113 protein-coding genes (1 of these 113 running past the window's edge) are annotated in these 110,231 nt (G+C 59.9%); 65 read left to right on the plus strand and 48 right to left on the minus strand.

What is annotated here, in order from left to right; all coding sequences use genetic code 11:
- Positions 1-114: 114 nt before the first annotated feature.
- The 8 genes from AC2FEE_RS14200 to AC2FEE_RS14235 all read right to left on the minus strand — a co-directional run bounded on the left by AC2FEE_RS14200 (position 115) and on the right by AC2FEE_RS14235 (position 11,771).
- Positions 115-2,745 carry a molybdopterin-dependent oxidoreductase gene (locus AC2FEE_RS14200; RefSeq protein WP_496865980.1) on the minus strand — a complete coding sequence of 877 codons (2,631 nt, stop codon included), beginning with the start codon at positions 2,743-2,745 and terminating at the stop codon, positions 115-117.
- Positions 2,742-3,074, minus strand: a complete 333-nt coding sequence (gene nirD / locus AC2FEE_RS14205; protein ID WP_496865981.1) for a nitrite reductase small subunit NirD — start codon at positions 3,072-3,074, stop codon at positions 2,742-2,744. The genes AC2FEE_RS14200 and nirD overlap by 4 nt, the downstream gene beginning before the upstream one ends.
- Entirely contained in the window at positions 3,071-5,503 is a 2,433-nt protein-coding gene (nirB, locus tag AC2FEE_RS14210; protein WP_496865982.1) for a nitrite reductase large subunit NirB, read from the minus strand. The genes nirD and nirB overlap by 4 nt, the downstream gene beginning before the upstream one ends.
- A 5-nt stretch (positions 5,504-5,508) precedes the next feature.
- On the minus strand, positions 5,509-7,194 hold the full coding sequence (locus AC2FEE_RS14215; protein ID WP_496865983.1) for an ABC transporter ATP-binding protein: 1,686 nt from the start codon (positions 7,192-7,194) through the stop codon (positions 5,509-5,511).
- A 5-nt stretch (positions 7,195-7,199) separates the two neighbouring features.
- A complete protein-coding gene (locus AC2FEE_RS14220; RefSeq protein ID WP_496865984.1) occupies positions 7,200-8,285 on the minus strand; it encodes an ABC transporter permease in 1,086 nt (361 codons plus the stop codon).
- A gap of 91 nt (positions 8,286-8,376) precedes the next feature.
- Entirely contained in the window at positions 8,377-9,744 is a 1,368-nt protein-coding gene (locus AC2FEE_RS14225; RefSeq protein ID WP_496865985.1) for a CmpA/NrtA family ABC transporter substrate-binding protein, read from the minus strand.
- Between the two features lie 273 nt (positions 9,745-10,017).
- Positions 10,018-11,190, minus strand: coding sequence for an ABC transporter substrate-binding protein (locus AC2FEE_RS14230; protein ID WP_496865986.1), 1,173 nt, complete (start codon positions 11,188-11,190; stop codon positions 10,018-10,020).
- Positions 11,187-11,771, minus strand: a complete 585-nt coding sequence (locus AC2FEE_RS14235; protein WP_496865987.1) for an ANTAR domain-containing response regulator — start codon at positions 11,769-11,771, stop codon at positions 11,187-11,189. Before AC2FEE_RS14235 ends, AC2FEE_RS14230 begins: the two co-directional genes overlap by 4 nt.
- Positions 11,772-12,056: 285 nt before the next feature.
- On the opposite strand from AC2FEE_RS14235, the gene AC2FEE_RS14240 reads away from it, so the two are divergent.
- From AC2FEE_RS14240 to AC2FEE_RS14250, 3 genes are all read left to right on the plus strand, one after another.
- On the plus strand, positions 12,057-13,211 hold the full coding sequence (locus AC2FEE_RS14240; RefSeq protein ID WP_496865988.1) for a phosphoserine transaminase: 1,155 nt from the start codon (positions 12,057-12,059) through the stop codon (positions 13,209-13,211).
- A 59-nt stretch (positions 13,212-13,270) separates the two neighbouring features.
- Positions 13,271-14,866 (plus strand): phosphoglycerate dehydrogenase, encoded by a 1,596-nt coding sequence (gene serA / locus AC2FEE_RS14245; protein ID WP_496865989.1) that lies wholly within the window; start codon positions 13,271-13,273, stop codon positions 14,864-14,866.
- 117 nt (positions 14,867-14,983) lie between these two features.
- Positions 14,984-15,721 carry a metallophosphoesterase family protein gene (locus tag AC2FEE_RS14250; protein ID WP_496865990.1) on the plus strand — a complete coding sequence of 246 codons (738 nt, stop codon included), beginning with the start codon at positions 14,984-14,986 and terminating at the stop codon, positions 15,719-15,721.
- Here the strand turns inward: AC2FEE_RS14250 and AC2FEE_RS14255 are convergent.
- The 3 genes from AC2FEE_RS14255 to AC2FEE_RS14265 all read right to left on the minus strand — a co-directional run bounded on the left by AC2FEE_RS14255 (position 15,708) and on the right by AC2FEE_RS14265 (position 19,374).
- Positions 15,708-17,225 (minus strand): malonate--CoA ligase, encoded by a 1,518-nt coding sequence (locus AC2FEE_RS14255; RefSeq protein ID WP_496865991.1) that lies wholly within the window; start codon positions 17,223-17,225, stop codon positions 15,708-15,710. The genes AC2FEE_RS14250 and AC2FEE_RS14255 overlap by 14 nt on opposite strands.
- 82 nt (positions 17,226-17,307) lie before the next feature.
- Positions 17,308-18,012, minus strand: coding sequence for a histidine utilization transcriptional repressor HutC (hutC, locus tag AC2FEE_RS14260; protein ID WP_496865992.1), 705 nt, complete (start codon positions 18,010-18,012; stop codon positions 17,308-17,310).
- A 9-nt stretch (positions 18,013-18,021) separates the two neighbouring features.
- Positions 18,022-19,374: a formimidoylglutamate deiminase gene (locus AC2FEE_RS14265; protein ID WP_496865993.1), complete on the minus strand. Its 1,353-nt coding sequence runs from the start codon at positions 19,372-19,374 to the stop codon at positions 18,022-18,024.
- Between the two features lie 81 nt (positions 19,375-19,455).
- On the opposite strand from AC2FEE_RS14265, the gene hutI reads away from it, so the two are divergent.
- The 8 genes from hutI to AC2FEE_RS14305 all read left to right on the plus strand — a co-directional run bounded on the left by hutI (position 19,456) and on the right by AC2FEE_RS14305 (position 26,748).
- Positions 19,456-20,664, plus strand: coding sequence for an imidazolonepropionase (gene hutI, locus AC2FEE_RS14270; protein ID WP_496865994.1), 1,209 nt, complete (start codon positions 19,456-19,458; stop codon positions 20,662-20,664).
- Complete coding sequence (gene hutH, locus AC2FEE_RS14275) at positions 20,661-22,190, plus strand: histidine ammonia-lyase (protein ID WP_496865995.1); 1,530 nt, start codon at positions 20,661-20,663, stop codon at positions 22,188-22,190. The genes hutI and hutH overlap by 4 nt, the downstream gene beginning before the upstream one ends.
- Positions 22,190-22,987, plus strand: a complete 798-nt coding sequence (gene hutG, locus AC2FEE_RS14280; protein ID WP_496865996.1) for an N-formylglutamate deformylase — start codon at positions 22,190-22,192, stop codon at positions 22,985-22,987. The genes hutH and hutG overlap by 1 nt, the downstream gene beginning before the upstream one ends.
- Complete coding sequence (hutU, locus tag AC2FEE_RS14285) at positions 22,984-24,666, plus strand: urocanate hydratase (RefSeq protein ID WP_496865997.1); 1,683 nt, start codon at positions 22,984-22,986, stop codon at positions 24,664-24,666. Before hutG ends, hutU begins: the two co-directional genes overlap by 4 nt.
- Before the next feature lie 69 nt (positions 24,667-24,735).
- The gene (serB, locus tag AC2FEE_RS14290; protein ID WP_496865998.1) at positions 24,736-25,614 is read left to right on the plus strand and encodes a phosphoserine phosphatase SerB; all 879 of its coding nucleotides are present in this window, start codon (positions 24,736-24,738) and stop codon (positions 25,612-25,614) included.
- A gap of 46 nt (positions 25,615-25,660) precedes the next feature.
- Entirely contained in the window at positions 25,661-25,990 is a 330-nt protein-coding gene (locus AC2FEE_RS14295; protein WP_496865999.1) for an ArsR/SmtB family transcription factor, read from the plus strand.
- Positions 25,978-26,403, plus strand: a complete 426-nt coding sequence (locus tag AC2FEE_RS14300; protein WP_496866000.1) for an SRPBCC family protein — start codon at positions 25,978-25,980, stop codon at positions 26,401-26,403. The genes AC2FEE_RS14295 and AC2FEE_RS14300 overlap by 13 nt, the downstream gene beginning before the upstream one ends.
- A 24-nt stretch (positions 26,404-26,427) precedes the next feature.
- A complete protein-coding gene (locus AC2FEE_RS14305; protein ID WP_496866001.1) occupies positions 26,428-26,748 on the plus strand; it encodes a YciI family protein in 321 nt (106 codons plus the stop codon).
- Between the two features lie 3 nt (positions 26,749-26,751).
- Here AC2FEE_RS14305 and AC2FEE_RS14310 read toward each other — a convergent pair whose 3' ends face one another.
- Positions 26,752-27,750, minus strand: a complete 999-nt coding sequence (locus AC2FEE_RS14310) for an asparaginase (protein ID WP_496866002.1) — start codon at positions 27,748-27,750, stop codon at positions 26,752-26,754.
- A gap of 176 nt (positions 27,751-27,926) precedes the next feature.
- On the opposite strand from AC2FEE_RS14310, the gene AC2FEE_RS14315 reads away from it, so the two are divergent.
- From AC2FEE_RS14315 to AC2FEE_RS14335, 5 genes are all read left to right on the plus strand, one after another.
- On the plus strand, positions 27,927-28,460 hold the full coding sequence (locus tag AC2FEE_RS14315; RefSeq protein ID WP_496866003.1) for an invasion associated locus B family protein: 534 nt from the start codon (positions 27,927-27,929) through the stop codon (positions 28,458-28,460).
- 164 nt (positions 28,461-28,624) lie between these two features.
- Positions 28,625-28,792, plus strand: coding sequence for a hypothetical protein (locus tag AC2FEE_RS14320; protein ID WP_496866004.1), 168 nt, complete (start codon positions 28,625-28,627; stop codon positions 28,790-28,792).
- Between the two features lie 129 nt (positions 28,793-28,921).
- A complete protein-coding gene (locus tag AC2FEE_RS14325) occupies positions 28,922-29,299 on the plus strand; it encodes a lysozyme inhibitor LprI family protein (protein ID WP_496866005.1) in 378 nt (125 codons plus the stop codon).
- A 79-nt stretch (positions 29,300-29,378) separates the two neighbouring features.
- Positions 29,379-30,566, plus strand: a complete 1,188-nt coding sequence (gene rlmN, locus AC2FEE_RS14330) for a dual-specificity RNA methyltransferase RlmN (RefSeq protein ID WP_496866006.1) — start codon at positions 29,379-29,381, stop codon at positions 30,564-30,566.
- Between the two features lie 255 nt (positions 30,567-30,821).
- The gene (locus AC2FEE_RS14335; RefSeq protein ID WP_496866007.1) at positions 30,822-31,427 is read left to right on the plus strand and encodes a cytochrome P460 family protein; all 606 of its coding nucleotides are present in this window, start codon (positions 30,822-30,824) and stop codon (positions 31,425-31,427) included.
- A 3-nt stretch (positions 31,428-31,430) separates the two neighbouring features.
- Here the strand turns inward: AC2FEE_RS14335 and AC2FEE_RS14340 are convergent, their stop codons facing one another.
- From AC2FEE_RS14340 to AC2FEE_RS14350, 3 genes are all read right to left on the minus strand, one after another.
- Positions 31,431-33,089, minus strand: a complete 1,659-nt coding sequence (locus tag AC2FEE_RS14340; protein WP_496866008.1) for a U32 family peptidase — start codon at positions 33,087-33,089, stop codon at positions 31,431-31,433.
- A 63-nt stretch (positions 33,090-33,152) separates the two neighbouring features.
- Positions 33,153-33,491, minus strand: coding sequence for a chaperone modulator CbpM (locus tag AC2FEE_RS14345; RefSeq protein WP_496866009.1), 339 nt, complete (start codon positions 33,489-33,491; stop codon positions 33,153-33,155).
- Complete coding sequence (locus AC2FEE_RS14350) at positions 33,488-34,405, minus strand: DnaJ C-terminal domain-containing protein (protein WP_496866010.1); 918 nt, start codon at positions 34,403-34,405, stop codon at positions 33,488-33,490. Before AC2FEE_RS14350 ends, AC2FEE_RS14345 begins: the two co-directional genes overlap by 4 nt.
- A 148-nt stretch (positions 34,406-34,553) precedes the next feature.
- Here AC2FEE_RS14350 and AC2FEE_RS14355 point away from each other — a divergent pair, with 148 nt between their 5' ends.
- On the plus strand, positions 34,554-34,937 hold the full coding sequence (locus AC2FEE_RS14355; RefSeq protein WP_496866011.1) for a hypothetical protein: 384 nt from the start codon (positions 34,554-34,556) through the stop codon (positions 34,935-34,937).
- Here AC2FEE_RS14355 and AC2FEE_RS14360 read toward each other — a convergent pair whose 3' ends face one another.
- Both AC2FEE_RS14360 and AC2FEE_RS14365 read right to left on the minus strand, forming a co-directional pair.
- A complete protein-coding gene (locus AC2FEE_RS14360; protein WP_496866012.1) occupies positions 34,938-36,035 on the minus strand; it encodes a cystathionine gamma-lyase in 1,098 nt (365 codons plus the stop codon). It lies immediately after the preceding gene.
- Positions 36,036-36,038: 3 nt separating this feature from the next.
- A complete protein-coding gene (locus AC2FEE_RS14365) occupies positions 36,039-36,881 on the minus strand; it encodes an LOG family protein (protein ID WP_496866013.1) in 843 nt (280 codons plus the stop codon).
- 79 nt (positions 36,882-36,960) lie between these two features.
- Between AC2FEE_RS14365 and AC2FEE_RS14370 the strand changes: the two genes are divergently transcribed.
- Together AC2FEE_RS14370 and dapD are read left to right on the plus strand one after the other, a co-directional pair.
- Positions 36,961-37,878, plus strand: coding sequence for a threonine/serine dehydratase (locus AC2FEE_RS14370; RefSeq protein ID WP_496866014.1), 918 nt, complete (start codon positions 36,961-36,963; stop codon positions 37,876-37,878).
- Positions 37,879-37,985: 107 nt separating this feature from the next.
- Positions 37,986-38,813 carry a 2,3,4,5-tetrahydropyridine-2,6-dicarboxylate N-succinyltransferase gene (dapD, locus tag AC2FEE_RS14375; RefSeq protein ID WP_496866015.1) on the plus strand — a complete coding sequence of 276 codons (828 nt, stop codon included), beginning with the start codon at positions 37,986-37,988 and terminating at the stop codon, positions 38,811-38,813.
- A gap of 52 nt (positions 38,814-38,865) precedes the next feature.
- On the opposite strand, the gene AC2FEE_RS14380 is transcribed toward dapD, so the two are convergent.
- Positions 38,866-39,201, minus strand: coding sequence for a cupin domain-containing protein (locus tag AC2FEE_RS14380; RefSeq protein WP_496866016.1), 336 nt, complete (start codon positions 39,199-39,201; stop codon positions 38,866-38,868).
- Positions 39,202-39,306: 105 nt separating this feature from the next.
- Between AC2FEE_RS14380 and AC2FEE_RS14385 the strand changes: the two genes are divergently transcribed.
- Entirely contained in the window at positions 39,307-39,651 is a 345-nt protein-coding gene (locus tag AC2FEE_RS14385; RefSeq protein ID WP_496866112.1) for a DUF8846 family protein, read from the plus strand.
- On the opposite strand, the gene AC2FEE_RS14390 is transcribed toward AC2FEE_RS14385, so the two are convergent.
- Entirely contained in the window at positions 39,648-40,706 is a 1,059-nt protein-coding gene (locus AC2FEE_RS14390; RefSeq protein ID WP_496866017.1) for a transporter substrate-binding domain-containing protein, read from the minus strand. The two genes, AC2FEE_RS14385 and AC2FEE_RS14390, sit on opposite strands and share 4 nt — an antisense overlap.
- A gap of 199 nt (positions 40,707-40,905) precedes the next feature.
- Between AC2FEE_RS14390 and dapE the strand changes: the two genes are divergently transcribed.
- From dapE to rnr, 3 genes are read left to right on the plus strand one after another with little or no spacing between them, the layout of a single operon-like run.
- Positions 40,906-42,045 carry a succinyl-diaminopimelate desuccinylase gene (dapE, locus tag AC2FEE_RS14395; protein ID WP_496866018.1) on the plus strand — a complete coding sequence of 380 codons (1,140 nt, stop codon included), beginning with the start codon at positions 40,906-40,908 and terminating at the stop codon, positions 42,043-42,045.
- A 3-nt stretch (positions 42,046-42,048) separates the two neighbouring features.
- Positions 42,049-42,624 (plus strand): TIGR04282 family arsenosugar biosynthesis glycosyltransferase, encoded by a 576-nt coding sequence (locus AC2FEE_RS14400; RefSeq protein ID WP_496866019.1) that lies wholly within the window; start codon positions 42,049-42,051, stop codon positions 42,622-42,624.
- 47 nt (positions 42,625-42,671) lie between these two features.
- On the plus strand, positions 42,672-44,930 hold the full coding sequence (rnr, locus tag AC2FEE_RS14405) for a ribonuclease R (RefSeq protein WP_496866020.1): 2,259 nt from the start codon (positions 42,672-42,674) through the stop codon (positions 44,928-44,930).
- On the opposite strand, the gene AC2FEE_RS14410 is transcribed toward rnr, so the two are convergent.
- Positions 44,921-45,307: a DUF1801 domain-containing protein gene (locus AC2FEE_RS14410; protein ID WP_496866021.1), complete on the minus strand. Its 387-nt coding sequence runs from the start codon at positions 45,305-45,307 to the stop codon at positions 44,921-44,923. The genes rnr and AC2FEE_RS14410 overlap by 10 nt on opposite strands.
- Before the next feature lie 111 nt (positions 45,308-45,418).
- On the opposite strand from AC2FEE_RS14410, the gene AC2FEE_RS14415 reads away from it, so the two are divergent.
- Both AC2FEE_RS14415 and AC2FEE_RS14420 read left to right on the plus strand, forming a co-directional pair.
- The gene (locus AC2FEE_RS14415; RefSeq protein ID WP_496866022.1) at positions 45,419-46,717 is read left to right on the plus strand and encodes a lytic murein transglycosylase; all 1,299 of its coding nucleotides are present in this window, start codon (positions 45,419-45,421) and stop codon (positions 46,715-46,717) included.
- A 152-nt stretch (positions 46,718-46,869) separates the two neighbouring features.
- Positions 46,870-47,124 carry a hypothetical protein gene (locus AC2FEE_RS14420; protein WP_496866023.1) on the plus strand — a complete coding sequence of 85 codons (255 nt, stop codon included), beginning with the start codon at positions 46,870-46,872 and terminating at the stop codon, positions 47,122-47,124.
- Positions 47,125-47,214: 90 nt separating this feature from the next.
- On the opposite strand, the gene AC2FEE_RS14425 is transcribed toward AC2FEE_RS14420, so the two are convergent.
- Positions 47,215-48,612 carry an aspartate aminotransferase family protein gene (locus tag AC2FEE_RS14425; RefSeq protein ID WP_496866024.1) on the minus strand — a complete coding sequence of 466 codons (1,398 nt, stop codon included), beginning with the start codon at positions 48,610-48,612 and terminating at the stop codon, positions 47,215-47,217.
- 75 nt (positions 48,613-48,687) lie between these two features.
- On the minus strand, positions 48,688-49,371 hold the full coding sequence (locus AC2FEE_RS14430; RefSeq protein WP_496866025.1) for a GntR family transcriptional regulator: 684 nt from the start codon (positions 49,369-49,371) through the stop codon (positions 48,688-48,690).
- Between the two features lie 140 nt (positions 49,372-49,511).
- On the opposite strand from AC2FEE_RS14430, the gene AC2FEE_RS14435 reads away from it, so the two are divergent.
- The 5 genes from AC2FEE_RS14435 to AC2FEE_RS14455 all read left to right on the plus strand — a co-directional run bounded on the left by AC2FEE_RS14435 (position 49,512) and on the right by AC2FEE_RS14455 (position 54,798).
- On the plus strand, positions 49,512-50,597 hold the full coding sequence (locus tag AC2FEE_RS14435; protein ID WP_496866026.1) for a polyamine ABC transporter substrate-binding protein: 1,086 nt from the start codon (positions 49,512-49,514) through the stop codon (positions 50,595-50,597).
- A gap of 70 nt (positions 50,598-50,667) precedes the next feature.
- Positions 50,668-51,795, plus strand: a complete 1,128-nt coding sequence (locus AC2FEE_RS14440; protein ID WP_496866027.1) for an ABC transporter ATP-binding protein — start codon at positions 50,668-50,670, stop codon at positions 51,793-51,795.
- Positions 51,795-52,685, plus strand: a complete 891-nt coding sequence (locus AC2FEE_RS14445) for an ABC transporter permease subunit (RefSeq protein ID WP_496866028.1) — start codon at positions 51,795-51,797, stop codon at positions 52,683-52,685. The genes AC2FEE_RS14440 and AC2FEE_RS14445 overlap by 1 nt, the downstream gene beginning before the upstream one ends.
- Positions 52,682-53,500 (plus strand): ABC transporter permease, encoded by an 819-nt coding sequence (locus tag AC2FEE_RS14450; protein WP_496866029.1) that lies wholly within the window; start codon positions 52,682-52,684, stop codon positions 53,498-53,500. The genes AC2FEE_RS14445 and AC2FEE_RS14450 overlap by 4 nt, the downstream gene beginning before the upstream one ends.
- Positions 53,497-54,798, plus strand: coding sequence for an NAD(P)/FAD-dependent oxidoreductase (locus tag AC2FEE_RS14455; RefSeq protein WP_496866030.1), 1,302 nt, complete (start codon positions 53,497-53,499; stop codon positions 54,796-54,798). Before AC2FEE_RS14450 ends, AC2FEE_RS14455 begins: the two co-directional genes overlap by 4 nt.
- Before the next feature lie 3 nt (positions 54,799-54,801).
- Here the strand turns inward: AC2FEE_RS14455 and AC2FEE_RS14460 are convergent, their stop codons facing one another.
- The 3 genes from AC2FEE_RS14460 to AC2FEE_RS14470 are packed head-to-tail and all read right to left on the minus strand — an operon-like array spanning position 54,802 to position 57,619.
- Positions 54,802-55,695 carry a phosphotransferase gene (locus AC2FEE_RS14460; protein WP_496866031.1) on the minus strand — a complete coding sequence of 298 codons (894 nt, stop codon included), beginning with the start codon at positions 55,693-55,695 and terminating at the stop codon, positions 54,802-54,804.
- Positions 55,696-55,721: 26 nt separating this feature from the next.
- Complete coding sequence (locus AC2FEE_RS14465) at positions 55,722-56,387, minus strand: flagellar hook capping FlgD N-terminal domain-containing protein (protein ID WP_496866032.1); 666 nt, start codon at positions 56,385-56,387, stop codon at positions 55,722-55,724.
- Positions 56,388-56,389: 2 nt separating this feature from the next.
- Positions 56,390-57,619, minus strand: a complete 1,230-nt coding sequence (locus tag AC2FEE_RS14470; protein WP_496866033.1) for a flagellar hook-length control protein FliK — start codon at positions 57,617-57,619, stop codon at positions 56,390-56,392.
- A gap of 111 nt (positions 57,620-57,730) precedes the next feature.
- On the opposite strand from AC2FEE_RS14470, the gene AC2FEE_RS14475 reads away from it, so the two are divergent.
- The 6 genes from AC2FEE_RS14475 to AC2FEE_RS14500 all read left to right on the plus strand — a co-directional run bounded on the left by AC2FEE_RS14475 (position 57,731) and on the right by AC2FEE_RS14500 (position 61,418).
- Entirely contained in the window at positions 57,731-58,012 is a 282-nt protein-coding gene (locus AC2FEE_RS14475) for a rod-binding protein (RefSeq protein ID WP_496866034.1), read from the plus strand.
- A complete protein-coding gene (locus tag AC2FEE_RS14480) occupies positions 57,996-58,355 on the plus strand; it encodes a flagellar biosynthesis protein FlgN (RefSeq protein ID WP_496866035.1) in 360 nt (119 codons plus the stop codon). Before AC2FEE_RS14475 ends, AC2FEE_RS14480 begins: the two co-directional genes overlap by 17 nt.
- A gap of 210 nt (positions 58,356-58,565) precedes the next feature.
- A complete protein-coding gene (locus tag AC2FEE_RS14485) occupies positions 58,566-59,777 on the plus strand; it encodes a flagellin N-terminal helical domain-containing protein (RefSeq protein WP_170401047.1) in 1,212 nt (403 codons plus the stop codon).
- A gap of 77 nt (positions 59,778-59,854) precedes the next feature.
- Entirely contained in the window at positions 59,855-60,229 is a 375-nt protein-coding gene (gene flaF, locus AC2FEE_RS14490) for a flagellar biosynthesis regulator FlaF (RefSeq protein ID WP_496866036.1), read from the plus strand.
- Positions 60,229-60,630, plus strand: a complete 402-nt coding sequence (gene flbT / locus AC2FEE_RS14495; protein WP_352996402.1) for a flagellar biosynthesis repressor FlbT — start codon at positions 60,229-60,231, stop codon at positions 60,628-60,630. The genes flaF and flbT overlap by 1 nt, the downstream gene beginning before the upstream one ends.
- On the plus strand, positions 60,627-61,418 hold the full coding sequence (locus AC2FEE_RS14500; RefSeq protein WP_496866037.1) for a DUF1217 domain-containing protein: 792 nt from the start codon (positions 60,627-60,629) through the stop codon (positions 61,416-61,418). The genes flbT and AC2FEE_RS14500 overlap by 4 nt, the downstream gene beginning before the upstream one ends.
- Before the next feature lie 73 nt (positions 61,419-61,491).
- Here the strand turns inward: AC2FEE_RS14500 and AC2FEE_RS14505 are convergent, their stop codons facing one another.
- The 3 genes from AC2FEE_RS14505 to AC2FEE_RS14515 all read right to left on the minus strand — a co-directional run bounded on the left by AC2FEE_RS14505 (position 61,492) and on the right by AC2FEE_RS14515 (position 64,130).
- Positions 61,492-63,063 (minus strand): DUF427 domain-containing protein, encoded by a 1,572-nt coding sequence (locus tag AC2FEE_RS14505; RefSeq protein ID WP_496866038.1) that lies wholly within the window; start codon positions 63,061-63,063, stop codon positions 61,492-61,494.
- 106 nt (positions 63,064-63,169) lie between these two features.
- Positions 63,170-63,871 carry a winged helix-turn-helix domain-containing protein gene (locus AC2FEE_RS14510; RefSeq protein ID WP_496866039.1) on the minus strand — a complete coding sequence of 234 codons (702 nt, stop codon included), beginning with the start codon at positions 63,869-63,871 and terminating at the stop codon, positions 63,170-63,172.
- The gene (locus AC2FEE_RS14515) at positions 63,843-64,130 is read right to left on the minus strand and encodes a hypothetical protein (RefSeq protein WP_496866040.1); all 288 of its coding nucleotides are present in this window, start codon (positions 64,128-64,130) and stop codon (positions 63,843-63,845) included. Before AC2FEE_RS14515 ends, AC2FEE_RS14510 begins: the two co-directional genes overlap by 29 nt.
- 175 nt (positions 64,131-64,305) lie before the next feature.
- On the opposite strand from AC2FEE_RS14515, the gene AC2FEE_RS14520 reads away from it, so the two are divergent.
- From AC2FEE_RS14520 to AC2FEE_RS14535, 4 genes are all read left to right on the plus strand, one after another.
- Entirely contained in the window at positions 64,306-64,797 is a 492-nt protein-coding gene (locus AC2FEE_RS14520) for a hypothetical protein (protein ID WP_496866041.1), read from the plus strand.
- A gap of 110 nt (positions 64,798-64,907) precedes the next feature.
- Positions 64,908-65,525, plus strand: coding sequence for a ribonuclease HII (gene rnhB / locus AC2FEE_RS14525; RefSeq protein ID WP_496866042.1), 618 nt, complete (start codon positions 64,908-64,910; stop codon positions 65,523-65,525).
- Positions 65,526-65,632: 107 nt separating this feature from the next.
- Positions 65,633-66,733 (plus strand): site-specific DNA-methyltransferase, encoded by a 1,101-nt coding sequence (locus AC2FEE_RS14530; RefSeq protein WP_496866043.1) that lies wholly within the window; start codon positions 65,633-65,635, stop codon positions 66,731-66,733.
- 144 nt (positions 66,734-66,877) lie between these two features.
- Entirely contained in the window at positions 66,878-68,266 is a 1,389-nt protein-coding gene (locus AC2FEE_RS14535; RefSeq protein WP_496866044.1) for an adenylate/guanylate cyclase domain-containing protein, read from the plus strand.
- Between the two features lie 78 nt (positions 68,267-68,344).
- Here AC2FEE_RS14535 and AC2FEE_RS14540 read toward each other — a convergent pair whose 3' ends face one another.
- Both AC2FEE_RS14540 and mutY read right to left on the minus strand, forming a co-directional pair.
- The gene (locus AC2FEE_RS14540; RefSeq protein WP_496866045.1) at positions 68,345-69,481 is read right to left on the minus strand and encodes an alkane 1-monooxygenase; all 1,137 of its coding nucleotides are present in this window, start codon (positions 69,479-69,481) and stop codon (positions 68,345-68,347) included.
- Positions 69,482-69,540: 59 nt separating this feature from the next.
- The gene (gene mutY / locus AC2FEE_RS14545; protein WP_496866046.1) at positions 69,541-70,596 is read right to left on the minus strand and encodes an A/G-specific adenine glycosylase; all 1,056 of its coding nucleotides are present in this window, start codon (positions 70,594-70,596) and stop codon (positions 69,541-69,543) included.
- A gap of 81 nt (positions 70,597-70,677) precedes the next feature.
- On the opposite strand from mutY, the gene AC2FEE_RS14550 reads away from it, so the two are divergent.
- Both AC2FEE_RS14550 and AC2FEE_RS14555 read left to right on the plus strand, forming a co-directional pair.
- Positions 70,678-71,184, plus strand: coding sequence for a DUF721 domain-containing protein (locus tag AC2FEE_RS14550; protein ID WP_496866047.1), 507 nt, complete (start codon positions 70,678-70,680; stop codon positions 71,182-71,184).
- 14 nt (positions 71,185-71,198) lie between these two features.
- Positions 71,199-71,861, plus strand: a complete 663-nt coding sequence (locus tag AC2FEE_RS14555) for a DsbA family protein (RefSeq protein ID WP_496866048.1) — start codon at positions 71,199-71,201, stop codon at positions 71,859-71,861.
- Between the two features lie 39 nt (positions 71,862-71,900).
- Here AC2FEE_RS14555 and lpxK read toward each other — a convergent pair whose 3' ends face one another.
- From lpxK to AC2FEE_RS14575, 4 genes are read right to left on the minus strand one after another with little or no spacing between them, the layout of a single operon-like run.
- Positions 71,901-72,899, minus strand: a complete 999-nt coding sequence (lpxK, locus tag AC2FEE_RS14560) for a tetraacyldisaccharide 4'-kinase (RefSeq protein ID WP_496866113.1) — start codon at positions 72,897-72,899, stop codon at positions 71,901-71,903.
- Positions 72,886-74,121: a 3-deoxy-D-manno-octulosonic acid transferase gene (locus AC2FEE_RS14565; protein ID WP_496866049.1), complete on the minus strand. Its 1,236-nt coding sequence runs from the start codon at positions 74,119-74,121 to the stop codon at positions 72,886-72,888. Before AC2FEE_RS14565 ends, lpxK begins: the two co-directional genes overlap by 14 nt.
- On the minus strand, positions 74,118-74,918 hold the full coding sequence (locus AC2FEE_RS14570; protein ID WP_496866050.1) for an inositol monophosphatase family protein: 801 nt from the start codon (positions 74,916-74,918) through the stop codon (positions 74,118-74,120). Before AC2FEE_RS14570 ends, AC2FEE_RS14565 begins: the two co-directional genes overlap by 4 nt.
- Positions 74,905-76,251 carry a TldD/PmbA family protein gene (locus tag AC2FEE_RS14575; protein WP_496866051.1) on the minus strand — a complete coding sequence of 449 codons (1,347 nt, stop codon included), beginning with the start codon at positions 76,249-76,251 and terminating at the stop codon, positions 74,905-74,907. The genes AC2FEE_RS14570 and AC2FEE_RS14575 overlap by 14 nt, the downstream gene beginning before the upstream one ends.
- Before the next feature lie 240 nt (positions 76,252-76,491).
- Between AC2FEE_RS14575 and AC2FEE_RS14580 the strand changes: the two genes are divergently transcribed.
- The gene (locus AC2FEE_RS14580; protein ID WP_496866052.1) at positions 76,492-77,418 is read left to right on the plus strand and encodes a hypothetical protein; all 927 of its coding nucleotides are present in this window, start codon (positions 76,492-76,494) and stop codon (positions 77,416-77,418) included.
- A gap of 60 nt (positions 77,419-77,478) precedes the next feature.
- On the opposite strand, the gene AC2FEE_RS14585 is transcribed toward AC2FEE_RS14580, so the two are convergent.
- Positions 77,479-79,002 carry a DUF2125 domain-containing protein gene (locus AC2FEE_RS14585; RefSeq protein WP_496866053.1) on the minus strand — a complete coding sequence of 508 codons (1,524 nt, stop codon included), beginning with the start codon at positions 79,000-79,002 and terminating at the stop codon, positions 77,479-77,481.
- A gap of 139 nt (positions 79,003-79,141) precedes the next feature.
- Here AC2FEE_RS14585 and AC2FEE_RS14590 point away from each other — a divergent pair, with 139 nt between their 5' ends.
- Genes AC2FEE_RS14590 through AC2FEE_RS14600 form a run of 3 tightly spaced genes read left to right on the plus strand, consistent with a single transcriptional unit; the run spans position 79,142 to position 81,224 of the window.
- Positions 79,142-79,885, plus strand: coding sequence for an SDR family oxidoreductase (locus AC2FEE_RS14590; protein ID WP_496866114.1), 744 nt, complete (start codon positions 79,142-79,144; stop codon positions 79,883-79,885).
- Positions 79,882-80,490, plus strand: coding sequence for an enoyl-CoA hydratase/isomerase family protein (locus tag AC2FEE_RS14595; protein ID WP_496866054.1), 609 nt, complete (start codon positions 79,882-79,884; stop codon positions 80,488-80,490). The genes AC2FEE_RS14590 and AC2FEE_RS14595 overlap by 4 nt, the downstream gene beginning before the upstream one ends.
- Complete coding sequence (locus AC2FEE_RS14600) at positions 80,487-81,224, plus strand: VOC family protein (protein WP_496866055.1); 738 nt, start codon at positions 80,487-80,489, stop codon at positions 81,222-81,224. Before AC2FEE_RS14595 ends, AC2FEE_RS14600 begins: the two co-directional genes overlap by 4 nt.
- On the opposite strand, the gene AC2FEE_RS14605 is transcribed toward AC2FEE_RS14600, so the two are convergent.
- A complete protein-coding gene (locus AC2FEE_RS14605) occupies positions 81,225-81,521 on the minus strand; it encodes an HNH endonuclease (RefSeq protein ID WP_496866056.1) in 297 nt (98 codons plus the stop codon).
- Positions 81,522-81,569: 48 nt separating this feature from the next.
- On the opposite strand from AC2FEE_RS14605, the gene AC2FEE_RS14610 reads away from it, so the two are divergent.
- Positions 81,570-82,754, plus strand: coding sequence for a TIGR03862 family flavoprotein (locus AC2FEE_RS14610; RefSeq protein ID WP_496866057.1), 1,185 nt, complete (start codon positions 81,570-81,572; stop codon positions 82,752-82,754).
- Here the strand turns inward: AC2FEE_RS14610 and holA are convergent.
- From holA to AC2FEE_RS14630, 4 genes are all read right to left on the minus strand, one after another.
- Positions 82,751-83,779, minus strand: a complete 1,029-nt coding sequence (holA, locus tag AC2FEE_RS14615; protein ID WP_496866058.1) for a DNA polymerase III subunit delta — start codon at positions 83,777-83,779, stop codon at positions 82,751-82,753. The genes AC2FEE_RS14610 and holA overlap by 4 nt on opposite strands.
- Positions 83,776-84,279, minus strand: coding sequence for an LPS assembly lipoprotein LptE (gene lptE, locus AC2FEE_RS14620; protein WP_496866059.1), 504 nt, complete (start codon positions 84,277-84,279; stop codon positions 83,776-83,778). The genes holA and lptE overlap by 4 nt, the downstream gene beginning before the upstream one ends.
- The gene (leuS, locus tag AC2FEE_RS14625) at positions 84,266-86,803 is read right to left on the minus strand and encodes a leucine--tRNA ligase (RefSeq protein WP_496866060.1); all 2,538 of its coding nucleotides are present in this window, start codon (positions 86,801-86,803) and stop codon (positions 84,266-84,268) included. Before leuS ends, lptE begins: the two co-directional genes overlap by 14 nt.
- Positions 86,804-86,875: 72 nt before the next feature.
- Positions 86,876-87,361, minus strand: a complete 486-nt coding sequence (locus AC2FEE_RS14630; RefSeq protein ID WP_496866061.1) for a DUF3576 domain-containing protein — start codon at positions 87,359-87,361, stop codon at positions 86,876-86,878.
- Between the two features lie 283 nt (positions 87,362-87,644).
- Here AC2FEE_RS14630 and AC2FEE_RS14635 point away from each other — a divergent pair, with 283 nt between their 5' ends.
- Positions 87,645-88,703, plus strand: coding sequence for a porin (locus tag AC2FEE_RS14635; RefSeq protein ID WP_496866062.1), 1,059 nt, complete (start codon positions 87,645-87,647; stop codon positions 88,701-88,703).
- 103 nt (positions 88,704-88,806) lie between these two features.
- On the plus strand, positions 88,807-89,466 hold the full coding sequence (locus AC2FEE_RS14640) for a YggS family pyridoxal phosphate-dependent enzyme (RefSeq protein ID WP_496866063.1): 660 nt from the start codon (positions 88,807-88,809) through the stop codon (positions 89,464-89,466).
- On the opposite strand, the gene AC2FEE_RS14645 is transcribed toward AC2FEE_RS14640, so the two are convergent.
- Positions 89,450-89,950, minus strand: coding sequence for a L,D-transpeptidase family protein (locus tag AC2FEE_RS14645; protein WP_496866064.1), 501 nt, complete (start codon positions 89,948-89,950; stop codon positions 89,450-89,452). The genes AC2FEE_RS14640 and AC2FEE_RS14645 overlap by 17 nt on opposite strands.
- The gene (ribA, locus tag AC2FEE_RS14650) at positions 89,947-91,041 is read right to left on the minus strand and encodes a GTP cyclohydrolase II (RefSeq protein ID WP_496866065.1); all 1,095 of its coding nucleotides are present in this window, start codon (positions 91,039-91,041) and stop codon (positions 89,947-89,949) included. Before ribA ends, AC2FEE_RS14645 begins: the two co-directional genes overlap by 4 nt.
- Positions 91,042-91,202: 161 nt before the next feature.
- Here ribA and AC2FEE_RS14655 point away from each other — a divergent pair, with 161 nt between their 5' ends.
- On the plus strand, positions 91,203-91,889 hold the full coding sequence (locus AC2FEE_RS14655) for a response regulator transcription factor (RefSeq protein WP_170328103.1): 687 nt from the start codon (positions 91,203-91,205) through the stop codon (positions 91,887-91,889).
- A gap of 179 nt (positions 91,890-92,068) precedes the next feature.
- On the opposite strand, the gene AC2FEE_RS14660 is transcribed toward AC2FEE_RS14655, so the two are convergent.
- Positions 92,069-92,524, minus strand: coding sequence for a hypothetical protein (locus AC2FEE_RS14660; protein ID WP_496866066.1), 456 nt, complete (start codon positions 92,522-92,524; stop codon positions 92,069-92,071).
- 223 nt (positions 92,525-92,747) lie between these two features.
- On the opposite strand from AC2FEE_RS14660, the gene AC2FEE_RS14665 reads away from it, so the two are divergent.
- The 4 genes from AC2FEE_RS14665 to AC2FEE_RS14680 all read left to right on the plus strand — a co-directional run bounded on the left by AC2FEE_RS14665 (position 92,748) and on the right by AC2FEE_RS14680 (position 95,381).
- Positions 92,748-93,536: an exodeoxyribonuclease III gene (locus AC2FEE_RS14665; RefSeq protein WP_496866067.1), complete on the plus strand. Its 789-nt coding sequence runs from the start codon at positions 92,748-92,750 to the stop codon at positions 93,534-93,536.
- A 76-nt stretch (positions 93,537-93,612) separates the two neighbouring features.
- The gene (gene trxA / locus AC2FEE_RS14670; protein ID WP_496866068.1) at positions 93,613-94,530 is read left to right on the plus strand and encodes a thioredoxin; all 918 of its coding nucleotides are present in this window, start codon (positions 93,613-93,615) and stop codon (positions 94,528-94,530) included.
- Positions 94,531-94,557: 27 nt separating this feature from the next.
- Complete coding sequence (locus tag AC2FEE_RS14675; RefSeq protein ID WP_496866069.1) at positions 94,558-95,199, plus strand: LON peptidase substrate-binding domain-containing protein; 642 nt, start codon at positions 94,558-94,560, stop codon at positions 95,197-95,199.
- Complete coding sequence (locus tag AC2FEE_RS14680; RefSeq protein ID WP_496866070.1) at positions 95,196-95,381, plus strand: Trm112 family protein; 186 nt, start codon at positions 95,196-95,198, stop codon at positions 95,379-95,381. Before AC2FEE_RS14675 ends, AC2FEE_RS14680 begins: the two co-directional genes overlap by 4 nt.
- Here the strand turns inward: AC2FEE_RS14680 and AC2FEE_RS14685 are convergent.
- Positions 95,378-96,604 (minus strand): FAD-dependent monooxygenase, encoded by a 1,227-nt coding sequence (locus tag AC2FEE_RS14685; protein WP_496866071.1) that lies wholly within the window; start codon positions 96,602-96,604, stop codon positions 95,378-95,380. The genes AC2FEE_RS14680 and AC2FEE_RS14685 overlap by 4 nt on opposite strands.
- Before the next feature lie 90 nt (positions 96,605-96,694).
- Between AC2FEE_RS14685 and AC2FEE_RS14690 the strand changes: the two genes are divergently transcribed.
- The 4 genes from AC2FEE_RS14690 (at position 96,695) to AC2FEE_RS14705 (ending at position 102,862) form a co-directional block, all read left to right on the plus strand.
- The gene (locus tag AC2FEE_RS14690) at positions 96,695-98,023 is read left to right on the plus strand and encodes an amidase (protein WP_496866072.1); all 1,329 of its coding nucleotides are present in this window, start codon (positions 96,695-96,697) and stop codon (positions 98,021-98,023) included.
- Between the two features lie 109 nt (positions 98,024-98,132).
- Positions 98,133-99,314 (plus strand): aminotransferase class I/II-fold pyridoxal phosphate-dependent enzyme, encoded by a 1,182-nt coding sequence (locus AC2FEE_RS14695; protein ID WP_496866073.1) that lies wholly within the window; start codon positions 98,133-98,135, stop codon positions 99,312-99,314.
- 14 nt (positions 99,315-99,328) lie between these two features.
- The gene (locus AC2FEE_RS14700) at positions 99,329-102,226 is read left to right on the plus strand and encodes a DNA translocase FtsK (protein ID WP_496866074.1); all 2,898 of its coding nucleotides are present in this window, start codon (positions 99,329-99,331) and stop codon (positions 102,224-102,226) included.
- 39 nt (positions 102,227-102,265) lie between these two features.
- Positions 102,266-102,862 carry a LolA family protein gene (locus AC2FEE_RS14705; protein ID WP_496866075.1) on the plus strand — a complete coding sequence of 199 codons (597 nt, stop codon included), beginning with the start codon at positions 102,266-102,268 and terminating at the stop codon, positions 102,860-102,862.
- A gap of 12 nt (positions 102,863-102,874) precedes the next feature.
- Here AC2FEE_RS14705 and AC2FEE_RS14710 read toward each other — a convergent pair whose 3' ends face one another.
- The gene (locus tag AC2FEE_RS14710) at positions 102,875-103,456 is read right to left on the minus strand and encodes a transglycosylase SLT domain-containing protein (RefSeq protein ID WP_496866076.1); all 582 of its coding nucleotides are present in this window, start codon (positions 103,454-103,456) and stop codon (positions 102,875-102,877) included.
- A 264-nt stretch (positions 103,457-103,720) separates the two neighbouring features.
- On the opposite strand from AC2FEE_RS14710, the gene hspQ reads away from it, so the two are divergent.
- Positions 103,721-104,047 (plus strand): heat shock protein HspQ, encoded by a 327-nt coding sequence (gene hspQ, locus AC2FEE_RS14715; RefSeq protein ID WP_170328114.1) that lies wholly within the window; start codon positions 103,721-103,723, stop codon positions 104,045-104,047.
- A gap of 25 nt (positions 104,048-104,072) precedes the next feature.
- Here the strand turns inward: hspQ and AC2FEE_RS14720 are convergent, their stop codons facing one another.
- The 3 genes from AC2FEE_RS14720 to AC2FEE_RS14730 form a co-directional block, all read right to left on the minus strand.
- The gene (locus AC2FEE_RS14720) at positions 104,073-105,650 is read right to left on the minus strand and encodes a gamma-glutamyltransferase family protein (protein ID WP_496866077.1); all 1,578 of its coding nucleotides are present in this window, start codon (positions 105,648-105,650) and stop codon (positions 104,073-104,075) included.
- Positions 105,651-105,862: 212 nt separating this feature from the next.
- A complete protein-coding gene (locus tag AC2FEE_RS14725) occupies positions 105,863-106,303 on the minus strand; it encodes an ATP-binding protein (protein ID WP_496866078.1) in 441 nt (146 codons plus the stop codon).
- Positions 106,304-106,335: 32 nt separating this feature from the next.
- Positions 106,336-106,674, minus strand: coding sequence for an STAS domain-containing protein (locus tag AC2FEE_RS14730; protein ID WP_496866079.1), 339 nt, complete (start codon positions 106,672-106,674; stop codon positions 106,336-106,338).
- Between the two features lie 102 nt (positions 106,675-106,776).
- Between AC2FEE_RS14730 and AC2FEE_RS14735 the strand changes: the two genes are divergently transcribed.
- The 6 genes from AC2FEE_RS14735 to AC2FEE_RS14760 form a co-directional block, all read left to right on the plus strand.
- Entirely contained in the window at positions 106,777-107,949 is a 1,173-nt protein-coding gene (locus AC2FEE_RS14735; RefSeq protein WP_496866080.1) for a thiolase family protein, read from the plus strand.
- Positions 107,950-108,041: 92 nt separating this feature from the next.
- A complete protein-coding gene (locus AC2FEE_RS14740; protein WP_496866081.1) occupies positions 108,042-108,497 on the plus strand; it encodes a GAF domain-containing protein in 456 nt (151 codons plus the stop codon).
- Between the two features lie 150 nt (positions 108,498-108,647).
- On the plus strand, positions 108,648-108,785 hold the full coding sequence (locus AC2FEE_RS14745; protein ID WP_496866082.1) for a hypothetical protein: 138 nt from the start codon (positions 108,648-108,650) through the stop codon (positions 108,783-108,785).
- 103 nt (positions 108,786-108,888) lie between these two features.
- Positions 108,889-109,062: a hypothetical protein gene (locus tag AC2FEE_RS14750; RefSeq protein ID WP_496866083.1), complete on the plus strand. Its 174-nt coding sequence runs from the start codon at positions 108,889-108,891 to the stop codon at positions 109,060-109,062.
- Positions 109,063-109,243: 181 nt separating this feature from the next.
- The gene (locus AC2FEE_RS14755) at positions 109,244-109,813 is read left to right on the plus strand and encodes a helix-turn-helix domain-containing protein (protein ID WP_496866084.1); all 570 of its coding nucleotides are present in this window, start codon (positions 109,244-109,246) and stop codon (positions 109,811-109,813) included.
- 77 nt (positions 109,814-109,890) lie between these two features.
- A protein-coding gene (locus AC2FEE_RS14760; RefSeq protein WP_496866085.1) for a GFA family protein crosses the window boundary here: on the plus strand, positions 109,891-110,231 show its 5' portion. The gene runs 40 nt beyond the window's last position; 341 of the gene's 381 nt are visible here — the first part of the coding sequence; the start codon lies at positions 109,891-109,893; its stop codon lies beyond the right edge, outside the window.

A 110,231-nucleotide genomic window follows, 5' to 3' on the forward strand; every position in this document is an offset into this window, starting at 1 on the left:
CATACGGAGACCGAAACCTCGTCTGCACATGCCCCCCAATGGACGCATACCAAGACGCCGCAGAATAAAAAATCAGTTCAAAACAGACAAAACCCCCGCCTTGGCGGGGGTTTTCTATTGGGCGGCCTCTTTCTGTTCGGCCGAGGCCAGAAGTGTGGCCAGTTCCGGGCGGCATGATCCGCAATTTGTGCCAGCTTGCAGCGCCTCGCCAATGGCTTCGACCGAGGTCAGGTTTTGAGTCTCGATCTTCGTCAGGATCGTGTTCACGCCAACATCAAAGCAGGAACACAAAATTGGCCCCGGGTCCGGCATGTCCGCCGGCGCGCGGCCGGACAGCAGGCCCAGATTGGGTGCCTGTGGCAGCGTCGCCAGATAATCGCGCATCACCGCAACCGGTTCCGGAGAGGCAAATAGCGCGGCAACCAACCGTCCATTCCGGTGGCAGGCCAGACGGGCCACACCTCGGGCCTGATCCTCGACTGCGGTGACTTCGGCATCGGGTATCCCGAAAAGCTCACTGGCCACGGCGTGCCAGTCATCGACGGGCTTAAGCCCGGCCAGTTCCGCGCGATAGCCAAATTTGGTCGGACTTTGAGCCCAGTAGTCACAGCTGGGTATCATTTCACGGTCGGATACCGCGAACCCGTACCATGCAGCGTTGAAACGGGTGACATTTACGACCGACGCCTTGCTTTCGGGCTGTCCCGAGATCGGGTCGGTTGCCGCCGCCACCACCGCGTCGATGCGAGCCGAGGGTGCGGTTTCTCCAGTCCAGTGGATCGGGGCAAAGACCTGACCCTGGGAGACGTCGCTGTTAATCCGCGCGCGCAGGACGGCATTTCCATGCGGACTGGTCACTTCGACCAGATCGGCGGCGGAAATCTTGTTGGCACGGGCGTCGTCCGGGTGAATGTCCAGAAATGGCTCGGGCAGGTGCGCCGACAGGCGGGGCGACAGTCCGCTGCGGGTCATTGTGTGCCACTGGTCGCGCAGCCGCCCGGTGTTCAACCAGAACGGATAGCGTGGGCTGGTCTGCGCCGCAGGGGCGCGCCATTTGACAGGCAATAGCCGGGCTTTGCCATCGGCGTGAAAGAACTGCCCATCCGCAAAGAACCGCCCGCCTTGTCGCGAGGCGGTCACGGGCCAGCGCGTCGGCTCCAGCGCGTCGTAGTCTGTGGCGTTCAGATCGGCGAGACCCGAGATGTCGAAATCCTTGCCAAACCGTGCCGCCTCACCGGACAGCGCCGCGTGTTCGCGGAAAACCTCGCCCGGGCTTTGAAAGTCGAATGCGGTGCTCCATCCCATCCGCTGTCCGACCTCGCGCAGGATATCCCAGTCGGCGCGGGCCTGTCCGGGTGCGGGCAGAACCGCACGCTGGCGGCTGATGGTGCGGTCTGAATTGGTAACGGTGCCGTCTTTCTCGGCCCAGGCCGAGGCCGGCAGTAGCACATCGGCCAGCCGCGCCGTATCGGTGCGGTCGGTGATGTCCGAGACCACGGTGAACGGGCAGGTGGCGATGGCGTCGCGCACCGCATCGGCCTCGGGCATTGAGACCACTGGATTGGTGTGAATGACCCACAGCGCCTTGATCCGCCCGTCGCCGACGGCGCGGAACATGTCGACCGCTTTCAGGCCGGGCGCTTCGGGCATTGTCGGAGCTGACCAGAAATCACGCACGGCAGCACGGTGATTTGCGTTTTCGATATCCAGATGACAGGCGAGCGTATTGGCCAGCCCGCCGACCTCACGCCCGCCCATGGCGTTGGGCTGGCCGGTTACGGACAGCGGCCCGCAGCCGGGTTTGCCGATCCGGCCTGTGGCCAGATGACAGTTGAGGATCGCGTTGACCTTGTCGCTGCCCGAGGTCGATTGGTTCACGCCCTGGCTGAAGATGGTTACGACCTTCTCGGTTCCTATCCACATCTTGCAAAACTGGGCGATATCATCCGGGTTCAGCCCGGTGACGGATACATCATCAGCCTGCGCGCAAATCAACGCTTCGGTGAAGCCATTCGTTTGCGTCAGGAAATCCCTATCCACCGGGCCGCGTGCGTTAATCTGAGTCAGCAGATGATTGAACAGCGCCACATCGCTACCCGGAGCCAGCGGCAGGTGCAGATCGGCGCTGTCGCACGATGCCGTTCGGCGCGGGTCGATCACCACGACCTTGGTGCCACGTGCCTGCCTTGCGGCCATCAGGCGCTGGTACAGAACCGGGTGGCACCAGGCCAGGTTCGAGCCAACCAGAACCACCAGATCCGCTTCGTCCAGATCCTCATATGTTCCGGGGACGGTATCCGTACCAAAGGCGCGTTTATGCCCTGCGACGGTCGAGGCCATGCAGAGCCGCGAATTGGTGTCGATATTGGCCGACCCGATGAAGCCTTTCATCAGCTTGTTGGCGACATAGTAATCCTCGGTCAGCAACTGGCCCGAAACGTAGAAGGCCACCGAATCCGGCCCGTGTTCCGCGATGGCTTCTCGGAACCGGTCGGCAACCAATTGCAGCGCGTCGTCCCATTCGGTCTCAACACCCGAAACACGCGGGGCCAGCAGACGATGCGACAAACCGATGGTTTCGGCCAGTGCCGAGCCTTTGGAACAGAGGCGCCCGTGATTGGCCGGGTGATCCGGGTCACCGGTGACCGTCACACCTCCGGCACTATCCGGCTGCAGCAGAACACCGCAGCCTACGCCGCAATAGGGGCAGGTGGAGCGTTTGGCACAAGCGTTCAGGTCCTTCACGCGGCGCTCCTTTGCCCCAGTGAGGTGCTGTCCAGCAGGATACGATCACCGTCAAGCTGTACCGGATAGGTGGCGATCTGACCTTCGTCCGCGCCCTGAGCCTGGCCTGAGTTCAGGTCGAACACCCAATTGTGCAGAGGGCAGGTGACGGACTGGCCGTGTACGATCCCTTCCGACAGCGGCCCGCCCTTGTGCGGGCAACGGTCCGAAGCGGCGAAAACCTCATCCTCTGCCGTGCGAAACAGGGCGATACAGCCGACCGGGGTTTTTACCACCCGCGCGCCGCGTAGGGGAATGTCGTCGATATGTCCGATGTCGATCCAGCTCATTCTGCGGCCTCCAGTGTCAGATCGGCCAGGGGCGCAAAGCGCGGGACCTCTTTGGCCTGCTCGGCCCATGGGTCTTTGCGATAGATGGACTGGCTGAGTTCGAAGCGCTCGACCAGCGCGCGGCGGTTGTCCAGATTGTCCACTACGGTTTCCTTGATCCAGTCGAGGCCAACCTTCGCCATCCATTTATATAAACGGTCCAAATACTTGCCGCCCTCGCGATAGGCTTGGGTGATGGCCATGACGACCTCAATCGCCTCTTCTTCGGTGGGGACCTGCACCAGCAGCTCGGTTTCTTTCACGTCCATACCCGCCGCGCCGCCGATACTGATCTGATAGCCGCTATCGACGCAGACCACGCCGATGTCCTTGCAGGTCGCCTCGGCGCAGTTGCGCGGACAACCCGATACCGCCAGCTTCAGCTTGTGCGGCGTCCAGGAACCCCAAAGAATTTTCTCAAGTTTCACGCCCAGCCCGGTGCTGTCCTGCGTGCCGAACCGGCAGTGATCGGTGCCGACACAGGTTTTCACCGTGCGCAGACCTTTGGAGTAAGCATGGCCCGAGACCAACCCGGCCTTGTTCAGATCGGACCAGATATAAGGCAGGTCGCAGCCTTTGACGCCCAGCAGGTCGATGCGCTGACCGCCGGTGACCTTGACCGTAGGCACGTCGTATTTTTCGGCCGCATCGGCAATCGCGCGCAATTCCTCGGGGTTGGTAATGCCGCCCCACATCCGCGGCACGACACTGAAAGTGCCGTCCTTTTGGATGTTGGCGTGTTTGCGTTCGTTGACGAAGCGGCTTTGCGGGTCGTCCTGATACTCTACCGGCCAGTCGGCCAGCAGATAGAAGTTCACTGCCGGGCGGCAGACATGGCAGCCGTTGCGCGTCTTCCAGCCCAGCTCCTGCCAGACGGCTTCCTGACTTTTCAGCTCTTTCGATTTGATGAGGCGGCGGACGTCTTCGTGGGTCAGGTCGCAACACCCGCATACGGGCTGCGCGGTGGGAATCTCGAAGTCGTCGCCCAGCGTGACCTGCAACAACTGCTCGACCAGACCGGTGCAGGTCCCACACGAGGCGCTGGCCTTGGTGGTTGCGCGGATCGCGCCCAAGTCGGTGGCGCCGCTTGCGATGGCTGCGGTGATATCGGATTTGCAAACGCCGTTGCAGCCACAGATTTCCGCCTCAGGCGGCAATGCTGCAACGGCTGAGAGAGGGTCCGCGGAACCGCCCCCCTGATAGGCCGGGCCGAATACCAGCGTCTCGCGCATTTCCGAGATATCCTGGCCATCGCGGATCAGGCCGAAGAACCAGTTGCTGTCGGCTGTGTCTCCATACATGACCGCGCCGACCAGCTTGTCGCCCTCCAGCACCAGGCGCTTGTAGACACCCCGCGCCGGGTCGCGGAAGACGATGTCTTCACGTGTCTCGCCCTCGGCAAAGTCCCCTGCGCTGAACAGATCGCAACCGGTGACTTTTAGTTTGGTAGACAGGGACCGTTGTTTGAACGCGGCCTCTTCACCCAAAAGGGTCTGCGCCAGCGCCTTGGCTTGATCGTAGAGCGGCGCGACGAGCCCGAAAACCTCGCCCTGGTGTTCGACGCATTCACCAACGGCAAAAATGTCCTCGTCCGAGGTCATCATCTGATCGTCCACATGGATGCCACGCCCGACGGCCAAACCTGTCTCTTGCGCCAGCGCGGTGTTGGGGCGGATACCTACAGCCATCACCAGCAGGTCGCAGGGCAATTCGGTTCCATCGTCCAGTAGAAGCGCGCAGGCCTTTCCGTTCTCGCCTGCGATCTCGGTCGATTTGGCATTCAGCAGAACGGTGATGCCTTTTTCCTCCAGCGATTTTTTCAGCAGGTAACCCGCAGCGGCGTCCAACTGACGCTCCATCAGGTGACCCATGATATGCACCACGGTCACGTCGGCTCCGCGCGCGGCCATGCCTGCGGCGGCCTCAAGCCCCAGCAATCCGCCACCGATCACGACGACCTTGTTACCCGCGCCCATGCCCATCATCTGCTGCGTGTCTTCCAGATCGCGATACGCGATCACACCGTCCAGATCATGCCCCGGCATCGGGATCATGAACGGGTTCGAGCCGGTGCCAAAGACCAGCTTGTCATAAGGCACATGACCGTTTTCGCCCTCGACGACTTTCAGCTCGCGGTCGATTTTGACCACTTTCTCGCCGAACCGGCAGGTGATGCCCCGCTCGGCATACCAGGCGTCGTCATGGGTGACGATCTCTTCATAGGTCTGATCACCGGCCAGAACCGGGCTGAGCATGATGCGGTTGTAGTTCCCGCGCGGCTCGGCGTTGAACAGGGTGATGTCGAATGTATCGGGGGCGGCGTCGGTCAGGTGTTCAAGCACCCGGCCCGTGGCCATGCCGGCTCCGACGACTACAAGTTTCTGTTTCATGTCATTCACTCCGCGGCAATGGCTTTGGGGGAAGGGGTCTTGGGCTTGGGTTTTGCCCCGTGCTCGTATTCCTCGAGGAAATCCAACACCTCTTGCCGGTATTTGTAGTAGTCGGGATGGGACAGCAGCGCCTTGCGGGTACGCGGGCGCGGCAGATCGACATTGGTGATCTTGCCGATCGTGGCTTGTGGGCCGTTGGTCATCATCACCACGCGGTCGGCCAGCAGGATCGCCTCGTCCACGTCATGGGTGACGCAGATGGTGGTGACCTTGGTGCGGGACCAGACCTCCATCAGAACTTCCTGCAGCTCCCAACGTGTGAGGCTGTCGAGCATCCCAAAGGGTTCATCCAGTAACAGCAGTTTCGGGCTGAGCGCAAAGGCGCGGGCGATGCCGACCCGTTGACGCATCCCGTTCGAAAGATCAGCGGCAGATTTGTCCATCGCATCGGCCAGACCGACCCGCTCCAGATAGTATTCCACCACGTCCTGCCGCTCGGCCTGGCTGGCGCGCGGATAGACGCGGTCTACGCCGACCGAGACGTTCTCTTTGGCCGTCAGCCATGGGAACAGCGAGGGCGACTGGAACACGACGGCGCGTTCGGGGTCTGCGCCTTCGACATGGCGGCCATCCAGCTTGATTGCGCCTTTCGAGATTTCGTTCAGACCGGCGGCCATGGTCAGTACTGTTGACTTGCCACAGCCCGAGTGGCCGATCAACGAGATGAACTCACCCCGATTGAGCTTGAGATTGAAATCCTCGACCACGGTCAGCGGGCCTTTGGGCGTGGGGTAGACCTTATGCAGCTGGCTGAAATCCAGATAGCGCTCGTCGATCAGGCCTGTCTGCGCCTCTTTCACCGCAGCAGGCACACCGTGGATCGGGGTCACGTCGGGCAGAGTCTTGGTACCTTCGACCTTGGCCTCGATGCCCACATCCATCAGGTATTTTGTGACCTCGCCACGCAAGGCTTTGAACGTCTCGTCATGGTTCATGGCCGAGCGGTCGCGGGGGCGGGGGATAGAGACCTTGAACTCGGTCCCCAGGGTGCCGTCGGGGTTCAGCGGGATGATGCGGTCGGCCAGCAGGATCGCCTCGTCCACGTCATTGGTGATCAGGACACAGGTCTTTCGGTTCTCTTCCCAGATCTTTTCGATCTCTTCCGCCAGATTGCCACGGGTCAGCGCGTCCAGCGCCGAGAGCGGCTCGTCCAGCAGCAGAACCTCGGGGTCCATCGCCAAAGCACGGGCCACGTTCACCCGCTGACGCATCCCGCCCGACAGTTCGGCCGGGCGACGCGTGGCGGCGTGGCTCAGACCGACCATGCGGATGAAATGCGCAACCTTTTCCTCTTTCTCGGCCTTTGGCATCTTTGGGAAAACCGCATCCACGGCCAGCCGCACGTTGCCCGTCACCGTCAGCCACGGCATTAGCGAGTAATTCTGAAAGATCACCCCCCGTTCCGGCGCGGGGCCGGTGATTACCTTGTCACGGAAGGTGACACTGCCCTTGGTGGGGAATTCGATCCCCGCCATCAGGTTGATCAGCGTGGTCTTGCCGGTGCCGGAAAAGCCCAGCAGAACCACGAACTCACCTTCCTGAACCGAGAGATTGATGTCTTTCAGCACATCCGTCGCAGCGGTACCGGTGCCGAAGGACTTGCTGACATTTTTGAAGTCGATCACAGCCATATTGGTCACCGGTTGTTCGAGAAGGTGAACAGGGACTGCAGCGCATACATCACGCGATCCAGCAGGAAGCCGATAATGCCGATGGTGAACACGGCCACCATGATCTTGGCCAGAGAGCTGGAAGAGCCGTTCTGGAACTCATCCCAGACAAACTTGCCCAGACCGGGGTTCTGCGCCAGCATCTCGGCCGCGATCAGAACCATCCAGCCAACACCCAAGGAAAGGCGCAGACCGGTGAAGATCAGCGGCAGGGCCGAGGGCAGCACCAGCTTGGTGATCTTGGTGTAGGTTTTCATTTTCAGAACCTTCGAGACGTTCACCAGATCCTTGTCGATCGACGCCACACCCAGCGAGGTGTTGATCAGCGTCGGCCACAGCGAACACAGCGTCACGGTGATGGCCGAGATCAGGAAGGATTTTGCGAACCAGCCATCGTTGGTGACATAAACGGCCGAGACAATCATGGTCACAATCGGCAACCATGCCAGCGGCGAGACCGGTTTGAAAATCTGGATCAGAGGGTTCAGCGCCGCGTTTGCGGTGGGCGACAGACCCGCAGCGATGCCCAGCGGCACGGCCACGATGGTGGCGATCAGAAAGCCGAAGAACACGGTTTTGATCGAGGTCCAGATCTGGTTGTAGTAACTCGGCGCACCGGTATAGGCGACCTCTTTGACCTTCTCAGGCTGGCCCGCGTCGATGAACTTCTGGTTCCGCTTTTCGACCATCGCCTCGAACTTGGCCTTCTTGGCAGCCTTGGCCTGCGCGTCCTGATGCAAGCTAACCGCCTCGGCCCAGACCTGAGCCGGTCCGGGGACCGCCCCCAACGAGGTCTGCACCTGAGGGGCCAGCGTGCCCCACAGCAGCAGAAAGGCGCAGATCGCCAGCAGCGGTACGGCCAGCAGGCGCCAGATTTCACCTGCCTGGGCGCGGGGGTTGTCGCCTGCGGCGGCGCGTAGGACGGGGGTGATCCAAGACAGGCCTAGAACCTGGAACCATTTGTCGGCGGAATTGATCCGGGTGAACAGGCGCGCGCGGCGCGCCTCGCGTTCAGCCTCGTCAGAGAGTGTTTCGTGGTCGATGGCGGTCATCTTGCGGTCTCCTGGCCCGGGTCGTGGCCCGGGCGGGGTGGAATTTTGAATCGGGTGGGAAATCTCCGGCCATGAGGGCCGGGGAGTGGACTTAGCCCTGGACTTCGGAGCCGATGACGACCTGCTCGCCTTTCAAACCGATCGGCAGGCTTTGCAGGTAGGCGTTGGGCTGACGGGCGTCATAGGGGATGCCGTCGATGATATCCTCGGCCGGGGTGGGGGCTTTGTAGCCGTCGCTGTCCCAGGGGAAGTCGGCCTCATTCGCCAGACCTTCGTCCACCAGCATGCGGGCGGCATCCAGATAGATATCGGGGCGATAGACCGACTTGGCGACCTCGTCATACCAGGCGTCGGTCTGCGGCTCGGCGATCTGGCCCCAGCGGCGCATCTGGGTCAGGTACCAGATGGCGTCGGAATAGAACGGGTAGGTCGCGTTATAGCGGAAAAACACGTTGAAATCGGGCACGTCGCGCTTGTCGCCCTTTTCATATTCGAAGGTCCCGGTCATCGAGTTCGCGATCACGTCGTAATCGGCACCCACATATTCAGGCTGGCTCAGCATCTCGACTGCGGCGGAGCGGTTCGCGTTGTCATTCTCATCCAGCCAGATCGCGGCGCGGATCAGGGCCTTGGTGACGGCGCGGGCGGTGTTGGGGTATTCCTCGGCGAATTCGGCGGTGATGCCGAAGACTTTCTCGGGGTTGTTCTTCCACAGCTCATAATCGGTGATCACCGGCACGCCGATGCCTTTGAATACGGCCTGCTGGTTCCACGGTTCACCAACGCAGTAGCCATAGATGGTGCCAGCCTCGAGTGTCGCGGGCATTTGCGGCGGAGGGGTGACCGACAGGAATACATCCGCACCGATCTGACCGGTCACATCTTCGGGGCTGTAATAGCCAGGGTTCAGACCTCCGGCGGCCAGCCAGTAACGCAATTCGTAGTTATGGGTCGAAACCGGGAAGACCATGCCCATGTTGAACGGCTTGCCTTCGGATTTGTACTTCTCGACCACCGGGGCGAGCGCCTCAGCGGAAATCGGGTGCTGTGGTCGGCCGTCCTCCATCACCGGGATGTTTGGCTTCATTTCTTCCCAGATTTCGTTCGACACGGTGATGCCGTTGCCGTTCAGGTCCATTGAGAAGGGGGTGACGATATGCGCCTTGGTGCCATAGCCAATGGTCGCGGCCAGCGGCTGACCGGCCAGCATATGCGCACCGTCCAGTTGCCCGTCGATCACGCCGTCCAGCAGCACTTTCCAGTTGGCCTGAGCCTCGAGCGTTACAAACAGGCCCTCGTCCAGGAAGTAACCATTCTCATAAGCCACGGCCAAAGGGGCCATGTCGGTCAGTTTGATAAAGCCGAAGGTCAGTTCGTCTTTTTCCAGTTCCAGCGTCTCGGCCACGGCCGGGCTGATCAGGGCGGTGGTGGCGACAAGGCCTGCAATCAGTCTTTTCATGTGGGTCTGTCCCTTTTCTTGGTCCCGGGGATGCCGGGCGTGAAAAACAAAAAAGCCGCTGCACACTCTGACCGGGAGGACGTGGTCAGAGTGTGAGCGGCTTTGCTCAGTCGATCCCAAACTTTGGGAAGAATTCTATCGACACACGCCATTGCGTGCCGTTGCGGTCAGATTCGGAAAAACCAGGCCACGGTTCAAGTGGTTTTGCTGCGTTGCGGCATGATTTTCTGCGATTGCTCAGTTCTCCGCCGGGCGGTGCCTGTTTTTTAGGCGTCAGAAGTCCTGCGGATCAAAAATGCGCCCGTCCAGAAACGCGTCCCGCTTCAGTGACAATTGCCCGTTATGCGAGGCAACAGGAGTGGTTTCCCGAATCGCGCCTTCGAGCTTTTCCGACGCGCCGGGCAGGTCGGCCCCGATATCGGCCAACTGATTGCGGTAGATATCGCTACGGAACACGCTGCCCGCCCGCGCCCGCGCCAGATGCGGGTCCAGACCGTACCGTGCGGCCAGACGCTGAGCGATCCACTTAGCCTGGCTGCGCCACGGGAAGTTCGCAGCCCCGTCATGGAATTCAAGGAAACCGGGAACCTCGCGCTGCTCCGCCTGCCCCGAGATGGTGAACCGCCCAGAAAGCGCGCGGTCGATCAGTTCCGAGGGCAGGTTCAGATAGGCATCGCGCGCCAGGATCTCGGCGGCGGCGGTTTGGCTGCCCGGCTGGCCCAACCAGCGCCCGGCCCGCCAGACGGCCCGCATCAGTTTGCCTAAAAGGTGCGGTTCGGTCTCTGCCCACTCGGTGCGCACTGCCAGCACCTTTTCCGGCGCAAAGGCCCAGATCGCCTGGCCGGGCAACAGTAATGCGCCCGCCTGCGACTCCACCGCGACCGAGCCCCAGGGCTCACCCACACAAAACGCATCCACATCCCCTTCGGCCAGCGCCTGCGCCATCAAGGGCGGCGGGATGGTGCGCACTTCGACCCTAACGTCTGAAAGATCCGTGGCCTCAAGCCAGCAATGCAACAGTTCCACATGTAGCGAAAAAGGGAAGGGAACGCCAAAGACCAAAGGCCGATCCGCGACCGAGGCCAGCGCAGAGGCGGCCTTGAACGGATCTTGGAAGTCGAAATCATAGCCTGTCTCGCGTAGGCGGGTTTCCAAAGCACGGCTGACGCCGATGACGTCTCCGTTCACTGACAGGACCGAGACCGCGGACAAGGGTTGCGTCACTCCGCCCAGCCCCAGTGCCATCGCCACGGGTACGGGTGACAGTAAGTGCGCCGCATCGACCCGGCCAAAAGCCAGCATATCACGTACCGACGACCACGAGGGCGCGGCGATCAGCTCCAGATCAATCCCTTCGGCGCGGGCCAGGCCCATCTCATGCGTCACAATCAGCGGCGCGGCATCGACCAAGGGTACATAGGCGACAGGCAGGGTGACCGTATTCATGACAACAACCCTGATGCAGTGACCAGCGCCTCGGCCACGTCGGCGACGCGGCGACCCTGATTCATGGCAGCCTTGCGCAACAGGGCGTAAGCCTCTTCTTCCTCGATCCCGCGCGCCTTCATCAACAGGCCCTTGGCGCGATCGATCACCTTGCGTTCCTCCAGCGCGCGTTTGGTCTCGGCCAGTTCGCGACGCATTTGGCGAACGATCTGGAAGCGGGCGATGGCGGCATCCAGCACCGGTTTCAGCCGGTCGGGCTGCATTCCGTCGACCACATAGGCCGACAACCCGGCCTCAATCGCCGTCGAGGCCAGATCCCCCGCCGCGCCCGACACGAACATCGCCACCGGGCGTTCCAGCGGGCCAGACGCCAGCGTCAGTTCTTCAAGCATGTCGCGGGTTGGATTGTCGATATCGATCAGCACCACATCGGGGACCAGTGCCGCAATCTTGCGCGCCAGGCTAGAGACATTGCCGATCACATGCACATCATAAGACCCGGACGCCTTGAGAGCATCGACAATGGCAATCGCGCGTTCGCGGTCTTCTTCAACGACAACTATGGTCAGGGTGTCTGGCATGGCTTCTTTTCACTGGCCAGTTGCTTGTTCACAAGGGATTGGGCGTGATTCTGTTCAGGTTCCGGGGGCTATGCCTAAAAAACAGTCAAACTGTCCGGAAATGACGGTAACCGGCCATACGTCTTTCGCCTATCGGAAACTTGCGACCGCAAGTGCGGCGAAAACCGATGTCGTTTTCTGACTTTCAAGCGTCTTTTCTGCTTGCCGTGCTGTGGCGGGCTTTCTAGGAGTTGTGGCGGGACACCCCTCCCCAACGAGGGGCGTGTATCTGGAAGGGTAATACACATGACTATCGAACAACCGGCAACGCGGCCGGTGAATCCGCGTTTTTCTTCGGGCCCCTGTGCCAAACCCCCTACATTTGATCTGACCAAACTGGCCGATGCCGCGCTGGGCCGGTCGCACCGGGCCGCTGTTGGCAAGGACAAGCTGAAGGCAGCCATCGAAGGCACGTGCGAAGTGCTGGGCATTCCGGCAGACTACAAGATCGGCATCGTTCCCGCCTCGGACACCGGCGCGGTCGAGATGGCCCTGTGGTCGCTATTGGGCGAACGCAAGGTCGAGATGCTGGCCTGGGAAAGCTTTGGCTCGGGTTGGGTGACCGACGTGGTCAAGCAGTTGAAGATCGACGCCGAAGTGAAAACCGCCGATTACGGGCAGATCGTGGATCTGGCCTCGGTCGATTTCGCCAATGACGTGGTGTTTACCTGGAACGGGACAACCTCGGGTGTGCGGGTTCCGAATGGCAACTGGATCGCCGATGACCGTCAGGGTCTGACGATCTGTGACGCGACCAGTGCAGCCTTTGCGATGGATCTGCCGTGGGACAAGTTGGATGTGACCACGTTCAGCTGGCAGAAAGTGCTGGGCGGTGAAGCGGCCCATGGGATGCTGATCCTGTCGCCCCGGGCAGTGGAACGGCTGGAAAGCTACACGCCCGCATGGCCGCTGCCAAAGATTTTCCGCCTGACCAAGGGTGGCAAGCTGATCGACGGTATTTTCACCGGTGCGACGATCAACACGCCCTCGATGCTGGCGGTCGAAGACTACCTGTTCGCGCTGGATTGGGCGCGCTCGGTTGGCGGTTTGCAGGGGCTGATCGCCCGTGCTGATGCCAATGCCGGCGCGGTGCATGCGTTCTGCGACCAGAATGGCTGGATCACTAATCTGGCCGAGGATGCGGCGACGCAATCCAACACCTCGGTCTGCCTGAAATTCACCGATCCGCGCATTCAGGACGGCGCGACATTCGCCAAAGCCGTGGCCAAGCGGCTGGAGGCCGAGAACATCGCGCTGGATATCGGGGCCTATCGCGACGCGCCTGCGGGCCTGCGCATCTGGTGCGGTGGCACGGTTGAAACTTCGGATATCGAGGCGATGCTGCCTTGGCTGGCATGGGCCTTCGAAGCCGAAATCGCGGCGCAATCCGAAGCCGCCTGATCTTTTTCACCGGGCCACATCAGGCCCGGACCTCCCATACAATTCAAGGACCAGAGACTATGGCCCCCAAAGTACTCGTATCTGACAAGCTCAGCGAAACCGCCGTGCAGATCTTCCGTGATCGCGGCATCGATGTGGATTTCTTGCCCGATTTGGGCAAGGACAAGGACAAGCTGGCCGAGGTGATCGGCCAGTATGACGGCCTTGCCATCCGCTCGGCCACCAAGGTCACGCCGACCCTGCTGGAAAAAGCCGACAACCTGAAGGTCATCGGCCGTGCCGGGATTGGCACAGATAATGTCGACAAGGACGCGGCCTCGAAAAAAGGTGTGATCGTGATGAACACGCCTTTCGGCAACATGATCACCACCGCCGAACATGCGATTGCGATGATGTTCGCCGTGGCCCGGCAAATCCCCGAGGCCAGCACTTCGACCCATGCGGGCAAATGGGAAAAGTCCAAGTTCATGGGCATTGAGCTGACCAATAAGACCCTTGGTGTCATTGGTGCAGGCAACATTGGCGGGATCGTATGCGAGCGTGCGTTGGGTTTGAAGATGAAGGTCGTCGCTTATGATCCCTATCTGGGCGAAGAGAAAGCCGCGCAAATGGGCGTCGAAAAGGTTGAACTGGACGAGCTGCTGTCGCGCGCCGACTTCATCACCCTGCACGTCCCGCTGACGGACCAGACCCGCAACATCCTCAGCCGTGAGAATCTGGAGAAAACCAAACCGGGTGTGCGCATCATCAACTGCGCCCGTGGCGGTCTGGTCGATGAGGTCGCGTTGGCCGAAATGCTGCAATCCGGTCGCGTCGCAGGTGCCGCCTTTGACGTGTTCAGCGAGGAGCCGGCCAAGGAAAACGCCCTGTTCAACCTGCCCAACGTGGTTTGCACGCCGCATCTGGGCGCGGCGACGACCGAAGCGCAGGAGAACGTGGCACTTCAGGTGGCGGAGCAGATCTCGAACTACCTGTTGACCGGGGCGGTGGAAAACGCGCTGAACATGCCCAGCGTTACGGCAGAAGAGGCCAAGGTCATGGGCCCGTGGATCAAACTGGCCGGTCATCTGGGCAGCTTCATCGGTCAGATGACCGACGAACCGATCAAGGCGATCAACATTCTATATGATGGTGTCGCTGCTGAAATGAACTTGGCCGCGCTGAACTGTGCCGTGGTCGCGGGGATTATGAAAAAGTTCAACCCCGAGGTGAACATGGTCTCGGCCCCCGTTGTGGCCAAAGAGCGCGGGATCAAGATCTCGACCACCAATCAGGACAAGTCCGGTGCCTTCGAAGGTTATATCAAAGTGACCGTCGTGACCGAAAAGCGTGAGCGTTCCATCGGTGGCACCGTGTTCAGCGACGGCAAGCCACGTTTCATCCAGATTAAAGGCATCAATATCGACGCCGAAGTGGGCGCGCATATGCTCTACACCACCAATGAAGACGTGCCGGGCATCATTGGTGCGCTGGGTCAGACCATGGGCGAGAACAACGTGAACATTGCCAACTTTACCCTCGGCCGGTCCGAGGCGGGCGGTGAGGCGATCGCACTGCTTTATGTGGATGAACCGGTTCCGGCCGAGGCGCGGGCCAAGCTGGCGGAAACCGGGCTGTTCACCCAGATCAAACCGCTGGAATTCGACGTCGCCTAAGCGGTGTTGAATCTCTGAGACACTCCGTACCCGCGCCACTCAAGGCGCGGGTTTTTTCTTTTCCGGCGGCCTGAAACACGCCACAAGCAGGGTATTCGCTTTGCCCGAGGGTTATTCATGACCTCCCCTATCTACGCCGTTGGCGATATTCACGGCCAGCTTGAGATGCTGGAAAATGCGCTGCATCTGATTGAACAGGAAGGCGGACCGGATGCGCGCGTAGTGTTCCTTGGAGACTATGTTGATCGCGGCCCCGATAGTCGCGGCGTTCTGGACCTGCTGATCGACGGGCAACGCGCTGGTCGGAACTGGGTGATACTCAAGGGCAACCATGACCGAATGATGGCCCGGTTCGTGCAAGATTGCGAGATCGCAGACAATCGACTGCCGATCACGCTCAGTTGGCTTCACCCGCGTCTGGGCGGGCGGGAAACACTTGCTTCTTATGGCATTGAGGTCGCGGATGACGACCGCATCTTTCAGGTCAATGAACACGCCTGTGCCGCCGTGCCGCCCGCGCATATCGACTTTATCAATGCGCTGCCCCTGTATCATCAGGAAGGTGAGCTGCTGTTCGTCCACGCCGGCATCCGCCCCGGTATCCCCTTGGAGCAACAGGCCGAAGACGATTTGGTCTGGATACGTCACGAGTTCCTGCGCGATCCCGGCCCGCATCCATGGCTAGTGGTGCATGGACACACGCCGGTGGACCGGGCCGAACATTGCGGCATTCGGGTCAATCTGGACGCGGGCGCAGGCTATGGCCGACCTCTGGCCACGGCGGTGTTTGAAGGCCGGGATTGCTGGCTGCTGACCGCGACCGGGCGGATGCCGCTGACCCCTAACCTTTGGTGAACAGGTCCTTGTAATCCTCACGCAGGACGTTTTTCTGCACTTTGCCCATGGTGTTGCGCGGCAGTTCATCCAGCACGATCAGCTTGCGGGGATGCTTGAACCGGGCCAAAGCATCCTGCACATTGGCCAAAATGGCGTCGGAGTCCGGGGTCTGTCCCGGCTCTGGCACCAGAATACCCACCGGGGTTTCACCAAAATCCGGGTGCGGCACACCGATCACTGCGCTTTCCAACACGCCGGGCTGGTCATCCAATACCAGTTCGACCTCTTTGGGATAGATGTTGTAACCGCCCGAAATAATCAGGTCCTTTCCGCGGCCAACGATATGGACATAGCCATCCTCGTCCACGCGCCCCAGATCGCCGGTGATAAAGAACCCGTCCTCGCGTAGTTCGGCGGCAGTTTTCTCGGGCATCTGCCAATAGCCTTGGAAGACGTTGGGGCCGCGTACCTCGATCATGCCAATCTGCCCCTGCGGCAGCACCTCGCCGGTGTCGGGATCGGTCACCTTCAGGTCGACATCCGGCAGGGGAAAGCCAACCGTTCCCGCGCGACGCTCGCCATCATAAGGGTTCGACGTGCTCATGTTGGTTTCGGTCATGCCATAGCGTTCCAAGATGCGGTGACCGGTGCGGTCCTGAAACCGCTCATGGGTTTCCGCCATCAACGGGGCAGAGCCCGAGATGAACAGCCGCATATGCCGCGCCAGATCGCCAGTAAACCGGTCGTCGTCCAGCAGGCGAGTGTAAAAGGTCGGCACGCCCATCATCGAGGTGGCCCGCGGCATCAGGCGCAGCATGTCCTCGAGGTCGAATTTCGGTAGAAAGATCATTGACCCGCCCGAGGCCAGCACCACATTGGTCGCCACAAACAGCCCATGAGTGTGAAATATCGGCAAGGCGTGTAACAACACATCGCCCCGCGTGAACTGCCATTCCTGCACCAGCGTCTCGGCGTTCGACAGCAGGTTGGCCTGTGTCAGCATCGCGCCCTTGGATCGCCCGGTGGTACCCGAGGTGTAGAGGAACGCGGCCAGATCGTCCTCGGTGCGGCGAACGGGTTCGAACGCGGGCAACATGCCCAGCGACCGCCGCATCAGACTGCCCGAACCGTCGGCGTTCAGCGTCTCCAACCTTGCATTTTGAGCCGCCGCGATGGGGGCGAGACCTTCGGCTTTTGCATCGTCGCATACAACCAGCCTGGCACCGCTGTTTTCGATGAAATACTGCAGCTCGGCTGTGGTGTAGCCGGTATTCAGTGGCAGAAAGATCAGCCCTGTCTGCGCGCAGGCGGCATAAAGCGCCAGTGCTTCTGGCGATTTCTCAACCTGCACGGCCACCCGTTCGCCGGGTTCCAGTTCATACCCGGTGAGGGCATTGGCGATCTGCGCGACCATGTCCAGAAAGGCAGCATGGGTCAGGGTCTGACCATCGGGCAGGTGCAGGAACGGGGTGTCCTTGCCCGCGTGAATGCCAAACAGCCGATCATAAAGCGGGTTGCCCATATTGTCCTTCCTTTGCACCTGCTCAATTCAGCCGAATCTGTCTCGGATTGGGTAGGGGGTAAAGTAAAAACCTGGCTGGTGATCAGAATTCCGTGGTCATCCGGTACCCGGCGGCAAAGAACATCTTGGCAAAGGTGACCGGTTCCCCCTGCAACCACGTGATCCGCTCGCCGGTGAAGACCGGTTCGCCTTCGGGCACGTCCAGAAACCCAGCGACGGTGGCGTCGGCGCGGCTGGACAGAAAGCTCAGCTCGACATTGGTGAAGGGCACAGTCTGGATCAGCCATTCATTCGGACCGATCTGCGAGAAATCCGCTTGTCTCACCTGCGGGACCGAAGCGGTGACAATCCAGCGATCCTCGTACTGAAACGGTGTGTTGCCATTGAAATGCATGCAACGCACATGCACCACGCTTTGTTCTGGAGGCAGGGCCAGACGGGCGCTTAGCCACTCGGGTGCAGTCTCTGACTCGGATGAAACCAGCGCATAGCGATAGGTGCCGCCCAGTGCCTCGACCTCATCCCGGACCATGGGGATGGTGAACCGCGCCTGCCGCTGAGGTGCGCTCAGGACACGGGTTCCGGCTTTGCGGCGACGCTCCAGATACCCTTCATCCGCCAGTTCCCGAAGGGCGCGGTTGACCGTGGTGCGGGTGCAGGAGAACTCGACAGCCAGTTCCTGTTCATTGGGCAACAGCGAGTCCGGCTGCCATATGCCTGACCGGATGCGCGCCAGCACGGTTTGCTTGATGTCTTTGTAACTGGTGGTGTCGTTTGGCTGAGGCATGGCGCAGCTTTAGACCGAGGCCAACAGGTCCGCAATTGCGGATCGGTAAGCGTCGATGATCTGATCGCGCGCGACGTGGCGGCCCTGTTTCACCATGTGCCGCCCGGCGGACCACAGATCGGTGACAAGCCCATCGGGTGCGGCGAAGCACAGCCCGTCCAGCATTTGATTATCGCTGAGTGCGCAAAGGGTCGGGTGGCTCCGGTCGACAGCAACTAAATCGGCCAGCTTACCCTGGGTAATCTCACCCGCGTCGCGGTCAAGGGCCTGCGCGCCACCCAACGCCGCGTTGGTGTAAAGCGCATGACCGACCGAGCCTTCGTTGACCAGAACAACACGCTGTTGGTCGCGCAAACGCTGAGAATACTCCAGTGTTCGCAGTTCTTCGGGCAGGGAGATGCGTATATTAGAGTCTGATCCGACACCGAAACGCCCGCCTTCAGTGGCGTATTTTGCGCCGTTGAAGATACCGTCACCCAGATTGGCCTCGGTAATCGGGCACAGGCCGGCAACGGCCCCAGACCGGGCCAAGGCGACGGTTTCGGCATCGGTCATGTGGGTCGCATGGATCAGGCACCACCGCGCGTCGACCGGTGCATTGTCCAGCAACCAGGCCACGGGGCGCTGGCCCAACTCGGCCTGCACATCGGTGACCTCCTGCACCTGTTCGGCGATGTGGATATGCACGGGCCCATCGGGTGTGGCCCTGAGCACCTCGGTCAGGTTCGACGGAGAGGTCGCGCGCAGTGAATGCGGAGCAATCCCCAGCTTAGAGTCTGTATTTGGCAACGTTGTGCGACACTCATCGACCAATCTCAGAAACCGGTCCACATCATTGCCAAAGCGCAGCTGCCCGCCCGAGAGGGCCTCTTGTTTGACGCCGCCATAGGTGTAGAGCACAGGCAGATGGGTCAGGCCTATCCCGGTTTGCTGCGCGGCGGCAAAGATGCGCTGGCTGAGTTCCGTCAACTGGTCATACGGTGTGCCGCCGGGCTGGTGATGGACATAGTGGAACTCACCGACTGAGGCATATCCGGCTTCCTGCATCTCCATGAATACCAGCGCAGCGATGGATTCGATCTGGTCCGGCGTAAGGCGGTCCAGAAAGCGGTACATCAGGTTGCGCCAGGTCCAGAAACTCTCGCGCCCGGCGGCGCGGGTTTCAGTCATTCCCGCCATAGCCCGCTGAAAGGCATGGCTGTGCAGGTTTCCCAAGGCAGGCAACAGGAGATCTACCCGCACGTCCCCGTCCAGTGCAGTGGCCTGCGTCTGTATGCGCCGGATGCGCCCTTGGTCGATCTCGATCCGCACATCGTGAATCCATTCAGAGCCTAAAAGGGATGTTTTGGCGTGGATCAGCATTCCATATCCATTTTGTGTAGACTTTATACTTTTACACATATACGAAAAAATCAAACAAGAGGGGAGCCGAAAAGAATCGCCATGACCAGAAAATCGGTCCTAACCAGCACCGCGATGGCCACGATGTCAGGAGGCGACACACCCTATGGACTCTGCCGAGATGCGGCTATCGTCATTGATGGTGCAGATATCCTTTGGGCAGGAGAGCGACCGGCCTTGCCAGCCGAATACACCGGCTGGCCGGTTGAAAATTTTGGCGCGCGCCTGATCACGCCGGCCCTGATCGATGCGCATACCCATGTGGTGTTTGGAGGCAACCGCGCGACCGAGTTCGAGATGCGCCTGAACGGCGCGTCGTATGAGGAAATCGCGCGCGCGGGCGGCGGCATCCTGTCCACCGTCAACGCCACGCGGTCGGCAAGCGAAGAGGAACTGCTCACTGATGCTTTGACCCGCGTGGATGCGTTGCTGGCCGAGGGTGTCTGCACCATCGAGGTCAAGTCTGGCTATGGGCTGGACGCGGATACGGAACTAAAGATGCTGCGCGTGGCTCGTCGGATCGGTGAAACCCGCCCGGTGCGGATCAGAACCAGTTTTTTGGGTGCCCATGCGGTGCCCCCCGAATACACCGATCGGGCTGAGGAATACATCCAACAGGTCTGCATCCCAACCCTGCGCGCGGCCCATGCCGAGGGGCTGGTGGACGCGGTTGACGGGTTCTGCGAAGGGATCGCCTTCACCCCCGACCAGATCGCGCAGGTTTTCGATGTGGCGCTAGAACTGGGTCTGCCGTTAAAGCTGCATGCTGAACAATTGTCCAATCTGGGCGGCGCCCGGCTTGCGGCCTCTTACGGAGCTTTGTCGGCGGATCACATAGAGTATCTGGACACCGAGGGCGTGACGGCCATGGCCCGGGCGGGTACCGTAGCTGTGCTGTTGCCGGGCGCGTTCTACACCCTACGCGAAACGCAGGTTCCTCCGATTGATCTGCTGCAGCAGCACAAGGTACCGATGGCTTTGGCGACGGATTGCAACCCGGGCTCCTCGCCACTGACATCGCTGCTGTTGACGATGAACATGGGCTGCACCTTGTTCCGTCTGACCCCCGAGGAAGCTTTGGCGGGCGTTACGCGCAATGCTGCGCGTGCGTTGGGGATTAGCGATGCAGGCACTATCGCAAAGGGCCAAAGGGCGGATCTGGCGGTTTGGGACGTCGCGCATCCGGCCGAGCTGTCTTATCGCATTGGCTTCAACCCTTTGCACAAGCGGATATTTGGAGGGCTGGTATGACTCTCCTGTCTTTGCAACCCGGACAAGTCTCGTTGGCACAATTGGCCCAGGTCTATTGGGATCAGAACGCAGCAGTGCTGGAACCAGAGTGCAGACCCGCTGTCGAGGCGGCGGCGCGGCGCATTCAGGCCGCGGCTCAGGGTGATGCGCCGGTCTATGGCGTCAATACCGGTTTTGGCAAATTGGCCAGCCACAAGATTGCGCCACAGGATACTTCCACCCTGCAGCGTAACCTGATCCTCAGTCACTGTTGCGGTGTCGGTCCTACTGTGCCCCGCCGGGTGGCAAGGCTAATGATGACGCTCAAGCTGTTGTCCTTTGGTCGCGGCGCCTCGGGCGTGCGGTGGGAGTTGATCGAACTCTTGCAACAGATGTTGGCCCGGGGCGTTACGCCGGTGATCCCGGCGCAAGGGTCCGTGGGCGCGTCGGGGGATTTGGCACCGCTGGCCCACATGACTGCCGTGATCATCGGAGAAGGCGAGGCCGAGGTGAACGGCGTCATCCTGCCGGGTGCTCAGGCGCTGGAAATCGCCGGATTAGAGCCTATTCAGTTGGGCCCGAAAGAAGGCCTGGCCTTTATCAACGGTACGCAGTTTTCGACCGCCTTCGCGCTGGCAGGCCTGTTCGATGCCTGGCGCGCAGCGCAAAACGCGCTGGTCATTTCGGCCCTGTCGACCGATGCGATCATGGGGTCCACTGCGCCTCTGAGACCGGAAATTCACACTCTGCGTGGCCATCGCGGCCAGACCGAGGCCGCCGGTGCCATGCGTGCTGTGTTGGAGGGGTCGGAAATCCGGGAAAGTCACCGGGAAGGCGACACCCGTGTGCAGGACCCATATTGCATCCGCTGCCAACCGCAGGTGACCGGTGCGGCCATGGATGTGATGCGGCAGGCCGCCGCGACGCTTGAGATCGAGGCCAACGCCGCCACCGACAACCCGCTGGTTCTGGAGGATGGGATCGTGTCGGGCGGCAACTTCCATGCCGAGCCTGTGGGCTTCGCCGCTGACATGATCGCGCTTGCCGTATCCGAAATCGGAGCCATCGCCCAGCGACGCGTCGCGCTGATGGTGGACCCGACGCTCAGCTTTGACCTGCCACCCTTCCTGACCCCCGATCCGGGGCTGAATTCCGGTCTGATGATCGCTGAGGTCACCACAGCTGCGTTGATGAGCGAGAACAAGCATCTCGCTAACCCCTGTGTGACTGACAGTACCCCAACCTCGGCCAATCAGGAGGATCACGTCTCGATGGCCGCCCATGGCGCCCGGCGCCTGACACGGATGGTCGAGAATCTGTCCTACATTCTGGGTGTCGAACTGCTTTGCGCTGCGCAAGGGGTCGAATTCCGCGTGCCGCTGAACACCAGTGATCCCCTGCAGCAGGTGATCGCCCGGCTGCGAGCCGATATCCCTGCGCTGACCGAAGACCGCTATATGGCACCCGAATTGGAGGCCGCAAAACAACTGGTGGCCGAGGGCGCGATCCTTCATGCCGTGGACACACCAATGCCGGGGCTCGCGTAATGCAGGTGGTCAGCGTACAGCGCGGCGACAGCCCGATTGTTCTGGGCCAACCCCATGGCGGGACATTCGTGCCGGATGGTATTGCGGCTTGTCTCAATGACACAGGGCATGCGCTGGCAGACACGGATTGGCACATTAACAGGCTCTATGAAGGGCTTTTGGGTAACGCGACCGTGGTGCAATCCCATATCCATCGCTATGTCATCGACGCCAATCGCGACCCCGAAGGTGTTTCGCTCTACCCCGGTCAGAACACAACAACGTTGGTGCCTTTGACCGATTTCGATGGGCACCCGATCTGGCGGGACGGTCAGGAACCCTCAGCCGACGAGATTGAGCAGCGGCGGCAGACCTATCACGCGCCATACCACGCGGCGCTTGCCGCGGAACTGCAGCGTGTCCGCGACCGTCATGGCGTGGCGGTCCTGTTCGATTGCCACTCGATCCGGAGCAATATTCCGTATCTGTTCGAAGGCACGTTGCCGGACCTGAATATCGGAACGGATGGCGGCGCAACCTGTGCGCTCAAAATCGAGTCTATTACTTACGAATTCGCAGATTCCTCCCCTTATAGCACTGTTCTGAACCGCCGGTTCCGCGGCGGGTGGTCCACGCGCCACTATGGTCGCCCTTCCGATGGGATACACGCCATTCAGATGGAGTTGGCGCAATCCACCTATCTGATCACCGAGGCGGCGCCGTGGAGCTTTGACGCCGCCAAATCCGACCGCCTGCGCCGCTGGCTGCGCGATATTCTGGATGCCATCCAAGACACTGCATTGGAGCTTACGCCATGACCGACCCTCGCAAGAACACCCGCGATGTCTTTCCACCCACCGGCCCTGAACTGAATGCCAAAAGCTGGGTGACCGAGGCCCCACTGCGGATGCTGATGAACAACCTGCACCCGGACGTGGCTGAAAACCCGCATGAGCTGGTGGTTTATGGCGGTATCGGCCGCGCGGCGCGGACGTGGCAGGATTTCGACACTATTGTTGCAGGTTTGAAGGACTTGGAGGATGACGAGACCCTGATCGTCCAGTCCGGCAAACCCGTGGCGATCATCCGCACGCATAAGGACGCACCGCGGGTGCTGATCGCCAATTCGAATCTCGTGCCGCATTGGGCGACCTGGGATCACTTCAACGAACTCGATAAGAAGGGCCTGATGATGTACGGCCAGATGACCGCTGGCTCGTGGATTTACATCGGCACGCAGGGCATCGTTCAGGGCACTTATGAGACCTTTGCCGAGGCCGGGCGCCAGCATTATGGCGGTGACCTGACCGGCAAGTGGATCCTGACCGGGGGTCTGGGCGGCATGGGTGGCGCGCAGCCGCTGGCGGCCGTGTTTGCCGGGGCTTGCTGTCTGGCGGTTGAATGTAACCCGGACAGCATCGATTTCCGCCTGCGCACCAAGTACCTTGATGAAAGGGCGGAAACGCTGGACGACGCGTTGGCCATGATTGACCGTTGGACCAAGGCGGGCGAGGCGAAGTCGGTAGGCCTGCTGGGAAATGCCGCCGAAGTATTCCCCGAGATCTACCGCCGTATGGCGGAAGGCGGGATGCGCCCGGATATCGTCACCGACCAGACAAGTGCCCATGATCCGATCAACGGTTATCTGCCTCTGGGTTGGACCATGGGTCAATGGCGCGAAAAACGCGAAACAGATCCTAAATCAGTAGAAAAAGCCGCGCGAGCCTCAATGAAACAGCACGTGGCTGCGATGGTTGATTTCTGGAATGCGGGCGTTCCAACACTGGATTACGGCAACAACATCCGCCAAGTGGCGCAGGATGAAGGGCTTGAGAATGCCTTTGCTTTCCCCGGCTTTGTCCCTGCCTATATCCGCCCACTGTTCTGCAAAGGGATCGGCCCGTTCCGCTGGTGTGCGCTATCGGGTGACCCCGAGGATATCTACAAGACCGACGCCAAGATGAAGGAGTTGTTTCCCGAGAACGAACATCTGCACCGTTGGCTCGACATGGCGCAGGAACGGATCGCGTTTCAGGGCCTGCCGGCACGTATCTGCTGGATCGGTCTGGGCGACCGTCACCGCGCCGGGTTAGCCTTCAATGAGATGGTGGCCAAGGGGGAGCTGAAAGCACCGGTTGTCATTGGCCGAGACCATCTGGACAGTGGCTCGGTCGCCAGCCCCAACCGCGAGACCGAGGCGATGCTGGACGGCTCGGACGCGGTATCGGATTGGCCCTTGCTGAACGCGCTGATCAACACGGCCAGCGGCGCGACCTGGGTGTCTCTGCACCACGGCGGCGGTGTCGGGATGGGATTCAGCCAACACGCGGGCGTGGTAATCTGCGCCGACGGCACTGAGGACGCCGCCAGACGGCTGGAGCGGGTCCTGTGGAACGACCCGGCTTCGGGCGTGTGGCGTCATGCGGATGCAGGGTACGACATTGCCAAGGACTGTGCCCGCGAACATGGTCTGCGCCTTCCCGGCATACTGGGCTAGGCGTAACAAGGTCTCTGGTGAATTGGTCGTCTGTGCGATATGCGCAGAAGTGCCTGCAGGAGACCAATCATGTACGTAGCCACTCTGTTGACCAACCCGAATACGCCAAAGCTTGACGAGGCTCTGGTCGAGACGCTCTGCAATGCCTGGGGCGGTTCGGATCCGGTCTGGCTGAGCGAGAACGAGGCGGCCGAATTCAGGTTTCCCGAACAGACCAACAATCAAGAGGCGGTCTGGGCCGAGCTGCAGTTGTTGGAGGTCGACCTGATCGTGCAGCCCTTTGGCAAGCGCCGCAAGTTGATGCTGCTGGCCGATATGGACAGCACCATGATCCGGCAGGAATGTATAGACGAGCTGGCCGATGAGGCCGGCGTTGGTGACCGGGTCAAAGAGATCACCGCACGGGCCATGAATGGCGAGCTTGATTTCGAGGGCGCGCTGATTGAGCGGGTCGGCCTGTTGAAGGGCTTGGACGAGGCGGTGATCGACAGGGTGCTGAAGGAACGCATCACGCTGATGCCGGGCGGGGCGGAGCTGGTCGCTACCATGCGTATGAACGGCGGCTATGCGGCTTTGGTCTCGGGCGGGTTTACGGCTTTCACCGCAAAAGTGGCCGAGCAGCTGGGTTTTGACGAAAACCGAGCCAACACGCTGCTGGCCGAGAACGGCAAACTGACAGGCGATGTCCAGCGCCCGATTCTGGGCAAGCAGGCCAAGGTGGATGCGTTGGAACAGATCACCAAACGGCTGGGCCTGTCCGAGGCCGATGTGCTGGCCGTCGGCGACGGTGCCAACGATCTGGGCATGTTGGGTCGGGCCGGAACCGGGGTGGCGCTGCATGCCAAGCCCTCGGTTGCGCAGCAATGCGGCATCCGGGTCAATTACGGGGATCTGACGGCGTTGCTGTTCCTACAGGGTTATTCCCGAGCGGCCTTTGCGAACGTTTAACCGCAAGGGTCTTCCATTTATTTAACATAAATGTTAAACAGTGGTCATGAACACGCTTCTGACCACATTCTCGGCCTTGTCCGATGCCACCCGATTCTCGATCGTCGAGCAGTTGATGCAGGATGGCGAGTTGCCCGCCGGTGACCTGATCGAAGGGCGCGGCATGTCCGGCGCTGCGATTTCGCGCCATCTGAAGGTGCTGCGGGAGGCCGGCCTCGTGCAGCAACGGGTGCAGGGCAGCCAGCGGATGTACTCCGTCCAGCCCGAGGGGTTGCGGGCGATTGCCGAATGGACCATCTCGAAACGGCAATTCTGGGAAAACAGCCTCGACCGTTTGAACGACTTGATTGAAAGGGAGAATTCATGGCCGACCTGAGACTGGAACGCGAGTTCCCCACCCCCCCGGAAAACCTGTTTGCCTGGATCAGCGATGGCGCAAAGCTGCTGCAATGGTGGGGGCCGGAAGGGATGCATGTGCCCGAGTATGACCTGGACTTCTCGCGCCTTGGGCCGTGGTATTCGGTCATGCAGAATGCCGAGGGTCAGCAATACAAGGTCTCGGGGCAGGTTACTCACGTCGATCCGCCCAACTCGGTGGGGTTCACATGGGGCTGGCATGACGATCAGGATCAGCGCGGTGCCGAAAGCCATGTGACGCTGACTGTCGAACCCTCGGGTGACGGCGCACGCTTGATTCTTGATCACCGTGAATTGGGTGATGATGAAATCGCGGCCAACCACAACCAAGGCTGGACCTCATCGCTACGCAAGCTGGAAGCACAATTCTAAGAGTTTCATCAGGGAGGAAACGAAATGCCTCAATTCTTGTTTGTCTATCACGGCGGCCACACCCCAACCGATCCCGCCGAAGTCGAAGCGACCATGGCCGCCTGGGGCGCATGGTTCCAGAACATGGGCGACGCGCTGGACATCCCCGGCAATCCGGTAGGCCAGTCCTATACGGTCAGTTCCGGCAGCGTTGTCGACAATGGCGGGGCAAACCCGGCGTCGGGCTTTACCGTCATCAAGGCCGACAGCATCGATGCCGCGACCGAAATGGCCAAGGGCTGCCCCATGGTTGTGAGCGGAACAGGCTCGGTCGAGGTGGCCGAGGTGCATCCGATCGAGATGTGACCCTTAGCTGGGGAACCCCGGAGCTGCGCGAATCAAGCCGCATTCCAGCCCACGACGGCTGTATTGGATGGCGCTCATGAATTTGCGGGTGGCCGGGTGTTCGGCCTCAAGCACTCCCAAATGCACCAGAAGGGCCGCGATCGCGCATTCAGCGGCACGGGTGGTGCCATCGGTGATCTTCAGCGCAACGCCCATGCGCTTTTCCGGGATGATGGCAACGAAAACGGCCTCGGCTCCGGTCTTGATCGCGGCGCGGCCCTCCATGGCGCGCATCAGCTCGGTGCAGGCGCGGTTTTCTCCGGCAACCAGTTCCGGGTGTTTGATCATTGCAGCGGTCAGTTGTCGCGCCGCATCGCTGGCCCGGTCCGACCGGTCAGCGGCCGAGGCAAACCACGCCATCGATCGCGCCAACCCCACCAACGAAGTAGCAAAATTCGGGGCCGAACAGCCATCAATGCCATAGGCTGGGCTGGTCTCGCCGGTGGTTTCTTCAAGGGCAGATAGGCAGGCTTGCTGCACGGGGTGATCGATTTCCAGATATTCCGGCCCCGCACCCATATGCTGCGCCACGGTCAGGAACCCGCAATGTTTGCCCGAGCAGTTGTTGTGAATCTGGCAGGGCGTATCATCAGCCAGAATCAGCCCGTCGCGCGCGGCCATGTCCTGCGGTTCCTGCGGACCGCATCGCAGATCATGCTCGGTCAGGCCCAGATGGTCCAGCCAGGCCGTCACGCGGTCGGTGTGAATATGCGCCCCGTTATGCGAGGCGCAGGCCAGTGCCAGATGTTCGTCGTTGAGCCCGTATTTCGAGGCTGCTCCGGATGTGATCAGCGGAAGCCCTTGAATCATCTTGGCCGAAGACCGGGGATAAATCGTAGCGTCCGGGTCACCCCAGCTTTGTACGATTTGACCGCTGTCGTCGCAGATCACCGCGTGACCTTGATGCAGACTTTCCAGCAAAGGGCCACGCCACAGTTCTGTCATTGCTACGGGCTGCGTCATCGGGACCCTCCATAATATGCGCAAAATTCTGCCAATCGCCCTTTCGCCTGTGGCGAAACCTGCGTTAGTGTGTGTATGTCGACAATCATCGGAATACGCAACTTACAGACGAACCGGCAAGGTGCGCAGGCATTTCCGATGGGTATGAGGTTAAGTCGAGCTAGGAGGCTGGACAGATGGGATCGAAACTCGTCCGCGTGATAGCGGGCCTGTGCATGGCAGGCATGGCCACAACTGCAACCGCTCAACAGGCGTCCAGCACCAATCGTGTGGCCGCTAAGACAGATTGGAGCGTGTTTGTCGAAGAAGATCCCACGGAATGCTGGAGCGTCGCGACACCAGACGAAACCGTCAACACACGCGGCGGGCGCGTGGTATCGGTGCGGCGCAGCGACATCCTGCTATTTGTGGTTTTCCGACCCAGTGAAAACGTTGCCGGTCAGGTTTCCTTTACCGGTGGATACCCGTTTGCGGCCGGGTCCTCGGTCAACGTCCGGATCGACGATCAGGAGTTCGAGTTCATTACCGACGGCGAATGGGCCTGGCCCGCGACCAAAGGTCAGGAGCCCAAAGTGATCGCGGCCATGAAGAAAGGCACCGAAGCGGTGCTGACGGCACGATCCGAACGCGGGACGCAGACCAAGGACACGTTCTCGCTGTTGGGGTTCACAGCGGCACTTGAGGATGCCCAGAAGCGCTGCGCGAACTGATCGCGATTCGCGCCCAAACGAAACCCCATCTTTCGGCGGGGTTTTTCTTTGGGTGAAAAACGCGTCCACTTGACGTCACGTCTGCTTAGAAAATTGATCCGTATCAAGGTGAGTAACCGTCAATTCTGAACTAATCGGTTCAAAAGAAAGGAAGGAACTTGCCTATGCTGAACAAATCCATTGTTGCCCTCATGATGACAGCCGCCATGTTTTTGAGCGCCTGTGAAAAAGACACCAATACCTACCCTGTTTCAGGTGAACAGTGCGGCCCGGAAGATCCGGTGAAAACTCTGGACGCTGCAGATTGTGATGTGCTGCCCGCGGGCATCTGAGGGGCATACCCTGACCCGGCAATATGATTTTGGCCGCATCAGCTTGACTGGTGCGGCCGATCTGTCTTGGGGTCTTCGCTGATCGCGTGGTATCGTGTACAGGTATAAAGCCTCAGTCAGGAACGGAAAATGCGCCACGTCTTGCTTTTATTTCTGTTGTCATCCGCGGCTCTGGCGGACCCTGCGTTGGAGTGTTCGGAGGCGGGATCACAAGTCGAAATCGGCTCTTGCGTCGGTGCGATGGAAGACCGGGTCGATCTGGCGCTGGAAGAAAGTTACGGTTTTGCCATGCAGGCCGCAAAAGAGCTGGACAAGGTCACTGGACGCGAGGTGGCTCAGCCTGCTCTAAAAGCCGCGCAGTTGGCCTGGGAAGGTTATCGGGATGCACAATGTGAGGCCATCGGCGCCTCGTACGGTGGCGGGTCCGGAACCGGCATCGCGATTACGTCGTGTCGAGTCGACCTGGGGCGTGCGCGTGTGGACGAATTGCTGCGCTTTGCCAATTGATCGACACGATTCCTTTTGATCTTTGCGCGTGTTCCTATATAGAGGCGCATCCCAAGCCAGAATTCGTTGAGATAGCCACATGTCGCCCAATGCGCCGATCACTCAAGACGTCATGACCATCCCCCGCAAACTGCCCGAGGGGAAGACTAACCTTGTCGGCCTGACGCGGGATCAGCTGCGCGAAGTTCTGATCGAACACGGCACGCCCGAGAAGCAGGCCAAAATGCGAACCGGTCAGATCTGGCAGTGGATTTACCAATGGGGTGTGCGCGACTTTGCCGAGATGACCAATCTCGCCAAGGCCTATCGCGCGCAACTGGCCGAAGACTTCGTCATCGAAATCCCCGAAGTTGTGACCCGCCAGGTATCCGAGGATGGTACCCGCAAATACCTGTGTCGCATCGCTGGCGGCCATGAGGTTGAGGTGGTTTACATCCCCGAAGAAGATCGCGGCACGTTGTGTATCTCATCCCAAGTGGGATGCACGCTGACCTGCTCCTTCTGCCATACGGGTACGCAGAAACTGGTGCGCAACCTGACCGCTGCAGAAATTGTCGGTCAGGTGATGATGGCGCGCGACGATCTTGAGGAATGGCCGGTTCCCGGCGCGCCCAAGGACGAAACGCGCCTGCTGTCCAACATCGTTCTTATGGGTATGGGCGAACCGCTGTATAATTTTGATAACGTCCGCGACGCGATGAAGATCGCCATGGACCCCGAGGGGATTTCCCTGTCGCGACGCCGCATTACCCTGTCGACTTCGGGTGTAGTGCCTGAGATTGCGCGTACTGCCGAGGAAATCGGCTGTCTGCTGGCGATTTCCTTCCACGCCACCACGGATGAAACCCGCGATGTGCTGGTCCCGATCAACAAGCGTTGGAACATTGAGGAACTGCTGCAGGCTCTGGCCAGCTATCCCAAAGCCTCGAATTCCGAGCGGATCACCTTTGAATACGTGATGCTGGATGGCGTCAATGACAGCGACGAAGACGCGCATCGTCTGATCAACCACATCAAGCGCCATAATATTCCGGCCAAGATCAACCTGATCCCATTCAACGAATGGCCGGGCGCGCCGTACAAGCGTAGCTCGAACAACCGTATCCGGGCCTTTGCGAACATCATTTATCAGGCGGGCTATGCCTCACCGATCCGCAAAACGAGGGGCGAGGATATCATGGCGGCCTGTGGTCAGCTGAAATCGGCCACCGAGCGCGCCCGCAAATCGCGCAAGCAGATCGAGGCCGAAGCCGGGTTGCAAAACTGACCCCAGCGATTGTCTCTTGGGGGGCGACAATAAATTAATGTTCACCCCGCTGTTTTTTGAATGCACAATTTGATATGTTTAGGCAGTCAAGGCGGGATGGGCGCATTTCACTCTTGCGCACAAAGCGGTGAAAGCCGCTGTCCGGTCGTGGCATGTTTGTTCAGGGCCGCTATCTTATTTCAGGTATGACGAGCGGCGTTCAGGCGAACCTTTTGAAACAGGTGGGCCATCCCTATGTTATTACGATTAAAACGAATGTATTCGATCTCTCTTGCAGCGTTGGTGATTTCGGGCGTTTTTGCCACCCATGCCGCTGCGCAGTCCGCCGGCGAGAATGCGCATATTGCCATCGAAAACCCGGCGGATTTGACCAAGGACGAGGCGTTGCAGGTCTACAAGTCGCTGCAACGGCGTATGGCGCGCGGGTACCGTGCCGCCCAATTGGATCAGTTGCTGAACTACCAGAACTGGCCGCTGTTCAATGATGCGCCCTATATTTCGGCCACCCACGGCCAGCGTTTCGTGAACACCTATGCCAATCGCATGGCACATAACTACGGCACCTTGCAGGTGGGTGAAAAGCTGCCTAAGGGCTCGGTGCTGGCCAAGGACAGCGTGACAGTCACGGATGAAGGCAACATCCATCCCGGAGCCTTGTTCGTGATGGAGAAACTGGCCGAAGGTGCCAGCCCCGACACGGCCGACTGGCGCTATATCATGGTGCTACCGGACGGTTCATTGTTCGGCGACACGATGGGATTCCGCGCCTCGGCGGTCGGCTATTGCCATGACTGTCACGAAGCGGTTGCGGATCGGGATTACACGTTCTTTGTTCCCGAAGAATACGCCGTCGGGAACTGATCGTCATACGGCCTCGTCGGGCAGTTTCAGCGCCGTGGCTTCGCGGCGGCTGAGTTGTTCACCCTGTTTGCGTTTCGACAGGACTTCTCGGGCCAGCGCGTATTTCTCATCCTGCCAGAAGATCAGACAGCCGTTGCAGCCTTTGCCGCAACAGCCCTCGGTACCGATCCGGTTGGTCTTGAACCGGCGTTCGTTGCCGTTCTCACCGATCTTTTCCACCAACTTGTCGCGGCGGCGCTCGTAGGCATTGGGGTTGTCGCGGCCCGAAGTTTCCAGCCCCTGCACCAGCTTGTCAAAGCGGATGCGGCTCCAGTGTTCGTCGGTTAGGGCGCGTTCCTTTCGCAGGACGGAATAGACCGGAAAACGGGCACGCAGGTCGTCGATGTCCTCATGGTCGAACAGCGTGAAGGGCAGGCGGATGACGGTTTTCGTGCTGCCATGCACCACGTCCAAACGCGCGCCATCAGACGCACGTTCGAAATCATAAACCCGCAGCAGTACCGTGTCGCGCGAGATGGGCGAGACGAAATCAAGCACGTCACCCGGTTCCAGCTTGTTCTTTACCTCGACCAGAAAGGCATCCTCGGTCACTTCGGTGACGATCCCGGCGTACTCCCACTGCGCAATCGACGCCGTGTGCTCGTAATCGTGGGAATAGTTGCTCAGGCGCCCCTCGTGGAAGGCGAGCGTATAGCCGCGGTTTCCGACGGTTTCCAGTTCACGCATGTAAGGCTTGGGGTCCCAGTTTTCGGGGTCCGCATGATAGTCATCGATGGCCATTCGATAGGCGCGGGCGACGATGGCAGCATAGTATTCCGACTTGCCGCGCCCTTCGACCTTGAGGCTGTCGACGCCAATCTTCAGATATTCGTCCAGTTTCGGCATGATGCACAGGTCGCGCGAGTTCAGGATATACGAGCCGCGATCATCCTCTTCAATGGGCATAAGTTCACCGGGACGGCAGCCTTCTTCCAGCAGGAACTCGAACAGGTCGGCGTTCTCCTCGGTGATGCGGATTTCTTCGCGGGTGCCATCTTTGAGGCGCAGCTTCAGGCCATAGTTCCAGCGGCAGGAATTGGCGCAGTTGCCCTGGTTCGCCCCGCGTTCGGCCATGAAATTCGACAACAGGCAGCGGCCCGAATAGGTCATGCACATCGCGCCGTGGACAAAGGCTTCAAGCTTGATGTCGGGGCATTTCTCGCGGATTTCGACCAGTTCGGGGTAAGAGACTTCGCGGGCCAGAACCACCAGTTCGGCCCCCTGATCCTGCCAGAACTTCACCGACAGCCAGGAACAGATATTGGCCTGGGTCGAGATATGCAGCGGTAGTTCAGGCGCCCGTTCGCGCACATATTGGAACACCCCGGGGTCAGCAATGATCAGCCCATCGGGCTTCACTTTCCGGACCGTGTCGATGTACTCGTCCAGTTTCGGGATGTCCTTGTTATGCGAGAACAGGTTCAGCGTCAGGTAGGCGCGTCGGCCATGCTTGTGGCAGAACTCTACGCCTTCGATCACCTCTTCCAGCGTGAACTCGGATTTGGTCCGCAGCGACATGTCCGGTGTGCCGAGATAGACCGCATCCGCGCCGTAGAGGATGGCGAGTTTCAGCTTGCGCAGACTGCCCGCAGGCATCAGCAATTCGGATCTGGACTGGGTCATGGACACACCGGGTTTTGGATCAAGGGGGCCTTTTACGGCAAAAGCCCTACGTCCAAAAGCCCGTTATCTGCGACGGAACCGCGCTGTGCCGATGACCTCGATCAGTTGCTTGCGGACGGGGTCAGGTTGCGCCTCCACCGCGTTCAGTACCTCGCGCAGTTCGGCCCGCAACCCGTGCATCTGGTCGATCAGAGAGATCATCATCGACAGCGCATCCGGCTCCATCTCGTACTGATCGTGAAGTTCACAGGCCAGTTCCAGACGGGCAACGTCGAGGCCGTGATAGACCAGACCCTCATCCGTTTGTTCAGGGATCACGATCTCGGCGGCCAGATACTCGGTCAGCCGGGCCGAGGTCAGGCGGGTGACGGTTGCGATCAGTTCCTTTTCTGTCAGGCTCATGACGGCATTCCTTTGCGCGGATCATAGCGGTGGCTTTCGCGCCATGTCTCCATGAAGTGCTTCAAATCGTCGTCGATCTGGTCGGGCATCGAAACAGTCAGTTCGATTAGTTGATCGCCGCGCTCGGTTGAGCCGCGTTTCTTGACCCCTTTGCCACGTAGGCGCAACGTTTTGCCGCTGCTGGTACCCGCCGGAACGCTGACGTTGACACCGCCGTCGATGGTGGGGGCGGCGACCTTGCCGCCCAGAATGGCCTCATCAATCGTGATCGGCAGGATGATGTGGATGTCGTCGCCCTGACGGTCGAAGACCGAGTGTTTTGCAACCGAGACCGTAACCAGGGCGTCACCCGGAGGACCCTCGCCAAAGCCGGGATCGCCCTTGCCGCGCAGACGGATGGTCTGGCCGTCCGTGATGCCAGCTGGTATTTTGACCTCGATCCGGTCGCCATCGGGCAGGGTAAGTTTCTGGCTGGCGCCGAACACTGCATCCAGAAAGCTGATCTGCAGGCTGTAGGCGCGATTATGCCCCGGCGCATGGAATTCCTGCGTGCGCTGACCGTATCCGCCGCGGCCCCGCATGAACTCGGCAAAGATGTCCGACATATCATCCGGGTCTGCGGTGCGCCCGCGATAGGGGTTTCCGGCGGCCTCGGCGTAGTCGCGGTAATACTGCTGCTGCGGTCGTTCCTGACCCGAGGCGTCGATCTCGCCATTGTCGTATTGCTTGCGCTTTTCAGGGTCTTTCAGCAGATCATAAGCCGCAGCGGCGGCCTTGAACTTGGCTTCGGCCTCGGCGTCACCGGGTTTCAGGTCGGGGTGACATTCCTTGGCGATGCGCCGATAGGCCTTTTTGATCTCGGCATCGCTGGCGTCTTTGGCGACACCAAGAACGGAATAGGGATCGTCGCTCATCTCACCTCTCGCAGGTCGGGCTGAACAGGATGGGTTTTATCATGCGTTTTCAATGGCCCAAAAGGAAGAGACTTTTGAAACCGCTCGCAAATTTCCGCGGGTCTGTTAACATATGCATGTTTCGAATTGTTTTCTGACGGAGACCTCCATGACGCGCAGAATCAAATCCGCCTTGGCCCTGCTGGCCGGTAATGCCATCGGCTTGTTATTGGCCACTTTGCTGCTGTCAGGATTTGCGATCAAGCCGATCTCGTTCATAGTCGTGGTAATCGTCTTTACCCTGGTGCAGGTCGTGGCCGAGCCGCTGATCCTGAAGCTGGGCGAGAAAAAAGCACCCGCGCTGAAAGGCGGGATCGCGCTGATCGTGACATTCGTGGGGTTGCTGGTGACCGATCTGGTGACCAACGGGCTGACCGTCGGGGGGATTTCCAACCTGCTGGCCGCAACGCTTCTTGTGTGGCTGGGCGCCCTGATCGCCAGTATAGTGCTGCCGATCTATGTGTTCACGGAACTGCGCGAGCCTAAGAAGTAGCTACAACGCGTTCAGGCTGGTCTCGATCGCCTGCCATAGCTCCTCGACCGGTTCACAGCCGACAGAGAAGCGAATGAAGGCTGGGTCAACATTGTCACCCCACCGCGCGCGGCGCTCGGCCGAACTGTGGACGCCGCCAAAGGATGTCGCGGGTCGCAGCAATGGGCAGGTGTTGATAAAGGTCTCGGCCTTCGCCTCAGTCTCCAACGTGATCGACAGTAGGAAACCAAACCGATCCGTCTGCGCGGTGGCCAGCGCGTGTGAGGGATCACCTGGCAGGCCGGGATAGCGGGTTTGCTGAACCGCAGGGTGATCGGCCAACCGCTCGGCCAGCACTTGCGCCGAGGAACACATGCGGTCGAAGCGCACGTCCAGCGTTTCCAATCCGCGATGCAGAAGCCATGCCTCATGCGGGCCCGGGATCGCGCCGGAAACCCGCCGCCATTCCTCAACCCGCTCCATTATCTGTGCATTGCGGCTGGCCACATGACCCATCAGCAGGTCGGAATGCCCTCCCATGGCTTTGGTGTCTGATGCCACCACTACGTCGATGCCCAAATCCAGCGGGCGCTGGCCCAAGGGGGTCAGGGTCGTATTGTCGGCAATTGTGATCCCGCCGGCGTCACGAACGGCCGAGGCAATGGCAGGCAGGTCTATCATGTCCAGCCCGGGGTTCGAGGGGCTTTCGACAAAGACTACATCGAAACCGTCTAACCCGCCTTCGGTGAAGGTGGTTGTCGGGCGTTCTGTAACGGAAACACCCAGACCGGACAAAAACCGGTCGGCCAACACACGCGTTACGTAGTACCCATCCGAGGGAATCAGCAGGCGCGACCCCGCTTTCAGTGTTGCGAACAAGGCCGCCGAGATCGCCCCCATGCCGGACGGGAATGTCAGGCAGGGTGCGTCCTCAAGGTGGGCCAGCACATGTTCCAGATGTTCCCATGTGGGGTTGTCGACGCGCCCATATGTGGGCAGACCGGCCGTTACGCCCGGCAGGTGGTACATACTGCTTTGGGTCAGCGGCAGCGTAACCGGCTCACCCGCGTTCAGCGCATTGCCGCGCAGGTGCAGCATCTCTCCGGTCTTCGGGGCCATGGTTCAGCGCCCCGGAATCTCGTCACGGGGCGGGGCGGGTTCCCAGTTCTCGATGATGTCGACCGCCTCTTGCGCGGTGTCGACAAAGCGGAAAAGGTCAAGATCCTCGTCCGAGATGGTACCAGCATCAGCCAGAGCCTCCCAGTTGATGACCTTTTCCCAGAATGCGCGACCAAACAGCAGGAAGGGCACCCGCTCCATCCGCCCGGTTTGAATCAAGGTGAGGGATTCGAACAGCTCATCCATCGTGCCGAACCCGCCGGGGAAGATGGTGATGGCGCGGGCACGCATCAGGAAGTGCATCTTGCGGATGGCGAAATAGTGGAAATTGAAGCTCAGGTCCGGGGTCACGTAGAGGTTCGGCGCCTGTTCATGGGGCAGCACGATATTCAGGCCGATGGAACAGCCACCCGCATCCTGCGCACCCCTGTTCCCCGCCTCCATCACACCGGGACCGCCGCCGGTGACGATGACGTTTTCACGGCAGCTTGTCTGGTTCGACTTTTCGGTCATCAGCCGGGCGAACTCGCGCGCCTCGTCATAGTATTGCGACAGGTTGGCCAGCGTGTCGGTCCGTGCGGTGTGTTTCTGCGACGGCTCAGGAATGCGCGCACCCCCGAACATCACGATGGTCGAGGTGATCTCGCGCTCGGTCATGATCATCTCGGGTTTCAGCAATTCCAGCTGCAGGCGCACCGGGCGTAGCTCATCGCGGCACAGGAAATCGTCATCCGCAAAGGCAAGGCGATAGGCGGGTGAGCGTGTCTGCGGCGTGTCCGGCACCTCGCTCGCGGTCGAGCGGTCGGTCTGCGCGTCGCGGAAAGGGCTGAGGCGGTCTTCTCTCATGGGTGATGGTTCCCTGCTTGCGTGTTCCCAAAACAGCTATAGGGTTCGCGGCCAGAGCGCCAGTCACGGAAGAACAGCAATGAATTGGAAGACGGATATTTCGGAAGCCGCCGCCCGGATTGCCGGGTACGCGCAGGTGACTCCGGTGATGGAGAGTCAAGCCTTGGGGCTGGGCTTTCCGGTCGAAATGAAGCTGGAGCATTTGCAGCATACCGGCAGTTTCAAGGCGCGCGGGGCGTTCAATACGTTGCTTAGCCTGGATGTGCCCGAGGCGGGTGTTGTTGCTGCCTCCGGCGGAAATCATGGCGCGGCGGCGGCTTACGCAGCGCGGTCCTTGGGTTATCCGGCGAAAATCTTCGTGCCGGAAATAGCGGGGCCGTCCAAGATTGCCCTGATCCAACAGACCGGCGCTGATCTGAGCGTGGTGTCCGGCGAATATGCCAACGCGCTGACCGGCGCGCAGCAGCACGAAGAGGCGACGGGCGCGATGCAGATCCACGCCTATGACGCACCCGCAACCGTGGCCGGGCAAGGCACCTGCTTTGCCGAATGGGAAGCACAGGGCCTGAAGGCCGATACCGTTCTGATCGCTGTCGGCGGCGGCGGGTTGATCGCCGGCGCGCTGGGCTGGTTTCACGGCGCGCGCAAGGTCGTGGCGGTCGAGCCAGTGACCTCTTGCGCGCTGAACGCGGCCTTACAAGCGGGCGGGCCGGTGGACGTCACCGTCTCGGGCATTGCCGCCAACGCGCTGGGCGCGCGGCGGATTGGCTCGATCTGTTTTGGCCTGGCGCATGGGATGACTTCGGTTCTGGTGAGGGATGAGGCCATTGCCGAGGCGCAGCAAGCCCTGTGGCAGGCACATCGGATTCTGGTGGAACCAGCTGGCGCGACGGCCCTTGCCGCGCTGATTTCGGGGGCATACCAACCAGAGCCGGGTGAGAGGGTGGCGGTGCTGATCTGTGGTGGCAACATCTCACCGGACCCTCTGGACGCTTAAAACCGCAACAATCAGCCGCAAAGCGCGCGTTCAGCGTCGCATTGCGGCCAGTCCCGCGCTTGCGTATAGGCAACACCAACGCAAACAGATTCTGCAGGGAGCCCCAAATGTCCAACGCGCAACTGGAAGCCGCCATCGAAGCCGCCTGGGAGGCGCGCGACACTATTACCCCCGCCACCACCGGCGAGACCCGCGAAGCGATCGAAGATACGCTGAACGCGCTGGACAGTGGCTCGCTGCGTGTCGCTGAAAAGCTGGACAGCGGCGACTGGCATGTGAATCAGTGGGCCAAGAAAGCAGTTCTGCTGGGCTTCCGCATCAAGGACATGGAGATTCAGGCCGGCGGCCCACAGCAAGGCGGCTGGTGGGACAAGGTGGACAGCAAGTTCGCCGGTTGGGGCGAGAACCAGTGGAAAGCCGCCGGTTTCCGCGCGGTTCCGAACTGCGTGGTTCGCAAGTCGGCCTATATCGCTCCGGGTGTGGTGCTGATGCCGTCTTTCGTGAATCTGGGCGCTCATGTCGACGAAGGCACCATGGTCGATACCTGGGCCACCGTCGGCTCTTGCGCGCAGATCGGCAAAAACGTTCACCTGTCCGGCGGAGTTGGCATCGGTGGCGTACTGGAGCCGATGCAGGCCGGCCCCACCATCATCGAGGACAACTGCTTTATCGGCGCGCGCTCCGAAGTGGTCGAGGGCTGTATCGTTCGTGAGGGCTCGGTTCTTGGCATGGGCGTGTTTATCGGCAAATCGACCAAGATCGTCGACCGCGAAACCGGTGAAGTCATGTATGGCGAAGTGCCGCCTTACTCGGTGGTCGTTGCCGGTTCGATGCCGTCGAAGAACAATGTCAGCCTGTACTGCGCCGTGATCGTGAAGCGGGTGGACGAAAAGACCCGCTCGAAAACCGGGATCAACGAACTGCTGCGCGACTGACCGACCCGCAGATCAAACAGGGGCCGCGGCACAGTGCTGCGGCCTTTTATGTTTACGCTTTGACCGGATAGCGATCGGGTTCCTCGAACACGTCGATCACCCGTGTTCCGGCCTTGATCTTGCCGCCATGTTCAACGCCGGACGGAATCGAGTAGCTGTCGCCAGGTCGAAAGGTTTTGGTCTCCTCCCCGATGGTCAATTCCACCTCACCTTCAATCACCGTGCCCCATTGCGCCTTGTGCGAATGCGGCGGCAGTTCGAAATCCTTCAGGAAGGTGAAGAAGGCTACCAGCCCCGTATCCGACCGGATCACCGCTGATTGCACCACGTCCTCAGGAAAAGGTACGTCGAGGCTTGGAAAGTCGGTGATGAATTCAGGATAGGGCATGGAGGCATCCTTTGCGATCTGTGTCACCGCACTATGGAGGCGAAGCCTTGGTCCCGCAATCCCGACCGCTTGACCGGCGGCGGGCGCGCGGCTATGGCCCCCTGCATGGAAAAGCAAAAGAAACCCTCTCGTCAGCAGGTTTATACCCTGCTTGTGCAGATTGGCCGCAAGGATGGCGACGGTCTTCCCGAAGCTGCAACCGGGGCGGCGCTGATGTGTTTCGCCAGCGGTGTGGACGAGGCCGAGGCCGTGCGCGAAACCGTGGCCATTCTGAAACAGGCCGATACCGCGCCGCTGGACGTCACCGGCTATGGCACCTTGGCCGAGCGTGAGGCGCAGGGTCATGATATCGACCCCGATGAACGGGCGCTGATGCAGCGGGCTCTGGATGAAAACGCCGTGATCGTCGCGCAGATGACGCCGTTTTTCGGCGATGAGGAACAGGCTTAGTTTCGCGCCCCGAACCACTTGCGGTAAATCTCATCATAGGTACCGTCTTCGCGCAGCGACAGCAGTGCCTGGTTGACCTCTTCGACTAAAGGTGAGCCGGTCGGAAACGCGATCCCATAGCTTTCACGCAGGAAGATGCCGCCGGTCATTGTGGCGATCCGGCGGCCTTCGTGCGAGGCATAGTAGGACAGGATAGGTGCGTCAAAGACCGTGGCGTCCAACTCGTTGTCCTCGAAGGCGACCAGCATTTCATCAAGGCCGGAATACCCGGTGAACTCGATCTCGCGCCGGTTCAGGAAACTGGCGGCGGTCGAGTCGGTGATCGTGCCGACCTGTTTGCCATAGAGATCGTTGACGGAGTTAACGCTGCCGCTGATTGCATCCACCGTCATGACCGATGTGATGCGCGCCGTGAACACCGATACGATGAACAGGGACGAGACCACCAGAATTACGCCCAACAGGCGGCCGAACGGGGTGCGGGGCATCCGTTCCTCGAAGCCGCCATTCACCACAAGATTCAGCGCCCACCAAAATGAGGGGAACCACGCTTCGTTCAACTTGCGATCGAAATAGGGCTGCGAGCGGCGCTCGAAGGTCCACATCAACATACCACCGCCCAGCAAGAGGGCGAAGGCCAGGCCGATGGCGATAAACAATTCGCGCGATAGCAGCGCATGCAGCAGCGACGGCTGGCGCGCTGCATCGGACGGGACCATAATCTGCAACCCGGCTTCGAAAATCGGCTGGCTGAAGTCCATCTGCGTCTCACGCGCGGCGGTGATCGAGATATTGGCGATGGCCAGATCGGCCGAACCGTTCTGCACCGCGCCCAGCATCTCGCCGAACGACCCGACACGGTCGACCGAATACTCCCAGTTCAGCGACTCGGCGAGCGCCTCAAGCAAGTCCAGTGAAAACCCGGTCTGCGCCCCGTCTTCAGCATAGGAAAACGGAGGGCGGGTCACCGTGGTGACATTCAGGGTCTGTGCCTGGCTTTGCTGTGCAAGAACGGCAAAGGTCAGACAGACCAATGCGAAAAGCGCGCGTATCATCTTCTAATCACCTGTTTCGCGGGGCTCTAACGCAGATTTGAACGGTGCAGCAAGGTATTCGCGGGGTAAAGCCCTGTGTTTTGTTGGGGTGTCAAAGCGAAACGCTTGCAAAAAAGCGATCAGATTTACGTGGGCAGGGGTTGGCAATCGGCCCAATTCGTTGAATCTGTGCGCGCAAACGAACCAGAGGGGCCCCGCCATGACAGATCCGGTAGAATTGACAGCGGCCCTGACCCGTTGCCCATCGGTCACACCCGAGGAAGGCGGCGCCCTGGTTCTTTTGGAACAACTCCTGTCCGATGCGGGGTTCGACTGCACCCGCGTGGACCGCGGCGGCATCAGCAACCTGTTTGCCCGCTGGGGCGAAAAAGGCCACGTGCGCAGCTTTGGGTTCAACGGTCACACCGATGTAGTTCCCATCGGGGACGAGGCCGCTTGGACGATGCCGCCCTTTGGTGCCGAGATCCGCGACGGTTTGTTGTATGGGCGCGGAACCACCGACATGAAATCCGGCGTGGCGGCCTTTGCGGCAGCAGCGGTGGATTTCGTGCGCGAAACGCCGCCCGATGGCGCCGTTATCCTGACCATCACCGGCGATGAAGAGGCCGATGCGTTGGACGGAACCACTGCACTGTTGGACTACATGACTGAAATCGGTGAACGGATGTCGGTCTGTCTGGTAGGGGAGCCGACCTGCCCAAACACGATGGGTGAGATGATGAAGATCGGTCGCCGAGGTTCGATGACGGCATGGTTCACCGTGACCGGTATGCAAGGCCATTCGGCCTATCCGCACCGGGCAAAGAACCCTCTGCCCGCGATAGCGCGGCTGATGGACCGGTTGGCCAGTCATGAGCTGGATCGCGGTTCGGACCATTTCGACGCCTCGACGCTGGCGGTCGTGAATATCGATACGGGCAACGAAGCGACCAACGTGATCCCGGCGCAATGTAGTGGGGCAGTGAATATCCGTTTCAACGATCTGCACTCAGGGGCAAGCCTCAGCGAATGGCTGCGCACCGAGGCGCAAACCGTGGCCGACGCCTTTGGCGTCGAGGTCGCTGTGCACATCAAGATCTCGGGCGAGAGTTTCCTGACACCACCCGGCCCGCTCTCTGATCTGGTGGCGCAGGCGGTCGAAGCGGAAACCGGTATCCGGCCCGAGATGTCCACGACGGGCGGCACCTCGGATGCGCGGTTTGTGAAAAACCACTGTCCGGTGGTCGAGTTCGGCCTGGTCGGTCGCACCATGCATCAGGTGGATGAATGCGTTGAGGTGGCGCATATCGAGCAGCTCAAGTCGATCTACACGCGTATCCTGCGGGATTATTTCGCCTAACTGATGCAGCGTACTCTGGTCATCATGGTCAAGGAGCCGCGCCCGGGTCGGGTGAAAACGCGGCTGGGCCGCGATATCGGTATGGTTGGCGCAGCGTGGTGGTTCCGCCACCAGACCCGGTCTCTGATCCGACGGCTGCGCGATCCGCGTTGGCAGATCGTCCTGGCGGTATCCCCGGACCATGAGGGGCTGACCAGCCGCATCTGGCCCGCCGACATTCTGCGCGCCGCCCAGGGGCGGGGAGATCTGGGCGACCGGATGGGACGGATGCTGCGCGGCATGCCGAAAGGACCGGTCTGTTTGATCGGTGCAGATATCCCGGGTATCACACGCGAGCACATTGCAAGGGCGTTCAAGGCTTTGGGCAGGGACCAGATGGTGTTTGGCCCTGCACCGGACGGTGGCTACTGGCTGGTCGGGACGCAAAGATACAGCGCGTTGCCGTCAGGCTTGTTCCGTGATGTGCGCTGGTCGACCGAGCATGCTCTGGTCGACACGTTGGCATCTGTCCCCGGTACACGTGTGGCCTTGCTGGACCAGTTGCGCGATGTCGACACGGTCGCCGATCTGAAACCCTGATCCTTTTTAGTCATGACGCGGTCGCATCCCCGTGCTAGGCCGGGACCATGACTCGCATTCCCACCAAGCAGGAGGTCCTCGACTGGATCTCGGCGAACCCCACCCTGACCTCGAAACGCGACATCGCCAAAGCCTTTGGAATCAAGGGCGCGGACCGGATTGATCTGAAGCGTATCCTCAAAGAGCTTGAGGCCGAAGGGCATCTGGAAAAACGCAAGCGCAGCTATCGCGACCCGGACCGCCTGCCGCCGGTCAGTGTGCTGCAGGTCAAAGCCCCCAGCGCCGATGGCGATCTGTTCGCCCGTCCGCTTGAGTGGCATGGCGAGGGGGTCGAGCCTATTGTTCTGATCATTTCCCGTGCCAGCGATCCGGCGCTGGGCGAGGGCGACCGCATTCTGGCCCGCCTGACTGTGGTGCATGAGGAAGACCACAATTACGAGGCCCGCCTGATCCGCCGCATCGGAACCAACCCGCGCAAGATAGTGGGCATCTTTCGCAAAGGGGCCGAGGGCGGGCGGATCGTGCCCATCGACAAGACCGGCCAGACCGAGTGGTTAGTACATGACGGCGCAGTGCTGGGTGCTAAGGACGGTGAGTTGGTCGAGGCCGAACAGGCCGGACCCAAGAATCGAATGGGTCTGCCCCGTGCGCGGATTGTGGAGCGACTGGGTGATCCCTCGGCCCCGAAGGCCGTCTCGCTGATCGCCATCCATCAGCACGGTATCCCAGACGATTTCCCCGACAAGGTGATTGCCGAGGCCGATAAGGCCAAACCCGTCGGCCTGAAAGGGCGCGAAGACCTTCGGGACATGCCGCTGCTGACCATCGACCCCTCGGACGCGCGCGACCATGACGACGCCTGTTTTGCGCATGCCGACGACGACCCAAAAAACCCTGGCGGCCACGTGATCTGGGTCGCCATCGCGGATGTTGCTGCTTATGTGCAGCCGGGAACCGCACTGGATCGCGAGGCGCGAAAGCGTGGTAACTCCAGCTATTTCCCGGATCGTGTGGTGCCGATGTTGCCGGATCGCCTGTCCGGCGATCTGTGTTCGCTGCACGAAGGCGTTCCGCGCGCCTGTATCGCCGTACGGATGCAGATCGACGCAGACGGCAACAAGATCGAACACCGCTTTGTGCGCGGGCTGATGCGCTCTGCCGCCTCGCTGCATTATGCCGAGGTGCAGGACGCCATTGACGGCACCCCCAACGACCGCACCGGGCCGTTGTTGGAGCCGGTGTTGAAACCGCTTTATGCCGCATATGCCGCGCTGAAAAAGGCGCGCGCCGTGCGGCAGCCGCTGGAGTTGGACCTGCCCGAACGCAAGATCGTCCTCAGCGACGCGGGTGAAGTGACCAGCGTGGCGTTCCGCGACCGGCTGGACGCGCATAAGTTGATCGAGGAGTTTATGATCCTCGCCAACGTGGCCGCCGCCGAGACTCTGATCGCCAAACGCCGCCCCCTGCTGTTCCGCGTGCACGAAGAACCCGCGCCCGAGAAACTGGAAAGCCTGCGGGAAACGGCGCAGGCTGCGGGGCTGAACCTTGCCAAAGGGCAGGTGTTGCAGACTCGCCACCTGAACGCGCTGCTGAACGCGGCTGCGGGGACCGAAGATGCCGAACTGATCAATCTAACCACCCTGCGGTCGATGGCGCAGGCTTACTATAACCCCGAGAATTTTGGCCATTTCGGGCTGGCGCTGCGGAATTATGCGCATTTCACCTCGCCCATCCGCCGCTATGCCGATCTGATCGTGCACCGGGCGCTAATCTCGGCCCATGGTTGGGGCAAGGACGGGCTGACCGAGGACGAAATCGCGCGGCTCGATGAAACCGCCACTCATATCTCGGACACCGAGCGCCGCTCAATGATGGCCGAACGCGACACGACTGATCGCTATCTGGCCGCCTATCTTAGCGAGCGGGTGGGCAATGAGTTCTCGGGCCGTATCAGCGGCATCGCCCGGTTCGGGGCTTTCGTGAAGATGGATGAGACCGGCGCGGATGGGCTGGTGCCTGTGCGCTCGCTGGGGCGCGAGTTTTTCCACTTTGACCGCGAGGCCGGGACCCTGATGGGATCAGACACCGGGCTGCTCATCGCCATTGGCCAGCGCGTCACCGTTCGCCTGACCGAGGCCACGCCTGTCACCGGCGGGCTGGAGTTGGAGTTGCTGTCGATCGACGATCAGGCTTTGCCCCGCGGGCGCGCACTGAAAGGGCGGCCAACGCGGCGCAAGGCGGTCAGCACCAAGCGCAAGAAAGATAAGATCAAACGCAAGGTCGAACGCAAGCGCCGTCAAAGGTGATAGGTCAGCGCCCGCACAATCAGCCAGCCGTGGCGGGTCGGATCGATCTGCGCGGGCTTGTCGAATAGCACGGCCCTGTTGCCATCCAACCGATCCTCACCCGGAAATGCCGAGGTGAAATCGCCCATCAGCCGGCTTTGGCAATGCACGAACAGTGCAAATGACGCGGCTTTATGCGTGCCGACCCGGATCGTCGATCCTTTTGGCGCCAGATAGGCGGGCTGCCCCCAGCGCAGCGTCTCTTGCAGAGGCTGCGCACGTGGAAGGGTGGCGGCGGTTTCAAAGATCAACTCGCGCAGGATCAACGCACCAGCGCGGGCCTCCTTTGGCAGCGCGTCGTAAGCAGCGGCTACTTTGGGGTCATCAAATGGCGTCATCTCAGCAGCTTATCCCGTTTGGTCCGCCACGTCAGAAGTTTCGGTCTGAGCCCTTTGTGAATCACGCGTTTTACGCTATTCTGGCCCCGAGCAGAAATCAGGAATTTCGGAATGCGTAAATGCACAAGTGGCGTCATTGCCGCTGCATTATGGGCATCCATTGTGCAGGCGGAATACCTCAATACGGCGGATGGGTCTCAGACCTTTCAGCTGGCCTCGGCCGATCTGACAGTATCGTTACGACCGGTTCTGCGGCCCTCAGCGATGGAGTATCGGGTGTCGACCGAAGGAAACGCGCGGTTTCAGGCGTGGCTGGGGGCGTTTCGGGAGCGGGCGCTTGAACAGGGCATTTCCGTCGCAACGCTGGATCGGGCGCTGGCCGGGCTGACCTATGACAAGAAGGTCATCGAACGCGACCGCAATCAGGCCGAATTCTCGAAACCGATCTGGGAATATCTGGATTCCGCCGTCGCGGAGACGCGTGTTGTCAATGGCCGTGCCGGGCTGGAGCGTCACTACGCGACGCTGACCCGGATCGAGGCGCAATATGGCGTGGAAAAAGAGATCGTCACCGCGATCTGGGGGCTTGAGACCTCGTTCGGTACGTTCCGGGGCGGTGACCACACCATCCGCTCATTGGCGACACTGGCTTTCGATGCGCGGCGGGCGCAGTTCTTTGAAACCCAGCTGATCGCCGCGTTGCAGATAGTTCAGGCCGGGGATGTCAGCCCCGGTAACATGGTCGGCAGCTGGGCCGGGGCGATGGGGCATACGCAGTTCATGCCGACCTCTTACCTGGATCACGCGGTGGATTTTGACGGCGATGGTCGGCGGGATATCTGGTCAGATGACCCCGCCGATGCGCTGGCCTCGGCCGCTGCCTATCTGGCGCGGCACGGCTGGACCAAGGGGCAACCCTGGGGGGTCGAGGTGCGCCTGCCCGAGGGGTTCGACTATGCCACCGCCAAGCGGGATTACACGTTGCTGCCGTCGGACTGGGCCGCACGCGGTGTGGTCGGGCGTGATGGTCAACCGGTCCCGGATCACGGGAATGCGGCCATCCTGCTGCCTGCAGGCGGGCAGGGCGTTGCGTTGATGGTCTTCGACAATTTCGGCGTGATCGAGAAGTATAATGGCGCCGACGCTTATGTGATTGGTATCGGCCATCTGTCCGACCGTCTAGCTGGTCACGCCCCGTTTCAAGCCAACTGGCCGCGCAGCGATCGGGTGCTGAGCTTCACCGAGAAAAAGGAACTGCAATCCCGCCTGACCGAGGCAGGGTTCGATACGCAGGGCATCGACGGGCGCACCGGGCCAAACACGACCGACGCGGTGCGGGCTTATCAACTGGCACAGGGGTTGTTGCCGGATGGATATGCGAGTCTCAGACTGTTGGAGCGGTTGCGGTAAGGACGCAGCAAAGGCCCTGACCGTTGACAACGTTCCGGCGTATTAGTTGCAAAAGGTTGGTCGATTTGGCCAATCTCTTGTGACTTCCTGCCACGGATATTGTTTCGGTTCTTACCGGTCCCAAGTGTGCTTCAAATTGATGAGGCCGCTCCATGATTGATGACGAACCGAAGCCAGCAGAATATTACGATGATCGCAGCATCTGGACCCTAGACCCGACACCCGCGGACAAAGAAGTCTATGATGTCTTCGCGACCAACGTGGTCCAACTGGTACAGCTTCTCGACGAAAAGGAACCTCTTATGTCGAGAGACGTCTACGCAAGGCTTTTTGCCTCCTTGCTGGATTTTTCCAGAGTGCTGGGAGAGTACGAAGACAGTTGGAGCCGGAGCTACGAAACGCGGTAACTCCGGTGCCTGCCGAAAAAGTGACTCCGCAGGACACCGGCAAGAAAAGCCGGTGTCATCAGGCCGTCCTTACTTTTACCAGACGCTGTCTTATGCCGCCGCTTTCATCAGCCCTTGGGCGATGATCTCGGCCTGCGCCTCGTCCAGCGACTTGTGGATGCGCACGAACATCTCATCGATTTCCGCAGGTGTCAGAACCAGCGGTGGTGAGATGATCATCCGGTCGCCCACATGACGCATGATCAGGTTGTTGGCAAAACAGCGGTCGCGGCAAATATAGCCGATGGTGCCGGGCTCGGACGCGAACTTGGCACGACTGACTTTGTCCGGCGTCAGTGCGATCGAGGCCATCATGCCGACGATCTTGGCCTCACCCACCAGCGGGTGATCGACCAGCGCCTCCCATTTCTGTTTCAGATAGGGCGCGGCCACGTCGCGGACGTGATCGACGATTTTTTCTTCTTCGAGGATACGCAGGTTTTCCAGTGCCACCGCGGCAGCGACGGGGTGGCCGGAATAGGTGTAGCCGTGGTTGAACTCAGTACCGCCGATGACTTCGGCGATCTCGTCATTGACGATGGACCCACCGATGGGCGCATAGCCCGAGCTGAGTCCTTTGGCGATGGTCATGATATGCGGCTTGATCCCAACGGTTTGCGAACCGAACCAGTTGCCGGTGCGGCCGAAACCGCAGATCACCTCATCTGCGATCAGCAGGATATCGTACTTGTCGCAGATGCGCTGAACCTCGGGCCAGTAGGTGTCGGGTGCCACGATTACACCGCCTGCGCCCTGAACGGGTTCGGCGATGAAAGCGGCGACGCGGTCCTCGCCCAGCTCCAGAATGGCCTCTTCCAGTTCACGCGCGCGGGCCAGACCGAAGTCCTCGGGCGTCATGTCGCCGCCTTCGGCCCACCAGTTCGGCTGGTTGATGTGATGGATGTTCGGGATCGGAATTCCGCCCTGCGCGTGCATCCCCGCCATACCGCCCAGCGAGGCCGAACCCACGGACGAGCCGTGGTAGGCGTTCTTGCGGCTGATGATGATGTTCTTGTCGGGTTGGCCTTTTTCGGCCCAATAGGTGCGTACCAAGCGGATATTGGTATCGTTTGCCTCTGACCCGCCCGCGGCAAAGAACACATGGTTCAGATCGCCCGGTGCCAGTTCGGCCAGTTTCTTGGCCAGAGCAATGGCTGGTACGTGGGTCGTTTTGAAGAAGGTGTTATAGTAAGGCAGTTCGCGCATCTGGCGGGCGGCGGCCTCGGCCAGCTCTTCCCGACCATAGCCGATATTGACACACCACAGGCCAGCCATGGCGTCCAGAATCTCTTCGCCCTCACTGTCGGTCAGATAAACGCCATTGGCGCGGGTGATGACGCGCGCGCCCTCTTGGCCCAGCGACCCATTGGCCGAAAACGGGTGCATGTGGTGGGCGGCATCCAGCGCCTGCAATTCAGCGGTGGGCATGTGATTGGTAATGGTGGACATCCGGAATTCTCCTGAACGAGCGATTGGCGTTCACAATATGATCAAATTTTTTTCTGTCAATCGAATCGCATTAATCTAATCATGGGACAGGGCGTCGGCCATAAGTTCCATCCCCTGTTTGATGTCTCGTGCGGTGGCTTTTGCGACCCCGTCGGCGTCCTTTGCACGCAAAGCGGTAAGGATATCCTTGTGCCAGTCCGGCAGGCTCTGAGTGCCAAACCGACCGCAAACCACCCGCAGCGACGGCCCGAATCTAAGCCAGAGTCGCTCGGTCAGATCGCTGAGAATTGGTGCACTCGCATGGGAATAGAGTGTCTCGTGAAAGCTGTGGTTCAGACGCAGATAACCGCTGACATCACCATCGGCTATGGTGCGGTCCAGCCGCTGATCAATGTGTTCAAGATGGTCGATATCCGTGCTGCTCACATTCGCGGCCGCCCGTCTGGAAAGCTCTGATTCCATTGATAATCTGGCAAATATCATCTGCTCGACATCGCCCGCCGACAGCAATGGGACGCTGACCCTGCGGTTGCCCTGAAACATCAGCGCACCATCCGAAATCAAACGCCGGATTGCTTCGCGTACCGGGGTCATTCCGACGCCAAGAGATTCGGTCAAACCCTGTATCGTTACAGGTTGCCCCGGCACCAAATCGCCGAACATGATCTGAGCTTTCAGGGTTTGATACACCTGCTCATGCGCGGGTCGATTTTCACCCTCTGCCTTCGAGGCGGGTGCTTTATTTTTGATCAAATCCAATTGGTTTGCCCTGTTTCCAACGATGGTAACTTGCCAGATACCTGACCTTTCGAAAGCATACGCGGGATCGGGGGAAAACGCAAAACTTGATCAAATCAAAAAAAAGGTGAAAATACCCCCACACTTGCAGGGAGAAAAAAATGTCAATCAAAACGCTGACGATGACTGCGGTCATCGCATTGGGGACTTCAGCGGCTTTCGCCGAAGAAGTGCGTGTCTACAACTGGTCCGACTATATCGATGAGGATCTTCTGAAGAAGTTCGAAGAAGAGACCGGCCTGACGCTGATCTACGACGTGTTCGACAGCAACGAGGTTCTGGAAACCAAGATGCTGGCCGGGGGATCGGGTTATGACGTGGTGGTGCCGACCGGCAGCTTCATGAGCCGTCAGATCCAGGCAGGCGCGTTTCAGGAGCTGGATGCGACCAAACTGTCAAATATCGGCAATGCGTGGGATGTCATAGCCGAACGCGTCTCGCAGTTCGATCCCGGCAACAAGCATTCGGTCAACTATATGTGGGGCACCACCGGGCTGGGCGTGAATGTCGGCAAGGTCAAGGAAGTGCTGGGCGAGGATGCGCCGCTGGATTCGATGGAACTGATTTTCAATCCGGCGAACATGGAGAAGCTGGCCTCGTGCGGCGTGTATTTCCTGGATGCGCCGGATGAGATGGTGCCGGCGGCGCTGGTCTACGCTGGTCTGGACCCAAATTCGCATGACAAGGACGACATTGCCAAGGCCGAAGAAGTCTTTGCGGCGGTCCGGCCATATGTGAACAAGTTCCACAGCTCGGAATATATCAACGCTTTGGCCAACGGGGATATCTGCGTGGCCGTTGGGTTCTCGGGCGATGTGCTGCAAGCGCGGGACCGTGCGGCCGAGGCCGATAACGGCGTTGAGATCGCCTATAACGCGTTCAAGGAAGGTTCGCAGATGTGGTTCGACCAACTGGCCGTGCCGGTCGATGCACCGAACCCTGACGGAGCGCATAAGTTCATCGACTTCATGCTGGACGCCCAGAACATGGCTGCCGCATCGAACTATGTGTTCTACGCCAATGGCAACAAAGCCTCGCAGGAATTCCTTTCGGAGGACGTGATCGGTGACCCTGCCGTCTATCCGTCGGAAGAGGCTATGGCGAAAACCTATATCAAGGGACCTTACCCCCAGAAAACACAGCGGGTCGTGACCCGCATGTGGACCAAGATAAAGTCGGGCACCTGACCGATTTATCTGTGCAGGGCGGCTGGGCCGCCCTGCACCTGTTTCCAGTCCGGCAAAAACGGGGGCCACAGTGACTTCTGACATCTTTGCGCCGTGGAATGATCCACAGGCGAAACCTTTGATCCAGTTCCGAAATGTCACCAAGCGGTTTGGAGACTTCACGGCCATCGACAACCTGTCTCTGGACATTTTCGAGCGCGAGTTCTTTGCGCTGCTGGGACCTTCGGGTTGCGGCAAGACCACCATGATGCGGATGCTGGCCGGGTTCGAGAAACCCACCGAAGGGCATATCTTGCTGGGCGGTCAGGATATCGATCCGATCCCGCCGAACAAGCGGGCGGTGAACATGATGTTCCAGTCCTATGCGCTATTTCCGCATCTCAGCATCTGGGACAACATCGCTTTTGGCCTGCGCCGGGACAACATGCCCAAGCACGACCTTGAGGATCGGGTCGAAGAGATGTTACGCCTGACCCGGTTGGAGCAATTTGCTCGCCGCAAGCCGCATCAGATCTCGGGCGGTCAGCGTCAGCGGGTGGCGCTGGCGCGGTCTTTGGCCAAGGCACCAAAACTGCTGCTGCTGGACGAACCGCTGGGCGCGCTGGACAAGAAACTGCGGCAGGACACGCAGTTCGAACTGATGGACATCCAGGAAAAGACCGGCACAACTTTCGTGATCGTGACCCATGATCAGGAAGAGGCTATGACGGTTGCCAGCCGTGTAGCCGTGATGGACCAAGGCAGGCTGATGCAGGTGGAAACGCCGGACCGCATCTATGAAAACCCAAACTCGGTCTATGTCGCGGATTTCATCGGCGATGTGAACATCATCGAAGGCCGGGCCTCGTCCAACGGTGACGATACCTATCAGATCGACTGGGCCGAGGGGCAGTCGCCCTTGACGGCGACCTCGGCCAACGGGTTTTCGCAGGGACAGACCTGTCACCTCGCGATCCGGCCCGAAAAGGTGACGATTTCGGCAGACCGCCCGACGGATGCGATCAACGCGGTGCAGGGCAAGGTGCACGACATCGCCTATCTGGGCAATCTCTCCACCTATTACGTTGAACTGCCGAACGGCACGATTATCAAGGCGCAGACGGCCAACACTCGCCGTATCTCGCGCCGGTCGTTTACATGGGAAGACCCGGTCTGGCTGTCCTGGACAGCAACCGCCGCGGTTTTGCTGGTAAGCTGATGCGCCGCGCGTTTCTGATTGCCGTTCCGTATGTCTGGCTGCTGGCGCTGTTTCTGGTGCCGTTTTTCATTGTCCTGAAAATTTCACTGTCGGATACCGAGCTAGCCATTCCGCCTTACACGCCGACGCTTGACCTGTCGCAGGGTTGGGCCGGGATAAGGGATTTCTTCAGCCAACTGGATTTCGAGAACTTCGTCTGGCTGACCGAGGATGACCTGTATTGGAAAGCCTATCTCTCCAGCGTCAAAATCGCGGTCATTTCCACTTTCCTGACGCTGCTGGTGGGCTATCCAATTGCCTATGGCATGGCGCGCGCACCTGCGGAATGGCGGCCGACGCTGATGATGCTGGTAATCCTGCCTTTCTGGACCTCGTTTCTGATCCGCGTCTATGCGTGGATGGGCATCCTGTCGAACGAAGGCTACCTGAACCAGTTGCTGCTGTGGGCGGGTATCATCTCAACTCCGCTGACCATTCTGAACACTAATACGGCTGTCTATATAGGCATCGTTTATACCTATCTTCCGTTCATGATCCTGCCGATCTATTCGTCGCTCGAGCGGATGGACGGGTCCCTGATCGAAGCGGCCGAGGATCTGGGCTGTTCGCGCCTGCAGGCCTTTTGGCTGGTGACGGTCCCGCTGTCGCGCCCCGGCATCATCGCGGGTTGTTTCCTCGTGATGATCCCGGTGATCGGTGAGTTCGTGATCCCGTCGTTGCTGGGTGGCTCGGGTACTCTGATGATCGGCAAAGTGCTGTGGGAGGAGTTCTTCTCGAACCGAGACTGGCCGGTGGCCAGCGCCGTGGCGGTGGTGCTGTTGCTGATTCTTGTAGTGCCGATCGTGCTGTTCCAGCGCAATCAGCAAAAACAGACGGAGGCCGAGCAATGAGCAGGTTAAGCTGGTTCAACACGGTTTCGCTGACCCTGGGGTTCGCCTTCCTCTATATCCCGATGATCATCCTGATCATCTTCAGCTTCAATGAAAGCAAGCTGGTCACGGTCTGGGCAGGGTTCTCGACCAAATGGTACGGTGAGCTTTTTCAGAACGAGCAAATCTTGGACGCAGCGTGGGTGACTTTGCGCGTTGCTGTGTTCTCGTCGACGATCGCAACAATTCTGGGCACCGCCGCTGCTTATGTGCTGGTGCGCGGGGGCCGTTTCCTTGGCCGCACTCTGTTTTCGGGCATGATTTACGCGCCGCTGGTAATGCCTGAAGTCATCACCGGCCTGTCGCTGTTGCTGCTCTTCATCGGTATCGGACTGGATCGCGGCATCCTGACCATTGTGTTGGCGCACACGACGTTCTCGATGTGCTTTGTGTCCGTTGTCGTCTCGTCGCGTCTTGTAACGTTCGATCAATCACTAGAAGAGGCCGCACTTGATCTGGGTTGCTCGCCGGCGCAAGCGTTTCGCCTGGTAACACTGCCGATTATCGCTCCGGCTGTTATTTCCGGATGGTTGCTGGCTTTCACCCTCTCTCTGGACGATCTTGTGATCGCATCATTCACCTCGGGCCCGTCGGCGACGACCTTGCCGATGAGAATATTCTCTTCCGTGCGATTGGGGGTCAGTCCCGAAATCAACGCGCTATCGACGATCATGATCGCTGTTGTCACCATTGGCGTGATCATCGCCTCGCTGGTGACCAAACGCGCGATGATGCGGCAGCGACAAGACGAAATGGCTGCCGCCCGAACGGAATGAGGCGCATCTACCCCAACTACACCTACGGCCCCGGTCCGCGCGCGGGTTGCTGGTGGGATGAGACCTGCCCCAGCCCCAATTGGCCAGTGCAGGAAGGTGACCAGAGCGTAGATGTCGTCATCATCGGCGGCGGCTTCACTGGCCTGTCGGCGGCGCTGCATCTGGCCGAGGCCGGAGTGTCGGTAGCCGTGCTCGAAGCTGAAATACCGGGTTGGGGAGCGTCCGGGCGCAATGGCGGGTTTTGTTGTCTGGGCGGGTCAAAGCTGAGCCATCACGCGATGGTCCGCCAGTTTGGAGAGACTGCCACAAGCAGCTATGCCCAGGCCGAAGCAGACGCTGTTCACCTGGTCGCCGACCTGCTTGGGACGCATTGCATCGACACCGATATGCATTCACGGGGTGAAACCCAACTGGCTCATACTCCACGCGCGATGGAAAAGCTGCGGCGACAAGCCGAGGCGTCTGGCACGCTACATGAACCGGGTGATCTGCCGGGGCTTGGCTTCGGTGGCAGGTTCTATGGCGGCTACACCACTCCGGTCGGATTTGCCCTGAACCCCAGAAAATACCTGTTCGGACTGGCGCAGGCAGCAAGGTCACGCGGCGCGGAACTGTTCCAGAAAAGCGCCGCGCAAACTTTTCGAAAAACGCGATCCGGTCTTGAAGTTCAGACCGAATCCGGTCGGATCAGGGCGCAAAACGTGCTGATCTGCACCAACGGTTATTCCAGCGAGGACATCCCATCTTGGATGGCAGGCCGGTACATGCCCGCGCAGTCCACGGTACTGGTGACCCGTCCCTTGTCCGAGGCCGAAATGCAGGAACAGGGCTGGACCTCGGACCAGATGGCCTATGACACACGCCAATTGCTGCATTATTTCCGCCTTATGCCCGACCGAAGGTTTCTGTTCGGAATGCGCGGAGGATTGCTGTCATCACCGCTGGCCGAAGCCGCCATCAGGCGCAAGGTCATAAGGGATTTCAGGAAGATGTTTCCGGGTTGGTCGGGTGTTGACGTGACCCATATGTGGTCAGGCATGGTTTGCCTCTCGCGGGGTCTAACGCCGTATGTCGGGCCTGTGGAGGGCCTGCCGGGGCTGTTCGCCGGGTTTGCCTATCATGGAAACGGTGTGGCGATGGGCACCTATTGCGGTCGTGCGCTGGCTAGGATGGTTTTGGGGCAGTGTGCCGACCTCCCGGAGCCTATTGCACGTGCGCCGCAACGGTTTCCGTTGGGGCGCTGGCGTCGTGCGTTGCTGCCACCGGCCTATGCGTTGATGGCACTTGCGGATTGGTGACGGCTAGAGCGTTGCCAGCTCCAGTTCCAACCCTTGCGCGTAATCGCCCGCACCGCTTTCGACACGCCATAGGCAATAGGCGGCCATGCGCCACGCGTACCAACGACGCAGCCGTTGATACCGATCCACTGTATAACCATGGCCATAGGTAGACAGGAATTGACGCTCTTCCGCCTGAGTCAGAGCCGCGCCCCGGTACAGGTACTGCATCGCCGGGGACAAGAACAAAGCTAGGTCCTCACACGGATCGCCCTGCGCTGGGCATTGCCAGTCGATAAGAGTCAGACCGGAAGGTGCGGTCAGAATATTCCCGGCCACCGGGTCACCGTGAATCAGGCATGTGCGGGATACAGGCGGCACCTGTTCCTTGGGCGTCAACTGTTCCAATTGAATCCGCGTTTTCGAAACGCACCCATCAAGAATACTCTGCCCGTGCCGCGCCAAATCCGCGCTGCCATTACACCCTTTCGGTGCTTGAACGTGCAGGTCAAGCGTATGAAGCTTGCGCAACAGCGTCCCCACCTCAGCCGACCCCTCGCGCCAGGGTGAGCCCGGCGCGTGATCGTAGAACACCCATCGGCCATGATTATGTTGACCGGCCGCGCGCAGGCGAGGAACAAAACCTGTGGGCTCCAAGGCGGTCAAGCACAGCGCCTCCAGCTCGGCATCGTTGCGGAACAGCGGGTTGCGCGGTCCGGCGCGATACAGTTTCAGCACCTTGCCGCCGTTTTCTTCCAGCACCTTCCAGACCTGGTTGGTGCGCCCGCCATACAATGTCTGAAACTGCGCATCCGCTGCAACCAGACCCTGATCGCGCAGGTCATCAACAAGATCCAACGGAGGGGTAATCGGGTCAGACAGGGGGGTCACCGGTACAAAATCGAGTCGCAGTTGCACAGGTGTGGCCTGTCGCGCCCTGCAGATCAAGCTCCGGTTCGGACCGCTGTCACCATTCCCACCGGTACCACCTGACCGCTTTCCAGCGTCAGCAAGACAGTATCGTCCCCGACCTGTGCTTCAACCACCTGATTGTAGGCTGCAACGGGTTGGGTCGACAGCAATTCATCCCCGTCATAGCTTTCCAGTGTTGCCGTATAGCTGCCTGTCGGCAATGGGCTGCCGTCACTCGTTGTGCCGGCCCACGCAAAGTCGGTTTGTGTTACCGGTACGGAAATCCGCTCAATCTCGGTGCCGTTGCTGTCACGGATGACCATGACCGCGCCATCAGCCGCCTCTGCAGATTGCGCGGACAGGGGCACAGGTTCACCGTCAAAGTGAAACGCCGCAGTGGTCCGGACATTCATGCCGACCCAATTGGCCAACTCCTCCAGCTTGATGCCGCCCAGTGACAACACCAACTCCGAGAGCGCCTCGTTGGTTTGCACCTGCTGCTCGACCATCGAAAACTGTGCAAGCTGCGAGGCATATTCACTGGAATCCATCGGCTTCAGCGGGTCCTGATTTTGCGCCTGTGTGGTCATCAGTAACAGGAACGTATCAAAGTCGGATGCCACGGATGCAGCTTGTGATTTGGATGCCGCCTGCGCGGGCGTGTTGGTCTGGGTCGTCGATTGCGTTGGGTTGATCATGGTTAAAGCCTCATATCGATCCGCCCGTCGGGGGCGATGTGTGGGCGTGCCGGGCCGACCTCGGCGATGTGCTCGGGTTGAGGGGCCGAGAACTCGGTGCCCTCATCACCGCCAGAATTGTCGTGCTGCGCATCGGCGGATGTACCCAGGTCAAAGGACAGGTCGCCCATACCGAAATTCCGGAACTCGGCCTCAAGAACCGAGAGGTGGCGCCGCATCATTTCCAGCGTCTCGGGGCGTTCCGCGCTGATCGTCAGGTGCAGGCCGTCGTCACGGCCATTCATAACGATCGAAACGCGCCCCAGCTCCTCGGGGTTCAGCGCAACCTCGATTGCGCCGGAATGCGGCCTTACGTTGATGGCGGTTGCCATCTGAGATGCGATGGCGCGCGTTGTTTCCGCGCGGGCGGTTGCTGTCATCGCCTGAACCGCTGGCCCCGAATCGCGTGTGGCAGATAACGTCGAGGTCTCTCTGGCAGCCTGCATGTCCTCGCCCTCGGGAATCGCTTGTGTATCAACCTGAATGCTGGCCGTGTCGGATGCCAGAAGCTGCATCTGCACAAATGTCTGCGCGCGATCGGATGTGTTTGGATGTTTCGGCATCGGTCCGGGTGTGAGCGAGGCTTGCGGTACGTTCCGAACCGGATATGCAATAGCAGACAGAACCGGCAATTCTTTTGGACGCGAGTTCGCAATGGCCGGACCCCTCGGCAGGTTCTGCGGTTTAAGGACGTTTTCATGCGGTCGCCTCGGTTGGTCGCCCCCTGGGTTCAAAGCCTGAAAGGCTGGAGAAACCGAGCGCTGCACTGAGGTTTCGGCTGTTCGCAGGGCTTCAACCCCCGGGAGGTTCTGTTGCTTGTTCCCGGTCGAATCAGCGTCAGACGAGGTGACCGGAGATGTCACAGAGGGCTCTTTTGGAGGCGATTCCAAAACCGGTTTTGGAATGACCTCTGCAGCAACAGGGGGGGTCTCAGCAGGGGGGTGGTCATCCGTTGCAAAAGCGATGTCTGTGACCTCAACCTCTTCCGTGATGGTCTCCAACTCTGACGCCGCATCCGGAATCTGAACCAGAAGGTCAGCCGTTTCAGCATCACCGGACTGCGGATCGGTGTCCTGATCCATCACCGTTTGAAAGGACATACCGTCCTTGGATTCGCGTGCCTCATGCTGGGTGGCATCGGGTTTCTTGGCGGCGGTTGGTGAGGATATCACCGCTGAAAGAGGGTTGGGCATTTTGCTCCGGCTCCTTTTGTGTAACCGGAAATTTGCCCGCAGGAAGTTACGTTTATTTTAACTGCTTTCACCTTTGATCGAGAAAGTTCGATGCAAATTTCGGAGAAAGCAATGAAGGTTTCTGCGACCCAACCCGTCCCGCAACCACCGACAACATCCCAGAAAGTGCAGACCGCCGCAGTCGAATTGGAGGCGGCGTTTCTGGCAGAAATGCTCAAGGCGTCCGGATTGGGCAAGGCGCGCCAATCCTTTGGCGGTGGCGCAGGGGAAGACCAGTTTTCCTCTTTCCTTGTAAAGCATCAGGCGCGCGCGCTGGCCGAATCCGGTGGTGTAGGCCTGTCCGAAATTCTGATCCAGTCCATGATGGAGAAAACCAATGCCGGTCAAAGCTGATACCGACCTGATCAAGTCCTTGGAAGAAGTGCTGGACCTCGAGCGTACTGCGCTTGTCGATGGTGACCTGGACCGGTTGAATCACATGGCGCCGGAAAAGGAAAAGCTTATCGGGGCGATCAATGAACTTCGGGTCTTTGACAGTGCTGAGTTGATTCGCCTGCAAGAGAAAGTGGAACGCAACCAGGCCCTGCTGAACAGCGCGGCAGAGGGGATTCGCGCTGTGGCCAGCCGAATGGCCGAATTGCGTCGCGTTCGGCAGGAGTTCAGCACCTATGGCGCCGACGGTCAGCGCAACGGATACACCGTGCGCCACAATGCCAAACTGGAAAAGCGGGCTTAGCGACGGGTTTGATTCAAATCCGATTTTTTTGGCTTGGGCGCTTTAGCACTCCGTTAGGGGATCAGGGGCAAAGGTGGTCGGGCACCTGAAATCAGCAGGTGGCGCGAACGGCCCGACGGCGGATCGCACCGATCAGAAAGACGTCAAAGCCCGCGGATGATGCGGGGTAAGCATGGGCGTAAAGGGCCCGAACGGAAAAGGAAGAAAGCTATGTCCAGCATTCTGACCAACAATGGCGCAATGGTTGCGCTGCAAACTCTGAAATCGGTCAACAAGAACCTGGCACAGACACAGAACGCGATCTCGACCGGTAAGGACGTTGCAACAGCCAAAGACAACTCGGCCGTCTGGGCAATTTCCAAGGTCATGGAATCCGACGTCAATGGTTTCAACGCGATCAAGGACAGCCTGGCGCTGGGTGAATCGACCGTTGCAGTGGCCCGGAATGCCGCTGAAACAGTGACCGATCTGCTGACCCAGATGAAGGGCAAGATCGTCGCGGCCCAGGAAGACAACGTGGATCGTGGCAAGATCAATGATGACGTGACCGCTCTGAAAGATCAGATCAACTCGGTTGTTAGTGCGGCGCAGTTCAACGGTCTGAACCTGGTGGACGGGTCTTCAGGTTCTGCTTCGATCCTGGCCTCGCTCGATCGTGACAACACAGGTGCGGTGACCGCTTCGTCGATATCTGTGGCTGGTCAGAACCTGTCGACCGGCGGCTACACTGCGGCTCAGGTGTTTGACGGTTCGACAGGTGCCTCGACCGGCAACGACCGGGTGGGCGCGACCATCGACAATGGTGCAACCTCGGCAACTGCGCTGGTGACAGATGAATCCAGCGGTGCTTTTGCCGCAGGTGACAAGGTTGTTGTCGCGATTAACGATCAAGTCGTTTCCTACACCGTCTCGGCTGCGGACGCTGCTGCGACAACAACAGGTGACCTTGTCGCTGTGGGCCTGAAGGCAAAGATCGACGAATTGGGCATCACCGGTTTGACCGTTGACTACGACTCGGGCACTCAAGGCACGCTGTCGGTCGCCAACGCAACTGGCAATGACGTCTCCTTCTCGGCTCAGTACGTGAACGCAGGCTCGGGCGGTCTGGGCGCGTTGACCGGCATTGACGTTTCGACCGGCGCTGGCGCAACCGCGGCTATGGCAACGATTGAAACCCTGATCGACACCTCGATTGACGCCTCGGCTGCATTCGGTTCGTCGCAGGGCCGGATCGAGACCCAGAAAGAGTTCATCTCAAACCTGGCTGACTCGTTCAAATCCGGCATCGGTTCGCTGGTTGATGCCGACATGGAAGAGACCTCGGCTCGTCTGCAGGCCCTGCAGGTTCAGCAGCAGTTGGCCACCCAGTCGCTGTCGATCGCCAACCAGGCGCCGCAGTCCATCCTGTCTCTGTTCCGTTAACCTTCGGAACCTGGCTGGGGCGTGGAAATGCGCCCCGGCCCTGATCGCCAAAAGGCGGACTATTGGAAGGATTTCAAGTGACACCGCACACTCTTGCACAGCGAGCCTATGCGCAGACTGCCGCCCCCACGCGTACACCGCGCGACACCGAATACGAGGCGATTTCAAAGATCACGCACCGGCTCAAGGCTGCGGCCGCCCGGCAAAAGACAGATTTTGCCGGGTTCGTTCAGGCGCTGCACGAAAATCGCCGTCTTTGGACCGTTCTGGCCAGCGGTGTCACGGATTCGGACAACGCCCTGCCCAACGAGTTGCGGGCCCGGATATTCTATCTGGCCGAGTTCACTGAGCAGCACAGCAGCCAGGTTCTGGGCAAAAAGGCGACCGTGGAACCTCTGCTTGAGATCAACATGGCCGTGCTGCGCGGCCTGCGGCAAATGGGGGCCGGCTGATGGGCGGGCTTGTTCTTAAACTTGCACCGAAAGAGAGGGTCCTGATCAACGGCGTGGTTGTTGAAAATGGTGACCGCCGCAGTCGGTTCTCGATCATGACGCCAGATGCCAACGTCCTGCGCTTGCGGGATGCCATCCACCCGGATGAAGTGAATACCCCGGTTAGGCGGGTGTGCTATGCCGCTCAGCTTGTGCTGTCCGGCGACATGGAGCCCGAACGGGCCCGTCAGCAGCTGCTGCGGCGGGTCGAGGAGCTGAGTCAGGTTTTCACCGACGCAGACAGTCGCCGAGTGCTGTCCGAGGCCACCGAGGCTTTGCTGGCCGAGCAGTATTACAAATGTCTGAAATCTCTGCGCGCCTTGTTGCCGCGCGAAGAACGATTGATGGCGTATCAGCAATGACATTCCAGCCTGTCATCCCTACGGGTGGTCTGGTGGGCTGGCGGTTTCTACAGCGCACCTATGACGCGCAGCTCGACAGCTTTTCGTCTTCATCCGTCAATGAGAGGGAGAGGCAGTACTTTCTGGAAAATATCGGCAAGGTGCAAACGGCTGAGGATCTGGTGTCGGACCGTCGTTTGTTGCAGGTCGCACTGGGCGCTTTCGGTTTGGAGGGCGACATAAACAACCGGTACTTCATTCAAAAAGTACTGTCGGATGGCACCAGCGCCGATGATGCGCTGTCAAACAGGTTGTCCGACGGCAGGTATCGGGAGTTTTCCGAGGCGTTCGGTCTGGGGCCGGGTGAGATACGCCGGACCGGGTTGGCAACGTTCATGGAAGATATTGCGCGCGACAATGACATGTCGCAGTTCGAAATCGCGGTGGGCGAGTCCGACGAAACCATGCGTATTGCACTGTATGCACAGCACGCCCTGGTCGATCTGGCTGGGCAAAGCGGCAGCGCAGACACCAAGTGGTTCGATCTGATGAGCCTGCCCCCGATGCGCAGTATGATGGAAACGGCTCTTGGCCTGCCGCCTAGCTTCGCCCAGTTGGACATCGACCGGCAGCTTGAGGTGTTCAAAGCCAAGCTGTCGGGTGTGACCGGATCAGAGGATTTGTCGCAGTTCACCGATGAGGCGGCAGTGGCGCAGCTGACGGACCGCTTTCTGGCCCGCAGCCAGATTGCACAATCGCAGAACACGATTTCCCCCGCTCAGACTGCACTGATCTTGCTGGGGGCGTGATGGAGGTCACGGGCGCGACGTCAGGCTGGACAGATCCCGGCCCAATCGCAATACCAGTCCGGAAAAACGGACGTCAGTTGTTCAAAACCGCATCTGCCGACGTTTGGAGGGCGTAGGATATGACCGGTTGGGACACGTTGTGCAGCTTGATATCCCCCAGCGGCACCGCATTGGCGCAGGCCGGCTGAATATCAGCCGAGACGACAATACGCTGACCTACCTTTTTGCCATATTCCCCCAATCGGGCGGCCACGTTCGCGGCCTGTCCGATGACGGTGAAGTCCAGTCGTTCGCGTGATCCGACATTGCCATAGGTAACACGCCCATAGGCAACACCGATCGAGCAATCGCAATGGGTTTCAGAGCCGGATTGGCGCAGCTCGCCCAGTTTCTCGACGATTTCGATGGCGGAACGTTGGGCATTCCAGCGCGCCGACTCTGAATCGTCTCCGGCCGGGAACACCGCCAGAACAGCGTCGCCGATGAACTTGAGAACTTCTCCACCATTGTCATGCACGATGCCGGAAACAGTTTCAAAGAATTCGTTCAGCAGATTGATATAGGCGGAGCGGCCAAGCCGTTCTTCCAGGCTGGTGGAGTTGCGCAGGTCGCAGAACATGATGGCGGCGTCGATCTCGTCCCCGTCGCCCCGCCGGATTTCGCCCCCCAGAACCCGCGCGCCCGATCGTTTGCCCACATAGGTTTCCAGCAAAACCTGCGCGTTCTCGCGTTGCATGAAGACCTCGTAATATCGGGCAATGACCGAGGAACATTCGAACACCAGCCCCAGGTTTTCGGTGGTGAACCCGTTCGGGTGGTCGCAGGTCAGCGTCAGGACGTTGGTGCGCCCGTCCGAGAATGGCAGCGGCATGGCGACGTAATCGGTTGCCCCCTTAGCGCGCAAGTCTTCCATGATCGGAAAGCTGTTTTGCGGGTTTTCGTCGTTCAGCCGCTGGCGTACCCCGCCCAAACCGTTCGACACGTGACGCAGGGGGCTGTTGATATAGGCTGGATGGTCGTGGATTTCATAGGTGGGCACATTGGTCGAAATCTCGGCTTCGCCCTTTTCCCAGATATAGTGTTTGCCCGCGATCAGCGGATGCAGCGACCAGGCCAGAATGCTGAGCCGCTGAATGGCAATCCCGTGTTCCAGCATCTTGTCGGCCAGGGCTTTGGTGAAGGCTTCGGGGGTCTGGTTCTCGGACGCGCCGCGCATCAGCCAATCGATAAGAGGGCCGCTGATATTGCCATCCTCTGGGGTCCGCAGATTGTTTTCGCCCAGGTCGATCCGCGTATAGGCTTCGGGCATGAAGCCGATATGACCCTGAATGGCTGTGCTTTCGGGCAGGGCGTCTTCATACGCCCAAACGGAATTGGCCAGACGTTGACCATCCAATATGACATCGTGATAGGTCGCTGTCCCTTTGAAGGGGCAGAAGGTCTGCAATTCGGTTTCGTCGCCAAGATCGATGCAGACGTCATCGCGCGGGATATAGATAGTAGCCGGCAAGCGCGTTTCATACATGACCTTGGCGTTGGTGCTTTCTGCCAAAAGGGTGTCATCACGGTAGATCGCAACCCGACCGGCCAGCTCTTCGACCGAAATACCGTAACCTTTGGTCTTTGGGGCGGTGTGCACATTCATCATCAGACTCCCTGACGCGAGTCTTTATAGGATGGGGCTTTGATGGTCGCATTCCAAGGGGTGTAACCGGCATTTTACCGCACGTATCCTACCCGGCGCGGCAAGGTCAGACCATCTGAATCACGTCTTTTTCGATCGACAGCATATAGCCCTTTTTGGCGATGTTCTTGACCAGAAGTTCGCTGACCATCTGGTTGCCCAAGGCATCGCGCAGCCGTTTGATCCGGGTGGCGCCTGCGGCCTCGTCGCAATCGGCGGCGTCCTTGCCGGAAATCATCGCCTCGATCTGCACGCCCGAGAGGACCTCGTCATCCAAGCGGGATTCCGCCAGCACCGACAGGGTTTCCATCGCCGCCGGGGTCAGTTTGAAATCCATGTTGTTCAGGTAGACGGTGTTCTCCTCGCGGCTGATCAGCAGAGAGGTAACCTGAATACCGGTGCGTTCGATCTGCGCCATGCGGCGGTTCAGCATCACCAGCATCACCAGAAATACAAGCGCGGTCACCAACATCGCGCTGGCAAAGACCAGCAATACGAAAATCACCATCCGATAGCTGGACAGCGTGTCGGCAAAGGCCGTGCCGGATTGCGCCAGAATCTCGAGCAGGCGGATTTCCGTCTGCGAGGTCAAATCGCTTTCGATGAACAACCGCTCGACCCGCGCGTTGAAGGCGTTGGCATCGGGCAGGGTCCAGAACAAGAAGATCGCCGCCGTTACCAGAATCAACACGATCACCGCGATGCCCGCGCCGACCAACCTGACACCGGACCGGCGGGCCTCAGTAACGGAGATAGAATTGTCCGGCATTGGCCTTCCTTTTATCCAACCCTTCCGGCCCGAACACGGACATGACGTTCAGCAGGGTCCAGCCCGAGCCCTTGAGGCGCTGGGCGACTTCACGTTTTGCCTGCCCCTTGTCGCAGGCCGAAACCTGCATGACGCCATAGTGCAGGCGCAGCGGATTGTCCTGTTTGGCCTTGTAATCCGCATAACAATCGGCCGCCGAGGCAGCAGAGCCAAGCGATATCAGGGCCAGCAAGCCCAGAGAAGAGAGGATCTGTTTCATAGGCCGCATCCTGCGCATGGGTTAGCGCGATATTCAATAACCCAAGGGGTTTGGCGGGCCTGATATCGGATAACAGGAGGTCGTTATTGCTTGTCTGGACGGGGAACACCCAGTGTCAGGGCATCGAACGCAAGGCCCACCACCGGGGCCCTGAGACTACTGAAGGACAAGCACCATGCATAAGAAGTTCATAGCCCTGATTGTGGCCTCTGCTGTTGCCATCACCGGAATTTCGGCGTCGCAGGCGCGGGCGGCCGATGTCGAAGATATCCTGGGTGGATTGGCGGCCATCGCATTGCTTGGTGTCGCGGTGAAGCATTTCAACGACGAAAACAAAAAAAAGAACACCGTTACGAATAACTACAATCACATATATAAGGCACCCCAGAACCACGTGCGCACAAAGCCAAAACACAGGCTGCATAATGTGCGCCCGCTGCCGGAACGGGTTGCGCGCTATAGCCTGCCGCAACGATGCTTGCGCACCTTCCACGGGTTCTCGCCCGATCAACCGCTGTTGGGCAAGGACTGCCTGAGCAAGCATTACAAATACAGCAAAAGCCTGCCGGACAAGTGCAAGGTCAGGTTCTGGAATGGCAAAAAGGTCAAGCGGGCGTACCACCCAGGCTGCCTGCGTCAGAACGGATACCGGGTGAGTTACAAGTAACGGTTTTCGAGCAGGAGCGGCGCCACAGAAGCGCCGTGCTGGGAGAGGGTGGCGCAAGCTGCCCTCTCTTTTTTCTTGCGATGAGCGGTGAAAAGCGGTTTTCCGGGGGCATGACGAAACCGGATTATGAAATTGAAAAAGCCGCCGCGGCGCAGGGGTATCTGCGAATCGCAGGCGTGGATGAGGTGGGTCGCGGGCCGCTGGCCGGGCCGGTGGTCGCGGCCGCCGTGATCCTGAACCCCGAAGACATCCCCGAAGGGTTGAACGATTCCAAGAAGCTGACCGCCAAGCGCCGCGCCGCGCTGGAGGCCACCTTGCGCGACCGGGCCGAGATAGCGGTGGCTGAAGCCACGGTGGCAGAGATCGACGAACACAACATCTTGCGCGCCTCGCACTTGGCGATGGAACGCGCGGTCGCGACACTGGACCCGCCGCCGGATTACCTGCTGATCGATGGGAACATGATACCGCACGGGTTAACGATCCCGGCGCAAGCGGTAGTCAAAGGTGACGCGCATTCGGTGTCGATCGCAGCTGCTTCGATTGTTGCAAAAAACTGGCGCGATCAACTGATGGTGGATTTGGCGCAACAGCATCCGGGCTATGGTTGGGAGACAAACGCAGGTTATCCGTCGAAACAACACAAGGACGCACTGCAAAATCTTGGTGTGACCCCACACCATAGACGTTCGTTCAAGCCGGTCCACAATATCTTGTATCAAGAGTAAATTGTAAGTTACTGATTCAAAAAAGAAATTGACGGCGAATCGTCTTTGACTCATCCTTGTCTCAACCAAATGAGCGCAAAAGCGCCGTGGATACTTGAGGCAGTAAAATGACAACAACCACCAAAAAGGGCGCAAAAGCGCTCCCTTTAAACACGATTCTATCCGGGGACTGCATCGATGTGATGAACAGTCTGCCCGAGGCGTCGGTGGACCTGATCTTTGCGGATCCGCCCTATAACCTGCAGCTGAAAGGCCAGTTGCATCGTCCCGATAACAGCCAGGTAGACGCGGTCGATGATCACTGGGATCAGTTCAGCAGCTTTGGCGTGTATGACCAGTTCACCCGCGAATGGTTGAAGGCGGCGCATCGTCTGCTCAAGCCGAATGGTGCGATTTGGGTTATTGGCTCTTACCACAACATCTTCCGTGTGGGCTCGGCCTTACAGGATGCGGGCTACTGGATCTTGAATGACGTCGTGTGGCGCAAGTCGAATCCGATGCCGAATTTCCGTGGCAAGCGATTCACCAATGCGCATGAGACGATGATCTGGGCGTCGAAACGCGAAGGTGCGAAATACACGTTCAACTACGAGGCGCTGAAGGCGCTGAACGAAGGTGTTCAGATGCGCAGCGACTGGGTGTTGCCGATCTGCACCGGGCATGAACGCCTGAAGGATGAAAACGGCGACAAGGCGCATCCGACGCAGAAGCCGGAATCGCTGCTGCATCGCGTCTTGATTGGTTCGACCAATCCGGGCGATGTTATTCTGGACCCGTTCTTTGGCACCGGGACAACTGGCGCCGTTGCCAAGATGCTAGGCCGCGAATTCATCGGGATCGAGCGCGAGGAAAGCTATCGCAAGGTGGCTGAGAAGCGCATCTCCAAGGTTCGTAAATATGACCGCGAGGCGCTGGAAGTCAGCGCCAGCAAACGCGCCGAGCCGCGCGTCCCCTTTGGCCAACTGGTCGAACGCGGGATGCTGCGCCCGGGCGAGGAGCTTTATTCCATGAACCAGCGCCACAAGGCCAAGGTCCGCGCCGATGGCACGCTGGTTGGACAGAATGTCAAAGGCTCGATCCATCAGGTTGGTGCGCATCTCGAGAATGCTCCGTCCTGCAACGGCTGGACCTACTGGTGTTTCAAGCGCGACGGCAAGACCGTACCGATTGACGTTCTGCGCCAGCAAATCCGGGCCGAAATGAACTGATTTAACCAATACCGCCGGTGCCTGTGGCCTGACACAAGGCACTACGCCTTGCCCCGCCGATTTCGGCGGGGTCTTTTGTTTTCCAGGTGTCTGGTCTCAAACTGCGCCTGTTGTATCCTGCGGCGCAGTGAAGGAGCCTCAGCGATGTCTGATACCATTGCCAGCCAATCCCGCTTTGACCGGTTCTTTGTGACCCGCCCGGACAGGTTTGATCTGGAGAACAAATACACCGAAGCCGCGATGGAACGGCACAAGCGCGATGGGCTTGAGCTTGCCGTCCGCGCCCGTTGGATCGCGATGGGACTCACCGGTGTGCTGCTGATTTACCTCAATCCACAATGGGAGGTGATGTGGTATCACTTCATCCTGCTGCTGATATGCGCAAACGGTTGGTTGATCCGTCGGGCGGGCCGTGTTGGGCAATCGCGGACCGAACTGTTGCTAATTTTTGCAGACCTACTGATCATGACGACGGCAATGATTGTGCCCAATCCGTTCAGCGATGATGTGCGGCCGCTGGCAATGCAGTACCGGTTCGATAACTTCCAGTATTTCTTCATCATTCTGGCGGCCGGAACGCTGGCATATTCCTGGCGCACGGTAATTGCGATAGGGTCATGGACGGCGGGGATGTGGACCGCTGGGTGGATCATCGCCTGGTGGGTTGCGACGCCGATGCCTGGGCTCAGTGAACGTGTGGCGGAGGCTTTGACCGGCTATCCGGATGTGGCTGAGCTGTTGGATCCCAACAGTTTCATGCCCACCCAACGCATCCAGCAAGTAGTCGTATTCATGATGGTTGCGGTGACGCTGGGCGTGTCGATGCGGCGGCTCAACCGGTTGCTGATGACAAATGCGGGGTTGGAGCGCGAAAGGGCGAACCTGTCGCGGTACTTCTCACCGAATGTGGTGGATGAACTCAGTCAGAATGACGAGCCGCTCAAGCAGGTGCGTAAGGAAGATATAGCGGTGCTGTTCATCGATATCGTGGGGTTCACCAAATACGCCGCCGGGCGCGATCCCTATGAGGTGATCGAGGTTCTACGCGACTTCCATGCCCGGATGGAGGCCGAGGTGTTTCGGCACCATGGTACGCTGGATAAATATCTGGGTGACGGGCTGATGGCGACCTTTGGAACGCCGGTGCCAACGCCATCGGATGCGAGCAACGCGGTGGCCTGTGCCCGGGCAATGGATGCGGTGATCGACCGGTGGAACATTGAGCGCCGCCGGGCGGGAGAGCCCGAAATTCGCGTTGGGATCGGGGTCCATTTTGGCGCGGTAGTTCTGGGTGATATCGGGGCCAATCGGCTGGAATTTGCTGTGATCGGGGATGCGGTGAATGTGGCCGCCAAACTGGAAGCACTGACCCGTGAGTTTCAGGCGAAGGTGATCATCAGCGACTCGGTGCGGAGCCAGTTGCAGAAGGAAGGCGCCAGCGTGCCGGAGGTGATGGCCGGGTTTGCCGAACACGAAAACCAAGCGGTGCGGGGGGTGGAGAATCCGATGGACGTGTGGGTGATGGCAGGGTAGGCGCTCCCGCCGATCTGCCCTGCATCAGAGATGCAAGGCGGATCGTCGGGCCGGGCAGCGCGCTGGTGCGCGCTGCGGTCAGGGTTGCGGTCGGGGGTTTTCTGCGCGGTTGTAGGGTGCCCAGTCGGTGACCTCGGGGTAGTATTGGAGGCGCCAGGCGCGAACGCGGGGGTTCATGACCCGGCGCCAGAGAGGCGGGATCATCGCGGCGACGGTCATCACCGGATAGCCGTAGGGCAGTTGCGGCGCGGCATCTTCGGAGTGGTGCTGCAGCAGCGGAAACCGGCGGTTCGGTTTGTAGTGGTGGTCCGAGTGCCGCTGCAGGTTGATCAGCAGCCAGTTCGACGCCTTCTGCGATGCGTTCCAGGAATGGCGCGGCAGGACATGCTCGTATTTGCCCTGACCCAGGTGTTTGCGGGTCAGACCGTAATGTTCGACATAGTTGACCAGTTCCAGCTGCCAGATGGCAGTACCCGCTTGAATCAGGAACAAAGCAAGGCCGGACAGGCCTCCGATCGCAAGGGCAAGGGTAAGCATTACGCCTTGCAGGGCCCAATATCGCCAGAAGGGGTTGGAAGAGTCGGTCCAGGGGCGATCCTTGCGGGCCAGTTTTTCGCGCTCGGCCCGGAAGGCAGAGACGAGGCATTGTTTCAGGACGCGGGGATAGAAGCGGTGGAAGCCTTCGTTATAACGCGCGGTGACCGGGTCGCGCGGGGTGCCGACATAGCGGTGGTGAACCAGCAGGTGTTCGGAGCGAAAGTGCGAATACAGCACCATCGCAAGAAGTATATCGCCCAGCCAACGCTCGAGCCGACCCTTTTGATGCATCAGCTCGTGGCTGTAGTTGATACCAATTGTGCCTGAGATGGTGCCCATGCCGAAGAACAACCCGAACTTGGCCGGCGTGGACAGGTGGTCGGTATGGGTTGCGTACCAGATCAGCCCGTACAGGGTCAGGAACTGTACAGGGACCCAGGCTTTGGTCAGCAGGATATACCAGCGCAGCGCGGTGTCTGGCGTGTCAGGGTCGACGTTGCTCAGCTCCAGCCCGGTCAGGCGGTCCAGAACGGCAAAGGCCCACCATGTCGACATTGGGACAAGCAGAACCCACCAGCTGCCAGCCGTCGCCGTGCTCCAGACAACCGGGATCAACAGGAACGAGATCCAGAAAGGAAGGGCCGAGTGCCAGCGAGACAGGGACTGGGTTGAGGTCATGGGGCGGCTCCGAACGATTGCGCATAGACTAGGCATAGTCCGACGGGGCGTTCAATGGGCTATCGATTGCGCCAGAGGTCGTGCGCCTTGCGCATTACGGTCGGCAGGTCGCTTGGGCGGAAGGCGTGTTTGTCCAGCAGGATCATGCCTTCGGGCGAGCATCCGGCAGGTAGCGGAGCCGTCCAGATGCGCAGGATCAGGTGGAAATGTGTGAACGTGTGTCGCACCTCACCAGACAGCATTTGCCAATCCGCCTCAAACGGGGGCGTTTCCTCCGGTGTGTCAGACCAGCCCGAGCCAGGCCATCCCAGCATCCCGCCCAATAAGCCCTTGTCGGGGCGGCGCTCCAGCAGCAGGGCGCCGTTGTCGCTTTGTGCGATATAGACATGACCATACCGCGAGGGTTTGGGCTTTTTGGGCGTCTTGCGTGGCAAGTCGGGCTGGGTTCCGGCCGCGCGGGCCTGACAGGGATCGCGCAGGGGGCAAATACCGCAGGCCGGAGATTTTGGCGTGCAGATTGTGGCCCCCAGATCCATCACCGCCTGCGCATAGTCCCCTGGCCGCGTGTCTGGCGTCAGCGCGGCGGCCTTTTCCCTGAGCAAGGGTTTCGAACCGGGCAGGGGATCGTGAATGTTGTAAAGGCGGGCCATGACCCGTTCGACATTGCCGTCCAGCACCGTCTCGGGTCGGTCGAAGGCAATCGCCGAAATGGCCGCGGCGGTATAAGGGCCGATGCCGGGCAGTTTCAGCAGGGCGTCATAGCCGTCGGGGAAGACACCGCCATGATCGTCGGTCAAAACCCGTGCGCATTTCAGCAGGTTGCGGGCGCGGGCGTAGTAGCCCAGCCCGGCCCATTCGCCCATGACTTGGTCGTCCGGGGCTGTGGCCAGTGCCTGAACCGTGGGCCAACGCGATGTGAATCGGTTGAAATAGTCGCGCACGGCGGCCACGGTTGTCTGCTGTAGCATCACTTCGGAAAGCCAGACGCGATAAGGGTCGGGCATCACCCCTGCGACCCGATCTGCCGGGCCGATGCGCCAGGGCATCTCGCGGGCGTGGCGGTCGTACCAGGTCAGCAATACCCCGCTCAGGTCATTTTGAATGCTGTCACGCAAGTTTTATCTATCTCCCTGTCGGGTTTCGCTGGCGCCCGGTGTCACGCCCTTTACAATAGCGGCGCAGGAGTTGGAAACCAGATGCAGCGCAGACGTTCTTCGACCCGCGGGTTCAAACGCACCGCGACATTGCTGAACGGACAGATTCGGCGCGCCGGGGAAAGCCGGGGCTTTGCCGTATCGCGCCTGTTGACCCACTGGGCCGAGATAGTCGGCCAGGATCTGGCCTCTATCGCGCGACCCGTAAAGGTGGGCTATGGCAGGGAAGGGATCGGCGCGACGCTGACCGTTCTGACCACTGGCCCGCAGGCCCCGATGCTTGAGATGCAGAAGGAACAGCTGCGCGGCAAGGTGAACGCGGTTTATGGCTATAATGCCATCAGCCGGGTACGCATCACCCAGACCGCTCCGACAGGATTTGCCGAGGGGCAGGCCAGTTTCGACCACAAACCGAAACCGGTGAAACCCAAGATTGACCCAGAGATTACGGCCGAGGCAGGCCGGACCGCACGCGACGTTCACGATGGTGATTTGCGTGCGGCCCTTGAACGTCTGGGTCGTAACGTTTTATCCAAGCAAAAACGCTGAGAAAGGGCTGAGAAATGAGCCGTATCGCAACTGGAATCTGCGCGGCGGTCGCTATCGCCGCAGGCGGCTATTGGCTGTCGCTGTCAAATTCCTCTTCGTCTTACCCGCTGGTCGGCAGTGCCGAGGCACAAGAGGCTGATCTGGACACTTCGACCATCGTCGAGATGGTGCAGGGCGCCGAGGATGCGCCGGTCGAGATCATCGAATATGCGTCCTACACCTGCCCCCATTGCGCCACTTTCCATCTGGGCGCGTACAAGCAGATGAAGAAGGACTTCATCGACACCGGCAAGGTCAAGTTCACCTACCGAGAGGTGTATTTCGACCGCTATGGCCTTTGGGCCTCGATGGTGGCGCGTTGTGGTGGCCCCGAGAAGTTCTTTGGTATCTCGGACCTGATCTTCGAAGGCCAGTCCGAATGGGCCAAAGCTGGTGGTCCGGCCGAGATCGTGGACGAACTGCGCAAGATCGGGCGTCTGGCGGGCATCGACAACGACCAGCTTGAGGCCTGCCTGCAGGACGGAACCCGCGCACAGACGCTGGTGGCCTGGTATCAGGAAAACGCCGAGCGGGACGGTATTCAGGCAACCCCCTCCTTCATCGTAAACGGCAAGAAGGTCGACAACATGTCCTACGCCGATTTCAAGAAGCTGATCGAAGACGAATTGGGCAGCTAAATGCCTTTCGCGACCGGCTCACTCCGGGCCGGTCGCCTATCAGGGCGATGGGGCGATCTGCAGCAGCATCTGCCGGACCTTGTCGGCTTCATCCACTTTCAGACGAACAGGTAACGTAAGAACCTTGCTGCGGAATGCGGCGGGCAGGCGCACGGCGTCTTTTTCCGTTGTCACCATCTGCGCACCCAATAGCCGCGCCTCGTTTTCCAGTCGCGTCATCAGGGCCGGGGTCAGCGGTTGGTGATCGTCCAGCGCCTCGGCCCGTAGCAGTTTTGCACCTTGCTGGCGGAGGGTGCGAAAGAACTTTTCCGGGTGCCCGATACCCGCGAAGGCCAGAACGGGCGTGTCGGCCCAATCCATGCCGGTCTGTAAGGGTGCGACCTCACCGGTGGCGTGGGGCACCGTCAGGGCCGCGCCCCAACGGTCGGAAAATTGCACCTGAGATGCCGCATCTCCCAGCGAAAGCACCAGATCGGCGCGTTGCAGTCCGATATCAACGGGTTCGCGCAGGGGGCCAGCGGGCAGGCAGAGGCCATTGCCAAAACCGCGCGCCGCATCCACCACGATGACCGAGAAATCCTTGGCGACCGAGGGGTTCTGAAACCCGTCGTCCAGCACGATCACGGTTGCCCCGGCCTCTGCGGCTGCGCGGGCTCCGGCGGCGCGGTCCTTGGCCACCCAGACCTCGGCGAATGCGGCCAGCAATAGCGGCTCATCTCCGACCTGCGCGGCGCTGTGTTTGGCGGGATCAACGCGCACGGGCCCTTCCAATGAGCCGCCATGGCCGCGCGTGACCACATGGGTTTGGTGCCAGGCGTCGCGCAACTGTTCGATCATCCAGATCACGGTGGGGGTCTTGCCGGTGCCGCCCGCGTTCAGGTTGCCGACGCAGATCACCGGAACCCCGGGTCTGACACCGGTTTCTGACGCTACCCGGCGGGCGGTTGCTGCCGCATAGATGCGCCCCAGCGGCGCCAGCACTCTGGCGCGATAATCCAGCCGGTCTGGTGCGGTGTTCCAGAAATCAGGTGCGCGCATCATCTGTCCCCCGCTGATCCAGAAAGTCTTGCACCATATCGATCAGCTGATCCGTCTGTGGTGCGCCTTCGGAAACAATTTGCCACCCCGCCAGCGCCATGTCCGCAGCGCGATCCGGCGACAGCATCTCGACCACGGCGTCACCCAGCTCGGTTGCGGTTTTGACCATGCGCGCGGCGTCGGCGCGATCCAGCTGATCGTATATATGCTGATGACGTTGCACAAATGGCCCGTGGATGATGGACGAGCCGAGGGCTGCGGCAACAAGCGGATCGTGCCCGCCCGTACCGCGCTCCAGTGAGCTGCCCATGAACGTGACAGGCGATATACGGTACCACAGGCCCAGGTCTTCGGGTTCTGCCGACAGGATCACCTGCGTGGTATCTTCGATCTGCCCGTCGGTATCCCAGTTGGCACAGCGCAGGTCCATGGATTCCAGGCGCCTTTGCAGTGGCTTGGCTTCGGCTGTGTCTGCGACATGCAGCACCATCGTCAGTCTGGGTAGGATTCGCATCGCCTGACGATGGGCGCTGAGCACCGAGATGAATTCCTTGTCCAACACGTTAGCCGCAAGCCAGACCAGTCGCCCCGCCAGCGCATGGTTGGTTTCGATTAACTCGTCTTCGGGCCAGGGTCTCGGGTTTGGGCTGACATGCAGGGGTGGGGATTCACCGACCTTGTCCGAGGCAACACCAAGGCGGCGGATCGTTCGGGCTGTTTCGGAAGTCTTGGTCAGGATCGATTGGAAACAATCCAGCGTATAGCGGGTGATATCAGGCAGCCATCGTGCCCCACGCGCGACCTTGATGTCGATCTGCGCCTCGATCAGGATCAGGGGAATGCCGTGTTCCTCGGCGCGGGTGATGACGTTGGGCATCAGCCCACCCCCGACCCAGAGGCCGATATCGGGATTCCAGTGTTCCAGAAATGCGCGCGCGGCGCCGGTCTGTTCCAAAGGCAGGTTCACAAGGTGATAGTCACCCTGATCCCAGCGCTGCAGATCGGCCTCGGGCGGTGCCGTCAATAACACATTCAGCGTGGGGCGGGCCTGTTGCAGTCTGCGACAGAAATCGATCACCGCACGCTGGCGGTTCTGAACGCTGATGTGGACCCAGATCAGCTCGCCTTCGGGGCGGGGCGGGTCGGGGTGGCTTGCCGTGTTCGGTACGCCCCAGGACAGGACCCGATAGGCAGCCAGGCTGAGAGAGCGCGGCTTGCTCATGGGCGGATACCGGTGCTGTCCGGGTCTAGCCGTGCGCGCAAGGCATCATGAAGCGCAGGGCCTGCCGCGATTACGCCGTTCAGGCGCGGGTGCGCGTTGTTGAACCGCAAGGGCTTTCCCAGTCGGTCTGAACAGATGCCGCCCGCCTCGCGGATGATCAGGTCTCCGGCGGCAATATCCCATTCCCAACTGGGTCTGAGCGTCAGCATCCCATCAAACCGCCCTTGGCCGACAACGGCCATGCGATAAGCCAGCGAAGGGCGATAGACCCGTTTGAATTCAGGCACCTGGCCGTGCAGCCAATGGCGCGGGTCCAGATTGGGTTTGGCGGCCAGTACCTCGGCAGTTTCTATACCTGAGACCCGGGACACCCGGATCGTTGCGCCGTTCAGGGTGGCGCCTTCACCTTTGGCTGCGGCATAAAGCAGGTCGCGCTGCGGCAGGTAAATCACTGCGGCAGTGATTTCACCCCCTTCGGCGACGGCAAGCGAATGCGCCCAGGTGCGAGACCCTTCGGCAAAGCTGCGCGTGCCGTCGATCGGGTCGATGATGAACACCTGGTCGCGCGTCAGCCGATCCGAGGAGTCCTCGGTTTCTTCGCTCAGCCAGCCATAGCCGGGGCGGGCCGAGGGCAGGCGCTGTTCCAGCATGGCGTTGACGGCCAGATCGGCCTCGGTCACCGGGCCCGCGCCGCCGGGCTTGTCCCAACGCTGTGCCGTGGTGCCCGAGTATCGGGTGGCGATCTTTCCGGCCTCAAGTGCGGCGTCAATCAGAAGTTGCAGGTCAGCTGCCGGCAAGTGTCATTCCTTCGATCAGCACCGAGGGCACTACGCGCGACAGGTAGGGCCGCGCATCGTTTGCTGGGATGATCCGTTTCAGCATATCGCGCAGGTTCCCGGCGATGGTGCATTCATTCACTGGATAGGTGATCTCTCCGTTTTCCACCCAGAACCCCGAGGCGCCTCGCGAATAGTCACCCGTGTTGGGGTTGATGGTGGAACCGATCATCGAGGTCACCAGCAGCCCGGTACCCATGTCACGCAGCAGGTCTTCGCGGGATTGGCTGCCTTGTGTCAGGCTCAGGTTCCAGTTGCTGGGTGAAGGCGGCCCGGACACACCGCGTGCCGCGTTTCCGGTCGATTCCATGTCCAGCTTGCGCGCGCTGGACAGGTCTAGGGTCCAGCCGGTCAGAATGCCGTTTTCGACAATGGCGCGGCGCTGCGTTGCCAGCCCTTCGGCATCGAAAGGACGCGAACCTGCAATGCGCGGGCGATGCGGGTCTTCGATCAGCGACAGGTGGTCCGGCAGTACTTGCTCGCCCAAGCAATCCTTCAGCCAGGAGGCACCCCGCGCGATGGCGGCCCCGTTGCTGGCACCCAGCAGGTGACCGATCAGCGAAGACGAGATGCGTTCGTCAAACAGCACTGGAAAGGTGCCGGTTGCGGGCTTTCGCGCGCCCATAAGGGACACAGCACGTTCTCCTGCAGTAAAGCCGATCTCTTCGGGGTTGCGCAGGTCGCTTTGAAAGGTGCGACTGTCACCGTCATAGTCGCGCTCCATCCCGGTACCTTGGCCCGAGATCGCCACGCAAGAAGTCGAGCGGCTGCTGCGGGCATAGCCGCCGGAAAACCCGTTGGTCGCCGCCAGATGGACGCGATGCGTGCCATAACCCGCCGCCGCGTCGGAAACCTGAGAGACCCCCTGAACCGCCAGCGCTGCCGCCTCGGCGGCCAGTGCATCGTGCAACAGGTCCTCGGCTGCCGGTTCCGGTGAGGGGTCGAACAATTCCAGCGCGGGCAAGTCCCAGCTCTTGGCCAGCTGTTTCGCGCCGGCCAGGCCGGTAAATGGGTCATTTGGCGCTTCTCGCGCCATTGCCACGGCGCGTTCGGCCATCGCGGTCAGGGTTTCCGGGCGGCTGTCCGAACTGGATACGATCGCCTGCCGCTGGCCCAGAAACACCCGCAGGCCCAGGTCGGTCCCTTCCGAGCGCTCGGCATGTTCCAGCGCGCCGCCCCGTACTTCGACCGAGACCGAAGAGCCGTCGATCACGATGGCATCCGCCGCGTCCGCCCCGGCTGTGCGGGCTGCATCCAACAGGGATTGGCTGATCTCTTCGGGTGTTCGGGTCATGCGGCCTCCGGTCTTTATGCATTGGAACTAGCCTTGGACTGCCCGACCCGCAAGACCTCAGGGTTGAGAGAATTCAACTTGGCCCCTGTAACTTTGGCTCATTTCCTGATGAAAGCGCAAAGGGTTTGCATTTGCGTTTAAACTTCCATTAGTTGAGGCGCGTCACTGTTTTTCTAGGCGGCAATCACGACAGGTTGATAGCCTTGCCAATGTAAGTGCAGGCACAAAGGAGAGCGTCGCTTGGCTCAGTTTTTCGTTGTTGATTTTGATGAGCCTAATGTCGTCGCCAAAGGCAAAGGGTCGGGTCAAGTTATCAAGCAGTTCACCCGGGTTCTGACCAAGCAGCAGGTCCCGGCTGAGATACTGCCTTTCAACGAACTGATTGAGCGTGGCCCGACGACCGATCCGAAAAGCTATGTTTTGCTTCACTACAATGAGCTTTTTGTTGTCCAACACCAAAAAGTCGATTGGTTGCGTGCGCGCGAGGCTGAGCTTGCAGCTTTGGGCCACAAAGCCCTGCATTCCGTTGAGCATGGACGCGTTATAGGACACAAAACCCGCCAGAATAAGGTTTTGACGGCCGCCGGTGTGCCGATGCCCAGATTAATCGAGCGCGGTGACAATTTCGACAGCGTATTTTCAAACGAAGTGTCGAATGCGCATGTTCCCGTTCAACTCGTTCGTGATACCGACGGGCTGGATACCAGTCGGTACAACACCGAATACGTCAATTGCAGGCACGAATACAAAGGCGAGCCGTGGCATATATCCATTCGTGCCATGGCGATTGGTGAACAGGTTCTGTTTTCGTGGATCAGGGCCGGGCAGCACATCAACGTTCGAACGCGGGGTACCCCGGTCGATGCCGAGATGCTGTCGCATTTTCACAGGGCGCTCATTGCTCCAAACAATGACCAGATTCAAAAAATCGCAAAGGGCGTGAAAAACGCTCTTGGTGTCGGTTGTTATGCACATGATATCCTACCCTGTGCTGAGACCGGCAGGTTGTTTCTGTGCGAAACCAACTTCAAATTCTACGAAGGAATGTACCGGTTTCACATGCAAAGCATCGCCAGAAAATTGCCGACACCGGCATATTTCGATGGGCGAAAAGTTGGTCGGCGGATCGCCCGGGCCCTGATCCAAGAGCTTGATCTGAAGGCCTGATAGATCGCGCAACAAGTATTGGGCGAAGCTCTGTCCAAGCAGAGCTCCGCCCGGTCAGCATCACTTGATGCGTTGACCATTGGCCAGGATCTGGCCGTCTTCGGTGAATTCGATTTTCGAATTCAGCGTGTCGGGCTCATCCCCAGGTACCGCCATCAGGCCCATCATCATACGGGCACCCATCGCGTCGCTTTCCTCAACCAAGCCCATACCGATCAGTTTATCGATCAGCGCATTGGCCCCGACCAACTGCAGGTTCGCCACGCCCGCCGGAGTGGGCATTCCATCAAACTCTTCAGTGTTCGAATTGTCGAAGGTAAAGTCTGCGTCGCCGGTCAGTTTCGCACCGACCAGAGATACCAGCAATTCGTTGATCTTCAGCGAGTTCAGCTCACCCGGCGCTTCACCGGATTCCTCCATCGCTTCGATCGAGGCGGGATCGAAGAAGTTGGTCAACACCTTGGCTGTTCCGGTGGTGTCCAGCTCGATGGTAGCAGGATCACGCGGCAATTCACCGGCCGGGTCGAAAATGCTCCACAACACGTCCGACATGGTGAAATCCGTTAGGTTCAACGCGAACCCGAAGGGCTGCTCTTCTTCGGATTGCTTCAGCGGAAACTCGAAGCTCAGACCGGACTTGGCCATGGCGATTTCAATCGGGAACGGCAGGTCAGCCGTGGTCACCGCCAGTTTTGCGCTGTTCTGCTCAATGTCATAAGCAAGGCGCTGTTCATCCAGGCTGGCCCCGAACCGACCACCTTCGGATTCACTGCCCATCGAGAACGCCTGACCTTCGCTGGTTCCGTCAATGGCCGTATTGCCCGAACCATAGGTGAACAGGCCAGAGAAGGATGTGTCGCCCTGGAAAAAGCTCGCGGGGTCTGCGCCATCGAAATCCGAGGGGATCACGCTGGTGCCTTCAAAGGCCAGATCGTTCATAGAACCGTCGATATTACCGTCGTCCGATCCTTCCGGGTCTTTGAACGCCAGATCGTATACCAATCCTGCAGCGGTGAATTTCTGATCGACCTCACGGTTTTCGCCAATCTTCATCTGCGAGCTGCCTGCGACATCGGAAAGTTTGACATCCAAAGCCAGAACGTCACTTGGCATGGTGTCGCCATCGACTGTCAGATTCGCCAGCTTCAAGCCCAAGGAGGGTGCGGAATAATCATAGGTCATGTCTTTCGGGTCACCCGAAACGACCATCTCCAACCCATCATGGTAGTATTCGACGTCGACAGAGAACGAGCTGTCTTCTTCATCGCCAGAGAAAGTCATGGGGAAACTTTCAGGTACGCCGATATTGACTGTACCATCGCCGTTCTCGGTCAGCGTCATTTGGGGGATTGTCATCTGGAAACCGCCTTCGGTATCCGGAACTTCCACTACCATTTTCATATCAGTGATGGTGGTTACGTTACCCGACACGGATTGTTCTGCCGAAACCGTGTATCCCATCTGGGTCATATAGGCCTTCCAATCATCCCAGACCTGCTGTGCGGTGACATCGGCAAGCGCGCCCTGAGTGACAATGGCATAAGCCAAGACTGCGCCGCAGCTGCGGCGAACGAAAACGGACATTTGAGAACCCTTCTTGATCAATTTTGCGGGCATCGTCGTGTCTGCGGCGCCGGGCGTCAAGGGGCAAGGGCTGGACCCGTTCCCCTTTGGCGCGGTAGAGAATCACACAATCTCAAAACAACGGAGCTACAGGGATCGTATGCAGGGGAAAACCGTACTGATAACAGGGGCCAGCCGCGGCATTGGGGCAGAGGCAGGGCGCGTATTTGCCGCAGCCGGGGCAAATGTTGCTTTGGTGGCGCGGAACCGGGATCAGATCGGGTCGCTGGCTGACGCGCTGGGCGAAAACGCCATCGCGCTGCAATGTGATGTCAGCGATTTCGTACAAGTCGAACAGGCAGTTGCCGATTGTGTCGACCGGTTCGGCGGGCTGGACGTTCTGATCGGAAATGCTGGCGTCATCGATCCGATCTTCCATTTGTCCAACGCCGATGTCGCGGCCTGGAGCGCGGCCATCGATATCAACCTCAAGGGCGTTTTCTACGGGATGCGTGCGGCTTTGCCCCTCATGCGCGCCGCAGGCGGGGGCACAGTGATCACCGTGTCCTCGGGGGCAGCGTCCAACCCGATTGAGGCGTGGAGCCATTACTGCGCTTCCAAGGCGGGGGCCAAGATGCTGACCGAATGCCTGCATCTTGAGGAATCCATTCACGGCATCCGCGCCATGGGCCTGTCGCCGGGTACCGTGGCCACGGATATGCAGCGTGCCATCAAGGCCAGCGGTATCAACGCGGTCAGCCAACTGGACTGGAGCGATCACATCCCCGCAGATTGGCCCGCGCGAGCACTGTTGTGGATGTGCTCGGCGGATGCGGACGAATTCCTGGGCACCGAAATCTCGCTTCGGCGCGAAGACATCCGGCAAAGGGTTGGGCTAACGTGATCGAACTGACCGAGGAAGGCGGGTTGTGGACCGTCACGCTCAACAAACCGCAAAAGGCCAATGCCTTGACCGAAGCGATGCTGACCGAACTGGCCGAGATCGCCGAGGCCGCGACCGAGGCGCGCGCCCTGATCCTGACGGGTGCGGGCAAGGTGTTCAGCGCCGGGGCCGATCTGGACGAGGCGCGCGCTGGTCTAGCAACCTCGGACGTGTGGGAAAGGGTGTCCGGTGCCGTCGCTGCTTTGCCGTGCCTGACGGTGGCCGCCCTGAACGGAACGCTTGCGGGCGGGGCCAATGGAATGGTGCTGGCCTGCGACATTCGCATTGCGGTGCCGCAGGCCAAGTTCTTTTATCCGGTCATGAAGCTGGGTTTTCTGCCGCAACCCTCGGACCCGGTACGTATGGCCGCATTGATTGGCCCGGCGCGGACCAAGATGATTTTGATGGGCGGGCAGAAGATCGGCGCCGATGAAGCCTGTGCCTTCGGTCTGGTAGATCGCGTGGTTGCTCCTGACAGGCTGATACCAACGGCGCATGAGCTGGTGGCAGACAGTCTGGCCGCCGACCCGGGGATTGCCGCCGGTATTGCAAGGATGTGCCGATGAGATTGTCTGCTGCGCTGCTTCGTGTCGCTGATCCCGACCGGCTGAATGCGTTTTACGCGGATGTTCTGGGCATGACCGGGCGGGCCCAAGGGTCGAACCGCCGCGTTGGCTATGGCGGAAAGGACGCCGACCTGCTGTTGATGCCGGGCGGCGGCGGATACACCCATGACGGTGGGCAGAGATACTGGAAGATCGGGATCACCGTGCCGGATGTCGATCTAGCCGCCGCGTATCTGCGCCAGAAAGGAATCGAGGTCTCGAACCCGAAACAATTCCTCGACATCGGATATATGTGCCACCTGAAAGACCCCGAAGGCTTTGTGATCGAACTGCTGCAACATGATTTCAAGGGCAACCGCCCCGAAAATGCCGCCGACCCGACCGAGCCTTTCTCCAAAGCCTGTATCGGCCAGATTACCTTGCGCACCGGTGATATCGCCGCCGAAGATACGTTCTGCCGCGCGCAGGGAATGCGCCTTTTGTCGGTGCAGGATGTGGGCCAGTACGGTTTTGACCTGCATTTCTATGCCTTCACTGATGAGGTTCCGCCGAACCCGGACCTCTGGTCGGTTGAAAACCGGGAATGGCTGTGGAAACGTCCCTATACAACGCTGGAATTTCAACACCTTGCCGGGGCGCAGTTTGCACCGGCACCGGATTATCGGGGGTTGGAAGTGCAAGGGCTGACGAGTTTTCTCCGCGATGCTTTTGGTGACCCGGTGCGACCCGGCTGATCACCGACCGCGCCGCTTGCCCGGCACTTTCGAACGAAACCCGGGCGGACGTTTGCGGACCCAGTTCAGGAATTTGTTCAACCGTGGGTGGGCGCGCAGGGCTTCGACCGTATAGAACTCGCGCGCCAGTTCGGCCTCGGACAAGGTGGCGTGCACCTCTTTGTGGCAGATGATGTGCAACAAAACCGTGGGTCCGCCCTTGCCCCCTTTGAGTTTTGGGATCAGATGGTGCAGGCTGCCGCCCCCATCGGGGATGGGGCGGTCACAAAGCGGACAGATTGGATCACTAATCGGCATGGCAGGGACTAATTTGCGCCAGGTGGCGCGGAAGGCAAGAGTACGGCAATGGCGCAGGCAGTGGTAATCGGGGCCGGGCCCGCAGGCCTGATGGCGGCGGAGGAACTGGCCGCTGCGGGCCATGATGTGCTGGTGGCCGAGGCCAAACCTTCCGTTGCGCGCAAGTTTCTGATGGCCGGGAAGTCGGGACTGAACCTGACCAAGGATGAACCGTTCGAGACCTTTCTGCAGGCCTATGGCGCGGCGTCGGACTGGTTGCATCCGATGATTGCCGCGTTCGATGCCGCCGGTGTGCAGGACTGGGCACGGGGGCTGGGGCAGGACGTGTTTACCGGTTCGACAGGTCGGGTGTTTCCCACTGTGATGAAAGCCTCACCTTTGTTGCGCACGTGGCTGAGGAGGCTTGAAAGCGCAGGCGTGAAGATCAGAACGCGCTGGCGTTGGCTGGGGTGGGACAGTGATGCGCTGTTGTTCGAGACAGTGGAAGGACGGCAGGCGATCACGCCAGATGTCACCGTGCTTGCGCTGGGCGGGGCCAGTTGGGCGCGGCTGGGGTCGGATGGCCAGTGGGCGCAAACCTTGCAGGACAAATCTGTGGAACTTGCACCGTTCGAACCTTCGAATTCGGCCCTGTCCGTCGATTGGAGCCCTCACATGCAGCCCCATTACGGTGCCGCTTTGAAGTCGGTGCGCTGGATGGCCGGGGAACTGGACAGTCGGGGCGAGGCAACGATATCGACCAAAGGTCTCGAAGGTGGGGGGCCGTATTCTTTGACCCCGGCCCTGCGAGCTGGGGAGCCTCTGTTTGTTGATCTGGTGCCTGATCTGAGCGCAGAGGTGCTCAAGGCCCGCCTGTCTTCCAAGAAAACCAAGACCACGCTGTCGCAGTGGTTGAAAAAGTCGCTCCGTCTGCTGCCGCAAAAAGTTGCTCTGTTCCACGAGATGGCTAAGGCCAATGCTTTGCCCCAAGCGCAATGGAGCGATGCATTAAAGCACCTGCCGATCCGCCACGCAGGCCTTCGTCCGATGGATGAAGCAATTTCAACGGCAGGCGGTGTCAGGCGATCCGCATTGGACGACGGGCTGATGCTGACTGCGTTGCCCGGAGTGTTCTGCGCCGGAGAGATGCTGGACTGGGAAGCCCCGACCGGTGGGTATCTGCTGACCGCTTGCATGGCGACCGGGAAATGGGCGGGGCGCTCCGCCGCAGACTGGCTGAACCGCGCCGGCTAGCGTGATCGGGCCAGCATCGCCAGGCGGATCATGGCGCGTTCGACCAGTGCCATTGCGGGGGCGGTTTGGCCCGCCGATCGCAGCGATAGGTCGGTATCGGTAAGAACGGTCAAAGCGATTTGCAGTTTCGTTGCGCCCCAACCCTGCGCCTGCCGCAGAATCCGGTCGCGGCGTTTGCCGTAGACCGGCGGTCGCAGCTTACCGATGCCCTGCGGTGCCCCGCCCGGGTCGGATGCACAGGCGTATAGAGTCCGAAAATGCCGGGTCGCACCAATACACAGGCTGACCGCGTTGGTGCCCTGCGACTGCATTCGCCGGATCAGCGGGCCGATCTCGCCCGCGCGGCCTTCGGCGACCACGTTCAGAACATCGTCCAACGCCGCCTCGGTCGAGCGGGGCGCGCAGGCTTCGATATCCTCCATGGTCAGTTCCGAACTGTCACCGCGTTTGTACAGGGACAGTTTTTCAATGGTTTGCGCGAAATCTCCAGGGCTGATCCCTGTGGCCAACTCCGCAAGCGCCGACATCGAATCGCGTGGGATGTTCTGTAAACCGGCCTCGGTCAAAATCCGCTCGATCTCACCGCGCGAAGGGGGATCATCATAGATGCCGACCGCATAGGCCGCCGGATGCGCCTCGAACGCCTTGCGGATTTTCGAGCTGGGCTTCAGTTGCCCGGCGGTGACGATGATCTGGGCATCGCCCGGAGCCCAGTCCTCGAATGCGGTGAGAATCGCGGGGGCGGCGACATCGGTGGTGTCCTCGACAAAAACGGCACGCGGCCCGGGGAAGAATCCAACCGCCTTGACCGCGTCCAGCAATAGGGCCGGGTCACCGCGCAAATCCGCGCCCGGCATACGGGTCAGGCGCATTTCCTCTTCGGCGTTGGCGCCCAGCAGAGCGGCCAGAACCTGCTGCCGTTTCAGCGCCACGCGCATTGCATCCGCGCCGTAGATCAGCAGCCCTGCCTTGTTGGCGTCTGGTCGGGCAAAATACCCCTCAGCCTCGCGCGGGCTGAGCTTCATGTGCCAAGACCCGGCGCGGCGTAGAGCTCAGCTATGATCTGATCCGAAAGAATCACCATCAGCCGTTCTCTGGCATCGCGTTCATCGGCCAGCGTGGACACGGTCGATCCGGCGGCCGAATAGCCGACAAAATTGTTGACCGTGCCGGACGCAACGACCTGACCGGTCGCATTCGATCTAAGCGCGTAATTCGCCCGGCCTTCGATGGTATAGCGGTTGGTCTCGTTCGTTGTAGTGATCGCAGCCGACCGGAATGCGGTCGAAACGTTCACATCCAGATTGTACTCGTTGCCCGAATTCGCGCTGCGGCCCAGACGCTGTTCCAGATTCTGAACCAGCATATAGCTGTCGACCGAATTCGGGGCCGAGACAGCGACCTGACCATTGAGGGCCGCGCCTGAACCGCCGGGTGCGTAGACCGGTTCAAAGCCGCAGGCGGCCCCCAGAAAACAGGCAGCCAGCGGCATCAACAAAAGGGTTCTGCGATTAAACAACGACATTCACGATCCGGCCCGGGACAACAATTACCTTCTTCGGCGCATTGCCATCCAGCGCCTTTTGTACAGCTTCGGTGCTGAGCGCGATTTTTTCAACCTCATCCTTGGCCAGATCCTTGGCGACGCTGATTTCCGCGCGGCGCTTGCCGTTTATCTGGATCGGCAGAGTGACGGTGTCATCAACCAGCATTGCCTCATCCGCGACCGGCCACGGCGCGACCGCCACCAGGCCTTCCCCGCCCTGATGCGCCCAAATGTCTTCGGCCAGATGCGGTGTCATTGGCGACATCAACTGCGCCAGTGTCTTGATCGCCTGCTTTTGAGCCGCAGCACCAGCCTTGGATTTTGCTAACGTATTGGTAAAGGCGTAAAGCTTGGCGATGGCTGCATTGAAGCCAAAGCTTTCAACGCCCAATGTCACGTCGCGGATGGTTTTGTGCATCTCGCGCAGCAGATCTTCATCCCCTTCACCGGCTGCATCGGGCTTCAGTGCGCCGATCTTGTCGCAGAGGTTCCAAACGCGATTGAGGTGCTTGTAAGCGGCCTCGGCACCCGCGGCCGTCCATTCCACGTCCCGCTCGGGCGGCGAATCGGACAGCACGAACCAGCGTGCAGTGTCAGCGCCAAAGGCCGAGATGATGCTGACCGGGTCCACCACGTTTTTCTTGGATTTGGACATTTTGGCCGAGGGTATGATCTCAACCTCGGTACCGTCAGCCAGTTTGCCGTCGGTGACATCCTCAGGCAGGTGATAGACCGGGCGACCATTAGCGTCGCGGGTCTGGTAGATTTCGTGTGTCACCATGCCTTGAGTGAACAAAGCATCAAACGGTTCGATGGCCTTTTTCGGCAGATGGCCGGTGATGTTCATCGCCCTCGCGAAGAATCGGGAATAGAGCAGGTGGAGGATCGCGTGCTCAATCCCACCTATATACTGGTCCACATTCATCCAGTATTCGGCCTCGCCCAGATCGGTCGGTGTTTCGGCACGCGGCGCGGTGAAACGGGCGAAATACCATGACGAATCGACGAACGTGTCCATCGTATCGGTTTCGCGCTTGGCAGGCGCTCCGCAGGACGGGCAAGCGCAGTCGCGCCATGTCGGGTGGCGGTCCAGCGGGTTGCCCGGTTTGTCAAAGGTGACATCGTCGGGCAGCCGAACCGGCAGGTTTTCCTTTTTCTCTGGTACGACACCGCAGGATTCGCAATGCACGACGGGAATCGGGCAGCCCCAGTAACGCTGACGGGACAGACCCCAGTCGCGCAGTCGGTACTTGGTTACGCCTTCGCCCCAACCTGCTTTTTCAGCGAAATCGACAGTGGCGTTGATAGCTTCTTCGCCGGTCGCCTCGGTAAGACCGGCAAAGTGGTTCACCCAGCGAACTTTCTCGGTTTTCGGTGGGACGAATGCGATCTTGTCGACTGGTGTGTCATCGTCTAGCGCAAAGAAGGTGTCCACCACGGGCAACCCGTATTTTCTGCAGAAGTCGAGGTCGCGTTGGTCGTGCGCCGGGCAGGCGAAGATCGCGCCGGTTCCGTAATCCATCAGGATGAAGTTGGCGATCCAGACTGGCAGTTCCCAATTCGGATCAAGCGGGTGCTTGACGCGAATCCCGGTGTCATAGCCCAGCTTCTCAGCGGTTTCGATGGCCTCTTCGGTGGTACCACCCTTGCGGCATTCGGCAACAAAATCAGCAATTTCGGGGTTTTCCGCTTCAAGCTGCTTTGCAATCGGGTGGTCCGGCGAGATGCCGACGAAAGACGCGCCCAGCAGCGTATCGGGGCGAGTCGTATAAACAGTGATTGGCTCACCTCCGTCGGTGCGTTCGAACCCGAACTGCAGGCCGCGCGACTTGCCGATCCAGTTTTCCTGCATCAGACGCACTTTGGCGGGCCAGTTCTCCAGCGTGTCCAGCGCGTCCAGCAGTTCTTCGGAATAGTCAGAAATCTTGAAGAACCATTGGGTCAGTTCACGCCGTTCCACCAAGGCGCCTGAACGCCAGCCACGGCCGTTCTCCACTTGTTCATTAGCCAGAACGGTCATGTCGACCGGGTCCCAGTTCACCACGGCGTTCTTGCGGTAAACCAGCCCGGCTTCGAGCATATCCAGGAACAACGCCTGCTGCTGGCCATAATACTCAGGGTCACAAGTGGCGAACTCGCGCGACCAATCGATTGACAGTCCCAGCGGCTTCATCTGTCCGCGCATGTCGGCGATATTGCCATAGGTCCAGTCCTTGGGGTGGCCGCCGATGGCCATGGCGGCGTTTTCCGCAGGCATCCCGAACGCATCCCAGCCCATCGGGTGCAGTACGTTGTGGCCGGTCGCCAGTTTGTGTCGCGCGATCACGTCGCCCATCGTATAGTTGCGCACATGCCCCATATGGATCCGGCCCGAGGGGTAGGGAAACATCTCAAGCACATAGTATTTCGGCTTGTCCGCTGCGCGGTTGGCGTTGAAGATCCCGGCCTTGTCCCAGGCCTCTTGCCATTTTGCTTCGATTTCGTTGGCCGAGTAGCGAGACATCGTGCGGTCCTTCGTGAATGAAAACGCCGGGTAGGAACCCGGCGTGGTATTAGTGTGATTTTCGGCGGGTTGCTAGAACTTGTTGTCCGCGATGCGTAGCTGCCGGGCGCGGGACAGGATAGCATCTTCGACCGCGCGTGCCGTAGCCGCACTGACCGGAGCGCCGCCGCTGGTCTGCAGCGACACCGACAAAGAGCGCGCCGCCAGCGCCGGGTCACTGATGTGTACGGTCGCACGGTATTGGCGTCCGCCACCCGGAGGCGTACCGTAACCTGTTACGATTACACCGGTAAACGGATCGACCTCCTGAACAGGCAGGAAGTTCAGCACATCCAGCGACGCAGCCCACAGGTAGCGATTCACATTTGTAATTTGCTCGGCATTGGCGGTGTTGAACACATCCCATATGGTCGAACGCTCCGGGTCGTTGAGCTCTTGCTCCTCGGAATTGCCGCCGGTAGCCAATGACTTTGGATTCGGCGTGGCCCCCCGATTCTCTCCGCAGGCCGACATGGCTGCAGTCACTATGATCAAACCGAAAATCGTCTGCAGGCGCATTGTCGACTGGTCCTGTTCACTTTGCTCTACGTTGTCAGATGTTACTCCTAGACAAGGACCCGTTCAGCAACAACCCTATTATTGTCGCATTCTCGTGGGTTTGGCCCCGGTCCAGCCCTCAAAACCGACTGTGGCATCCTTGCACCAATTTTGTGCCAATGCGATCCATTCATTTATGCCAAGCTTGCGTGTCAGGGGCAAAAAGAGCGAAACGGTTCCCGTGCTGAGACATGTGCTGAGGCATGTGTCGAGTAGAAAAACTTTTGAAACCGAGGGAAACAAGATGAAAAAAGTTCTCTTCGCATCGACCGCTCTGATCGCGACCGCAGGTGTCGCAGCGGCTGAATCCGGAATTAACTTCAGCGGTTACGGCCGTTTTGGTATCGGCTACCTGGAAGACCGTGCCGGTGCTGTTACTAACTTCAACACTGGCGTGACCACCACCACCACTGGCGGTGCCGTGAACACTGGTCAAACCACCACCGGAACTGCAGTCGTTGACACCGACGATGCAATCCTGGTCTCGCGCTTCCGTCTGAACATCGACGGTTTCACCGAAACCGACGGTGGCGTTCGCTTTGAAGCTCGTGTTCGTATGCAAGCCGACGAAAACGCGGCCAACGGCGAAGCCAACAACGCTCGTCTGAACGGCGCACGTTTCTCGGTTATCTACGGCGGTCTGCGTGTTGACGCCGGCAACGTCGCTGGTTCGTTCGACAACCTCGCAAACTACTACGGTAACGAAGTTGGTCTGGAACTGTTCGCAGGTCAGTACTCGGGCGTTGATTACAGCTTCCTGAGCTACGTTTCGGGCGACAACCCGGGTTCGAACGCTGTGTTCTTCCAGTACGCAGTTGGCGACTTCGCCTTTGGCGCATCGTACGACCAGCAGACTGTGGCCATTAACGGCAACGCGCAAGACGCTGACCGTTGGGACGTAAGCGCAACTTACACCTTCAACAACATCACAGCTGCCGTGGCCTATGGTCAAACCGATCTGCCGGGCGGTGGTAGCGATCCGAGCCTGACCGTTCTGACCCTGGGTGGCGAATGGGGTGATTTCAACGGTACCCTGTTTGTTGCAGACGACGCGACAGAAGTTGACGCAACTGACGGCACCGCATGGGGTCTGTCGGCTGCTTACAACCTGGGCGCCGCAACCACCCTGCTGTTCACCTACGGTGACGGTAATGCCGACGCTGACACGCAAGAAGTCGCAATCGGTGCCATCTACGACCTGGGCGGCGGTGCATCGCTGCGCGGTGGTATCGGCGTCAACGACTGCGACGTTTGCGACGACAGCCGCATCCAAGCTGACTTCGGTGCACAGTTCAACTTCTAAGTTGATCTGAAACCGGAAGGTTTTAGGGCAGGTCTTCGGGCCTGCCCTTTTCTTTTGTGCCGACATGGTGTTTTCCTGCGCGGAAAGCAGATTGAGGAAACCAATGTCGCTGCAAGATATCACTGTCCGAATCGCTAAAGCCGAATCTGCCGCAGGGCGGGCCGCGGGATCCGTTAAACTGATCGCGGTGTCCAAGGTGCAACCGGACGCGCGTGTGCAGGCTGTTCTGGATCAGGGACACCGGTGCTTCGGTGAAAACCGGGTGCAAGAGGCGGCAGGCAAATGGCCGGGCTTCACCGCGCGATACCCGGATGTGGATCTGCACCTAATCGGACCGCTGCAAACCAACAAGGCCCGGCAGGCGATGGAGTTGTTCAGCACCATCCATTCCGTCGATCGGCCCAAGCTGGCCAAGACACTGGCCCGGCTGGCGCAGGAGGTCGGTTCCTGCCCGGAGCTGCTCATTCAGGTCAATACCGGGGAAGAGGAGCAAAAGGCCGGTATCCTACCTGCCGACGCGGACGCCTTTATCGCCGAATGCCGGGAACTGGATCTGCCAATTCAGGGGTTGATGTGCATTCCACCGGTTGACGAGGAACCGTCGCTGCATTTTGCCCTGCTGGCAAAGATTGCCGAGCGCAACGGTCTTCAGGGCCTGTCGATGGGTATGAGCGGAGATTTCGAACAGGCCATCGCACTTGGCGCGACGCATGTGCGCGTGGGGTCCGCCATCTTCGGTGAGCGGATCAAGCCGGAGGGATAATCAGCCGCGCACCCAGCGAGACCTTGCCAGCGATCCAATGCAGGTGGTCGCGGCGGAATGCAACGCAGCCCTCGGTCGGATAACCGGGGCGGCGCCACTGGTGAATAAAGATTGCCGATCCGTGGCCGGGCACGGCATTGGGCCAGTTCCAGTCGGTGATCAGCACCAGATCATACAGGGGATCGGCGCGGCGCAGTTTTTCATGGCTGAAGGTATAGGGTGCGGTGACGAGGTTGTTATAGTGATGATCCCGCACGTCATCCGACCACAGGTCCCGCGGACCGATGGGGATCGCCCACTCAGATGGTTTTGCAATCCGGTCCGGCCGGTACAGCACCCCGACGATGTGATGCGTACCCATCGGTGTCGCACCGTCCCCTTCGCGTTTTGAACTTGCCAAGCCGCCTTTGCCAATCGAACAAGGAAAGACCCGACCGGCAAACCTAACGCCGCGCGGGGTCAGTACCAGATCGTCAGGCGTCAAAGCAGGTGCCCTGACTTGGCCGCCTTGGTCGCCAGGTACCCGCGGTTATGGGCCGTTTCACCAACCTTCAGGGGCACGCGTTCGTTTACAGCGATCCCGGTTTTCTCCATCATGGCGATTTTCGCAGGATTGTTGGTCAGCAGCCGAACCGAGTTGAATCCCAGTGATTTCAGGATATCCGAGCCCAGGCGAAAATCACGCTCATCGTCTTCGAAACCCAGTCGGTGATTGGCCTCGACAGTGTCAAAGCCTTGGTCCTGCAGAAAATAGGCGCGCATCTTGTTGGCCAGACCTATCCCTCGACCCTCTTGGTTGAGGTACAGCAGCACCCCGGCCCCTTCCGAGCCCATCTGCGCCAGTGCGCCCCGCAACTGAGGCCCACAATCGCATTTCAGGCTGCCCATCAGGTCACCAGTGAAACAGGCAGAATGCAGCCGCGCGAGAACCGGCTTGCCGCGATCAGGGCGACCTATTTCGACGGCGTAATGCTCTTCACCACCGTCCTCGGGACGAAACACATGCAACCGTCCGGCCTCGGAGACTTCCATCGGCAGGCGCGCCGCGACCACCTCATGCAGGGCGCTGCGATCCGCCAGATGCGGCGCGGCGCGAGTGTGGTCGATGCATGTCAGGCCATGCGTCGCGGCAAAGTTGCGCCCATTCTCGATGGGAAGAACAACCGCCGCAGGCAGCAGGCGTGCGGATTTGGTCAGGGCGATGGCGATGCGGTGCAGGTTGGCGTTTCCCTGACGCTCGGTCATCAGGGGGCCTTTCATTGGTGCGTTCAGATCGTCCGATGGATCGGCCACGGCCTGAACCCAGCTGATATCCGCATCTGCCGGGATGATCACCCGGGCCAGATCACCGTCATAGGCCCGCGCCTTTAGCGTCTCGGCCCGGCGCACGGTGACGGCGACCGCAGGTTCGCCGCCAAGGCCGCGCAGATCAGCAAGCCGCTGGGCGCTCAGTGTCTCGGTGGCAACGGCCAGTACGCTGAAACCGCTGTCATCGGTCAGGGCAACTGGAACGCCCATACGCAGATCCGCGCGGGCCCGCGCCAGCAATTCTGAAATATCCGGGACAAGACTCATCTGTGTTACCCTGTAACCATCCGGCCTTCCTGTAGCCTGATAAGACGGAAATGTGAAACATTTCCTCCGCGTCAGACACGAGGGCGTGAAACCATTGCAGCAAACCTTGTTGATTGCATCTTCTGCGCGCAAGTGGTGGAAAAGGCTTAGGAGGACCGCACATGGCTCAGCTCAAGAAAATCCTGCTGGTGGATGACGACGAAGACCTGCGCGAGGCGCTTAGTGAGCAACTTGTGATGACCGAGGACTTCGACGTGTTCGAAGCTCATGACGGGGCGTCCGCGATGGAGCGTGCGCGCGAAGCGATTTATGATCTGGTCATTCTGGATGTCGGCCTGCCGGATACTGACGGGCGTGAATTGTGCCGCCTGATGCGCAAGCAAGGTGTCAAAAGCCCGATCCTGATGCTGACCGGCCATGACAGCGACGCCGATACTATTCTGGGTCTTGATGCGGGCGCCAACGACTATGTTTCCAAACCGTTCAAGTTCCCGGTCCTGCTGGCCCGTATCCGGGCGCAGTTGCGCCAGCATGAACAGTCCGAGGATGCGGTGTTTGTTCTGGGTCCCTACACGTTCAAGCCTGCGATGAAGATGCTGATAACCGAAGACGATCGCAAAATCCGGCTGACCGAGAAAGAAACCAACATTCTCAAGTTTCTGTACCGCTCGACCGATGGCGTCGTTGCCCGAGACGTGCTGTTGCACGAGGTCTGGGGCTATAACGCCGGTGTCACCACCCACACACTTGAAACGCATATCTATCGCCTGCGCCAGAAGATTGAGCCCGATCCGTCCAATGCGCGCCTTTTGGTCACAGAATCGGGTGGATATAGGCTCGTCTCTTAACTGGTTGTGGATTGACGTGGATCAAAGTGATACTCTGGATGTGTGATTAGATTGCTCCCAACCCGCGCATGTCCGGGTTATGACATGCACCTCCCTGTTGGACTGCCGGGCCTGATGGCCCGGCTTTTTTTCTTTAAATTGATTGAAGAGAAAGCAAATCTGCCACCTCGGGGAATAGGTTAACTGGTTCCATCTTTCTCCAGGATAGTGCCGTAGGTCATGCCACTGCGGAGGCTGCGGAAATCAGCATAGATTTTGCCATCTTCAAAGGTGGCATCAATCAGACCGTTCACTTTGCGGTCTTCGCCAGTGCGACTTTCGACCATGGCAATCGTACCCGAGCCATCGCGGCTGATTGTTCCGGTCACCTGACCTTCGTTCCAACGATCCGAGCCGATGCGGCTCCATTTGCTGGTACCCCAGAATGCATTGTCCTGTTGTTCTTTTATCTCCAGAACCCATTCGGACTGGTTGAAACGCGGTGCCCCGTCGCTGTGTTCGTTGGGCAGGGCGGCAACTGTGTGGGTGCCATTCCAGATCCCGCGCAGGTCGGGTGCGTTTTCGGCGGCGGCAAGGGTGGCAAAAGCAAAGGTGCTGGCCAGAGCGGCGGCGCCAAGTGTCTTAAATTTGGTCATGATCTCCTCCATTTTCTTTCCATAGATGTTGGGGGCGGAGACTTCGATTTCTATGCTGGCGTTGATACATAAAGGCAATTTCATCTACGCTTCATGTAGGAGAAATCGCGGTCAGAGCGCTCGCCGCGGTGTCGATTTCAAAACACAATTGTCTCTGTCATTTCCCATGGTGCCGGGCGAAACGTCACGCTAGTCTGCGCCAACCGCGACAGAGGAATCCCCCATGCCCTTTACCCTTGCCACCTGGAACATCAACTCGGTCCGCCTGCGTGAGCCCATCGTGCTGAAACTTCTTCAGGAAGAGGCGCCGGATGTTCTGTGTCTGCAGGAATGCAAATCTCCGGTCGAAAAGATTCCGACTGAAGGGTTCGCCGAGCTGGGCTACACCCACATGATTGCCCGTGGGCAAAAGGGTTATAACGGCGTCGCCATCCTGTCGCGTCTGCCGATGGAAGAGGTGGGCGACAAGGACTTCGCTGGTCTCGGCCATGCACGCCATATCGCCGGGCGATTGGAGAACGGTGTCACCATCCACAACTTCTACGTCCCCGCAGGCGGTGATGTTCCGGATCGTGAGGTGAATGAGAAATTCGGGCAAAAGCTCGATTACCTGACCGATATGCGCGACTGGTTTCATGCGGAAAAGCCGGAAAAATCCATTCTGGTCGGTGACCTGAACATTGCCCCGCGTGAGGATGACGTCTGGTCGCACAAACAACTGCTTAAGGTCGTCTCGCACACACCAATCGAGGTTGAGGCGCTGGCAGAAACGCAGGATGCGGGCGGCTGGGTGGATATCACCCGGCAGGACATCCCCGAGGGGCAGCTTTATAGCTGGTGGTCTTATCGCGCCCGCGATTGGGATGCAGCGGACAAGGGGCGGCGGCTGGATCATGTCTGGGCCACGCCCGATATCTCGAACGCGGGTAATTCCAGCCGTATCCTGCGTGACGCGCGTGGGTGGGAGAAACCCAGCGACCACGCCCCTGTTTTTGCCAGTTTCGACCTGTAATTGCGTAACTCGGCCCTTGGTTTCTGCAACAAGCGGTTGCATATAGGGCGCGAGTTCGAACCGGAGAGTGAATGCCATGGACCTTCTGAACGCTGCTGCCAGCCCCGAGGCAACTGATCTGATCAAGGACGGAACCGAGGCCACGTTCATGGCCGATGTGGTCGAAACCTCTCAGGTGACTCCGGTCATCGTCGATTTTTGGGCGCCTTGGTGTGGCCCCTGCAAGACGCTCGGGCCATTGCTGGAAGAGGCAGTGACCGCCGCTAAGGGTGCGGTGAAGATGGTCAAGATCAACGTGGACGAGGCGCAGACGATCGCCGCGCAACTGCGCATCCAGTCGATCCCGACCGTGTACGCGTTCTTCAAGGGCCAGCCCGTTGATGGGTTTCAGGGTGCTGTGCCGGGGTCCGAGATCAAGGCGTTTGTCGACCGTGTGATCGAGGCCGCGGGCGGTGAAAGCCCCGGCGGGCAACTGGACGACGCCATTCAGGCCGCTGAAGAAATGCTGTCAGAAGGCGCGGCCACTGACGCGGCTCAGACTTTTGCTGCCATTTTGGGCGAAGATCCGAACAATGCCACAGCCTATGGCGGGCTGGCGCGCGCGCATATCGCGACCGGTGATCTGGAACAGGCCGAGGCAATCCTGAACGGTGCACCAGCCGAGATATCCAACTCGGTCGAGTTGGAAGCCGCCCACGCGCAATTGGAGCTGGCCAAGCAGGCCGCGGATGCCGGCCCCGTGGCCGAACTGACTGCAGCGGTTGAGGCGGAACCTGACAACCATCAGGCACGGTTCGATCTGGCGCAAGCGCTGCACGCCAATGGCGATGTGGAAGAAGCCGTTGGGCAGCTGTTGGAACTGTTCCGCCGCGACCGCGAATGGAATGACGGCGCCGCCAAGGCGCAGCTGTTTACCATCTTCGACGCGCTCAAGCCCAATGATCCGATTGTCCTGAACGGTCGCCGTAAACTCAGTTCGATGATATTTGCCTAATTCGGGATCAGGGCTACACTCGGATACATGATGCATCCCGCTGATCTGCCGGAAACGGTATCCGTTTTTCCATTGCCCGGGGCGCTGTTGCTGCCCCGTTCGCGCCTGCCGCTGCATATATTCGAGCCGCGCTATCTGCAAATGCTGGACGATGCCCTGAAAACGCAGGAACGACTGATTGGCATGGTGCAGCCGAACCCCTGTCAGAGCGATGAAGACAAACTGCACAAGATCGGCTGCGCCGGGCGGGTGACGCAGTTTTCAGAAACCGAAGATGGCCGTTATCTGATCACGCTGACCGGTATTTCCCGGTTTCGCATCACGTCGGAGTTGGACGCCTTTACGCCCTATCGGCGCTGCGCCGTGTCATGGGGCGGGTTTGACCGCGATCTGGGCAAGGCCGAGCTGGACAAAAGCTTCGATCGATCGCAGTTTCTGTACCTGCTGGAACGCTTCTTTGCCTCACGTCAGCTGTCGACGGACTGGGATACGTTGAAAGACGCTGATGATGAGCTGCTGGTAAATTCATTGTCGATGCTGCTGGATTTCGACCCCGAAGAGAAACAGGCGTTGCTTGAGGCCCCGTGCCTGCGCACCCGACGCGAGACTTTGGTGACATTGATAGAATTCGCCATGCGCGGCGGAACGAATGAGGAAAAACTGCAATGACCGATCCCGAACACCCCTTTGACCGCCACATGCTTGAGGCGCTGATCTGCCCGCAGACCCATACCACGCTGCAATATGACGCTGAAAAGCAAGAGCTGATCTCGAAGGCGGCGGGTCTGGCCTTTCCGATCCGCAATGGTATCCCGGTGATGTTGGTCGACGAGGCGCGTACGCTCGACTAAATTGAGCGGCCTTGCAGCAGTTTCGGCAGGTCACCGGTCAGCCCGGCGGCCTCACGCACGAAGCCGCGACGCAATCCGGGCAGGGAGCCGACGATCCCCATCCCGATATCTCGCCCAACACGCAGCAGTGGGTTGTCGTTGGAAAACAACTTGTTGAATGCATCCGTCGCCATTGCCAGCGCGGCCGTGTCGAAGCGGCGCCATTCCTGATAGCGTTCCAGAACTAGGACCGAGCCGATATCCTCACCGCGCCGCCCGGCCAGCGTCAGCACCTCGGCCAGCGCGCCTACGTCGCGGAGCCCGGCGTTCAGGCCCTGACCGGCGATAGGATGCATGCCGTGTGCCGCGTCTCCGACCAGAGCCAAGCGGTCACCGATGAATGAATTGGCGATGGTCAGGTTGAGCGGGTAGGTGAACCTGTCTCCCTGCAGGCGGATATCTCCTAGAAAATCTCCGAACCGTGGGCGCAGAACCTGCAGGTATTCGGCCTCGGGCAGGGCGTCGATGCGCTGTGCGGTATCAGTCCGTTCGCTCCAGACGATCGAGCTGCGGTTGCCGGTCAACGGCAGGATGGCCAGCGGGCCGGGGGGCATAAAGAACTGGTGTGCGATACCGTGATGGGGCAGGTCATGTTCGATGGCGCAGACCAGTGCGGTCTGTCCGTAATCCCACCCGCTGCGCTTTATGCCGGCGCGCGCGGCGGTACCGCTACGGCGCCCGTCGCAACCGACCAGCAGGCAGCCCGTAACAGTGCTGTCATCGTCCAGCGTCAGGGTTACGCCGTTCGCGTCGACCTCTTGCGCCATGACCGTCCGGCCGCTGATCTGGGTGATGCCCTTTTCCTTGGTCATTGCGTCCAGAAAGGCTCGGCGCAGGTGGCGATCTTCGACCATGTAACCCATCGGACCTTCTTCGATCTCGGCATGGTCGAAATGCATGAAAAATGGTGACGGTCCTGTGCCCGCGTGCCCGTCGGTGACCTTGATCTCCAACATCGGCTGGGCGTGTTCGGCCACGTGATCCCACACCCCGATCGTGTCCAACAGGCGTTTAGACGCCAGCGCCAGCGCATAGGCGCGCCCGTCAAAGGCTGCATTCTTGCGCACCTTCTCGGCCAGTGCGTCAATTACGGTGACGGAATGGCCCGTCTGCGCCAGAGCCAGTGCTAGGGCCGGGCCATTGAGGCCGCCGCCAACGATCAGGATATCGGTCTTCTGTTCCATGCCCCGCAATATGCGCGGCCTTTCGGGATTGTCCATGTGCGGTCCTGTCGCTACCGTCCGATGAGCAGGATTTTTCAAAGGGGGGCTGGGATGCAGGACTGGCTAACCATGACGGCGTGTGATCTGGGCCGGGGCATCGGCATGGGGCGGATCGATCCGGTTGAGCTGACTGAAACCTATCTGTCTGCCATCGACGCGCATCATCACCGCGAGCGGATCTATGCCCGCGTTACCCACGAACGCGCCCGCGCCGAGGCCAAGGCCGCGCAAGAGCGCGCCAAGCTGGGCTTGCGCCTGTCGCTGCTGGATGGGGTGCCGATCAGTTGGAAAGACCTGTTCGATACTGCCGGGACCGGGACCGAGGCCGGAACGGCGCTGTTGAAAGGCCGCGTGCCCGAAGCGGACGCCGTCGTCGTGCGCAACGCCACTGCGTTGGGTGCCGTTTGCCTGGGCAAAACCCATATGAGTGAGTTAGCCTTTTCCGGGCTGGGCCTGAACCCGGTCACAGGAACCCCGCCGTGTATTGATGATGAAGACGCTGTGCCCGGCGGCTCATCCTCGGGGGCGGCAGCGTCGGTGGCCTGGGGTTTGGCGGCCGGTGGAATCGGTTCGGATACGGGCGGCTCGGTGCGCATTCCGGCGGCTTGGAACAATCTGGTGGGGCTGAAAACCACTGCCGGGCGGGTCAGTCTGGAAGGGGTGGTGCCCTTGTGCCTGCGCTTCGATACCGCTGGCCCGCTGGCCCGGTCGGTCGAGGATGCGGCACATCTGCTGGCCTTGCTGGAAGGCAGTTCCCCAGCTGATTTGCGTGGCGCCAGCCTGAAGGGGCGCCGATTCGCGGACCTGCAGAACGTCGCCAAAGACGATCTGCGGGACGCACCGCGCAAGGCCTTCGAGGATGCGCTGGACTGTCTGCGGGAAGCGGGGGCCGAGATTGTGCCCCTTGAAGTGCCCGAGTTGAACGAGGCGATGGGGCTATCTGGCATTCTCTATACAACCGAAGCCTATGGCTTGTGGCGCGATGTGATCGAGGCCAACCCTGACGCGATGTACCCGGAGATTCTGGAACGCTTCCGCGCTGGAAAAAACGCCTCTGGCCCCGACTATATTGCCGCCTGGTCCAAGCTGAAGGCTAGCCGCGCCGCATGGGATGCAGCCACCGCAGGGTTTGACGCGGTTCTGGTCCCGACCGCTCCCATCCTGCCGCCGAATCTGGACCGGCTGATGACCGACCATGACTATTATGTCGCCGAAAACCTGCTGGCCCTCCGCAACACCCGGATTGGTAACCTGATGGGGTTGGCCGCGCTGACATTGCCCACTGGAACGCCCGGCTGCGGGGTGATGATGATGGGCTATCCGGGCTCGGAAGAGGTGTTGTTAAGGCTAGGATCCGCAGCCGAGGCCGCTTTGGCCTGAATGCCACAATCCCCTGATTCGGCACCTCTTTGTCTGGACGAAGCGGGGTGCGGCCTGTAATCTGCCAAAAAAACGGGGCGAAAATGATCCCGGTATTGAGGCAACAGTTATGAATTTCCCCGAGCGGTTTTCGAACCTACCGGAATACGCATTCCCGCGTCTGCGCACCCTGTTGGACCACCACCAACCGGGCGGAGAGGTGATTCACATGACCATCGGTGCGCCGATGCATGACTTTCCGGCGTGGGTGACGGATGTGATCACCGAAAACGCAGCAGGTTTTCAGGGCTATCCGCCGAATGAAGGCTCGCCCGAGCTGCGGGGTGCGATCACTGACTGGATCAGCCGCCGTTATGGCGTGCAGATGGGTCCGGACACCAACGTGATGGCCCTGAATGGTACGCGCGAGGGCCTATATAACGCTGCCATGGCGCTGTGCCCCGAGGAAAAAAACGGCCGGAAACCGGTAATCCTGTGCCCGAATCCGTTCTATCAGGTTTACATGGTCGCTTCGATCTCGGTCAGGGCCGAGCCTGTTTTTGTGCCCGCGACTGCTGCCACGGGCCATCTGCCAGACTATACGGGCCTGCCCGAGGATGTTCTGAACCGCACCGTCGCGGCTTATATCTGTTCGCCCGCCAACCCGCAGGGGGCTGTGGCCTCGCGAGACTATTGGGTTGAATTAATCCAACTGGCCGAGAAATACGATTTCCGCATTTTCGCCGACGAATGTTATTCCGAGATTTATCGCAATGAAGCCCCCACGGGCGCGCTGACTGTGGCACAGGAACTGGGTGCCGACCCCGAGCGGGTTACGTTGTTCAACTCGCTGTCAAAACGGTCGAACCTGGCCGGATTGCGGTCAGGTCTGATCGCTGGCGGCCCGGAGTCGATCAAACAGGTCAAGCAGTTGCGCAACTATGCGGGGGCACCGCTGCCGTTGCCGTTGCAGGCCGCCGCGGCCCGTGTCTGGGCGGACGAAGAGCATGTCGTCGAAAATCGCGCGCTTTATCAGGAAAAATACGCGATTGCCGATGAGGTGTTCGCGGGCCTTCAGGGCTATATGCCGCCCGAAGCCGGGTTCTTCCTGTGGCTGCCGGTCGACGACGGTGAAGAAACTGCATTGAAGCTGTGGCAGCGGACCGGCGTTCGGGTGCTGCCGGGCGCATATCTTTCTCAAGGTGATCCGGGGCAAAACCCGGGCGAGCAATTTATCCGGGTCGCTCTGGTGGCCCCAAAAACAGAGTTGCAGCAAGGGCTGATCAAGCTCCGCGACTGCATCTATTCGTGAGGTACGAGGGCAAAATGGCATCATTGAACGCGCGAAACCGCGATCCATTATTGGACAGCACGACGCAAGCCGCCATCGAGCGGCGCAGCAAGGAACTGATCGGGATCGCCCTGATTCTGTTGGGGCTGGCTGCCGCGGCGATGATCTGGTCCTACACGCCGGATGATCCGAACTGGATGGTGTCGACCGATGCGCCGGTGCAGAACTGGTTGGGTCGGATTGGGGCATCGATCGCTGCACCGTTGTTCATGATTGTCGGCTGGGGCAGCTGGAGTATCGCGCTGGTGTTGATCGGTTGGGGCGTGCGTTTCGCCGGGCATTTCGGTGAAGAACGTGCGGTCGCGCGTCTGATCTTCGCCCCGATCTGGATTGCCATTGTTTCGGTTTACGCGGCAACGCTGGTACCGGGTGAGGCCTGGCGCGCGACCCACAGTTTTGGTCTGGGTGGCCTGTTTGGTGATACCGTAATGGGGGCGTTGCTGACTTTGCTGCCGATCTCCTCGCATTTCATGGTCAAGCTGATGTCGCTGGCGATGGCCGCCGGGATGCTGGCGTTGGGTGTTTTTGTTCTGGGTTTCACCAAGGCCGATGTACGCAAAGGATTCCGCGCCTTCTTGATGGGTTTAGTTATGTCTTACGACATGCTGATGAACCTGCTGGGCCGTGGGGCGACGGCCACTGCGCAAGCCGCCCGTGATCGTCGCGCCCAGTGGGAGGAGCGTAAGTTTGCGCGTGCCGAGGCTGCCGAAGCCGTGTTTGAGGATGATTTTGTCGATGCCGGCCCGATCTTCGAAGAGCCGGAATTTGACGAGCCCGAACCCGCAAAAATCGGCCTGCTGGCGCGGATGCCCAGCCTGATCCGCCGCCCTGATCCGATGCCCGAACCTGAACTGGTCGATCCCGAGCCCGTTATGGGCTTTGACGAGATGCCGGGCGAGGATCGTATTCGCTCGAAAATCTCCGCCGCTGTGCGTAACCGCAAGGTCGCTGCTGGCGAGATGGCGCCCGAGCATGATCCGAACCTGCCGCTGACCAAGGGGCGGGGCCGTGGTCCGGACCCGTTGATCCTGAACTCAAGAGGTGGGGAAGACTTGCCACCTGAACCGCCGATAACGTCGGCTGGTCTGCCTCCCGAGCCGATGTTGACAGCGGACTCCGCGCCCGAATGGCAGCAGGAACCGCTGCATGAGGACTTCGCGCACGAGCCGGATTTTGATGACGAGGCCGTGTTCGAAGACGCTCCCGAACCCGCACCGCAGCCGCGTCCGGCGATGAAAATTCCGGTAGCTGAGCCGCGCAAACCGGTGGTGGCGCAACCCGTCCGCCGTACTCCGTCGCCCTCGCGCCGCGCACAGGCCGAGGCACAGCCTGCGCTGTCTTTTGAGGACAGGCATTCCGATTTCGAGCTTCCGCCGTTGGGTCTTTTGTCAAATCCGGCCAGCATTCAGCGCCATCACCTGAGCGATGAGGCGTTGGAAGAAAACGCGCGGATGCTGGAAAACGTTCTGGATGATTACGGCGTCAAGGGTGAGATCGTCAGCGTGCGCCCCGGCCCAGTCGTTACCATGTATGAACTGGAACCGGCCCCGGGCCTGAAAGCCAGCCGTGTGATCGGTCTGGCCGACGATATCGCCCGGTCGATGTCTGCCCTGTCAGCGCGGGTTTCGACCCTGCCCGGGCGGTCCGTGATTGGTATCGAATTGCCGAATGAGAACCGTGAGATGGTGGTTCTGCGCGAGATCCTAGCCAGCCGTGACTTTGGCGACGGAAACCACGCGCTGCCTCTGGCGTTGGGTAAGGATATCGGCGGTGAATCCGTCGTGGCGAACCTGGCTAAGATGCCCCACCTGCTGATCGCTGGGACCACCGGTTCCGGTAAGTCGGTGGCGATCAACACGATGATCCTGTCGCTTCTGTACAAGCTGACACCGGACGAATGCCGCCTGATCATGATCGACCCGAAGATGTTGGAATTGTCTGTCTATGATGGCATCCCGCATCTGCTGTCGCCCGTTGTGACCGACCCGAAAAAGGCGGTTGTGGCCCTGAAATGGGTCGTGGGCGAGATGGAGGACCGCTATCGCAAGATGTCCAAGATGGGCGTCCGCAATATCGCCGGCTACAACGGCCGCGTTAAGGATGCGCTCGCCAAGAGTGAGATGTTCAGCCGCACGGTCCAGACCGGATTTGACGATGAAACCGGCGAACCCGTGTTCGAAACCGAGGAATTCGCACCCGAGGCGATGCCCTACATCGTTGTCATCGTCGACGAAATGGCCGACTTGATGATGGTCGCGGGCAAAGAGATCGAGGCCTGTATTCAGCGTCTGGCGCAGATGGCGCGGGCGTCGGGTATTCACCTGATCATGGCGACGCAGCGTCCATCGGTCGACGTGATCACTGGTACGATCAAGGCGAACTTCCCGACGCGGATCTCGTTCCAGGTGACCTCGAAAGTCGACAGTCGCACAATTCTGGGCGAGATGGGCGCCGAGCAACTGCTTGGGCAGGGCGACATGCTATATATGGCCGGCGGCGCCAAGATCACCCGTTGCCACGGGCCGTTTGTGTCGGATGAAGAGGTTGAAGAAATCGTCAACCACCTGAAACAGTTCGGCCCGCCGGACTACATGAGCGGTGTGGTCGATGGCCCGGCCGAAGAAAAGGCCGACAATATCGACGCGGTTCTGGGGCTAAACACCGGTGGCAACACCAATGGTGAGGATGCGCTCTATGATCAGGCGGTGGCGATTGTGATCAAGGATCGCAAATGCTCGACCTCATACATCCAGCGGAAACTTGCCATCGGCTACAACAAGGCCGCGCGGTTGGTTGAGCAGATGGAGGACGAAGGCGTTGTTTCGGCGGCAAATCACGTCGGTAAGCGGGAAATTCTCGTCCCCGAGCAGTAGGATATTTAATAACAAGGGCAGAGCGCATATCTGTGACGCATGAAACAGATTGCTTTTGCCCTTGCCCTGACCCTGGCCGCACCTGCCGCCTGGGCGGCCGAAAAACTGCCGCTGTCGCAGATTTCCAACTATCTGAACGGCCTGAAAACTGTTCAGACGACTTTCACTCAGGTCAACGACGATGGCTCGCTGAGCACCGGCAAGCTGTGGTTGCAGCGGCCCGGCAAGATGCGGTTCGAATATGATCCGCCTAACAGCGCGGTTGTTCTGGCCAACACGGGCACGGTGCAGATTTTTGACCCAAAATCGAACCAGCCAGCCGAGCAATACCCGCTAAAGCGCACACCGTTGTCACTGGTCCTGGCGCGCAACGTGAATCTGGGTCAGGCAAATATGGTCGTGGCTCATAATTTCGACGGCACAGCCACAGTCGTGACCGCTCAGGACCCGAAAAACCCTGAGTCCGGACGAATCGAGCTGATGTTCACAGATAATCCGATCGAGCTGCGAAAATGGGTCATTCATGACAACGCAGGCACCCAGACAACCGTGCTGCTGGGGCAACTGGACACGGGCAAAAGCCTGAGCCGCGATCTTTTCTCGAAATCGAAAAGAAGCGGGTCAGGCGATCGCTGACCCGCTAGCCCGTCAATAACGGCAACCGGACAGCTGCGCCTGGTACAGCTTGGCCCGCGCATCCACGTCATTGGCGACGTTCAGCAACCAGGTCTTGCTGTAATGGCTGCCGCGTGCGTAACCAGTATGACCCTCGTGATAAGCGAGGTATTGGTTGCGCGTGTCGCCGGGGTGAATGCCGTTCCGCTCGTAGCTTTTGTTCATGTACCAACCGATGAAATCCGACGCATCGCGGATGCGATCCCGCTTGGCACGGCGTTTCCCAGTTTCTTTTTGGTATTGCTCCCAGGTTCCGTCCAGTGCCTGGCTAAAGCCATAAGCACTGCTCTGACGGCCCATCGGGATCACGCCCAGAACGTATTGATGCGGCGTGCGGGCATCGTGCTTGTAACGACTTTCCTGATAGATCGTCGCCATCTGCACATGAACCGGGACGCCCCATCTCCGTTCGGTGCTTTTGAAGGCCTTCATGTATTCGGGCCGCTCGCGCGCAATGCTGCACGCGTCATTCAGTTTGCTGGGCGGCTGTTTAGAGCCACCCCCACAGGATGCCAGAAGCAGCACCCCGAAGAGTACGATAAGAATTCTGCTCATGTGCCTCGTGCCTTTTTCTTTTATTCTAGCGCAGATTGAACTTTTAGGGAATCACAATCGTTGCAGAACGTTAGCTCGAATTGGATGCAATGCGCCTGTGGACAGAAATATTGTGGTCATGATCCCCGTTGGCCAACACAAAGAACCGGGCCACATATTAGCGGACTGTCAGCAAGTGGTTCACAGACTGTTTCCTTTGATTTCGGATCAATGATTGGCTTTTCAGCCCGGAAACAGGTAGTAAGTTCAGTGGGGGCAGAAACAATGCTGAAGACACATGCCAAGTACCGCCTGGGTCAGGTGGTCCGTCACAAGAAACATCCCTTCCGAGGGGTGATTTTTGACGTGGATGCAGAGTTTTCGAATACCGAAGAGTGGTATCAGGCCATTCCCGAAGACAGCCGCCCAATCAAGGATCAGCCGTTTTATCACCTGTTGGCGGAAAACGACCAATCCTTCTATGTTGCTTATGTTTCAGAACAAAATCTGGTCGCGGACCAGTCCGGCGAACCGGTTGAGCATCCGGATATCCCCGACATGTTCGGTCCGTTCGAAAACGGGTCCTATCCGCTGCACTTCCATCTGAACTGAGGTTCTTTGGCCGCGCGTTCACCGGTCAATACCCGAGCGCGCAACCGTCTTTCCGTGGGTCACTTGCGCCCATCAGAACGCCATTTTCGCAGATTCGAATGGCCTGTGCTCCGCCCAGCGGCGTTTCCGAAGCTTCAACAGTGTGACCTATTTCACACAATTGTTGAGCCACGTTGGGCGAAATTCCGCGTTCAAGCTTCAATACGCCGTCGTTCGCAAAAGCACGCGGTGCGTCGATGCTGGCCTGCATGGCCAGTTCGTGGTCGGTCAGGTTTGACACGAACCGGGCGTGACCGGTGGGCTGATAGGCGCCGCCCATAACTCCGAACGGCATCACGACCCGGCCATTTTGTTTCAGAAACCCGGGAATGATAGTGTGCATAGGGCGTTTGCCGCCGCTCAACTCATTGGGGTGACCTGCTTGCAGGGTAAAGCCAGCCCCGCGGTTTTGCAGCAGAATGCCATATTTTTCGGACGCGATCCCCGAGCCGAAGCTGTGGAAGATGGAATAGATCAGCGAGACCGCCATCCTGTCCCGGTCTACCACTGTGATATAGACGGTGTCCTTGTGAATGGCTTCGGTCAGCGGGGCCGCAGCAGGCATCGCGCGCTGTGGGTCGATCAGCGCGGCCAGCCTATCGGCCACGTCCTGATCCAGAAATCGATCCGCGTGCGTTGTGTGATCGGGATCGGCTATAAACCGGTTGCGGGCGTCATAGGCCAGTTTTGAGGCTTCAGCCTCGATATGCAGGCGTTCGGCCCCGAACGGGTCGAGGCTGGCGAGGTTGAAATTCTTGAGTATGTTCAGCAGCAAAACTGCAGTGGCGCCCTGACCATTAGGCGGGTGCTCGACCAGTTCCAGCCCGTTGTACAAGCCGCTGACGGGTTGGGTTTCGGTGCAGGCAGTGGCAAGAAAATCCTCAACCGTATGGGTACCACCCCGTTGGGCCAGCGCGGCGATCATATCCTCGGCAATGTCACCGGAATAAAATGCGTCCCGCCCGTTCCGGGCAATCTGGCGCAGGACCTCAGCCTGACCGGAGGATTGGAAAACCTGCCCAATCCCGGGTGCCTTGTCATTGATCAGATAATGCGCCCGCGCCGCCCCTTGCAGGGTGGTCACCCCGGCCGCCCAGTCCAAAGCAACCCTTGGCGCAACCGGTACACCGGTCTCGGCATAGTGAATGGCGGGCTGCAGGATGACATCCAGCCCCAGCTTGCCCTCGGATTCCGCCAGATGACAGAATGCATCAACTGCGCCGGGGATGGTCACAGCGTCCGGCGTGTTTAGTGGTACCGCAGTCAATCCTTGCAGCCGCAGTTTCTCTGCATTGAATGCGGCAGGCGCACGGCCCGAACCATTCAGGGCGCGGATCTCATCCTCTCCAGCTCGGTTATAGAGGGCAAAGCAATCGCCCCCCAACCCCGTCATCTGAGGTTCGCAAATGCCCAGCAGGACAGCCCCGGCAATGGCTGCATCCATCGCGTTGCCGCCCCGTGCAAGAATATCCACGGTCACCTTCGCCGCCAGAGGGTGCGACGTGGCGCACATCCCTTCGGTCGCCAGAACTTCGGACCGGCCCGGAGTGTGAAAATCCCGCATGATGCTTTTCCCCGATTTGAACGCGCCGAAGGTATCGCGCGGTCAGTACTTGTCCAGTCAAATGAGGGAGAAGTTCCTCGGCGCCGTTCACTGGGTGGGGGCTGTGACACTTGACGCCGAGGGAAGCTATCTGAGCTACAGGTATCTTTTTGCCCGTTGTTTGCGGCGCTACAATGGTTCGATCTGGGCCTTATTGTGACGTTTTCTTGCCGTCAGGCGGGATCGGGAAAGTCAAACCGCAGCGACAGCCGGTTGCAGCCATCGGAGCGTTCATACCGGATATCGCTGGTCAATTCGTGGATCAGGTACCAGCCGAACCCACCTTCTGGCAGTTCGTCGATGGTTGATCCCAAGGGTGCCGGAACCCCGTCCGGTACCTGAAACCCGGGCAGGGGGTTGCCGGTGTCGGAGATCACGATATCCAGCCAGTTCCGGTGCAGGCGGCATCGCACCTTGACCTTTGCGGGCGTCACATCGGCATAGGCATGTTCCACAACATTATTGATCGCTTCGGCCAGAGCAATCTTCACGCCGCCCGCCTTGTGTTGCGGCAGCCCCTGTGTCGCAAGGCATCTGCTGAGCTGCGCAATACCGGCGCTGGCTTCAGACTCGGTCGCTGCAAAGCTCAGATCCAAACATTTGCCGTTACACATGGGCATTGGGCCTATTCAGATGGTCAGGAGGGTCAGCTGGCGGTGGCCGACAAAGCGTCATCCAGCGTCGGGTAAAGTTTGAAGACCGTGTCCATGCGGGTCAGTCGAAACACCTTTTCGACAAACGGATGCAGCCCGGCCAGATCCAGTCTGCGGTCGTTGCCAAGCTGCTTCATCGAGGCGACAATGGCGCCCAGCCCGCTTGAATCGATGAACTCAACGCTGCTCAAGTCCAGCACCACCCTTGTTGCGCCGCCTACGGCCTCGTTGCGCATGTCTTCCTTGAACTGGATAGCCATGGCCGCATCAATCCGGTCTGAATGTACTTTGATAATCTGGGTTTCGTCGGTCGTTGTGCTGGTCAGGGCCATGCGCGACGGTCCTCTAATCTGAAATTCGCTAGTAGAAATACGCTAGACGGCAATTCTTACCATTCGGTATCCATCGGATGGAAAAAGAGGAGGAACACGCCGATGAAACAGGTTGTTATCGCCGGGGCCGCGCGCACACCCATGGGTGGATTTCAGGGGATGTTTGACGGCGTGGCAGCCGCCGAGTTGGGTGGGACCGCCATCCGTGCCGCGCTGCAGGGTGCGGGTGCGGACACGGTGGATGAGGTTCTGATGGGCTGTGTTCTGCCCGCTGGGCAGGGCCAGGCGCCAGCGCGACAGGCCGGGTTTGCTGCGGGTCTGGGCGAAGAGGTGCCCGCCACGACCCTGAACAAGATGTGTGGCTCGGGGATGAAGGCCGCGATGATGGCCTTTGACCAGATCGCTCTGGGCCACGCCGACACGATGATCGCGGGCGGAATGGAAAGCATGACCAACGCCCCCTACCTGCTGCCAAAAATGCGCGGCGGCGCGCGGATTGGACACGGTCAGGTGGTCGATCATATGTTCCTGGACGGGCTCGAGGATGCCTACGACAAGGGCCGCCTGATGGGCACCTTTGCCGAGGACTGCGCCGAAGCCTACCAGTTCACCCGCGAGGCGCAGGACGAATACGCGCTGAAATCGCTTGCGAATGCCTTGTCGGCGCAGGAAAACGGCGCCTTCGAGGGCGAGATTACACCGGTCACCACCCGCACTCGCAAGGGTGAGGTCACTTTTGGCCAAGATGAGCAACCGCAATCCGCGCGACCTGACAAAATCCCGACGCTGAAACCCGCCTTCCGCAAGGACGGCACGGTGACGGCGGCCAATTCCTCATCGATCTCTGATGGTGCCGCCGCGCTGGTGCTGGCATCGGCCGAAGCTGCCGAGGCACAGGGCCTGACGGTGCGTGCCCGGATCGTCGGTCACGCCAGCCATGCGCAGGCACCCGGTCTTTTCACGACGGCTCCGGTTCCGGCAGCGCAAAAGTTGCTCTCAACCATCGGCTGGTCCCAAGATGATGTGGACCTTTGGGAGGTCAACGAAGCCTTCGCCGTCGTCCCCATGGCTTTCATGCACGAGATGGGCCTGCCGCGCGATAAGGTGAACGTTAATGGCGGTGCATGTGCGTTGGGCCACCCGATCGGAGCGTCGGGGGCGCGGATCATGGTCACGCTGCTGAACGCGCTGGAAAAGCGGAACCTTAAACGCGGTGTTGCGGCCATTTGCATCGGTGGAGGAGAAGGTACCGCCATCGCCATCGAACGCGTTTGACGCCGCATCTTTTTGAAAATACTCCGGGGGTGAATTGAGTCATCGGCTCAAGAGCGGGCGGCGCCCCCGCCCAACACGGAATAAGACCGAACATGACTGTTGATTACGACACGCTCGCAAAAACCATTGCCGCCCTGACAGCAGGCGAAACGGATCAGGTCGCCCTGATGGCAACGGTCACCTGCGAGGTGCACCACGCCGACGACCGCTTTGACTGGACCGGGTTTTATCGGGTGACTCAGCCCGGCCTGTTGAAGATCGGTCCCTATCAGGGCGGGCATGGCTGTCTGGTCATTCCTTTTGATCGCGGCGTCTGTGGGGCGGCGGCCCGCACCGGCGAGGTGCAGCTGGTACCGGACGTGGATGCGTTTCCGGGCCACATCGCCTGTGCGTCGTCCACCCGATCCGAACTGGTGCTGCCGGTGCGGGACGCATCGGGGGACGTAATTGCGGTGTTCGACATCGATAGCAACCAGCCAGACGCGTTCTCGCAACGTGATGCCGATAAATTGCAGGATATCCTAAGCACGTGTTTTGAAAGCGTTTAATCCCTCACCTGTTTTTCGCACGCGTTATGCAGAATCTGAGGCATTAGAGGGTCGCGCTTGCTGGGAACAGACGGAATACTGATCAATCGCTTGTACGGCGCGCCCATTCGGCGCGTTGCTGTATTTGGCGAACGGTCCCCGGGGACCAATGTGAGCGAGCTTGTTCTTCGTCATACACTTGGCCTGAACGTTATTTCCGAACTTGGATGGAAACACGGCCTTGTTCAGGGGACAGGCATCGCCAAGGGCACTTTGGTCGTGGTTTCGGTGCGTGATCCCTATGATTGAGTGAAAAGCATGTGTGACAAACCCTGGCATTGTACGGATGCGATGCGGAACCTGGGGTTTGCGGGCTATATTCGCTCCAAATGCGATTTCTCGCGGTTTTGAATTGGACCTGCGCCCGTTCGACTGGCCTGAACAATCCTTGGGCGTCATGCCACCCGAAAAGCGACAGGGCAAGCACGGCGCGATCAGTTCCCAGGATATCGCGTTCATCAATTCACAGCTTGATACGGGCCTGGAACAATCGCTGGGCTATTTGCTCAGCCAAACCGGGGTCTGATCCAGGGGAGCGACTCGACACCGAACCAGTCGGTTCCGCAATAGCGCCAAGCCTTTCGTAAGGATCAATTGGCGGATGTCCGATGATTTCTCTGTTCGGGTGAAAAATTTCTTGGAATTTTCACCGATTCGGGTCATCGTGAAAAACAAGGTAAAAATTTCACGACAGCTAGGAGCGACCGTTGAACAGTCAGGCCCCCCAAAGTGCGACGCTAGGCTTAGATATCCGCGCCCTGCGTAAGGCGCGCGGGCTGACGCTGACCGAAATTGCCGAGCGTCTGAACCGATCGGTCGGATGGCTCAGTCAGGTTGAGCGGGACATGTCGGACCCTTCGATCTCGGACCTGCGCCAGATCGCCGAATGCCTGGGTGTGCCGATGTCGATGTTGTTCGCGCATTCCTCGGTGCCGGTGGCGGAGCAGGGGTATGTCGTGCGCGCCGGATCGCGCCGCCCGATGGGTTCGGGCGAGGAAGGGCTGATCGAAGAGCTGCTTTCGCCCGATCTGACCGATGACTTTGAAATGGTGCATTCCACGTTCGAGCCGCATTCAAAAATGCAGACCCCAGCAGACCGTCCCACGCAAGAGGTCGGCTATATGGTTTCAGGTCGTTTGGATCTGGTGATCGGGGGGCGCGTGTTTTCAGTCGGTCCGGGGGACAGTTTTCGCATCAAGAACGAGCCTTACCAATGGGCCAATCCCTATGATGAGCCCGCAGTGGCCATCTGGGTCATAGCGCCGCCAGTGTACTGACATGTCGGGTCCTGCATTCAGCTTTGGTGGGGTCGGGCATGTGCTCATCCATGCGCCAGCAGCAAGGAGATAATCGCATGCATACCGGTTCCTGCCTATGCGGCGCTGTTTCGTTTACCATCGACGGCGATCTGTCGCCGCCTTCGGCCTGCCATTGCGGCCAGTGCCGAAAGCAGTCGGGCCATGTCTGGGCCTCGACAACGACCCATCAAGACAACCTCAGCTTTACCGCCAGCGACACGCTGCGCTGGTTCCGGGCATCAGACACCGCGCGGCGCGGCTTTTGCAGCGCCTGCGGTTCGTTCCTGTTCTGGCATCACAATGACGAGGACACGACTTCCATTTCCATGGGCGCCCTGAGCGAACCCACCGGACTGAGTCTCGCCCGGCACATCTTTGTCGCCGACAAGGGCGACTA

This window comes from Ruegeria sp. YTSC199 (assembly GCF_059609725.1).

What these genes read in the sequence shown, in the direction of transcription:
- AC2FEE_RS14215 (WP_496865983.1), bottom strand. Translation starts at nt 7,194, where the DNA reads ATGGCTGTGATCGACTTCAAAAATGTCAGCAAGTCCTTCGGCACCGGT.
- AC2FEE_RS14265 (WP_496865993.1), bottom strand. Translation starts at nt 19,374, where the DNA reads ATGCTGATCCACGCCAAAACATCCCTTTTAGGCTCTGAATGGATTCAC.
- rnhB (WP_496866042.1), top strand. Translation starts at nt 64,908, where the DNA reads ATGACGAAACCGGATTATGAAATTGAAAAAGCCGCCGCGGCGCAGGGG.
- rnr (WP_496866020.1), top strand. Translation starts at nt 42,672, where the DNA reads ATGACTCGCATTCCCACCAAGCAGGAGGTCCTCGACTGGATCTCGGCG.
- AC2FEE_RS14735 (WP_496866080.1), top strand. Translation starts at nt 106,777, where the DNA reads ATGAAACAGGTTGTTATCGCCGGGGCCGCGCGCACACCCATGGGTGGA.
- dapD (WP_496866015.1), top strand. Translation starts at nt 37,986, where the DNA reads ATGTCCAACGCGCAACTGGAAGCCGCCATCGAAGCCGCCTGGGAGGCG.
- AC2FEE_RS14465 (WP_496866032.1), bottom strand. Translation starts at nt 56,387, where the DNA reads ATGATCAACCCAACGCAATCGACGACCCAGACCAACACGCCCGCGCAG.
- AC2FEE_RS14740 (WP_496866081.1), top strand. Translation starts at nt 108,042, where the DNA reads ATGACTGTTGATTACGACACGCTCGCAAAAACCATTGCCGCCCTGACA.
- AC2FEE_RS14450 (WP_496866029.1), top strand. Translation starts at nt 52,682, where the DNA reads ATGAGCAGGTTAAGCTGGTTCAACACGGTTTCGCTGACCCTGGGGTTC.
- AC2FEE_RS14590 (WP_496866114.1), top strand. Translation starts at nt 79,142, where the DNA reads ATGCAGGGGAAAACCGTACTGATAACAGGGGCCAGCCGCGGCATTGGG.
- AC2FEE_RS14435 (WP_496866026.1), top strand. Translation starts at nt 49,512, where the DNA reads ATGTCAATCAAAACGCTGACGATGACTGCGGTCATCGCATTGGGGACT.
- AC2FEE_RS14485 (WP_170401047.1), top strand. Translation starts at nt 58,566, where the DNA reads ATGTCCAGCATTCTGACCAACAATGGCGCAATGGTTGCGCTGCAAACT.
- AC2FEE_RS14510 (WP_496866039.1), bottom strand. Translation starts at nt 63,871, where the DNA reads ATGCCGGACAATTCTATCTCCGTTACTGAGGCCCGCCGGTCCGGTGTC.
- AC2FEE_RS14425 (WP_496866024.1), bottom strand. Translation starts at nt 48,612, where the DNA reads ATGTCCACCATTACCAATCACATGCCCACCGCTGAATTGCAGGCGCTG.
- AC2FEE_RS14605 (WP_496866056.1), bottom strand. Translation starts at nt 81,521, where the DNA reads ATGCCGATTAGTGATCCAATCTGTCCGCTTTGTGACCGCCCCATCCCC.
- AC2FEE_RS14480 (WP_496866035.1), top strand. Translation starts at nt 57,996, where the DNA reads ATGCCGGTCAAAGCTGATACCGACCTGATCAAGTCCTTGGAAGAAGTG.
- hspQ (WP_170328114.1), top strand. Translation starts at nt 103,721, where the DNA reads ATGCTGAAGACACATGCCAAGTACCGCCTGGGTCAGGTGGTCCGTCAC.
- AC2FEE_RS14300 (WP_496866000.1), top strand. Translation starts at nt 25,978, where the DNA reads ATGGCCGACCTGAGACTGGAACGCGAGTTCCCCACCCCCCCGGAAAAC.
- flbT (WP_352996402.1), top strand. Translation starts at nt 60,229, where the DNA reads ATGGGCGGGCTTGTTCTTAAACTTGCACCGAAAGAGAGGGTCCTGATC.
- AC2FEE_RS14535 (WP_496866044.1), top strand. Translation starts at nt 66,878, where the DNA reads ATGTCTGATACCATTGCCAGCCAATCCCGCTTTGACCGGTTCTTTGTG.
- AC2FEE_RS14230 (WP_496865986.1), bottom strand. Translation starts at nt 11,190, where the DNA reads ATGAATACGGTCACCCTGCCTGTCGCCTATGTACCCTTGGTCGATGCC.
- AC2FEE_RS14500 (WP_496866037.1), top strand. Translation starts at nt 60,627, where the DNA reads ATGACATTCCAGCCTGTCATCCCTACGGGTGGTCTGGTGGGCTGGCGG.
- AC2FEE_RS14685 (WP_496866071.1), bottom strand. Translation starts at nt 96,604, where the DNA reads ATGGAACAGAAGACCGATATCCTGATCGTTGGCGGCGGCCTCAATGGC.
- AC2FEE_RS14720 (WP_496866077.1), bottom strand. Translation starts at nt 105,650, where the DNA reads ATGCGGGATTTTCACACTCCGGGCCGGTCCGAAGTTCTGGCGACCGAA.
- AC2FEE_RS14710 (WP_496866076.1), bottom strand. Translation starts at nt 103,456, where the DNA reads ATGAGCAGAATTCTTATCGTACTCTTCGGGGTGCTGCTTCTGGCATCC.
- lptE (WP_496866059.1), bottom strand. Translation starts at nt 84,279, where the DNA reads ATGTCGTTGTTTAATCGCAGAACCCTTTTGTTGATGCCGCTGGCTGCC.
- nirD (WP_496865981.1), bottom strand. Translation starts at nt 3,074, where the DNA reads ATGAGCTGGATCGACATCGGACATATCGACGACATTCCCCTACGCGGC.
- AC2FEE_RS14550 (WP_496866047.1), top strand. Translation starts at nt 70,678, where the DNA reads ATGCAGCGCAGACGTTCTTCGACCCGCGGGTTCAAACGCACCGCGACA.
- AC2FEE_RS14455 (WP_496866030.1), top strand. Translation starts at nt 53,497, where the DNA reads ATGAGGCGCATCTACCCCAACTACACCTACGGCCCCGGTCCGCGCGCG.
- lpxK (WP_496866113.1), bottom strand. Translation starts at nt 72,899, where the DNA reads ATGCGCGCACCTGATTTCTGGAACACCGCACCAGACCGGCTGGATTAT.
- AC2FEE_RS14250 (WP_496865990.1), top strand. Translation starts at nt 14,984, where the DNA reads ATGACCTCCCCTATCTACGCCGTTGGCGATATTCACGGCCAGCTTGAG.
- AC2FEE_RS14410 (WP_496866021.1), bottom strand. Translation starts at nt 45,307, where the DNA reads ATGACGCCATTTGATGACCCCAAAGTAGCCGCTGCTTACGACGCGCTG.
- AC2FEE_RS14555 (WP_496866048.1), top strand. Translation starts at nt 71,199, where the DNA reads ATGAGCCGTATCGCAACTGGAATCTGCGCGGCGGTCGCTATCGCCGCA.
- AC2FEE_RS14665 (WP_496866067.1), top strand. Translation starts at nt 92,748, where the DNA reads ATGCCCTTTACCCTTGCCACCTGGAACATCAACTCGGTCCGCCTGCGT.
- AC2FEE_RS14325 (WP_496866005.1), top strand. Translation starts at nt 28,922, where the DNA reads ATGCGCCACGTCTTGCTTTTATTTCTGTTGTCATCCGCGGCTCTGGCG.
- AC2FEE_RS14705 (WP_496866075.1), top strand. Translation starts at nt 102,266, where the DNA reads ATGAAACAGATTGCTTTTGCCCTTGCCCTGACCCTGGCCGCACCTGCC.
- hutC (WP_496865992.1), bottom strand. Translation starts at nt 18,012, where the DNA reads ATGCCTCAGCCAAACGACACCACCAGTTACAAAGACATCAAGCAAACC.
- AC2FEE_RS14565 (WP_496866049.1), bottom strand. Translation starts at nt 74,121, where the DNA reads ATGAGCAAGCCGCGCTCTCTCAGCCTGGCTGCCTATCGGGTCCTGTCC.
- holA (WP_496866058.1), bottom strand. Translation starts at nt 83,779, where the DNA reads ATGAAGCTCAGCCCGCGCGAGGCTGAGGGGTATTTTGCCCGACCAGAC.
- AC2FEE_RS14365 (WP_496866013.1), bottom strand. Translation starts at nt 36,881, where the DNA reads ATGAGAGAAGACCGCCTCAGCCCTTTCCGCGACGCGCAGACCGACCGC.
- hutH (WP_496865995.1), top strand. Translation starts at nt 20,661, where the DNA reads ATGACTCTCCTGTCTTTGCAACCCGGACAAGTCTCGTTGGCACAATTG.
- AC2FEE_RS14470 (WP_496866033.1), bottom strand. Translation starts at nt 57,619, where the DNA reads ATGCCCAACCCTCTTTCAGCGGTGATATCCTCACCAACCGCCGCCAAG.
- AC2FEE_RS14295 (WP_496865999.1), top strand. Translation starts at nt 25,661, where the DNA reads ATGAACACGCTTCTGACCACATTCTCGGCCTTGTCCGATGCCACCCGA.
- AC2FEE_RS14540 (WP_496866045.1), bottom strand. Translation starts at nt 69,481, where the DNA reads ATGACCTCAACCCAGTCCCTGTCTCGCTGGCACTCGGCCCTTCCTTTC.
- AC2FEE_RS14515 (WP_496866040.1), bottom strand. Translation starts at nt 64,130, where the DNA reads ATGAAACAGATCCTCTCTTCTCTGGGCTTGCTGGCCCTGATATCGCTT.
- hutU (WP_496865997.1), top strand. Translation starts at nt 22,984, where the DNA reads ATGACCGACCCTCGCAAGAACACCCGCGATGTCTTTCCACCCACCGGC.
- AC2FEE_RS14390 (WP_496866017.1), bottom strand. Translation starts at nt 40,706, where the DNA reads ATGATACGCGCGCTTTTCGCATTGGTCTGTCTGACCTTTGCCGTTCTT.
- AC2FEE_RS14635 (WP_496866062.1), top strand. Translation starts at nt 87,645, where the DNA reads ATGAAAAAAGTTCTCTTCGCATCGACCGCTCTGATCGCGACCGCAGGT.
- AC2FEE_RS14310 (WP_496866002.1), bottom strand. Translation starts at nt 27,750, where the DNA reads ATGACGCAGCCCGTAGCAATGACAGAACTGTGGCGTGGCCCTTTGCTG.
- AC2FEE_RS14355 (WP_496866011.1), top strand. Translation starts at nt 34,554, where the DNA reads ATGACGCGCAGAATCAAATCCGCCTTGGCCCTGCTGGCCGGTAATGCC.
- AC2FEE_RS14220 (WP_496865984.1), bottom strand. Translation starts at nt 8,285, where the DNA reads ATGACCGCCATCGACCACGAAACACTCTCTGACGAGGCTGAACGCGAG.
- AC2FEE_RS14730 (WP_496866079.1), bottom strand. Translation starts at nt 106,674, where the DNA reads ATGGCCCTGACCAGCACAACGACCGACGAAACCCAGATTATCAAAGTA.
- AC2FEE_RS14655 (WP_170328103.1), top strand. Translation starts at nt 91,203, where the DNA reads ATGGCTCAGCTCAAGAAAATCCTGCTGGTGGATGACGACGAAGACCTG.
- hutG (WP_496865996.1), top strand. Translation starts at nt 22,190, where the DNA reads ATGCAGGTGGTCAGCGTACAGCGCGGCGACAGCCCGATTGTTCTGGGC.
- AC2FEE_RS14400 (WP_496866019.1), top strand. Translation starts at nt 42,049, where the DNA reads ATGCAGCGTACTCTGGTCATCATGGTCAAGGAGCCGCGCCCGGGTCGG.
- AC2FEE_RS14380 (WP_496866016.1), bottom strand. Translation starts at nt 39,201, where the DNA reads ATGCCCTATCCTGAATTCATCACCGACTTTCCAAGCCTCGACGTACCT.
- AC2FEE_RS14660 (WP_496866066.1), bottom strand. Translation starts at nt 92,524, where the DNA reads ATGACCAAATTTAAGACACTTGGCGCCGCCGCTCTGGCCAGCACCTTT.
- AC2FEE_RS14320 (WP_496866004.1), top strand. Translation starts at nt 28,625, where the DNA reads ATGCTGAACAAATCCATTGTTGCCCTCATGATGACAGCCGCCATGTTT.
- ribA (WP_496866065.1), bottom strand. Translation starts at nt 91,041, where the DNA reads ATGAGTCTTGTCCCGGATATTTCAGAATTGCTGGCGCGGGCCCGCGCG.
- AC2FEE_RS14725 (WP_496866078.1), bottom strand. Translation starts at nt 106,303, where the DNA reads ATGTGTAACGGCAAATGTTTGGATCTGAGCTTTGCAGCGACCGAGTCT.
- AC2FEE_RS14505 (WP_496866038.1), bottom strand. Translation starts at nt 63,063, where the DNA reads ATGAATGTGCACACCGCCCCAAAGACCAAAGGTTACGGTATTTCGGTC.
- AC2FEE_RS14335 (WP_496866007.1), top strand. Translation starts at nt 30,822, where the DNA reads ATGTATTCGATCTCTCTTGCAGCGTTGGTGATTTCGGGCGTTTTTGCC.
- AC2FEE_RS14675 (WP_496866069.1), top strand. Translation starts at nt 94,558, where the DNA reads ATGATGCATCCCGCTGATCTGCCGGAAACGGTATCCGTTTTTCCATTG.
- AC2FEE_RS14420 (WP_496866023.1), top strand. Translation starts at nt 46,870, where the DNA reads ATGATTGATGACGAACCGAAGCCAGCAGAATATTACGATGATCGCAGC.
- nirB (WP_496865982.1), bottom strand. Translation starts at nt 5,503, where the DNA reads ATGAAACAGAAACTTGTAGTCGTCGGAGCCGGCATGGCCACGGGCCGG.
- AC2FEE_RS14345 (WP_496866009.1), bottom strand. Translation starts at nt 33,491, where the DNA reads ATGAGCCTGACAGAAAAGGAACTGATCGCAACCGTCACCCGCCTGACC.
- serB (WP_496865998.1), top strand. Translation starts at nt 24,736, where the DNA reads ATGTACGTAGCCACTCTGTTGACCAACCCGAATACGCCAAAGCTTGAC.
- AC2FEE_RS14240 (WP_496865988.1), top strand. Translation starts at nt 12,057, where the DNA reads ATGACTATCGAACAACCGGCAACGCGGCCGGTGAATCCGCGTTTTTCT.
- dapE (WP_496866018.1), top strand. Translation starts at nt 40,906, where the DNA reads ATGACAGATCCGGTAGAATTGACAGCGGCCCTGACCCGTTGCCCATCG.
- AC2FEE_RS14340 (WP_496866008.1), bottom strand. Translation starts at nt 33,089, where the DNA reads ATGACCCAGTCCAGATCCGAATTGCTGATGCCTGCGGGCAGTCTGCGC.
- AC2FEE_RS14610 (WP_496866057.1), top strand. Translation starts at nt 81,570, where the DNA reads ATGGCGCAGGCAGTGGTAATCGGGGCCGGGCCCGCAGGCCTGATGGCG.
- leuS (WP_496866060.1), bottom strand. Translation starts at nt 86,803, where the DNA reads ATGTCTCGCTACTCGGCCAACGAAATCGAAGCAAAATGGCAAGAGGCC.
- AC2FEE_RS14445 (WP_496866028.1), top strand. Translation starts at nt 51,795, where the DNA reads ATGCGCCGCGCGTTTCTGATTGCCGTTCCGTATGTCTGGCTGCTGGCG.
- AC2FEE_RS14530 (WP_496866043.1), top strand. Translation starts at nt 65,633, where the DNA reads ATGACAACAACCACCAAAAAGGGCGCAAAAGCGCTCCCTTTAAACACG.
- AC2FEE_RS14360 (WP_496866012.1), bottom strand. Translation starts at nt 36,035, where the DNA reads ATGGCCCCGAAGACCGGAGAGATGCTGCACCTGCGCGGCAATGCGCTG.
- AC2FEE_RS14225 (WP_496865985.1), bottom strand. Translation starts at nt 9,744, where the DNA reads ATGAAAAGACTGATTGCAGGCCTTGTCGCCACCACCGCCCTGATCAGC.
- AC2FEE_RS14585 (WP_496866053.1), bottom strand. Translation starts at nt 79,002, where the DNA reads ATGTCCGTTTTCGTTCGCCGCAGCTGCGGCGCAGTCTTGGCTTATGCC.
- AC2FEE_RS14690 (WP_496866072.1), top strand. Translation starts at nt 96,695, where the DNA reads ATGCAGGACTGGCTAACCATGACGGCGTGTGATCTGGGCCGGGGCATC.
- AC2FEE_RS14255 (WP_496865991.1), bottom strand. Translation starts at nt 17,225, where the DNA reads ATGGGCAACCCGCTTTATGATCGGCTGTTTGGCATTCACGCGGGCAAG.
- AC2FEE_RS14415 (WP_496866022.1), top strand. Translation starts at nt 45,419, where the DNA reads ATGCGTAAATGCACAAGTGGCGTCATTGCCGCTGCATTATGGGCATCC.
- rlmN (WP_496866006.1), top strand. Translation starts at nt 29,379, where the DNA reads ATGTCGCCCAATGCGCCGATCACTCAAGACGTCATGACCATCCCCCGC.
- AC2FEE_RS14630 (WP_496866061.1), bottom strand. Translation starts at nt 87,361, where the DNA reads ATGCGCCTGCAGACGATTTTCGGTTTGATCATAGTGACTGCAGCCATG.
- AC2FEE_RS14575 (WP_496866051.1), bottom strand. Translation starts at nt 76,251, where the DNA reads ATGACCCGAACACCCGAAGAGATCAGCCAATCCCTGTTGGATGCAGCC.
- AC2FEE_RS14305 (WP_496866001.1), top strand. Translation starts at nt 26,428, where the DNA reads ATGCCTCAATTCTTGTTTGTCTATCACGGCGGCCACACCCCAACCGAT.
- AC2FEE_RS14600 (WP_496866055.1), top strand. Translation starts at nt 80,487, where the DNA reads ATGAGATTGTCTGCTGCGCTGCTTCGTGTCGCTGATCCCGACCGGCTG.
- AC2FEE_RS14520 (WP_496866041.1), top strand. Translation starts at nt 64,306, where the DNA reads ATGCATAAGAAGTTCATAGCCCTGATTGTGGCCTCTGCTGTTGCCATC.
- AC2FEE_RS14640 (WP_496866063.1), top strand. Translation starts at nt 88,807, where the DNA reads ATGTCGCTGCAAGATATCACTGTCCGAATCGCTAAAGCCGAATCTGCC.
- AC2FEE_RS14235 (WP_496865987.1), bottom strand. Translation starts at nt 11,771, where the DNA reads ATGCCAGACACCCTGACCATAGTTGTCGTTGAAGAAGACCGCGAACGC.
- hutI (WP_496865994.1), top strand. Translation starts at nt 19,456, where the DNA reads ATGACCAGAAAATCGGTCCTAACCAGCACCGCGATGGCCACGATGTCA.
- AC2FEE_RS14700 (WP_496866074.1), top strand. Translation starts at nt 99,329, where the DNA reads ATGGCATCATTGAACGCGCGAAACCGCGATCCATTATTGGACAGCACG.
- AC2FEE_RS14370 (WP_496866014.1), top strand. Translation starts at nt 36,961, where the DNA reads ATGAATTGGAAGACGGATATTTCGGAAGCCGCCGCCCGGATTGCCGGG.
- AC2FEE_RS14680 (WP_496866070.1), top strand. Translation starts at nt 95,196, where the DNA reads ATGACCGATCCCGAACACCCCTTTGACCGCCACATGCTTGAGGCGCTG.
- AC2FEE_RS14315 (WP_496866003.1), top strand. Translation starts at nt 27,927, where the DNA reads ATGGGATCGAAACTCGTCCGCGTGATAGCGGGCCTGTGCATGGCAGGC.
- trxA (WP_496866068.1), top strand. Translation starts at nt 93,613, where the DNA reads ATGGACCTTCTGAACGCTGCTGCCAGCCCCGAGGCAACTGATCTGATC.
- AC2FEE_RS14385 (WP_496866112.1), top strand. Translation starts at nt 39,307, where the DNA reads ATGGAAAAGCAAAAGAAACCCTCTCGTCAGCAGGTTTATACCCTGCTT.
- AC2FEE_RS14475 (WP_496866034.1), top strand. Translation starts at nt 57,731, where the DNA reads ATGAAGGTTTCTGCGACCCAACCCGTCCCGCAACCACCGACAACATCC.
- AC2FEE_RS14350 (WP_496866010.1), bottom strand. Translation starts at nt 34,405, where the DNA reads ATGAGCGACGATCCCTATTCCGTTCTTGGTGTCGCCAAAGACGCCAGC.
- serA (WP_496865989.1), top strand. Translation starts at nt 13,271, where the DNA reads ATGGCCCCCAAAGTACTCGTATCTGACAAGCTCAGCGAAACCGCCGTG.
- AC2FEE_RS14695 (WP_496866073.1), top strand. Translation starts at nt 98,133, where the DNA reads ATGAATTTCCCCGAGCGGTTTTCGAACCTACCGGAATACGCATTCCCG.